Below are 96,244 nucleotides of genomic sequence, written 5' to 3'. Positions count from 1 at the left end.
ACAATGATATCATTGTTCAGCTTTAATTAATAAATTTAATCCATTAATAATCTGTATCGATTAGTTAGGACTAGACAAGGTATATATTTATCGGTAGCAACTACATTGATTTACAATCCTTAGTACCTTTTCAATAAAATAATCTAGCAACTTATGAAAATGAAAAGTATTGTTTTCTTATGCATATTCTTGTTAACTGCAAATTATATTGGGTATGCACAGGCGGGTTCAAATAAAGAAAAAATCACACAGGCATATAGTGAGTATTTCAAACTGCCTAGAGAAGCTATTTTTTTACATCTTAATAAGAGTACGTATATCGCTGGAGAAGAATTATGGTTTAAGGGATATATATATGATTCCCATAAAGGCCTCCCTTTTACCGCTACCACTAATATCCAAGTAAGTCTTTATGACAGTATTGGAGCTAAAATTAAACAGAAAAAATTTATTGCAAACAACGGCTTTACAAAAGGAAACTTCTCTATAGACTCCACATATAAAAGTGGGACTTATTATATTAAAGCAACTACAAATTGGATGCGTAATTTCAAGGAAGACAAATCACATCTTCAAAAAATAACAATCTACAATAAAGAGATTCCTTCAAAGAAAACAATTCCCAAAAGAGAATATGATATCCAGCTTTTACCAGAAGGAGGTCATATTATTGCAAATATTTCTAATACAATTGCTGTAAAAGCTATTGATCAATATGGAAATGGAATCCCTTTTAAAAAAGCTATTTTAAAAGATGAATTTGGTTATGAGCTATTAACCTTTGGAAGCTCCATTTATGGACTAGCTAAGTTTGATTTTGTTCCAAATCCAGCTATAAAATATACTGCCTTATTCATTTTTGAGAATGGAGACGAAACAACTATAGATCTTCCTAAAACCCAAAAAGAAGGAATTATTTTAAGTGTAAAAAAACATAATAAAGAACAAGTCGCTATTACTCTGAAAACAAATGATGCAACGAAGTCTAAAATTCAGAATAAGGTATTTTCAGTATTTATTCATAGAGATGGCCATGGAAAAATGTTTGATGCAAAAATCCCTAACCATATAAATTATGCCATCTTTTTAATGGATATAAAAGAATTTTATAAAGGCATAAACATTATTACGTTATTTGACAAGGAGACTCCTATTTCAGAGCGTTTATTTTTTAATAAAAATATGAATTTATACGATCCATTGGCTTCTATAGAAACCCATCTTACCCATAATCAAGATTCTATAGCGGTTACTTTAAATACTTCTTCTAAGAAAAAAAATGTGAGTATCTCTGTACTTCCCGAAAACACATTAAGTTACAACCATAAAGATAATATTTTAAGCGCCTTATATCTGAAACCTTATCTAAGAGGAAGTATAGAAAACCCATCGTATTATTTTAAAAACTTTAATAAAGACAAAGAAGCCTCACTTGACCTTTTGTTACTCACACAAGGTTGGAGCAAATATTCTTGGCAAGATATTTTTAATAACCCTCCCAAAGAAGATTTCATTTTTAAAAATGGCGAAGTTTTAAAAGGGAGAATGAATGTTCCTTTATCAAAAAGAGAAGAAATATACCTACATCCAGGGTCTAATTTTGAAGGGCAAACAATAGCTGTTAAAAATAACCAGTTCTTATTAAATGGTATTTTCCCAACACAAGGAGATACGCTCAAATTTTCAATCATTACATCTAGAGGAAAACTAAAACCCCCAAAAATGTATATTAAGCAGGATCTTACAGCTCCAGAAATAAAAATTAAAGACACCTATCTCTCTGAAGCGAAAACATCTAATACAGAAAAAAACACTGTAAATCTGCCTTCTTTCTATACGATAAAAGATGCTTTAGAATTAAATGAAGTCGTTTTAACAGGAAAAAAGAAAAGAATATCTGAATCAAATGTCAATATCCCTACATTCATACGTTCTAGAGTCACAGAAGTAGATGAAAACACTGTTGTAAGAGCTAGAAGATTTGCAGATATTATACGAGCTAATGGATATGAAGTAATAGAAGAACTTTCACTTCCTGACAGTAATGATATTGGTCGTGTAAGTATCAGGAGAAGACAACAACAATCTTTTCTTAATCTTAACAATGCATTCCCAATTCCACTGGTCTATCTAGATGGTGTGCAGCTTTTTGACTTTGATTTTGATATCCTTTTAGGTCTAAAAACAGAAGATGTAGAGAGTTTCTATTTTGATAGAACGGGAGCAACTGCAGGGTCACGAGGAGCTGGCGGGGTTATTTATATTAACACTCGAAGAAATAGATCAAGCTTACCTAGTTTTCATAGTCAATATTCTAACAAAAAATCTATTAAAGTATTCAGTTATAATGTTCCTCAAGGGTTTGAAACACCCAAAACGTTTTATAACCCTAAGTATGCGAGTTATGATAATATAGCCTTTGAAAACTTTGGAGTTATCCACTGGGAACCAGATGCTATTACAGACAAAAAAGGAATCTATTCATTTATGATACCACATACAGGAGTAGAAAATGCACTGTTTTTTATAGAAGGAATGAGTGAAGACGGACAACTATTTTCAATTGAAAAGAAAGTACAGATTTCATCAAGTGAGTAAATTATATTGAGGCCAGTCTCGTAGTATCAAACCTTTTGGTTGCGCTCATAAAAATCATCTAATGAATAAACTCTTTAAATCTAAACCTAATTCGCTCCACAAATGCATTATCCTCAGAATGCAGTGCATTTTGCAAAGCACTATTCAACTCTTTTTCTAAACCAAGATATTTTAGAATATCTAATTTAAGTCCCGTAATGTTATGATCAAATGTTGTAAAAATTATTAGATATATTGCTTCGGCAGACGAAACATATTGCAATGCCTTTGTAAGAGACTTTTCTTCTTTTTTAAATTTAAAAAAAGTTTGAGATAATGATAGTTTATAATCTGCGAGTAATTTAGCTTCAAGCATTATATCTTTTTCAAGAACTATATCTAAAGTAGTTATTTCTCTTAGTCCTATTGATTCTAAGTGATCAATCTCTTTACTCGTATAATCAACATATTTTTGTAATACTTCTTCAAAAGAAACACTAGAAACTAGACCTTCTACAATTCCATTCATTTGCATTAATAAACCATATACAATAGTATCTCTATCTGGATTTTCTTGAGATACATTTTTATAATCCTGTTGTAATACAACAAAATAGTCATATAGTACTTTCTCTTGATTTTTAGAAGGAATAATGCTTTGATGTTCAAAGGCAGTACCGCAATAACCACAGGTATAGCTTCCTGGTCTTTTTTCAGAAAAACCACTACTTGCACCACAACTAGGACAAGAAATTTTATACGTTAAAGCATCTTTCATAATATCTTACAAGATACAGATATCTTAGAAAAATATCTACCCCGCTTTAATGTTTCGCTCTCCCTTTGATTATGAACCTGCAGGCAGGCAGGTCTCATAAATTCGCTTTCGCGAAAGCATAAAAAACCCAACTAAAATAAGTTGGGTTCATTATCTTTTTTATTTTATTGATCTTCATATGTAGTAAGTACATCTAAATCTGCTTCATGTTTTTTGAGTTTTTTATCATAGTCTTTATAAATAGCTTTTGAAAAGAACACAATAACCAAGAGCATAATCCCTAACACAATTGCTGAGTGACTTAGTTTTTCTGGAGTTTGAAAAACATCAAATCCTTTTGCCCATTTCAAAAAAGAAAGCCCTGCAACACATAACCAAATAGCAACAATAGACATATCGTATATAGCTGTACGCGAAGTATGTATTCTAAACTTGGCAATCTCCTTTTGCAACTGAATTAAACTCAACTTCCCATAATCTATTTTTTTAAGAACACTATGCTGAAAATAAGAAAATACCATAGCTCCAGAAGCTATTACAAGCATCAATATATAGGGTACAGAATCACTTACAAAATAGATCATACACAAGGATATAACCGCATAGACTAATGCCATATTTTTACCTGCAATCGAAACTTTTAGAAGTGTATCAAAGCCTGTTTTTGCTTTATTAAACTCTAGTGCTTTAATCTTTTCTTCATTGACTTTTACACGTTGTTCTAACGCGTTCATATCTTTCTTCCAAATATTTTTTATATCATCTACATTCATACTATTTAGTTTTTAGAAGACGAAAGCTCTTGCTTCCATCTATTTTTAATACGACTTATTTTAGTCGCAACATTGGTTTTAGTAATCCCTAAGATATCTGCAATCACCTCATAGTCTTTATCTTCTAAATAAAGAAACATTAAGGCTTTGTCAAATTCATTAAGTCCTGCCAACAACTTATGTAACATATCTTGTTCGTAACTTCTTTCACTAGTCTCAGAAGCTGCTGTAAACTCAAGGAGGCCTGTATCTAGTCGTACAGTCTTTCCTTTTGTTTTAAACGTTTTACGATAATGTGAGATCGCTACATTCATTGAGATTCTATACAACCACGTGGTTATTGCATAGGTGTCATTATAGGTGTCTAGAGATTTCCAGATCTGGATTAAAATTTCCTGCTCTAGATCCTTTTTGTCTTCATTGTCGGCACAATACATTGTGATCACTTTATATAAAATGCCTTTATGCTTTTCAATGATATCAATAAATGTTGCTTTCTTACTCAAGCTGTTTTGATGTTGTGGTTTACTCTATTATTCGCAGTAGATTTTAAAAAATCACAAGAAGCTAAAAAAAAATGAGTTTTTTATAGAAATATTGAATTTTGATCCGTTGTTATTAGGTGTTCCTTCCAAGTCAAGGAAGAATTCAATAGGTGTATAGCAACTATTGTTTTTAAAACTCTCAAATAACACACCCCTTACTCCCCTCTTCTTAGAGGGGAAACTGTTATGGAAAAATATTATTATATAGTTTGTGCGTCTGAGTCTTCCCTCCTAAGAAGGCGCTGTGCTGAGCTTGTCGAAGTAAGGGCTAGGGAGGTGTTGAAACATATGATTTCTGAAAACTCTAAAATTACACACCCCTAACCCCTCTTCTTAGAGGGGAAACTGTTATGGAAAAATATTATTATATAGTTTGTGTGTCTGAGTCTTCCCTCCTAGAAAGGAGGGCTAGGGAGGTGTTTTCATTAAGAATAATCCTCAATAGGAGGTAACCCATTTTCTTCAAATCTTACTACATAATCTTCTATAGCTCGATATACATTTTCAAAATCATTCATAATCTGATCATCAGAAAATCGAAGAACACGTATTTCTAATTCATTAAATCGTTTTGTCTTCTTAACATCTTTTTTCCAAACCTCTTGAATCTCATGAGAGTACCCATCACACTCTATCACAAGTTGTAGTTTATTACAGAAAAAGTCTGCTATATATTCATCAATCGGTTTCTGTCTATGAAAATCATATCCATACAATTGTTTTCTTTTCAAACATTGCCACATCTTAATCTCAGATTTTGTCGCATTATTTCTCAATTGGCGAGCAAATTCTGTGAGCTTTGGATTGTATTTTATGATCATAGTTAAATATATACAATTTTACACACCCCTTACTCCCCTCTTCTTAGAGGGGAAACTGTTATGGAAAACCTTCTTGTATAATTTGCGATTGAGTCTTCCCTCCTAAGAAGGCGCTGTGCTGAGCTTGTCGAAGTAAGGGCTAGTGAGGTGTTAATTATATTCTGTTATTCTTAAAATCACACACACCTAACCCCTCTTACTAGAGGGGAACACTTAAATATGAAAAAATAGAAATCCAACAGTTAATTTTCCTATTCCGCTTTCGCGAAAGCGTAATTACATCTTATCTTTGTTATAAATTCAATCTCACGTGAGTAAAACTACACTCTCGCAACACTTTGCACAGTCTCAGCAACTCCTGAAACTGCAGGATGCTATTGCTCAAAATCACCGAAATATACAAGTAAAAGGTCTTATAGGATCCTCGCTATCATATACTATTAGTGCTGTATACGAGCAAATAGAACGCCCCATTCTTCTTATTTTGAATGATAAGGAAGAAGCAGCTTATTACCTGAATGATCTAGAGCAATTACGTAAAGAAGTTAATGTATTATTCTATCCAGGCAGCTACAGAAGGCCCTACCAAATAGAAGAGACCGATAATGCCAATGTACTGTTACGTGCCGAGGTATTGAATCGTATCAATAGCCGAAAGAAATCGGCGCTTATTGTGACCTATCCCGATGCACTATTTGAAAAAGTAGTGACGCGTCGCGAATTAGATAGGCAGACCTTAAAAGTGAGTGTAAATGATAAACTCTCTATCGATTTTATTAATGAGATGCTTTTTGAGTATCACTTTAAACGTGTAGATTTTGTTACAGAACCCGGTGAATTTTCTGTACGTGGTGGTATTGTAGATGTATTTTCATTTAGTCATGATGAGCCGTATCGTATTGAGTTTTTTGGCGATGAGGTAGATAGTATACGCACCTTTGATGTAGAGACACAACTCTCTTCAGAGCAACTCAAGAAAATCTCCATCATGCCTAATGTAGAAAACAAGGCATTAGAAGAAAAAAGAGATACATTTCTTAAATACATTGCTAGTAATACGTTGGTTTTTATTAAAAACCGATCGCTATTTTATGATCGAATTGATAAAAATTTCGCGAAAGCGGAAGAAGCCTTCACAAAATTAGATTCAGAAGTGAAACGTAGCACTCCAAACGAATTATTCTGTGATGGAGCACTTTTAAAATCAGAACTCGAAGGGTTTCAAACGGTAGATAGTAGTACTTCTGTATCTGATGTAAAAATGAATACTCTTGTTGTGTTTAAGCAACAACCACAACCGTCATTTAACAAACAGTTTGATTTACTCATTCAGAATTTAAATGATAATCATACTGCAGGATATAAAAATTATATCTCTTGTGTAAGTGAGCAACAAGCCAAACGTTTTCGAGATATTTTTGAAGATGCACAAACTGATGTTGCCCCTTATGAAACGGTCGTAATTTCCTTGTATCAAGGATTTATAGATGACGATCTTAAAACAGCACTGTATACGGATCATCAGATTTTTGAACGGTATCATAAATTCAACCTTAAAAATGGCTATGCTAAAAAGCAAGCCATCACCCTCAAAGAATTAACCAATCTTAAAGTAGGGGATTACGTAACGCATATTGATCATGGGATTGGGAAGTTTGGTGGACTTCAAAAAATAGACGTTGAAGGTAAAAAACAAGAAGCTATTAAGTTGGTGTATGGGGAGCGTGATATTTTATATCTCAGTATTCATTCATTACATAAAATCACCAAGTTTACTGGGAAAGATGGAAAAGCGCCTCAGATTTATAAACTAGGAAGTCAGGCGTGGAAAAAATTAAAAGCCAAAACAAAATCACGTGTTAAGCATATTGCATTTAATCTCATCAAACTCTACGCAAAACGCAGGTTACAAAAAGGGTTTTCTTTTGGTCCTGATACGCATATGCAACATGAGCTTGAAGCGAGTTTTATATATGAAGACACACCTGATCAAAGTACCGCTACCGAAGCCGTAAAACGCGATATGGAGAGCGAACGCCCTATGGATAGATTGGTATGTGGTGATGTAGGGTTTGGAAAAACAGAAGTTGCCATACGCGCTGCGTTTAAAGCCGTTGATAACGGAAAACAAGTCGCTATCTTAGTGCCTACTACCATTCTTGCATTTCAGCATGCAAAGACATTTAGAGAACGCCTGAAAGATTTTCCTGTGCGTATCGAATACTTGAATCGCTTTAGAACAGCCAAACAAAAACGAGAAGTTTTGGAAGGGCTCACAAGTGGAGCTGTAGATATTGTCATTGGCACCCATCAACTCACCAGTAAAAATGTAAAATTTAGAGACCTAGGACTCCTCGTGATAGATGAAGAGCAAAAATTTGGAGTTGCCGTAAAAGACAAACTCAAAACCATTAGTGAAAACGTAGATACACTCACACTTACAGCGACGCCTATCCCTAGAACTTTACAATTCAGTCTAATGGCAGCGCGTGACTTGAGCACTATTACAACACCACCACCTAATCGTTATCCGATAGAAAGTAGTGTGATTCGATTTTCTGAAGAAGCCATCCGAGATGCGGTAAGCTATGAAATACAACGTGGCGGACAGGTATTCTTTATTCATAATCGTATTGAAAATATCAAAGAAGTTGCAGGACTCATTCAACGTCTTGTGCCTGATGCAAAAGTGGCCGTAGGACACGGACAAATGGAAGGAAAGAAACTCGAAGAACTCATGCTTGCATTTATGACAGGAGAGTTTGATGTATTGGTCTCTACCACCATTGTAGAAAGCGGACTCGATGTCCCAAATGCGAATACGATTTTTATTAATAATGCTAATAATTTTGGTCTTTCAGATCTTCACCAAATGCGAGGTCGTGTAGGAAGAAGTAATAAAAAAGCTTTCTGCTATTTTATCACACCGCCGTATAGTGCCATGACCGAAGATGCCCGTAAACGCATCTCTGCATTAGAACAATTTTCAGTACTCGGTAGTGGGTTTAATATTGCCATGAAAGATCTTGAAATACGCGGTGCAGGTGATTTATTAGGGGGTGAACAAAGTGGATTTATTAATGAAATAGGATTTGATACCTATCAGAAAATCTTAAATGAAGCGATCGAAGAACTCAAGGAAAATGAGTTTAAAGAATTGTATGAGGAGGAGAACGCTTTCGCGAAAGCAGATAAAGACTATGTAAAAGATACCGTCATTGATACCGATTTCAGTTTGCTTTTTCCAGACGACTATATCAATAACATCTCAGAACGCCTGAATCTCTACACCCAATTGAATGAAACCAAAAACGAAACAGAACTTGCTGCTTTTGAAACTATCCTTATAGATCGTTTTGGACCTTTACCAGACGAAGCGAAAGATTTGTTAAATTCTGTTCGCATTAAGTGGATTGCTACCAAGGTAGGTATGGAAAAAGTAGTCATGAAAAACGATAAGTTTATTGGTTTCTTTATATCAGATCAACAATCAGAGTTTTATCAAAGTAATGCCTTTACGAGTGTATTGCAATTTGTTCAGGAATTTGCATATCGTGTTAAATTAGAAGAAAAGAAAACTCGTACGGGATCTCGATTATTACTCAAGTTTGGGGAGGCTACTTCTATTCAAGCAGTACACGAGATATTGAAGCCATTGATGCCTAAAGTAACCGAAACATCTTAATGATACAGCTATGAAAAAACTTATTTTCTATTGCTTTCTCTGTATTTCTTTAGCAACCTATGCGCAACAAAAGTATGAACGTGAGTATAAAATACCAGTTTCTGAAGTTCCTCAAAAAGCATTGGATTTTATAGACAGTTTTGACGTTACAAAAAAAATAAAATGGTATCGAGAGCAAGGGCTTGACAATACCTCTGTAGAAGCAAAGTTTAAATTATTAGGATCAACATATAGTATTGAATTTTCTGATGATGGTGAGCTACAAGATATCGAACGAAAAATACCCTTAAAAGAATTACCAGAATCTATAAAACAAGCGATAGCATTAGATTTGAAAGAAAGATATGATGCGTATGCTATAGAAAAAATACAAGTTCAGTATACGGGAGAGCCAGAATTTCTTCTCATGTGGAGAGGGTTTCATAATTTTCCCGAATATTCTATGGCCACTGCAGTAGCAGGCATTCAATATGGTTATGAAATTATTATACGTGCCAGAACAAAAAACAAAGTACAGTTATTTGAATTTCAGTTTGACAAAAAGGGTCAAAAAATAACACAAAAAGAGATTATTACTAGAGATACAGATATTCTTAAATTTTGAAAAAGTATCACTACATAATTATTATTTGCTTACTGACTTATCTGAATGCACAATCGCAAAGCGTCACAAATGTAGGAACTATTCCAAAACTGAATATCAAAAAGAAATTTGAAAACCTATGGTCTGTCAATCTGGAAATTGCACCACGTGTAGAGCTAGCAGAAGGAAGTTCGTTAACTACTTTAGAAAATTCGACGTTATATACACTTACAGATATTACCACAGTAGTTTCTCGTACTCTGGGTGTAAGTAATAGCATCGGAGCAGGATATTTGACGCGTCTAGAAAAAGATCGAAGTACTTCCCATAGATTTATACAGCAATACGTACTCATAGATTATAAAGGCACACACCGTATTGCACATCGTTTTCGTACTGATCAAACCTTTCGACAAGGAGGTGTACCTACATTTAGGGCGCGGTATCGTATTTCTTCAGATATTGCATTACGAGGTCAAACGATAGATCCCAACGAGTTCTATTTTAAAATCAGTAATGAATACCTAGGAATTCTAAGAGATCAAGAAAATGACATTGAAATACGTTTGACGCCTACCTTAGGTTATAATTTGAAAAACAAAAACAAGATAGAGCTAGGACTCGATTACAGAATAGATTCCTTTATAAATAGCAGTCCTGATCATAGATATTGGATACAAATGGGGTATTACTTTCCATTGTAATGATATCCTAATACGTATGTGTTCGCTTTCGCGAAAGCAAATTTATAAGGCCGGCAGGCAGGTTTACAACTAAAGGGAGAGCGAAGCGTTAAAGCGTATACAACCTAAAAACGAACTGCTATTTTACCTCTTAGATAAAAAGGTGTTCCTGGCGTAAAATGAATTTCTTCTACAGAATTAGCTTCATTAAACAATCTACTTTCTGTGGCAAATTGAGTTTCATTCCACTCGATATCAAATAGGTTTTCTACAATAAGGCTATACGTCCAGTTTTTACGGGTATAACTCAGATTCATATCGGTTACAAAATAACCATCTGCTATAATAGAATTATCTTCATTGGCTGCACGATCATCTACAAAACGATAGGTAAGTGATCCTGAAAAAGGACCTAGATTATTAACTGTAAGACCTCCTACTGCTGTAAAATCAGGTGCTAATGGTATTAAATCGGCTCCATCTGATTCATCAGTGCTTCTCGCATAGGTATAATTAATATCTGAATATGCATACAACCAATCTGTCACTTGATAACGCGCACCTAATTCGATTCCAAATCTGCGAGATCTCCCACTCGGTTCTACAATACCTGCATCTCCAACATATACAAACTCTTGATCTAAAAACAAACTCCACGCAGCTGCATTTACCACAAAGCGATCAAAGGGTTTTATTACAGTTCCTATATCTATTCCATAGGCAGCAGGTAAGATATCTTCTCCTTGATTTGCAACGACAACTCTAGCGTCATTCGAGTGAAATCCTATACCTGATTTAAAAAATAATTGCATCTCTTGATTTGCAGTATATACAACATTAAATTTGGGACTTACTGCCACCTTGCTTTCACTTTGTCTGTCAAATTGTTCGCTTAACTTATTCTCATAATCAAACCTGAAATAATCTACTCGAAGCGACGGATTGAATTTCCATTTACCCATCTTAAGTTCGGTGTTTAAAAAACCATAAGAATTAACCTCATCTACATCTCCAAATGAAATTCTGTCTAAAGTTGTTACCCTATTAAGGGTTTTTGAAAGTTCTACATCGTTTACGTCATCATATCGAAATCCTATTCCTGCTTGATATTCAAATGCAACCACATCTGAAAGAGCTATGTTTTTTCGTTCATACGTCGTATTTGCTCCTAGAAGTATGCGATCTTCTTTTTGACGAATCTGATCTCCGTTTTCTGAATCTTCTAAGAAAAAAGTAAAGTTAGAATACAACTCAAAATCATAATGACTTATATACGCATTAGTACGTAACGTACTATTATCTGTCATAAACTTGGTGTGATTTAGTGCCAAATTGGTACGACTGGTATTTCCTCCTTCAGTATCATCTATTGCTCCAAAACGACTAATTAATCCTTGCTCAACAGCTCTCACAGGAATTTGTCCTGAAGCATCCCATTTACTTTGAAAGTGAGATGCTGTAAGCTCTAATATTTGATTACCATAGTCTTCATAACGATATTTTCCTATAAGATTAATACGATTAAAATTTTGTGGAGATACAACAGGCCCATCTGTAAGATATAACTCTGAACCTATATACCCTGTGCTTTTTTGATTGTTTAATACTGGAAAAAGCCCAACAAATCTTGAGGTATTAAATTGACCCACTTCTGCAGCAACATATGTATTTTCTACTGCATCCAAAAGTTTTAAATTCACAAAGCCAGCAGTATTAAAATTACCTTTATCTGCATAATAAGGTCCTTTTCCAAAGTCTATATTTTTAATGGTTTCGGGAATGACAAAATGTAAATCTGCATATCCTTGTCCATGTGCGTGAGAAGGCATATTTACAGGCATTCCATCTACACTTATAGCAACGTCAGTTCCATGATCTACATCAAAACCTCTTAAAAAAATCTGTTCTGCTTTTCCTCCTCCTGCATGCTGACCAATAATAAGTCCTGGTACTTTACTTAAAATCTCTTGAGATGATTTTACAGGATTTGTTTGTACATCTACGGCTGCAATACGACTTAATATATCTATTTCTGAAGTAAGTTCTATTTGATCTAATGATATACTTGAAGCTTCCATATATACGGTAATAGATGTTTCAAAATCTCTCTGAGAAGTAACAACCATACGGGTTGTATAGCCTAATCTAGAAAAGTAAATAGAATCTCCTGCTGTTGTTTTAGGAAGCACAAAACTTCCATCACTATCACTGTGACTATGCTGTCCTGTATTTTTATTAAAAATACCTACATAATCAATAGGCGTTTGTTTTCCTTGTTGATGTAATACGGTTCCTTTTAAACGTTGTCCGTATACTGTTACGGTAAGGCATAAGCATACCAAACTCATAAAAATTCTCATAGTTGTATTTTGATATATTCAGAAAAACCTACGAGTAAAATGATAACTCGGTTTTCTAAATTCGTTTTTTATGAGAATATATTTTTATAAAAGATATTATTATAGGTTAAAAACCTATCTATCAGCAAACAGAAGCATATAGATAAGCATCAAAAAAGGCTTCCTGTAGTAGAAAGCCTTATTGATTGATTTGGATTTGTTAGAAAACCCTCTTATTCTACGATAGGTGTTACCGTATATCCTGCTTTACGTAATAAATTAATCACGCCTTGATCTCCTCCTAAGTGTCCAGCACCTACCCCATAAAACACTTTTTGGTCTTTAGAAATCGTTCCTATTTTCCCTATCCAATCTATATTACGGTCGTCCAATAACGCTTTTTGTAACGCAGGGTCCATTTCAAAAGTTTCATTCATTGCACTATATAAGCCTTGAATATCTTCTTTTTTATACTTAGAAATCATATCATCAAACATAGTTGCTACTTTTTCTTCATCTTCTAGATACTCTATTACTTGATCAATTTGCTCATCATATGGCTGTACTTCAAAAACACCTATTTGAAATTCTGGGGTTTCTAATCCAATAACTTCTTTTTGAGCTGCTTTTGTACGTGCAATAATCTCGGTTTCATAACTCTTTGTTTGCTTGCCCATCATTGAAATTGTAATCATAGAAGATACTGTAAAAGGCTTAAATGTGTTAAAGGCAGCCATCCCAACACCCATATGTTCTGTTAAATACGTATCCAAAATCTTATACTCTTCTTCATCCATATAAGAACTTAACTTCTTACCATCTTCTAATTGCGCAAGTTTTTGCATACTTACCATCATTTGTGGATCATCCATATCAAGTTCTAAGACCGTAATTTCTGTATCTTTAATTGCCTTGTCTACTTTATCTTTAAATTCAAAATCCTCCTCAGGTATCAGGTGAAAAGTCCCGAATACATACGATGGTTTAATTCCATTTCCTTCTACTTTCCATAATAAACTTGATTCCTCTTGAGCGACTAAAGAAAATGTACTAAGGATTAATGCAACAAAGGCTTTAAATGTGTTTTTCATATATCTTTTATTTTTTTGAACTAACTATTTATATATGGTATTATAAGTATCAATAGTTTCAAAATTGTTACACAAGTAGTAAAAAAGCCTATTAATATGGAAAGATCGATTAATTATCATTTTCTCCATCTCCCGCTACACCACAGAGACCATTACATGCTCTAATATTGAAAAACCCACACCCATCATTATCTGCCTCACACGATGCTCCTTCACAATCAGCTCCTGGTCCAAAACACCAATCATCTCTTTTATTACATTCACAATCTTCATCGTCTCCTTCAATAAAATCTGGTCCCGGAGATACCACTCTTGAATTAATAACAAAAAAACTTTCAAAAGCTAAATCTTTAGAAAAAGTCACTTTTGCTCTAGTGATCCAAGTTTCAAGTTTCTTATATTTTTCTAGATTACCTCTACTCTCATCATCATAAATTTCTGGAGATATAAGTTCTATCGCTTCCTCTATCATTTGTAGTTGTTCCTTATTAAAAGAATTAGAGGTAAGAAGTTTATTTAATTTTCGTTGCCAAACCAATGCTTTCCCATTATTTGAAAGCACAATAAAATTAGATTTCTCGTCAGGTTCTGTTCCACTTTCTATAATTTCAATTAATTTTAAATCAACTGTTTCTTCTATAGAAGTAATTGCATCATCGTCAGAATTTTGACAAGAATTTAAAATAAGTAAACTAACAAAGCACATTAAAAATATTTTTTTCATAATTATATGATTTTGGTTAAAATTTTTGAGAAAACTACATAACCAAAAACCATATTACTAGTGTCAATATGTAAATGCAACTATTAACTTCATATGCGTTACTGAGAAACTCAAAAGCGCCTTTTTAATTTAAAATTCGATAATTCTGTCATATTATGCTAGTGTCAAAATACCTTCAAACACCTTACTATCACTACAATTACGGGTAAATGACGGGTGAAATTCAATCTAAAAAGTGAAACAATTATTGAAGCCTGCGTACTATTGTACTATGAAACTTCTTGTATATTGAGGCGCACATCGTACAAGGCTAATTTATTATGATGAAACAACCAGAATTAGGGCGTAAAATACTAGCATTACGCCAACAAAAAGGATTTACCCAAGAAGAACTTGTAGAACAATGTAATATCAGTGTACGCACTATTCAACGCATAGAAGCTGGAGAAGTATCTCCTAGAGTATATACTATAAAAACCATCTTGTCTGCATTAGATAGAGATCTAGACGATTTACAACAAGATTCTGTATTTGAAACAAAAGTAAAAGAAGTAATGCTTCTAGAAATAGATTCTTCTAAAGACGTCTCATTTATCTTTAAACAATTACATATAGGTTGGATTGCTGGAATACTAAGCATGATCGCTCTTGTTTTTGAAGCTATCGATGATTGGTATTATGTAATTAATTACTCGTATTATTTTGGCAAATCATACACCATCATATTAGGAGTTATATCTATTATCCTTTTTTCTTTGTATATGAGATCTTTTGTACTCATAGGAAATTTGTTTAAAAACACTTTTCTAAAGTTAACGGCGATTCTATTTATTGTTATAAATGCAATTGCTGCTACATTTGGACTTATAGATTTAGACTTTACTATTCTTCCCATGGAAGGATATGGTATTTTATATTGTGTACTCATGGGTATCATGTATCTTTTCTTTGGTTTTGCTTTGTATAAGCTCAAAGGCATTGGACAATTACCTATTGCCGCAGGAATTATGCAAATTATTATAGGAGCGATGTTACTTAGTATTTTTTTAGCTATTGTAGCTGGACCTGCAAGTATTCTAGTACAAGGAGTGAATGTGGCTATTATTCTAAAAGTTATAGAAACTATTAAGTCACAAATTAAGGAATAGAGATATTCTAAGTATAAGGTAGTATTGTAAACGTATTAGAATATATAAGCCGAGGGAAATATACATAACCCTCGGCTAAGAACCATCAGTTTTTTCGTACTCAATTTTATCTCACTAAAACAAATATGATCATTACATGATGATTTTACTTGCAATGTTATAGCTCTAGTATCAATTAACTAGATAAACGTCACTTCTCAAAATCATTTTTCGCCAGCAATGTAGTCGTTATTTTTTATTTATTCATACACAACTACAATAATTTTTATAAACGTCTTGTTTTACATATTAGTATACGAATCTTAAAATAGTTGTTATTACCGCTTTATAAATCTCTTAGTCACGACTGTTTCTTCTGCATTAATTTTAATCAAATAGACCCCTTTACCCCAGGTACTTGTCATTAATGTGGTTAGTAATTCTCCTTCTTGAATAACTCCTACTACAGTTTCTATTAGCTGCCCAGATGTATTATAGACATTGAGTTCATAGTTTTGAGCGTTTATAAGTGTTCCTTTAATGGTTATAGAATCGTTTTGCATATTTGGAAATAGCTGTATGGAGGTGTCCGCTTTCGCGAAAGCGTTTACACTCAAACTCACATTTTCAATAATACGTAAGTTAGCACTACCTGCATCAGATATGTATATACGATCATTTGTAGTATCTCCTAAAATCCCATTTGGAAAATTAAACGTTGCCGTATCTATATCACCATCTGTATTACCAAGTGTACTCCCTGCAAATAAGAATACTCCTCCAGTCTCAGGATCGATTCTATAAATACGATGCTCACCTATTTGGGTGCCGTATAGAAAACCTCCTTTTGAAGTAAGAAATCCTAATACGTTATTTTGAGCAGCACCTGCCGGTAATTGAGCAATCTCAGTCAAGGTCTCATCACTTTCCAATCTAAATATCTTCCTATCGTTATAATTAGAAATATACGTTTGGTCTCCAATAAAGGCTATTCCTGAAGGTCCATTAAGAGGCGCTCCTTGGATTATAATTCCAGTTTCATTATCGTCTGGATCTAAGTAATTAAGACTACTCTGATTATAAGAAACCCATAATAAATTATCATCCTGAATATTATACTTTATTCCTGTAGGATTGTTAAGCCCTGTTACAGTATCTAGTAAACTTCCATCTGTATGATAAATATGTATGGTGCCTCCGCCAGCTTCACATATATAAATACGATCATCATCTGTGACTCCTATACCGTTTGGATTTGTAAATCCTGTTGCAAAAGTGGTCACATTTCCTGTAGTAAATTCATATTTAAAGACTTCATTTCCTTGAAAATTGGAACAATACACATCTCCATTTGATGTAATTCCAAATCCATCATAAAAGGATCCTTCTGTAACAGTAGTAACTGTTTGGGCTTGAGATAGCACACAGAATAATGTAAGACATAAGGTAGTAATTGTTTTCATAACTTTTCGGTTTTTAGATTGATGAAGTTCAAATTAAAAACCAAAAACTCAATCGCGCGACAGTATGGGTACACATAGACGCTTTTACGCTACTCTTTTACTTTTTATATACTCACTAGGGGTTTGGGAAGTCACTTGTTTAAAGGCTTTATTAAATGTTGACTTTGAGTTAAACCCAGCATCAAAAGCAATGGCTAGTAATGTTTGTTTACGATGCAATCCCCGATCAATATTTTCTAATATATCTTGTACACGATACGTATTAATGTAGTCATAAAAAGATTTTTGATATATCTGATTTAGTAACCATGAAAGGTTATTAGAAGTTGTATTTATTTTTTCTGCAAGTACCTTAAGAGATAAATCTGGTGTTTTATAAATCTCTTCCTCTTGAAGAAAGAATTTCAATCGTTTTTGTAATCGTTGAATTTCATCTGGTTTAAGTCTTGCTTTTTCTTCTTTAATCTTAGGACGCCATGGAATTCTAAAAATTTCTGGTTGACGCAAACTATAATATCCAATAACATAAATAAACAATGGAATAGAAATCCATACTAGTTCATAATTAAAAATGGTGTAAATCTCTTTAATTCTAAAAACCCCACTTAAAAAACTAACCACCCATAATAGTGTACATAAGGATACTGCTCCTAATAAATACAACGCATAACGACGTATCGCTAGTACGTAGGAAACCTGATGTTTCATAATATTTTTATGCTTCTGAAATAATCTAATAGAAGCAATAGTATATACGATAAAGCTTATAACACCTATTAATTCTGCAAAAAACCAGAAATAAGGTAAAAACTGTATTTCCTTAATAAAAGCTGTAACATTTTCTGGAGCTAAATACACACCTATTGTTATACAAATATGTATGCAGGCAATCAAATAGTGCCAAAAAGAAAGTTTAAAAGCAGGTGTTTCCTGAAAAAGAAGACGTCGTATATAGCAATATATAAGAGGCCCAAATAAAAAAATAGTCACATCTACCAATCCAGCTACATATCCTACCCATGGGGCATCTATTCTAAAGGCTACAACACGACCAAAAAGCATCACCACAGCAATTCCGATGGTAATAGAAAGAATATCATTTGCTACTTTATTACGATTATCAATAAGACGTAAGGTGACCGCCAAAAAAATTCCTTGACTCACCCCTAAGAAAAGAATAACATCGAGTAATGTAAATGACATTGCTATATCGTTTTATTAATTATTGTTTTTTATAAGATCGAAAGCAAATGCTTTTACAACATCTTCTTTTGACATCCAGTCTTCTAATGATATCGTCACTGGATAATCAGGAATGGTGCCTCTTCCAATATTTTTAGTTGGATCTACTGCATTTATATACTTATTGAGAGGAACTGTAATGATTAATCCTCCTCCTATAATTACTTGTGGCATGAGTCCACTGGTGTTTCCTTGATATCCTCCAGCACTTTCTTCTCCTATAACTTTAGCCTTTTTATTATCAGATAGTATCGCAATAACATCAGCTGCAGATGACATACAAAATCCATTAGTAAGCAGATAGGTGTTGCCTTTATAGTGATGTTTTGCAGGTTTTTGAGGTTTGTAGTACTTAAATTCTTTGGTTAACAATGCACCTTTCCATAAGTAGGTAGAATCTTTTTTTTCTGGCTTGCTATAAAATATTTTGGCTGCCCCTTTGCTTACATCGTTTGCAATACTTTCTGTGACCTCTATGCGATCCCAATATCTAAATTCTGAATCAAAAAAATAAGAAGTAAGTAAGGCAGCATAACTATCGGTTCCTCCAGTATTATACCGTAAATCGATAATAAGGTTTTCTACACCCTGTTCCTTCAATGTCTTAAAAGCATCTTTTATAAAACCTTTAAAGTTTTGCCCATTACTTTTAATTAATGACTTTGCAAATGTTTGAATCTTCAAGATCCCAACTCCATCTTTAATTTCAAAAGAAAGTTGTTCTTTATGTATTGCTGCAAATTTTTCATATGAAGGGAAAACTTCAGGAGTAATACCCTTTATTTTATATTCCTGCGCTTTGTTTTCTGATACAATTTTGACCGTAAATGTATCTGTCATTTCAATTATACTCTGATACCAAAACGGAAATCTCAAGTTGAGTGCTAATATCTTTTCAGTTTGATTATATCCATCTGAAGGAATTGCCTTAACCAATGTTTCTATAATAGGTCCAATGGGTTTTCCATTAATAGAAAGGAGTTCTCCTTTTATAGGAATAGATCTATTTTCAGAGTGATTTTTTGTAATAAATACTCTTCTGTTTTCATCTATAAAAATTTCTACTGGAATATGGGTTTTTGTTTTTGCCATTGCATCTTCATAGGCCACTGGAAGTACAATGTTTGTGTGTAAACATCCTATTTGAGCAATCAATGGTTTTACTTTTCTATAAAAATCAAGTGTATTGAGTGAATCGGTAACTGTTTGTAATGTCGAATCAATAATCACATCAAAACGCTCTTTTGGTGTATACCAATAAAACCCAGGATGTCCTCCTTCCATACCTTCTAGTAAGTCTCTCGTCCATTTTTTGATACTATCCTGATGGTATTTTTTTTCAAAATTTACGTCTACACTTTCTTGAGAAAAAAGAGGTTGTATACATAAATTACAAATCATAAATAGAAGTAGTCTGGTATGCATATAATTCGATTGAACATTTAGAATTGGAAAAGTAAGTAATCAAAGATAACGCGCCTTTATGCTTAACAAAACTATAAGGCTGTATTAACAGAATTATAGGTCTGTCTGGGTACACTCATACGCTATATACCCTATGAGTATACATGTATACGCTACTGCCTACCGGCAGGCAGGTTCGCGAAAGCATATAACCATCAATTACTTTCTCAAAATAGACACACCTATTTTAAACGTCTGATTATTGTTTAATAAATAAAAGCTGTCCTACATGATCTCCATCACAGTCATTACCTGTAAAATCAATAATAAAGTTTCCGTTTGCATCTATCATACCATTTCCAGAAAAGCTTCCTTCACAATCTACAATAGTGTCTATAAATGAGAAAGAAGTAATCGTATCGCCATCTAGATTTATAATCATGGTACCATCATTTGCATTTGTACTACAGCAAGACGTGAAGTTTGAAGTTGCAAAAAACTGAGCGTCTATTCTATTAGGATTTGCTGCACTAACCACAAACTTTGCTGAAATTGCAAAATCTGTATAGGTTATTGAAGGTGTTACAGAATTCCAGGTTCCTCGATAATCCCCAGTAAATGATTCTTCTACGGGGTCTTCTTCCATTTGTTGTGGTTCATTGTTATTATCATCTGAGCTACAGCTACAGATAAACAAGCATAGGCATAACATCCATGCGTAAAGTGTTAAGTGTGTTTTCATTTTTTGATTGTTTAGTTTATTAACATAGACTAACTAAACAAATATTTTGGCTAAGGTGTGCCCTTTGAGAACTCTAAAGATACTTATTTACTATCAAACCTGCATTATGTAATAGATTTTCTATTACATAATGCAGGTTAAAAATGATAGAATGCATCTTCAAAGTGTTTTAATTCTTCTTGTTGTGCATTTTTAAGAATGGCTATAATATCAAAACGTACCTCAACATCAAGATCGTTTGAGATCACGTATTCGTTGGTAGCTTTTACAATATTCTTGATCTTTCCTTGCGTAACAAAACTTTGAGGATCTCCAAAAAACTCTGAATTTCTAGTTTTAACTTCTATGATGACAAGTGTGTCTTTATCCTTCTGACATATAATGTCTAGTTCAGCTTTATTATAAAACCAATTGCGTTCTAAGATGGTATATCCCTGTTTTATGAGGTATAACGTAGCATACTCTTCCCCCCATTCACCAAGTTCGTTGTGTGTCATTTAATAAAATTCATTTCAATTTCCACGAAGGCGGAAATCTTCTGGTTATCATTCTTTCTTCATCTTAGGTTGTCCATTCACTTTAAATTCGAAAATATCAGGTCGTGCATAGTGACCTATGGTATCAAAGTCTAGTTTACTTCGTGTGATTTCAGTAAGATTAATAGTTGCGGTAAGCGCGCCTGCTTTGTCAAATAAAGGACCTGCAAGTACTTGACCATTTGGAGCTACAATGACACTTCCGCCACGGCACATTATCTCTGGCTCATCTACAGCGAGTGCTTGGTGTTTTTCTGAGTACATTGATTTGGTGAAAAACTGATTACACCCTAGCACAAAACAACGTCCTTCCAACGCAATATGTTGCATGGTTGCAGTCCAATTATCTCGTGAGTCGGCTGTAGGTGCTATATAGATTTCTACACCTTTTTTATACATCGCCATTCGAGCTTCAGGCATATAATTTTCCCAGCAAATGAGTCCGCCGAGTTTCCCAATATCAGTATGAAAAGTAACCAATCCTTCGCCTCCTGCTTCTCCCCAAATAATACGCTCAAATCCTGTGGGTTTAATCTTACGATGCACCCCTAATAATCCTACTTTAGGAGAGATATACAGCATACTACAATAGAGTGTTCCATTGATGGCTTTTCGTTCAGTTACACCCAAAACGAGATACACATTTTGTGCGGCGGCGAGTTGTTCCATACGAGGGAGATCATCACTCTCTAGATCAAAACTGTTCTCATAATACTCGGCATACAGATCTCTTCCTTCTTCAGTACGGCTTCCTACTTTGGTGCCAAACATAAATCCACGAGGATAGCCTGGCACAAACGATTCTGGGAATACAATAAGCTCACTTCCCGTGGCTGCATGTTTCTGGGTGAGTTGCTCTACTTTTTGAAGGGTAGCTTCTTTATCAAAAAATACAGGACTGTCCTGAATAAGGGTTACCTTAACTTTCATATGTCAACGTACAATTAGTTTTGGTTACTTCTAGCGCTACAGTAGCTCCCATGATCAAGGCTCTATTATCATCTACATGACCTGCTGGAAAATCAAAAGCTACTGGGTAATCACATTCTCCTATCGCATCAATTACAATCTCCTGAGCAGTTTTTCCAAAAGGAATACGATTATCATGCATTTTAGTCATTCCTCCTACAATGAGTCCTGCCAAATTATCGAGCATTTTATTGCGTTTCAAATTCATCACCATACGGTCTATATGATACAGATATTCATCCAGATCTTCTATAAATAATACTTTTCCTTCGGTATCTAATGCAGAGTTGCTTCCACACATAGAATAGAGCATGGATAAGTTTCCACCTACTAGTTTTCCATTGGCAGCTCCTTTTCTATTCAACTTGTGAGAGGTCTCATATATAATATCAGGCTGCTCTCCAAAAAGGGCTTTTTTTAAAGACGCTTTCGCGAAAGCGGTATTATCCTCCACACTTACAGGCATAGTGCCGTGAATGGTTTTAAAACCAATCTTATGGATATGATTGTGAAATACCGTCACATCCGAATAGCCTACAATCCACTTAGGATATTTTACAAATTTGTAAAAATCAATCTGATCTATAATGCGTACAGAGCCATACCCGCCACGTGCACACCAAATGGCTTTAATTTCTGGATTATCAAGCATTTCTTGAAAATCCTGAGCCCGTTCATAATCGGTGCCTGCATATTGATGATCTGAAGCACCAATGGTTTTTCCAATCACAGGTACGAGTCCCCAATCTTTAATAAGTTGAAGTCCCTCTTCAAGTTCTTCTAAAGAGATTTTACGTGCCGTTGCGACGATCGCTATACGATCTCCCTTTTTAAGAAATGGCGGTGTTATCACTATATTTCTATTTTAGAAATACAAGGTACTATATTTATCAATATCTGAATAACCAAAAATCGCCAATACTCATAAATGAATACCAACGATTTAAAAAGAGACAACATATACATTTACCAATTTCTTACCTCTATCTGAGGAACTAACATTGTTTTTAAAGTGGTTTCATAGTTATCGTATAGAAGTACCCCCATTTTTGTTTTTCATCAAAGTTTACAAATCCATAGCCTTTCGCAGATCTAGTATTAGGACGTGAAGAATCATATAACCAGAATGTATGTGTAGAGTTTGCTAAACGTTTACGCCCATCCGGACCATCTGCATAACCTGAAAGCGGCTTATCACCTGTAAGAAATCGAGTAATTTCTTGTAAATCAATTGTATCTGCTTGATACGTATCTAAGGCATTATTCACCTTTCTGTATTCGTTGTATTTGAATTGTAGATTAAGCACTTCTGCTTCTACAAGTTTATCCTTATAGATGAGTACAGGGATTTCAATTTCCGTATTTGTATAGTCTTTAGATTGTCCTTCACTCAATAAAATATTCTGAGTACTGAGTAACAAATGAGTATCTATTTTATTAATAGGGCTGTCAAAAATTTTAGCAGCTATATTTACTTTTCCTTTTTCTGATTTTCCCACACCATTGGATTTGTATAATTTTAAGGTTTGTAATTTTACAACCATCTTGGCATACCTAGATTTTTTAGAACCATTCCAACTTCCCCAATCTCTTTCTTCAAATTTCCCTTTAAAAGCAACACCGTTAAATTCCATTTGAAAAGGTTTCAAATTTGTATTGCCATCATTAGAATACGTGCCTTTTAAAATCTTTGTTCTTGGATCATACTTACCGTAAACAAACCCTTTTGCTCCATAGGTTCCCGCCATCATACCATGTTCATTTTGTATAAATTGTATCTCCCCATAAGTAGTTTCCCATATCCCTTCATATTTCTCAAAAGAGCATGTTCTTACTGCTTGCCCAGACCAATCTCCACCTAACGGATCTCCTTTCCAAGCCCATTTTCCTGTAAATTTACTTCCGTTTTTTGTCCACTTAAAATCTCCTAATTTATTATCGTTAAAAAAGATTCCTTCTACTGTGTTTCCATTAACAGTATGAACTATTACATGTCCTTTATCTGCATAGGTTCCTACAATTACATTCCTTTTTTGGACAAGCTTAACTTCTCCAAAGTTTGTTGTATAGATTCCTCCCCATTCTGTAGCATTTGCTGTCGTAAAAAGGAATAAAAAAGTGAGTGCTGTGAATAGTGCCTTCATAAATATGTTTTTTATGTGTTACTCTTATTTGAGTCCACTCTTTATGAAACATTTTTAAAAAAGGTTAACATCTCATCATTAAAAAACAATACTATTCTTTTTTTGATGATGATAAACAAGGTATCAGATTTGAGATCTCTTTAATAGAAATTAAGAGGTACTTTAGATGTGTAATTATGTTTGCTTTTTACGCTTTCGCGAAAGCATATACAACCCTATTAAAAAAGGTTAAGCAATGACATCATTCATTCATAAACATCCAAATCTGCAATCTCACCGTATATTTATGTATAAGATGTAACCTTATTTTTGTTTTACTCGTCTCAGTATAATAAACAATTAAACCTTTTCGTTTTTTTAAAGTCAAAAGACAACAAATTGTTTATTCATAATGATTTACATACTTTTAGTATAACCAAACCCTCGCAATTATGGAAATTTTTACTTCTTGTAACCTTGCTTCCATTACTCCTTATGAACCTAGTGATGTCAATCCTTGGGATATCCAAAAGGTAAAACATGTATATAGGAGATTAGACTATGGTGCTACAAACGCTACATTAAATATTGGTGTCCTGAGTACTCCTAGCGAACTCATAGATACCCTTATCCAAGAAGCTATAGATAAACCAAACCCGTCACAACCTGAATGGGGGTTTTGGAATATAAATAATTATACCAATTTTAATGATGAAAATAACGGTCAGATTAATGAGTGGTATGCACAAACTTCCATTGCTTTTATTAATGGGAATTTAAAAGATCGACTCGCATTCTTCTGGTTTAATCACTTTGTTACACAACTAGAGGTTTATTTTTATGCTCCCTATTTATATCAATATTGGGACTTAATGCATACACATGCATTAGGTAATTTTAGAGATTTTGTAAGAGCCGTAGGAAAATCTTCTGCTATGTTACTCTATTTAAACGGGTTTGAAAACACCAACAATAGTCCTAATGAGAACTATGCTCGTGAACTATACGAACTTTTTACATTGGGTGTAAATAATGGATATACACAAACAGATATTGAAGAAACTTCCAGAGCATTGACAGGATATAATCACTTTGGTGATGGGGTTGCTGGAAATCCTATTGTATTTGATGATTCAACATTTGACAATTCTGCAAAAATTATTTTTGACCAAGAAGGTCCATGGGATTATGACCAAGTAATTACGATTCTTTTTGAGCAAAAAGCCGATTTAATTGCTCCTTTTATATGTGAAAAACTCTATAATTTTTTTGTGAGTCCAGATACCAATCAAGAGATCGTAAATGCCATGGCAGCTACATTGCTTGCTAATGATTTTGAAATTACACCTGTATTAGAACAGTTATTTAAAAGTGAACATTTTTATGATATTGATGCTATAGGACATGTGATAAAAAGCCCTTATGACCTTACAACTACATTTACAAGAGAGCTTGGATTACAATTTGACAACACCGATAATCAGTTTAGTAATTTCATTATTTATCTAAATGATATTACGGGACAAGATATTTTCCAACCACCTGATGTAGCAGGATGGCAACGTAATCGTGACTGGATAAATAGCAGTACGCTAGCAGGAAGATGGGAAGGTATTCGAATTATGCTCTATAATTTCTGGAATGTAGATCAAGAACAGTTTCGAGATTTTGCCATTAACATTTCGGGAGATAGTAATGATCCTGCATTGATCACACAATCTATTATAGACTTCTTTATGTCTCGGTCACTACATACAGCAACCGATTATGACATTGCAACTACTGTTTTTAGGTGGGAAATTCCAGATAATTATTATGATGATGGCATCTGGGACTTGAGTTGGGAGTCTGCTCCTTACCAAGTATTGCTCTTGATGTTTCATATCAGTAGAATGCCTGAATTTCAACTTAAATAGCCTGTATTATGTGTAAGCACGACCACAATTCAAAAAACAACGCACAAAAGAAAGGGCAAAAATTACATAAAGGTCCTTCTGCAAAAATCACAGATCAACATCATGATCAAGAACACAGCACCTGGAGTAGACGCTCCTTCATGCAAGCCCTTGGACTTGTAGGAACAGGATCTATTATGGTAGGAGGTTCTAATTTATCTGCTGCCGCACCCTCTAGACTTACGACGGCATTAGCTAATGCTGATAGTGACCGTATTTTAGTATTAATACGCCTTAAAGGAGGGAATGATGGCTTAAACACCATTGTGCCTATTTATGATTATGACTTTTATGCACAAAGTCGTCCTACCATACGCTATCAAGAAAACGAACTGTACAATCTGTCTTCAGATTTTGGAATCCCTCCATCTATGGACCCATTACAATCCTTGTGGGGGAATGGTCAAATGAAAGTAGTGCATGGTGTTGGATATCCTGATTCGAGTCTTTCTCATTTTAGAGGTTCTGATATTTGGGCATCTGCACAACCTGAAGAAGTAGATGACACAGGTGTTTTTGGACGTTACTTTGAAGACTTATTTCCTGATTTTCTAATCAATCCGCCAGATATTCCACCTGCGATCCAAATAGGAAGTAGTGGAAATTTAATTTTTGATGGAGACGATGCGAAATATGCCTTTTCAGTTGCCAATCCTCAACAATTAGAAAGTATTGCCGAAAATGGGGTGTTACATGATGTGACAAATATTCCTGATTGTACATTTGGAGATCAATTAGGATTTATGCGAAGTTCTATTAATACATCTTTTACCTATGCAGGAACCATTAATGAAGCCTACGAAAGTGCTTCCAATGCTGTAGAATATGGTGAGGGTCAACTAGCAAGGCAATTAGCTATTGTTGCTAGAATGATAAAAGGAGGATTAGGAACACAAGTATATCTGGTGACTTTAGGGAGTTTTGATACGCATGCCAATCAATTAGAAGATCACGGACAATTATTAAGTGATCTCTCTACTTCCGTTAAAAACTTTTATGATGATCTCAATAGTGCAGGAATGGGAGAAGATGTATTATCTATGACCTTTTCTGAGTTTGGACGTCGTATCGAAGAAAATGGTTCTAATGGGACCGACCACGGAACGGCTTCTCCTATTCTCATGTTTGGGAATGGTCTCAATGATCAAGGATTTGTAGGAACACATCCTGATATTCAGAGTACAGATGAAACAGGAAACCCTGCATTTACCACAGATTTTAGACAGGTATATTCAACGGTGCTAAAACAATGGTTATGTATCGATGAAAATCTTGTAGATCAAATCTTATTTGGACAAACATATGAAGCATTAGATCTAGGATTTAATTGCGAAGCATTAGGTGTTGATGATGTTGCAATTGCAGGAGGTTTCCAGCATTTGGCAACCTATCAAGGTGATCAAACATTTATTGAATACACTATGCCTACAACGGCTAGAGTTACCGTTACTTTATTTAATTTACTTGGACAGGAAGTAGGAAAATTAAAAGATGAATTTAGCTTGGAAGGACCTCAACGCATTAATGTAAAACAATCCGTACGTACACGTTTACGCACAGGGCAATATATCTATCGTATATCTTTTAATGGGAAGAGTTACAGTAAGTCTATTTTGGTGCGGTAAAGTCCACTCTGCCCGTTGGGCATCTTCCTGAAGGGGAGAAAGCTAAACAAACAGCCTGATTTTCTTAGAAGATTATGTTGAAATTTCAGGTGTTATTTTGTGTCATTTAATGAATACCTTTTTTACATGTTAATAAAAATGATAGATTCCCGCTGGAGTTTATCCTGAGCAATAGTCGAAGGACGGGAATTAAATATGCTCTACACGAAGAGAATATGTCCACCCATTAAGGTCGGGGAAAGACATTTTCAGTTTGTAAAAATATAGTATACAGTATTTTTTGGTTCCCCAGCCCTGAAGGGAGCAAAAAATTAAATATACAGTACATTGAGAGAATATGTCCACCCATTAAGGTCGGGGAAAGACATTTTCGACTTTTTAGCGCCATTAAGATGTGTTGAAAATAGAGTAATACTCTAAAATAGAACACTACTCTATTTTTTAAAATATATTTTGCACATAAATATGAGGGCAGAGTAAAAAATTTCTTTATACGCTTTCGCGAAAGCGTACCCTTTATCTATTTAAGTAAAACACCACATACAAACTCTTGTATTCAATACTACACAAACGCATGTTGGGAAATGTTTTAGGTGTGTATGTAGATGAAAGACTCATTTGTAGTATAAGATGCTTTGGTAGCCGTTTGTTTTCTTATTTTTGTGCCTTTAAATTACACAGATGTCGCAAAGATACACTATTACAGCCGCTTTACCGTATACAAACGGTCCCATTCATATAGGTCACCTTGCAGGAGTTTATGTTCCTGCAGATATTTATGCGCGTTATATGCGTATGCAAGGAGCCGATGTTGCCTTTGTATGTGGAAGTGATGAGCACGGGGTTCCAATTACCCTCAAAGCCAAAAAAGAAGGGATTACACCTCAAGATGTAGTAGATAAATATCATGCAATTATCAAACAGTCTTTCCTTGATTTTGGAATCACCTTTGATAATTACTCGCGTACCTCTGCACCTATTCATCATGAAACAGCATCAGATTTTTTTAAGAGGATGTATGAGAAAGGGAAGTTTCTAGAAGAAACAAATGCTCAGTTATATGATGCAGAAGCAAACCAATTTCTTGCCGATCGTTTTGTGACAGGAACCTGTCCTAAATGTGGGTTTGAAGAAGCCTATGGAGATCAGTGTGAAAACTGTGGAACCTCACATAATGCCACAGATTTAATCAATCCTAAAAGTGCGATTTCTGGGGCTGTACCAAGCCTTAAAGAAACCAAACATTGGTTTTTACCCTTAGACCAATACGATGCATTCTTTAAAGAATGGATTTTAAAAGGACATGAAAAAGATTGGAAAAGTAACGTATATGGACAATGTAAATCATGGATTGACGATGGTTTACGTCCTCGTGCGGTAACGCGTGATCTCGATTGGGGAATTCCTGTGCCTGTAGAAGGTGCCGACGGAAAAGTACTCTATGTGTGGTTTGACGCCCCTATCGGGTATATCTCTGCGACCAAAGAATGGGCGGCACGAGAAGGGAAAGATTGGGAGCCGTATTGGAAAGATGAAAACACTAAACTCCTTCACTTTATTGGGAAGGATAATATTGTGTTTCACTGTATTATTTTCCCTGCGATGTTAAAAGGACATGGCGATTATATCTTACCAGACAATGTGCCTGCTAATGAGTTTTTAAATCTAGAAGGCAACAAACTTTCTACCTCAAAAAACTGGGCGGTTTGGCTACACGAATATTTAGAAGATTTTCCAGATAAACAAGATGTATTACGTTATGTATTAACGGCCAATGCCCCCGAAGGAAAAGACAATGACTTTACGTGGAAAGATTTCCAACAACGTAATAAAAGTGAATTGTCAGACGTCTTGGGAAATTTTATTAATCGTGTAGCGGTTTTGACCAATAAATATTATGACGGTGTTGTGCCAACTCCTAATGCGTTTAACGAAATTGATCTTAAAACACTAGAAAAGCTACGCGCCTATCCTGCCGTGATTGGAAGTAGTGTAGAGAAATACCGCTTTCGCGAAAGCTTAAACAGCCTTATGAACCTAGCACGTTTAGGGAATAAGTATTTAGCTGATGAAGAGCCTTGGATAAGGATTAAAACAGATGAAGAACGTGTAAAAACAGTTATGTATGTAGCGCTACAAATCGCAGCTGCTCTTTCTGTATTAAGCGAACCATTCTTACCGTTTACCAGTGAGAAACTCAAGGATATTTTCAAAACAGAAAGCCTAGAAACTATAGGTTGGAATGATGTGACTACACAAGAAGTACTGCTACCTTCTGGACATAAAATTATTGAAAAAGCACCTCTTTTATTTACTAAAATAGAAGATGCAGAGATCCAAAAGCAGTTAGATAAATTAGAAGCAAGTAAAAAAGCTAATGAAGCCGAAAATGCTGTTGCCGAGCCTCAAAAAGAGACTATTGGTTTTGATGATTTTACAAAAATCGATATGCGTGTGGGTACTATTCTAGAGGCCGAAAAAGTGCCTAAAACCAAAAAGCTAATGAAGCTTACCGTAGATACGGGCATTGATACACGTACCATTGTGTCTGGAATCGCCGAAAGCTTTACTGCCGAAGAAATTATAGGTAAAAAAGTAACCGTATTGGTAAATCTAGCGCCGCGTGCTTTACGTGGAGTAGAGAGTCAAGGAATGATCCTAATGACGGAAGACACCAATGGAAAACTCGTATTCTTAAATCCCGATACCGATGGGGTAAAAAATGGGGAGACAATTAATTAAATTCACTTTGTAACAACATCATTAACAATTACATAAATGAGCAAGTATCACCTTTATTTATGAAATCACTTATTTATTTTTTAATTATTTTTATAAGCTCAACTCTTTATAGTCAAGAGACTATTTTAAGTTTTCAGAATCTTGACATAAAAAAAAATATCAAAAATGTAGAGAATTATTCTCTCTCTGATGAGAAGACAAACAATCTTGCTATAATTTTAGGTCAAAAAGATAAGATAACTGGATATTTATACAATTCCAACTTTGAAAAAATAGGAGAAGCTGCTGGAATAAGTCTTAAAAAAAAATATAGTGAAATTATAGGGTATAGTATTACTAATGAGTCTATATATACCCTAGTTTATAGTACAGATTCTGGTAAAAATTTTGAATATAGTACTATCAACTTTGAAACTGGAAAAATTGTATCTAATGAAATTGATTTCAAACTTGATGACGAATTTTACTTAGAAACCATTCATTATAAGAACAGGATGATCATGATGAGTGCAACTAAAAATGATCTACTTATATTAAGAGAGTTTACAGAAGATTTTACATTTGAAGAAATGTCTCCGTTTCGCTTAGATAACCCAAACGAGGATCATAAATTACTTACAAATCAATTTAGTTTTAATGCTTTTGACCCATTTAAAACAACCATATACGGAATAACTAAAATTGATAACAATGTCCCTAACACTATATCACACACCTCTAACAAAAGTAAACTATATCAAAAAGACGATAATATATATATTACTGTTGAGGATGAAAAATCAAAAAGAACTATTTTAAAAATCCTTAACCTTTCAGACCTTAAATTGATTACTAAAACTTTAAAATATCCAGAAGGAAAAAAAGAAAACTTTAAAAACTTCAATTCTTTTATATACGGGCAATACTTCTTCCATATTGCAAGTTCTAGAGATGAAATGATTTTTCAAGTTAAAAGCTTTGATAATTTAATTATTAAAGAATTTTATGTAGCTAAAGAAAGTACTATTGAATTTAAAAACTCTCCAATATTTCAAAGAGGCTCTACATATAGTTATGGCTCAGGAAAAAAAAACCTTAATACAACAAAGCAATTTTTAAGAAAAATTACTAGTAGTAATTTAGGAATTTCTGTATATCAAGAGAATAACAACTATCAAATTACTTTTGGAAGCAGTGAAGTGATTTTTAATAGTGGAAGGTTATCAAATTTTCAATCAAGAGGGACAACCTTTAATACACCTGGAGGTTCTGTATTTGTCCCATCATATAGTCCAACTTTTTCTTCTTTTAATAGTTATGGACGTTCAAAAGATGTATTTACAAATGGACTTTTTGATAATACGTTTAATCATATTGAAGGAGAAGTGCTTGAAAACAACATTTTTGATCGTATAAAAGAGTTTCAAGACGAACTAAAATGGGATACTGCAGAAGATGTTTTTATTCATAACGGTACAACCTATTTTAGCTATTGGAATACTAGGGAACAAACATATTTTTTGCTTCAGTTTTAATCCTGCAACACCTCTTTAATCCTAGAGATAAATACACCATTGCTCGTCCATGATTTTCCGAGGCTACAATGATTTAGGTGTTTCCAATTTCTGATAGTGAAAACACTAAGAGACTATAGTTAGTTTGATGTTATAACCCTTATGATTCAAAAGATTAAAATTCATGAATTTTAAGAAATAATTTTTGTTATTTAATAGAATAACAACTAGTTTTATTGATATAGCTTAACAAATATTCTTCTTTAAGTAGAAAATTGAATTATGAAAAAAATAAGTATTATTATACTCTTGCTTTCTAATCTTTTTGCAAAGTCGCAAGAAATAATAAACACTATAGATGTTAGTGATTTAAATGCTAAAAAAATTGAATTATTTAATGTTTTTAATAGCAATGATGATAAAAAGGTTGTTCATTTACTTAAACATAAGAGAGAATTACACGCCTCTCTTTATGATAAAAGACTAAACCCCATTGGTGAAAAAATATTTCTTGAAAAATTTAAAAATTACCGTGAATCAATCAGTGGTCATTCTAATAATGGGAACAGGTTTTCTATATATTTAAATGACGATCATGAAAAGTGGGCCGTTTTATCTCTCGATTTTGACACATACGAAGTATTGATCAAGGACTATGACATTAAATTACGATCTCAAGATTTTCTTAACAGTTTTTCTGTAAATGACTCCCATTATATAGTCACAATAAAAAAACATTCATCTATAGTTTTTATCCATAAGTTATATCCAGATGGAAGCTATACATCAACAGAGTATGACTTTTCTAGTGTAGATTTTTCTGGTGGTTTACGCTCTATCGGAAATCTTCACAAATTAATGAATGCTTCATCAGAAACTTTTCAAACAGATTTAATTAGAAATGATGTTCCTATATCCCTCAGGTCAACCAATGAAAAAGTAAAACTTTATGTAAATGAAAATAGTATTTCAATGACAATTGATAATTCTAGAGATTATACTTACATACTTCATTTGGACAAATACAATAGTGATAAAAAAAGTACTATAATTACTAAAGACAAAATGAAAGAACGTTCCTCTTTTGAGGATTCAAATTCGTTTATTTACGGCAATCATATTTTTAGCGTGAAATCTACTTTTGAAGAACTCAAATTTTCTGTTACTGATCTTTCTAATTTAAAAGTGGTAAAAACCTATTCGGCATTAAAAAATGACCCTATTAATTTTAAAAGCACAGCTATTCTAAATCAAAAGTCTGGAAACAAAAATACCAAACCAATAAATACCACAGAAGATTTTCTAGAAAAAATAACAAACTCTAAACCTGCAATAAGTGTTTATGAACAAAATAATAAACTTATTGTAACTATAGGCGCTTCAAAACAAGACAATAGTAAAGAAGAAGCATTAGCTGTTATATCTACATTAGTTGGAGGTTCTCTTGGAGCGGGTGCCGTTTATAGTTCAAACGCAAATGCCATTGATAATAATTTCCTTGATTATTCAAGAACTAAAACAACTCGATTCCAAACTGTCTTAGATAAAAATTTTAATCAAATTCAAGATATTGCTATAGAAGAAAATGTATTTGATAAAATTAAAAACTACGATCTTAACAATGATATTCAAGGCATGAAAGCTCTCTATAAGTTGAATGATACATTTTATTATAGTTTCATTGATGAGAATACAAATCAGATTAAAACTGTAGCATTTTTACAATAAAACTTTCTAACTAATCAAGTAACTCCTCTTTAATTCGAGAGATAAATACACCATTGCTCGTCCATGATTTTCCGAGACGTACAATGATGAGATCTTCATTGGGAGATACATATACTTGTTGTCCTAAAATACCAAGCGCATAAAAGTCGTCGCCACAGTCTTTACTATACCATTGGTATTGGTAACAATCATTTGCATTATTAGGGGTTACTAATTTTTCTACCCATGCCTTTGGTACAATTTGTTTGCCTTTGTACTCGCCTTTATGAATCATTAAACGTGCAATCTTAGCTAGGTCAATAGCGGTAGTATTCAAACAACAAAACGCTTTGGTATTTTTATTTTTCTCATCATCATAACTCCACGTAGCAGGATTTTCCATCTCTAAGGGAATCCATAGTTTGGCTTCTAGGTATTTCCCCAGTTGCATCTCGGTCACACGCTCTACAGCAATACCAAGCAAGGTCGTACACACACTTTGATACTCATGATGCGTTCCTGGTTCGTAGTTAAATTCCATCTTAGAAATCTGCTTCAATTGTTTCTTCCCGTAATACAAACGACTTACCTCATCAAACGGACTACTATACGTCTCATCAAATTCCAATCCTGCGCGCATATCTAATAGATGTTCTAATGTCAGTCTTTTAAACTTTGGATCGGCTTCATTGAGCTCTGGGATATACTTGGTAATTGGGTCTTGTACGCTTTCTATTTTCCCTTCTTCTATAGCAATGCCCACCAACAAAGACGTCACCGATTTAGAGACCGAAAAGATATTAGAAATTGAATCTCGTTTATACCCTTCATAATAGTTCTCAAACACAATTGCATCGTCTTTTATTACTAAAAAAGCTGTCGTTTCTGAATACTCATCTAATACCTGATCCATCACATACCGTTGGCCTTTTACAGAAAAGGTAAGTGAATCTAGTTTTCTAGCAGCATCGGAGTTACTACCATCTTTAAAATAAAACGTGTTTTCTCCTGTATTCACTTCGGTATATGGAAATATTTTGTGATCATCGATGTCGGCTTTATAATATCTAATCATTCGTCCATAATGACACGATTGTAAACAGATTAAGAAAAGGAAAAAGGCTATTTTTTTCATAGTATGTTTCGTATTGATTCCATACAAACATATTTTCTTTTCGTCGCGTAAACGTATTATACAATGCGTTTGTGGTGAAATAGCCCTTATTTGTGGTTGAAAATATTACACTTTTGAAGGACACTTAATTATTCTTTACAACTTATTAAAAAAATTAGGTTCTTTTTCTCCAGTATAACAAGGAGTTTTCGTTAAAAATTTTTGAAGCCTTGGAAACGACAAAGTGTGAGCTTTGGGCGAGGAGTAGCGATGGAAAAACTCCTTGTGGTTTTTCGCTTAAAGCAAAAAAATACCTAAGAAAAAGCGTCTTTTCTTTTGGTTCTGTTTTCTTTGGACGAGCAAAGAAAATGAACAAACATGTTTATTATGAGTTAATTATTATTCTTAAAGTTATGTTCTCGACTTTAGCCTGTCCTGAGCTATGACGAAAGGCTCGAACTAACAAAACTATATCTTGTTTACGTTGAAAAACCTTTCTTAAAGTAACCATACACCCCACTATTTTTAGTTATTTTTGAATGAATACACCCAAGTAAAAAAAGAGTCTTTGTTACACTATATTCAAAAACATACCCAACTTCCTGAATCAGGTATAAAAAACACCCTTAAGCTTCTTGACGAAGATTGTACATTACCCTTTATAGCTCGGTATCGTAAAGAAGTCACGGGAAATCTAGATGAAGTAGAAATAGGACAAATCATTACATGTAAGGAACAGTTTGAAACCCTTGAAAAGCGAAAAACAACCATCTTTAAAGCCTTAGAAGAACAAGGTGTCCTAACAGATGAATTACGTTCTAAACTAAACACCGCACAAGATCTTACTACGGTAGAAGATATTTACCTTCCGTATAAGAAGAAGCGTAAAACCAAAGCAGAAACGGCACGTAAAAACGGATTAGAACCTCTCGCTAAGATGATCATGAGTCAGAATGCACGAGATGTAGAAGGACTTGCCCATCGATATACAAATAACGAAGTACCCTCTGCCGAAGATGCTTTAGAAGGCGCTCGCCATATTATTGCCGAGTGGATCAATGAACGATCAGATATAAGGTCAGGTATACGTTATCAATTAGAGCGTTTTGCGATGATAGAAACGAAGGTTGTAAAGGCAAAAGAAACAGACGAAAAAGCTCAGAAATTCAGAGATTACTTTAACTGGTCAGAATCTTTAAGCCGATGTCCATCACATCGATTACTGGCTATTTTAAGAGCAGAAACAGAAGGCTATATTCGAGTTAAAATTACCATTGACGATGAGCGTGCACTAGAAAAAATAGAGCGTAAGCTCATTAGATCACATAATGAATGTGCCACACAAATTGAATTGGCTATCAAGGATGCTTATAAGCGTTTGCTACTTCCGTCATTATCCAATGAAGCCTTATCTGAAGCCAAAAAGAAAGCCGATGAAACCGCCATTCAGGTATTTGCAAAAAACCTACAACAACTTCTTCTCGGCGCACCGCTTGGTGAAAAACGTATTCTTGCGATTGATCCTGGATTTAGAACTGGTTGTAAAGTCGTTTGTTTGGATGCACAAGGCACTTTATTACATAATGAAACTATCTATCCACATGCACCCAAAAATGATGACAAAGGTGCTATCAAGAAAATAAGTTCGCTTACAGATGCTTATAAAATAGAGGCGATTGCCATTGGAAACGGAACGGCTTCTCGCGAAACGGAACGCCTCATCAAACGCATTCATTTTAAAAATGAACTGCAGGTATTTGTAGTGAGTGAAGCGGGCGCTTCGATTTACTCGGCATCTAAGATTGCCCGAGATGAATTTCCCAATTATGACGTGACCGTACGTGGCGCTGTTTCTATAGGAAGGCGTTTGGCAGATCCTTTGGCTGAACTCGTAAAGATAGATGCTAAATCTATTGGAGTAGGACAATACCAGCACGATGTTGATCAGACAGCACTTAAAAATAGCCTAGATCGCGTCGTAGAAAACTGTGTAAACCGTGTGGGTGTTAATATCAATACCGCAAGTGCTCCTTTACTGAGTTACGTATCGGGGATTGGACCCAAATTGGCAGAAGGGATTATACGCTTTCGCGAAAGCGAGGGCTCATTTACCACCAGAACTGCCATAAAGAAGGTACCTCGTTTGGGTGGAAAAGCCTTTGAACAAGCCGCAGGTTTTTTAAGAATTAAAGATGCAGAAAATCCACTAGACGATTCATCAGTACATCCGGAACGGTATAAACTCGTGCAACAAATAGCCAAAGATCAGCAGCTTTCTATCTCAGAAATGATTGGAAATAGTACGCTGTTAAAAAGGATTGATCTTCAAAAATATGTCACCGAAGAAGTAGGAATACCTACACTTACAGATATTATCACCGAACTAGAAAAACCAGGATTGGATATCCGTGAGAAAGCAAAGGTATTTACGTTTAATCAAAATATCCGAACGATTGAAGATGTGCAGGCAGGACAATTACTACCAGGCATTGTCAATAATATTACCAACTTTGGATGCTTTGTTGATATTGGGATTAAAGAGAGCGGACTCATCCATATTTCAAACCTCGCTGATGGTTTTGTATCAGATGTTTCGGCGCATGTGAGCTTACAACAACAAATTATCGTGAAAGTATTAGAGGTAGATATTTCGCGAAAGCGTATACAACTTAAATTACATACATAAAAACACCTATGAGAAACATCATTCTGTCATTAGTACTTCTTTTTTCTTATACTGGAATAGCGCAAGAACCTTTCCTGAGTTTTGAGCATACTGCAAATACACTAGGAAAAAAAGCGACACAACTTTTTGCAGCTACATTTCCTGAAAACAACAAATTTTTAATTTTCATAGAAGATAAAAAACAGTTGTCAGTATATCAATTTGACGAAAGTGGTCAAGAAATCCAAGAGGCATTTTCTTTTCCCAACTTTGCAAAAAAGTATCCTAATATTGGTGGTTATTTGTATCAAAATGAAAAATACACCCTCTTCTTATCTACATTCAATAAGAAAAAATGGGCAATTGTTAGTTTAGACTTTAAAACAAAATCATACAATCTTCAGGAAACTAAGCTTGATATAAAAGGGGATCGTGTTTTAGAATCACTAACATATAATGGAAAGCATTATCTATTTACACTAAAAAAAGACAGCTCTACATTTGAAGTCTATGCTTTAGATGCTGATGGTGCTATCACAACACAAATATTCCCTTTTGAGGATATTGATTTTGGAGATGGAAGGCGCACGATTCCTAATCTAGACCGCTTATTACAGAGTTCTTTTTCTAGAGATGCTGCCATCATAGATAGTGATTCTCCCATTGCGTTAGAGTCTTCAAAATCAAAGAATAAGTTTTATCAAGAAGAAGCACTTGTGACACTAACCATAGATGCCTCCAAGAAGCATACTTTTTATTTGCAATTTGATTTAGAAAATAAAATAGCTAATGCAAAGACAATTTCTAAAGCTTCGTTTGATAAAGATATTCTAAGTGCTAAATCAAATTCCTTTATTTTTGAGGATAAGCTTTTTGTGTTAAAGGTATCTTCTGATGAAATGGATTTTTCTATCTACCGTATAGATTCTATGGAAAATCTTGCTTCTTTTTCTGCAAAAAAAGGAACTCCTATTGGTTTTAAAAACACGCCTATTATTCAGGAAGGCGGTGATTTTGATTCGTATCGCGAACTCGAAAAAACATCCAAATTTTTACGTAAAGTGGCTACTTCAAATCCTGCTATAGCTGTTTTTAAAAACAATGGAAATTATATCATTACACTAGGTGCTACCAAAGAAATTAGTCAAGGAGGGCCTACATTTTTTGTATACGGAGGTGGTCTTGCAGGTGCTGTCGTGAGCGGACTTATTACAGGTATTGCTAATGCCACCTATTATCAATACAATGCGTATTCGTATACCAAAAGTGCTCGTTTTCTAATGGTATTGGATAGTGATTTACAATTTATTCCTAATGCAGAGATACCCCTTAATGCTTTTGATGAGATAGGCGAATTTACACAAGAGACCTCTCCAAAAGTAATACAGACCGTGTTTAAACTCAATGATTTTTATGTTTGGGGTGCACTTGATGCAAAAAATAGTACATTAAATTTCTTTAAATTTTAGAATGTGCTTAAAATAGCCTTCCATCCTATCTATAAACATCATTTACCTGATGGGCATCGTTTTCCTATGGCAAAGTATGATTTGTTACCACGACAACTCATACATGAAGGTACGTGTACAGAAGATAACTTTTTTGAACCCACAACCATAGAAGATGTACATGTATTACGATGTCATACACAAGAATATCTTACCCTTCTGAAAGCACTAGAGATAGAACGCCGTGAAGCTCGGAAAATAGGGTTTCCATTGTCTAAAGAGCTTGTAGAACGCGAACTTATCATTGCACAAGGAACTATAGATGGTTGTACACACGCACTTAAACATGGTATTGCTATGAATATTGCTGGTGGCACACACCATGCCTATACAGATCATGGGGAAGCCTTCTGTATGCTGAATGACCAAGCCATTGGGGCTCGTTATTTACAAGCCAACGGACTTGCAAAAAAAATACTCATAGTTGATCTAGATGTACATCAAGGCAATGGCACCGCTGAGATTTTCCAGAACGATCCTAGTGTGTTTACTTTTTCTATGCATGGAAAAGCGAATTACCCGTTTAAAAAAGAAGTGTCAGACCTGGATATTGCTTTAGAAACAGACACCCAAGACACAGTATACTTAGCTATTTTAAAAGAGACATTACCCCAACTTATCGCACAAGAGCAGCCTGACTTTATTTTTTATCTAAGTGGTGTTGATATATTAAGCAGTGACAAATTAGGAAAACTTGGTTGTAGTTTAACTGGTTGTGCAGAACGCGATCGGTATGTATTGCAAACCTGTTATGATCTTCAAATTCCTGTACAATGTAGTATGGGTGGTGGGTATTCTCCAGAAATAAAAACGATTATCGAAGCACATGCTAATACCTTTAGATTAGCACAAGATATTTATTTTTAAATCCAAATTAAAGTCCCTTCTCCTTTTGGGAAAGGGGGTTTAGGGGTGAGGGAATTTACGTAACTTCGTTCCGTGCAAACACACTATGATTATATCATTCTTGGGGGTGGTCTTTCTGGACTTACATTGGCCTATCGAATGGCGAAAGACTCGTTTTTTGATACAAAATCCATTCTTATTATTGATCAATCAGCAAAGGAAAAAAATGATCGTACATGGTGTTTTTGGGAGTCACACTCAGATCTATTTGAAGAAGTAGTTTCACATCATTGGCCAAAAATCGGTTTTAAAAGCCCTGTGTTTTCTGATGAGATTACGATACAACCGTATGCGTATAAAAAAATTGAAGGGAAAGATTTTTACGCTTTCGCGAAAGCGTACCTAGCCACAAAACCACACATTTCATTTTTACAAGAACACGTTACCGATATAGAAGAACTCACCGATAAAGTAACGGTGACTACCACACAGCAAACACTCACTGCAGATCGCGTATGCAATAGTTTTTTAAAGCTTACTACCTTAGAAAAACAATCACAGCATCAGTATTTGAAACAGCATTTTATTGGATGGTTTATCAAGACAGAAAAACCTGTTTTTAATCCTGAGGTTGCTACATTTATGGATTTTACAGTGCCTCAAAAAGGAAACTGCCGCTTTATGTATGTATTACCTACCTCACCTACAGAAGCATTATTTGAGTACACGTTATTTTCTAAAGAGCTGCTTGAAGATGCTGAATATGAAACGGCAATTCAGGAATACTTAACTAGTATAGACATATTGCAATATAGCATTGAAGCAAAAGAACAAGGAGATATTCCCATGTCTTCCTATCGTTTTGACAAGCATAACTCAAAACGAATTATTCATATAGGTAGTGCCGGTGGATGGACTAAAGCGAGTACAGGGTTTACCTTTAAGCATACCTTAAAAAAGACAGCGACTTTGGTTGATTTTCTGAAAACGGGAAAAGATTTACGTGGCTTTTCAAAACGCACACGTTTCTGGTGGTATGATTTGTTGTTGGTAGATGTATTATACCGTAAAAATCATTTGGGCGCTCCTATATTTGGCGAAATGTTTAAAAACAATCCTACAGATCGTATTTTTAGATTTCTAGATGATGAAACTACTTTTAAAGAGGAGTTACAGATTATCTGGAGCTTACCTAAAAAGGAATTTATAAAGGCAGTTTTTAGTAGAAGTTTTAATTCGCTTCGTACTATTTTTTCAAACAATCAAAACTAAACATTCAAGTAATAGTTCTACCAGATACTCTTTTGCTTCCTTAGTACTTCTCCACTTTGTATCATCTATAATTTTATTTCTATCGCATCTTACGAAGATTCATTAATCTTAAGATGCTTATGGCAAAAGTTTGTCAAAACTTACTCATTATGAATACACTATGATTAATATGTTAAAGATTAATACCTAATTATTAACCTTTTAAAGGTATTCAAAATGAAAAAAAGAATTTAAAAAACTTAAACTTAAAAAAAGAAACAATTTCTACGCTTTCTAGTAAAACTATTATAGGAGGTGATGCAAGATCAATGCCTGCTTATGAAACATGTGTTTCCTGTCCCTACACTTCAATAAACGTTGATTGTAATTGGTCTCAACACATGACAGGGGATACTCCTCCAAAATTAGGCTAGTTATTAAATAAGTAATTGTATTCAGATAAGATATTCTAAGGATACCTTATCTGAATTAAAAATATAGAACGGATATGCATCTAATTTCTAAACAAGGTTTTGACTTTCAGATAGGTATTTTAGTTTCTGAAATGGAATACATCAGAAATGAAACGTATCGTTTGTTAAAAACAAAAGAATTAACAAGTATTGATTTAGATTTCAATTTTGATACATATAGCAATAGTATTGGTACTTTACTATTACATATTGCTTGTCATGAGTTTAAGTTTCAATTAAATCATTTTTACAATAGAGGTATCACTGAAGATGAATTCAAATTATTTGGTAATGTTATGCCATTTAACATGCATAAACGATTAGTTTTTGGAAATGATGTAGCGTTCTACAAGAAAGAATTAAATACCATTAGAGAAAACACATTATCCTATTTAAAAAAATTAAATGACGAATGGTTATTTAAAGAAATCATACTTTCTAATGGTAATAGCATAGGAAATTACTATTATCATCTCAGGCATGTAATTGACGATGAAATCAATCATCAAGGGCAAATAAAGATGATTTTAAAAAGAATGAATGAAGAGAATACAATAAAAAATAATCAGACTCCTTCCTTAGAAGAAAGGTAATACATTCTCTTAAGGAAATAAAAAGTCCCTTCTTCCTTTTGAAAGAGTTGATATAGGGGAGAGGGATTACATCCCTCGTTCTTTCTGGATGGTTTCGTACGCTTCCTGTACTTTTCTGAATTTATCTTCTGCGCCTTTACGATAGGCTTCATCCATATGTTGTAGTTTGTCAGGATGGTATTTTTTTGCCATGGTACGAAAGGCTTTTTTCACCTCATCATTGGTCGCATCTTTTGAAATTTCTAAAATCTTATACGCGCTGTCTGCATTTTTAAAAAACATCGCTTTAATGCTTTCAAAATCTTGGCGATTTATTCTAAAATAACCTGCAATTTCTGACATGATATTCACTTCAGGTTCGCTTACATTTCCATCAGCTTGTGCAATTCCGAATAAGAAATGTAAAATCTGCAATCGGACTTCATAGCGTGTACGCATATTTAAATACTGACAAATACGTGCTGCAGAGACCTCTCGTTTTTTTATCACATCATTAAAGGTTCTAAAGGTAGCATTAGCACGTTCCTTTCCATAAGCTCTCACAAAATACTGACGTGCATAATCTAATTCTGTTTGGCTCACAGTACCATCTGCCTTAATCACAATAGAGGCTAACGAAAGTAAGTTTAATTCAAAATCACCTGGAGATACTGATTCTCTAGTAGCTTGCTCAAAGACATCTTTAAAACCTCTCGTTTTTCGAGGTGTCCCTTCTTTATTTGAAGAAAACAACTTATCTGCTGCGCTTCCCAAAAAATACCCTATCACAGCACCAAAAAAACCTCTTCCTAGAAACCAACCCAGAACTGCACCTATATATTTAATCATTTACATTTCTTATTACTAAAGAACCACAAAAATAAGGGTTCTAGTATATATGACGCTAGATTGTTTGTATTGTTACGGTTTCATTAAACGCTACGGGTACACAAAATATACCCAATACCCTGTATTCTTAATACCATATGTGTTTTATAATTTTACAATATTGAACTAAAAATATTTTAAAATATTGATTTTTATATATTTACATTAATTAATACCTTGTCAATTATGAAAAGTTTTAGAGAGCGATTAAGTCTTATGGTTATAGCTATTTCTGCTATTGTTTTGATATACGTTACTTATAAAATTCTTTCCCATAGTGGCGCCGACTCCGACGATTATCAGTTTGTTTATTCTTCAATATTACCTCTTTTAGGTACCTGGGTAGGCGTTGTGCTTGCGTTTTATTTTGGAAAGGAAAATTATGAGGCTGCTAGTAAACAATATGAAAAAATCATTGATAAACTCACTCCAGAGTTACTAGATGATGTGATGGTAAATCAAATCATGATTAGCAAAAAAACAATGGTTTTAAAAAAATGGGAAGATATTAAAACAAAAACAGTCCAGGATATTATTGATTTTTTAATGGACGTAGATAAATCCAGATTACCTATACTTAATGCACAAGGCAATGTAAAGTATGTAATTCATGCCTCTATTTTATCAAAACCAGTAAAAGAAACTTCTGGCAAGAGTAAACCCGTTGACACTTCTCAAAAAATGGAAGATTTTATAAAAAAGTTTGAAGGTATCGTAGACAAAATTGTTATGGTAAAAGAAAATGAGATTCTAGAAAAAGTTAGAGAAAAGATCAATGCAACACCAAACTGTAAAGATGTATTTGTAGAAGATGTAAATGGAAAATTATCAGGTTGGATCACAGATACTTTAGTATTACGATATATCAATTCTAAAAAAGGAACTGCTACAACTTCATAATTTATACATATCATTTAACTGACATATTTACACAATAAGAATTCAGGTACACTTTTTGTACCTTTGTACTCAAAATAAATTGATTATGTATCCAGCAGATTTAGTAAAACCGATGCGTGAAGACCTTACCAATAATGGCTTCACCGAATTACATACAACAGACGACGTACACGCAGCTATGAAAAAAGAAGGAACAACACTTATGGTTGTAAATTCTGTTTGTGGTTGTGCGGCTCGTAATGCACGCCCAGCAGCAGTACATGCTGTACACAATGGTAAAAAACCAGATAATATCTATACTGTTTTTGCAGGTGTAGATGCCGAAGCAACAGATCTCGCTCGTAGTTTTATGGTTCCATTCCCTCCTTCTAGTCCTTCTATGGCATTATTTAAAGATGGAGAGCTTGTGCATATGTTAGAGCGTCACCACATTGAAGGACGTCCAGCAGAGATGATCGCAGAAAATCTTATCGATGCTTTTGATGAGCATTGTTAACAACAACATTATCAAAATGATAGAAACCGCTCTAAAACAGAGCGGTTTTTTTTTATCGTATGTTATTTCTTACTTTTATTGAAAATCATTCTTTATTTAAGAATTATAACTTAATCTCTATATGCGTAAAATACTACTTACTATTAGTTTTATAACTAGTATTATTGTTTGTCAAGGTCAAGATCATACTGCTATATATATAAAATTTGATGCTGCATTAGAGCTTCAAGAACTAGAGAACCTTTCTACACTACCACAATTCAATACATTAAAAGCTCAATATGATTTTACTATAAAAAAAGCTCTTGCACTTTCTGATAAAAAAATTGAAAGTTTATCAAAGAACGGACACTCTATAAAGAATATTTTTAAAATAGAACCTTCCACATCTGGACATAATATTGATGCATTGATTTCTGATTTAAATGAACTTCCTAGTGTGGTATATTGTTATAAAAAAACAATTACTCCTGCCGTATTACCGGGAGATATACCACCTGTAACCCCTCTTTTTGAAGCCCTTCAGGGATATATAGAACATAATCCAGGAGTGTCTATGAGATATGCTTGGGAATTAGGGTTCTCTGGAGAAGGAATAAGTATAAGGGATATAGAAGAAGGAATAAATTTAAATCATGAGGAATTAAATGATCAGAGTACAAGTATCCAACCCAATGTTACTTTACCCGATACCGGAATTGATCAAGATCACGGAACTGAGGTTGCTGGAGTCATCTATTCAGATAATGGAAGTTACGGTACTACTGGTCTTGCTTTTGGAGCAGATCAATATATAGTATATCCTCGGGTTACTCTAGAAAATGGTTTTGATGAACCTCTCGCAATTTCAAGTGCTATACAAGATTCAAATATGGGAGATGTTATTATTTATGAAATACAAGGTTTAGTAATCGAAGATGGAGATATTTATCGCTTTACTCCTTCAGAGTTTGATCAAGTTATCTGGGATCTTACAAAAGTAGCTACAGAGGCAGGAATAATAATTGTTGCAGCAGCAGGAAATGGAGCACAAGACCTTGATAGTGACTTTTATCAAGAATATATAGATCGTGGAGATAGCGGAGCTATAATAGTTAGTGCTGGAACCCCTGACATTAATCATGACCCCCTTACCCTAGATCAAGACATAATCTCTGCAGGTAATTATGGATCTAGAGTAAATGTACATGGTTGGGGGCTTGATGTTTTTACAACATCTGGATCTGGAGTTATTCAAATAGGTAATGATTTTAATCAAGGGTATACAGATAATTTTAATGGCACCAGTTCTGCTACGGCTATTGTTTCTGGGTGTGTAGCTGTTTTACAAGGATATTATTATGACCTTACAGAAGAGTATTTAACTAGCATTCAACTAAGAGATTTATTAATAGAAACAGGAACCCCACAAGGAGAAAGTGAGGCACATATAGGTCCCTTACCCAATATGGAAAATGCAATCAATGAAATACAGGCAATTCTTGGGCTTCAAAATCCAGAGACGTTATTATCTTTTGTGAGTCCGAATCCTGCTAGTGATTATATAAATATACAATTACAGAATACGCACAACGCTCCATCTATAATAAGTCTTTATAGTACTTTAGGAGAAAAAATAGCATCAAAAAATATTCAAGGAAATACTACAACTATTGATGTTAAAAATTATGCAACGGGTATTTATTTTTTAGAGATTTCATCCGAGAATGATCGTCATATAAAAAAGGTCATTATTAACTAGTTTCCCTTTTACAAAAGGTTTCTATATTTTTACGCTTTCGCGAAATCAATCTCATGAAATTCACAATCATAAGGAGAGCAAAGCGTTAAAGCATACTCATGAAAAAAATTATAGCGTATCCGGCAACCATTCTATATTACCTCTTATTTGGGTTTACATTGGTGTTTTTCCATCCTATACAGTGGGTCTGTTTACATATTTTTGGCTATCAAGCACATAAAAAAAGTGTAGATGTGCTTAATTTCTTTCTACTTCGTTGTCTCAATGTATTAGGGACACGGTTTCGATTTGAAAATCCACACAAAATTTCTTTAAACCAACCTTGTATCATTGTGGCTAATCATCAAGGCACGTATGATATACCGCCAATAATATGGTACTTGCGACATTTACATCCTAAATTTATTAGCAAAAAAGAGCTTGGAAAAGGCATTCCAAGCATTTCATTTAATCTAAAATATGGAGGTTCTGTATTAATAGATCGCAAAGACAAAGTGCAAGCTGTGCAAGCCATAAAAGATCTTACTACCTACTTAAATACACATCATCGTTCTGTAGTCATATTTGCCGAAGGAACACGTAGCCGTGACGGAATCCCAATGCGATTTGCTACAGCCGGTCTCAAAACGTTATTTGAAGCAATGCCCACAGCACTTATTGTTCCTATTACAATAAACGAATCATGGAAATTAAATAGATGGGGAGGTTTTCCAATGGATATCGGAGTACATATGCATCATAAGATACATGAGCCTTTCTTTGTGGATAGTGCGCCTATAGATGCCTTAATTTCTAAAGTAGAATCTGTAGTTTTACAAGACTTTCCTGAAGTACGAGAACGCAGAAAATGAGCAAAAAAAAGAAAAAAAATAAAAGCAAGAAAAAAACCAAAGGTCGTAAGTATAGTTATTATACATTCGAAGAATCGAATAACCCTGCTGCCGACCTTCGCAAATTACTCCTACAAATAACAATAGGTCTTGGAATTATCATTCCTTTTCTTTATACTACTTCGGTCTTTAGGTTTGTCGCTCTCGCGGGTTTTGTCATTATGGCACATGGAGTTATATCCCTTTTAAGAAGAAGTGACGCTATTATCTTTCATTACTTCCCTACTAAATATAAAAAAGAACCTAACCCAACATTTGGTGATAAGATTTTTGAACATATAGGGGTTGGATTATTTGGTTTAGGTCTTTTCTCTTTGATTTTTAGAATCATTCCATTAGACAATACTATAGAAGGCTTAGAATTATTTTTTAGAGCATCGGGAATAGGTTTTGTACTTGGGCTTTTAATTGCTTTTATCATTAAGATAATACGCCCTAGTGTATTTTATGATAATAGACGTCGTTTAGGGATTATTTCTGGATACTCGCTTGGACTAGCGATGCTATTTGCAACATTAGCATCTTACATAAATGAAAGAAAAGCAAATGATACTATTATTAAAAAAGATGTGGAAATTGTATCTAAATCTTCAAATACTAGAAAAAAGGATGCTTATTATATCTTTATACTCATTGAAGGAGAAGAAGAACGTCTTGAATTAAAAAAAAATGTATGGGATACTTTAAATGAAGGTGACATACTTACGCTAGAACTTAAAAATGGTTATTTTAATTATCCCTTTATTACCAATTTTGAAAAGATTAAATCAGGGCAATGGTAACATTTATATAAAGATTATACATGACAGATCAACAACTTATAGACAACACAATTTCGTTTGTAAAAAGAACACTTGCCAATGCAGAAGGAGGTCACGATTGGTTTCATATAGAACGTGTATATAAAAATGCTCTTCTAATTGCTAAAGGTGAACCTGTAGATGATCTTATAGTAGCATTAGGGGCTTTACTTCATGATATTGCAGATTCAAAATTTTTTAATGGTGATGAAACCATAGCACCTAAAATGGCTAGTGAGTTTTTATTAAGTCAAAATACAGACAGTGTTGTTATAGAGCACGTGATCCAGATTATAAAAAACATCTCTTTTAAAGGCGGAAACAAAGAGCAAATATTTACTTCTCCTGAATTAGATGTTGTACAAGATGCAGACAGACTAGATGCTTTAGGAGCTATTGGTATTGCAAGAACATTTAATTATGGTGGATTTAAGAATAGAAAATTATATGACCCTTCTATTGAACCTCAGTTAGACATGACACCAGAGGAATATAAAGCTTCAACAGCTCCTACAATTAATCATTTTTATGAAAAGCTTCTTCTTCTTAAAGATAGAATGAACACAAAAACTGGGCGTTCTATTGCAGAAAAACGCCACCAATATATGGAGGCGTTTTTAAAACAGTTTTATGCTGAGTGGGACGGAAAGCTTTAAGTATACACTTTAACGCTTCACTCTCCCTATGGTCGTGAACCTGCCTGCCGGCAGGTCTCAAAAGTTCGATTTCGCGAAAGCGTATTATAGAAGAATCTTTCCTAAAGTTACTTTATCAGATTGCTGAAATAACTTCACCACCTTTACTTCTTTAGTCTCATTTGGGGTTCCATAATCCCTATAGACGGTGTATTTTAAGAATGGAGGTAATACATAATCTCCAATATCTCCTAAATATTGAACATTAATTAACCACTCACCTTTTGGGGCGTCATCTATAATAAACTCTTCTGTCTGGAAACCTTGTTTTTGTTCTTGTTCAAATCTTTCTTTACTATCTTCTAATGTATGTGGCCATTTAAAAAATTTCTTATCTGGATTTACAAACTGAAATTCAAAAGGAACCGTACGGTCAGACCATTCAATAACCATACGAATATCAAGGTCAAAATCTGTAGTTAACCACTCATTTGGTAATCTTTCAAAGTCAATTTTATCTTTATGCAATACAACCAAATGTTTTAATTCACTTTGTAATGGTTTTTCCAAACCGTCAAAATTAACACCCTTGATTTGTTCTCCCAACATATTAATATATAGTTCTAAGGCTTGATTATACTTCCCTACCTCTTTTTCTTGATAGATTAAAGCAAGATCACGATAAGATTGTGCCTCTGAAGGTGCGATTTCAAGAATACGTTCATAGATACGTGCTGCTCTTTTTGCATCGCCTCCTACTTCATATAAATAGGCTAATGTTCGTAATGCTTTGGTGTTATTTCTAGAGATATATGCTAAATCTTCTCGTACTTTATTTGCTAGGTTTTTATCTACTCCATCAAAATGTTTAGCAACATCTACATAAAACTCTAGTGGTGATGATTGTGTTCTAGATATTTTTTTATACAGTTTAAATTGTTCATTAGGGCTGGAAAGTTTACGCATACGTGCAATATATTCTGGCGTTATATCTTCTAATGCCTGTACTGCTGTCTCTGTATAATCATTCCCTTTTACAAGTGCTGTATTTTCTTTTTTCTTTTTTGCTTTATTAAATACTTGATCTTTTGTTTTTATAATAAAAGCACCCCCAGCACCAAGTGTTCCGTAACGAGAGGTTGCTACTACAGATTTTAATACCGTAATACTTACTATTTGCTGAACATCTATAAAATTAGGAACATCTTGATAAAGCGCACCATTAACAATCCAAAGTGGTGGAATATTTACGTTAAGAGATTGTGTTCCTCCTCTTATTTTATATACTACCTCACTTCCACTATAGAGACCTCCTTCTACAGTTACTCCTGCAAGTTTACCTGTAATGAGCTGTTGTAAGGTAGTTGCGCCTGCTGCAAAATCGCTTACATCAAGTTGTGCCACTGAATATCCTAATTTATCTCTATTCTCTTTTCCATTACTAGTCTCAATTGTATTATCTACTCTTTTATTTCCTTCTAATACTATTTCACTTAACTCATCACTTTTTGAGATAATCTCAACAACACCAATATCTTTACTCTCTACCAAAACTTCTTTAGAGAAGTATCCTATTCTATTAATTACTAGAATATCACCTTCCTTTGCCTCTATTACAAACTTTCCTTGTGCGTTTGTATATACTTCATCAAAACTTCCTTTTTTATTGATAGCAACATCACTTAAAACACCTTTCAAATCTGTAATAGTTCCTGTGATTCCATTTTTTACAGCAACAGTGTTTGTGTTTTGAGAAGAAGAAGGTTGTGTATTTTTTATTTTCCCAGTTGGAACATACTCTCCAGAAGTATATTGAGCAAGTCTTTGCATATATGCACCTCCATCTTTCTGTGTAATACTAACTAATGAATATACTGGAATATCTTGTTGTACTTTTAATGTACCATAACTTGCATCTCCATTAGAGGAAAATATAATAGCGTCTGCTTTTGATGTATCTAGAGTTCCATAATTAGACGGTCCTCCATATTCTAGTGATTTTATAAGTGTACTTAATGCTGACAAATCACCATTATTTACAGTAATGATCTCTTCTTTTTGGATCTCATACCCAAAAGCTATAAATGTTATTTTTAAATCTTTATAAACATCTACAAAGCGCTGAATATACGCTAATTCAGAATCCACATCTCTTCCTAGCATATTTTCAGATACATCCCAAAAGAGTTTTACTTTTTTTATAGTTCTGTCTTTTACTTTTTTGTTAGAAGGCTCTAACTCTATAGTACTTGATCTATTAAATAAAGAACGGATCGCTTTCGCATCTAATGCTATAGCTTCATATCCTTCTGCATTTATAGTTAATGTACTTTTGTCTCCCACTATTTCATGGTACCTACGGTAATTAAAACGTCCTTTAGTATCTGTAATTTCGCCAACTCCTTGATCGCTTATACCAACTTTGGCTTCTACAATAGGTTCTTTGGTTTTTGCATTGACAACAGATCCCCTAAAAACAGTTTGTGCTCCTACTAAAGTAGTATATAATACTACTAATAATGTAATGATTAATTTTTGATTGATTTTCATATAATAGCTGCTCTCTTTTATATTTGAATACGAAATTATAGTCTTATTGTATGTAGTGTATATGGTTTAACCTTTTTTTATAACTCTTATTACAATCTTTTTGAATTAATTAACAACTTAACTTTCACAAAAGTAGAATCTCACTCTTAGTTATATTGTTAATCAGTGTTAATGAATGTTAACCTATCTATTTTTACAAACAATAAGTCCTACATCTTATCCCTTTGTTACAATTTTTTGAATAAAATTATAAGCCGTGATAAAAGATATTAGGACTTAGACTCTTTCTTGATTTTAAAATTTAGTTTTCTTAAGCTTGTAGAAATTTCGTTATTAATTGTATCAACTTATGTTATTACAAAACAACCTTACTAAGCGTCACTTTTTTGTTTTCTCTTAAGAGTCGGATCATTTTCACTTCTTTTGTTTCATTCAGTGATCCATAATCTTTATAAAACGTATATTTTATAAATAATGGAATTAAATAATTACTAGCTAGATCCGAATATTCAAGATTAATGAGCCATTCTCCTTTAAAAGCATCATCTAGCACAAACTCTTCAATAGATAAACCTTCTGTAGTGGTATTTTTAAATTTTTGTGACGTTGTTTTATCCCAATTAAAAAATCGTTTATCAGGGCTTACAAATTTTATTTTAAATGCAGCTTTAGGTTCTGACCAATGAAGCACAAGTCTTCCATCCATAGTACCATTAGTAGCACCAAAAGTATTTAATACGTTTTCAGAAAATAGTGCTTCTCCATACAAGCTTACCATTCTATTTAACTCATTTGTAAGAAGTGGTTTCATGATTTTAAAATCAATACCATTGATATCATTTACAAGCATTTTTTTATACAGATCTAATGCTTTATCATAAACTCCATTTACTTCATAAATCATAGCAAGATCACGATGAGATTGCGCCTGTAAAGGTCGTATCCTTACTATTTCTTCATAAATATATGCTGCTTCTTTATACTTTTGAAATTGTTCAAAATAGCCAGCGACAATTCTTAATAGTTTTGGGTTTTTGGGAGCTAATACCAACACATTTGAAATAATATCATACGCAATGTCCTGATCCCATTTGGACATAATTTCTGCCGCTTGTATAAAGTAATTGATATCAGCAATATGTAAACTATTGTCTTTATAATTCTGATATGCGCTTTGAAAATTAGTCTCTTTTACTAACGAGTCTATAAGTAGTGTGTTAGAAAAAGAAGATTCATAAAATGCTAAATTGTCTGTATATTGATTTAGTAGCTTTATCTTATCTTCTTCAAGAACGCCATCAATACCTTGTTGGAATTTTTTAGTTCTAATTACAATTAATCCTCCTGAGGCAATCCTTCCAAATCTATTACTTGCCATACGCGGATTAACAATCGAAATACTAGAAATATCTTGAGGATCAACATAAGGTGCTCTCCCTTGTTGAAAAATAAGCCCATCAATCATAAGTGATGGAAATCCTTTAGGCATCCCGGGAGACCTATACCCTCTAGGAAAAATAAAAAACCCTCGTTCTCTTCTTACAAATGTTTTATCTAATAATACATCCTGCAAACGATTGTAATGGTCATCTATATCTGTACTGGTGATTTCATCTACAGCATATGCTACTCGTTTTCGTTTTGTAGATCTGACAGTCTTCTTTTTGGATTTCACAGTAAGTTCAACTTCACTAAGAAGATCTCCTTCTGGTTCCATCTTTACCAGTAGTTCCGAAGTTGTATCCTCTACGGTGACAACTTTTGTAATCGCTCCAACATAAGAAAACAAAAGTTCATCTCCTTCACTTGCATGAATACTAAAATTTCCATCTGTATCAGTTACTTCTTCTATATAGGTCGCGGCTATTCGTACAGAAACTCCTTGAAGCGGTATACTGTCTAAAGTTACATTTCCTTTTATCCAATAATTTTTATCTTCAAGCTGCTCATAAACCTCAAAGTCTTCTATGTCATAATGTATATATAACAATGCTTTATCTATGGCTGTTTTATTTAAATTAATATAATGCCCTTCTGTATATAAGGATAACGACTGAAGTCTATCTTCATTTACTTGACCAGAAGAATTTACAGTAAATACAGGAGCATCATATCCTGTTGTAAAAGATCCTATATATGACGTCGCATTAGAAAATAAGAAAACGATATCTGGATCAAAATTAGACACATGTGCTATATGATCATAATTTGCCATACCATCATAAAATACACCTTCTAATGTTTCTTTGAAAGAAAGGTTTGAAACGCCCTTTTTAAAATCAAAATACAACACATCTCTTACGCTACTATTAAACACAACCAACTCTATCTTTGAATGGTCTAACGGTTCCAAGTAGGCAGACAGTAATGCGTATTCCTTTTCAAAATCCCTTTTCATCATATCACGAGAAGCATCCCAAAATATTGTAATCCGTTCTGGAGCTTGACGTTCTTTGTCTAGATCAAAAAATTTGCTTTTTAATTGTCCCACTCTTACAGAAAAAGCAATCCCATTTCCTCGATACCTTTTCCAACGATCTTGACTTATAGCCCTTGTAAACGAAATGACTCTTGTATTTGACCCAGCAATTGCAATGGCATGTTGTTCCCCATACACTTTTACAAGTTCCACACTTACTACAACATCATCATCTACAATAATATTATAAGGACTAAGATCTATCGTAATATTCTTTTCCCCTTTATGTACTGTATAATAAATTTGAGAATTTACTAGGTTTTGAGAAGGATATCTCTTTTTGTAATCATATATATTTACCCGAAGTAAAACACTATCTGTTTTATTTTCAATGAGCTTAAAATTAAGATGAAGTAACTTCGTTTTCTGTTTCTTAATCCGAATTCTTGTCGCTATTTCGCCTCCTAAACCTTGTTTGTCCTTCCAATAACCAAAATGCTTATTTGTATAATTTGTGTACCCAATGGTTTTTTCTTCTTCTACTAATTTTTCTACAAAAACCTCTTCTAATCCTATAGGTTCTGAATAGAGTTTAATCCTAGAAAAATCTTTAGATGTATCTCTCAGTTCTTTTACTGTATAGGTTTTAGTTGTATAACCGATGATAGATATTTGTAAAATATCTTGAGGAGATAATCGTTTAGGTAATTTAAATTCAAAAAAGCCATTCTCATCAGTAACAGTCCCTATTCCTCGTTTTAGGACACCTACATTTACATAAGGAATAGGTTTGCCTGTAGTACCATCTATGACTTGCGAACTCAGCATAGACTGAGCCCTTACACTTGTAAAAGCTATAAGAAAGACAGCACATAATAGAAATATCTTTTTCATCATCATAAGTCCGCTTTCGCGAAAGCGTATACAACTATAACATTACCTTTCCAAGGGTTACTTTATCTGATTGTTTAAAGAGTTTTACCACCTTGATTTCCTTGGTCTCCTGTGGTGTCCCATAGTTTCTGTATACCGTGTACTTTAAAAATGGTGGCAATACATAATCTCCCTCATCTCCTAAATACTGGATATTAATCAACCACTCGCCACTTGGTGCATCATCAATGATAAATTCTTCCGTCTGATAGCCCTGTGCCTGTTCCGCCTCTAGACGTTCTCTGTTCTCCTCTAATGCATGGGTCCATTTGAAAAACTTCTTCTCCGGATTTACAAACTGAAACTCAAAGGGTACCGATCGATCTGACCAATCGATCACCATACGAATGTCTATATCAAAATCCGTACGTAACCACTCGTTTGGAAAACGATCATAGTCTACCTGATCTTTATGCAATGCCAATAAATGACTCAACTCATTACGTAGTGTCTTCTCTAAACCCCTAAAGTCAACACCCTTAATTTGCTCTCCTAGCATATTGTAGTATAACTCTAATGCCTCATTATACCTCCCAATCTCTTGGTAGGCTAATGCTAGATCGCGATACGATTGTGCCTCTGATGGGACTATCTTTAAAATACGCTCATAAATCAAGGCCGCTTTTTTATAATCTCCAGCAGCTTCATAGATATAACACAAAGTGCGTAATGCCTTGGTATTGTTTCTTGAGATATATGCTAGATCAGCTCTTACCTGATCGGCCATATTAGAATTGATACCATCAAAATACTGTGCCACATCTACATAAAATTCTAAAGGAGATTCCTGCGTCCTTGAAATACGCTGATACGTCTCAAATTGTTCCTCTATGTTTGGAATTTCGCGTAAGCGTACTATGTATTCTGGTAAAGTAGAAGTATCTAATGTACGAGTAGAGGATTCTGTATATTCATTTCCACTCACCAAAGCAGACTGTGCTGCCTCCTTAGCTTTGTTTTCAAAACTAACTTCCTTGGTCTTGATTAAAAAAGCACCGCCCGCTGCCAAAGTACCATAACGAGACGTAGCAGATACTGATTTTAATACCGTGATACTCTTTATTTGCTGTACATCTAAAAAGTTAGGAGGGTCTTGATAAGGTGTGCCATTCACAATCCATATAGGAGGAATCTCTGTAGAAATAGACTGCGTCCCTCCACGGATCTTATAAACAACTTCACTACCACTGAAATGACCTCCTTCTACAGATACTCCTGATACTTTACCCGTAATAAGTTGTTGAAGTGTCGTAGCTCCTGCTGAAAAATCATTTTCATCAATCTCAGAGGCTGCATAACCTAATTTATCCTTGTTTATACGTCTACCGTCGTTACTCTCTATCGTATTATCTACACGTTTACCTCCAGAAACAACAATTTCATCTAGCTCATCATTTTTAGGTGTTAGTTCAATAATTCCTATATTTTGAGACTCGATTAATACCTCTTTGGTAAACATTCCAACTTTACTAATAACCAATACATCATCTATAGAAGCTTTTATGGTAAAAGTGCCTTTACTATCTGTATAAACTTCATCAAAGCTTCCTTTACGGGTAATCGTCACATCTTCTAAAAAGCCTTTAGGTGATCTCACAACACCACGTACTAATACCTTTGAAGAACTACCCAACAATGGATCTGATAAGGATTGTACTTCCTCCTCATAATCATTACCCTCTACCAATGCGGAAGGGGTTTCTGCTACTGTAGCATTTGCTGAACTAATATTTGTTGTAATTTCTACAACGCCATTTCTTCCAAAAAGACCATATCGATTTGCGCCAGCTAATGATTTTATAATTGAAATACTTTCTACACGATCTGGACTGATAAATGGCCTTTCAACATTAGGCGGATACATAGCACCATCTATTACAATTAACATTCTGCCTTTGTCAGGCTGTGATTCTCCTCTACTATTAAACACGGTCAATGTACTTTCATCATTAGCTCTAATTCCAGCAAATTTTTGATTTAACACTGCTACTAAATCTGGAGCTCCTAGAGAAATATCTTCCTTTTTAATCTCTTTTACATCATACCCTAACTTATCTCTATTTTCTTTACCCCAAGCTGTCTGGACTTCATTTTTCTCCTCTCCTTTACCTTCAAGAACCACTTCATCTAGCACATCGTTTTTAGGCACTAAATCAATGGTGTATGATGATATAGTCTCTACTTCAAATGACTTAGGATACATTCCTAAATAAGAAACAATGAATTGATCTCCATCATTTGCGTAGGCATTGAAACTACCATTCGCTGTAGACGTATATTCTTCAAATGTTCCTATCTTGGTAATAGTAGCCCCTTGAATAGGTTTTCCAAGGCTTGTTACTTTTCCTATAATTTGAGCTTTCCCAGTGATAACACCTCCAGAGATCCCCTGTACTTCTTCCGTATAATTATTTCCATTGACTAAACCAGCATTTGCTCTTTTCTTTTTAGATAAATCTGCTGTTTTTGTTGTAATTATTACTGCAAAACCTTCTATTATGGGTCCATAACGACTTGTCATATTAGGAGTATCTTTTATAATAACAGATTCTATGTCTTTATCCACTATAGCTAAAGCCTCATCTATATTACGAATTAGTCCTCCATTGATATAAAATTTTGGATATTGATTTTTTATAAGTAATCGCACTCCAGCTGGGGTATATACAATACGTACTCTTTTAAAATTATCCCTAAGAACATACTCTAATGTTTTTGCATTGGGTGTAATATCATCTGCTGTTATATAACGGTCAAGAGCTCCTGTTACTCCACCTGGAATATCGGATATTCTTCTTCCTCTAATTTCTTTATCACCAACAATAATTTTTTCAATTTTTTTTGTGATGACTACTTCATCCAGCACATTATTTTCTGGCAATAGTTCAACATTAATAGCCTTTTGATCAGACACTAATACATCTTTTGGGAACATTCCTAAATAACGAAACTGTAATACATCGCCATCACTCGCTGGTATCTCAAAACTTCCGTCGGCTTTTGTAAGATATTCCGTAAAATCTCCTTTCTTAACCACAGAGACTTCTTGTAATGGTTTGCCAAGACTCGTTACTTTTCCTTTTATGGTAGGTCCCGTAACTTTAGGTGTCACAACCTTATTATCTGAAACAGTACTCCCAGATACTTGTAATAAACTATAATCACCTTGTGTATAGGTTGCTAAAGAACGTACATAATCCAACTCAACAGCTACTGATTGACTCGAAATTACATACACAGGAACTTCTTGTGATACCTGAAAAGTTCCATAATTAGGCGTTCCATTAGAACTCAAAATCACAGCATCTGCTCCTGCTATATCTAAAATATCATAATTAGAAGGACCATTGTAGATCAAGGCGTTTACGCTTTCGCGAAAGCGAGAAATGTCCCCATCACGAATAGTCATCAACTCCTCGCTACGAACCTTATAGTCAAATACCACTAATCGCAACTGCAATTCTTTATACGCCGAAACATACTGCTGAACATAAGAAATCTCCGCAGCCACATCTCTACCTTTCATATCTTCTGAAACATCCCAAAAAACAGTGAGATCACTCACTTTAGTTACTCTTTGTTTCTTAGAAGATGGTTCTAATTCTATTTTACTAGATCTATTAAACAGCGTGCGTACTTTTTCTGCATCTAGTTCTAAAGATTCATAACCACTAGCACCAACAACTAATTTGCTGTCTGAGCTTAAAATCTCATGATACTTTCTGTAATTGAAAAACCCTTTAGCATCTGTGATTTCACCGATACCTTGATTATTAATCCCTACTCGAGCTTGAGAAATAGGTTGCTTAGTCTCTGAATCGATTACTGTACCTCGAAATACTGTTTGTGCAATAGTAATAGTACTGCATAGTAAAGTGAGAATTATAAATAGAGAAGTGTAATATACTTTCATAAGTAATAGTTAGTTAGTTATGTACCAAATAAATGTGTACACAAAAGTTAATCACTTACTAAATATAAATTATAAAATACTACTTCTAGTACATACCGATAAATCCTTACTTGCGAAATATAAGGCTATTCACGAATTTTAAAATGTTGAAATAACGTATATTATTACAGTAAGAATTCGTCGAGCTGTGCTTTTCCGATATCAGAGGTAAGCTTTATGACCTTTACATCTTTTCGCTCACGAGAAGTCCCATAATCTCTATAAATAGTGTATTTAAGATAAGGTGGTACTGTTGTGAAAGTCTCTTCTCCTAAATATTCAATATTAACAATCCATAATCCATGAGGTGCATCATCTATAACAAATTCTTCTGTTTGATAACCTAACTTCACCTCAGATTCTAAACGTTCTTTATTGTCAAAGAGAGTGTGATTCCATTTGAAGTATTTTTTGTTCGGATTGACAAACTGAAACTCGAACGGAGCTTCTCTATCTGACCATTCCAAAACCATGCGCAAGTCCAAACTATAACTATCAAGCAACCAGTCTTCTGGAAGTCTTTCTGTATTAATTTTATCCTTATGTAGAGAAACTAAATGTAATAATTCATGCCTCAAAGGTTTGTCCAATCCTGAAAAATCAACTCCTAAGATTTGCTCTCCTAGCATATTAATATATAATTCAAGCGCTTTATCATATGTGCCAGTTTCTTCGTAAGCTTTTGCTAAGTCACGATAAGATTGTGCTTCCTGAGGAACAATACTTACAATACGCTCATATAACTTTAAAGCGTTATCATATTCTCTTGCACTTTCATACAAATAAGCTGCTACACGTAATACTTTAGGGTTTTTTTGAGCAACTTCAACAAGTCTTGATCTAATAGATTTTGCTTTTTCTCTATCTAATGGCTCAAAATACAATGCCATATCTATAAAAAACGCTGCATTTGTTGTATTTGCTTTAGAAAGATTTTGATACATAGCAAATTGGTTGTCAACTCCTTCTATATCTTGTATTTGTTTTACGTAATTAGGCTTTAAAGCTTCTAAATTAAGTTGAGATACTTGCTCTGTATAGTCATTTCCTTTTACTAATGCTGTGTCTACTATTTCTCCATCATCTCCTCTTAAATTAAATGCTTTTGTTTTTACAATAAAAGCCCCTCCAGAAGCAATAGAGCCATAACGGCTAGCAGCTATTATAGATTTTAAAATAGAAATAGACGAAATATTCTGAGGATTTAAAAAATCGGGGGTTTGTTCATATATAGCCCCATCAACAACCCAAATAGCAGGTTTAGAACTATTATCTCCTCTGATAGTAAATGAAGCTTGACTACCAAAACCTGTAATCTTAACGCCAGCAAAACGCCCTCTTATCACATCAGCTATGTATTGTGCATTAGGACTTATTTGATCTTCAGTAATTGTATTTACAGATACCCCTATTTGATCTCTACTTTTTTCTCCAAACCCTGTATCGGAAGTCTCTTTACTCTTTGCTCTTTTCCCAGTAATAACCACCTCTTTAAGTAGCTCATCTATAGGTTTCATCTCAACGATAAGTGTCTCGCCATTTTCTACGAGCATTTCTTTTGGATGCATTCCTAAATATCGTATTTGTAATACATCACCTACCTCAGCAGGAACTGTAAAACTTCCATCAGATTTTGATAAAAATTCTTCTAGATCTCCTTTTATGGTAATACTAGCACCTTGAATCGGACCTATAGATGTTTTAACAACACCATTAAATGTTGATGATATAAGCACCTTCTTATCCTTAAAAGGAACTCCTCTTTTTATTTGATCTATACTCTCTGCAATAGAAGCTTCTGAAAGATTTACATAACTCCCAGATGTAAAACGAGCTAGTGAACGCAAATAGTCATGATTTGCTCTAGAAAGACTACTTATAGCATAAAAAGGAATATCTCTATCACCTAACCATTGACCAAGTACAGCTTCTCCTTCAGAAAATAAAAGTGCTGCATCAGTATTTCCTGTTGTTGTAAGAATATCATATGACGTTGTACCCTGATACACTAGTCCTTCAACTTCTTTTTTAAGGGCAGATATATCTTTATGTATGGTATGCCTTTTTGTAGATAAAACCTCTTCATTAAATACAACAAATGTCACATTTACTTCTCCTAGTTCTTCAAAGTAAGCTTCTATGAACCCCCATTCTTTTCTAAAATCTCTGCGACTTGAAGATAGAGATGCATCCCAAAATATTTTTACATTTTTTTGATCACTGAATATTTTTTTTACCGGAGTATCTCCCGTTTTAGTGAGATAAATTTTACTAGATTTATTAAAAAGGCCACGTATGTTATCACCTCTTAACTCTATAGTTTCGTATCCGGGCGCACTGATTCTAAGTCGAGAAGCATTGCCAATAGTTTGGTGATATCTTCGGTAATTAAAAAGACCATTTGAGCTTGTAACAACGCCTATTCCTTGATCTGTAATTCCAATTTTCACATCTCCAATAGGAGCTTTTGTTTCTTCGTCTAAAATCTTACCTCTAAAGACTGTCTGTGCTGAAAGTGTTTGTAAAAACGCCATAACAATAAGTCCAAAAACTAAGATGTTGTATTTCTTTTTCATCCTTCAAAAGTACATTAACGTTGCAAATATGGCAAAACACATAAAAAAAGCATCTTAAAGATTGTTAAAAAGACCTAATTGCCCCTTGTTTGTTCTTATAAATAGGGTTGTATTTAAGGGAGGGAGTTCTTTCCCTTTAAAATATCGATTTCTTCCTATTTCAAATTGTCTATGAATTTGCGTTGCATAATGCCCTTCTCCTTTCATACGTTTTCCAAAGCGAGAATCATTCAATTGTCCCCCATGGCAATCTGCTATTTGATTCAATACCTTATCTGCCTTATCAGGTAGCACCCTGCGAATCCAATCTTCAAAAATGCTACCAATAGCCCCATTCAATCGTACAATAGTATATCCTACTTTAAGAGCTCCTTTGTTTGAAATCGTTTTTAATAATGGTAAAATCTCATGCGTATTAATACCAGGGATCATAGGTCCAGCCATAACCATCACAGGAATTCCTGCTTTGCTTAATCGCTCTATAGCTTGTAATCTTCTTTTAACAGTTGCTGTACGTGGCTCCATAAGCCTTCTTGTATCTTCAGATAGCGTAGTGACCGAAAAAATAACTCTACACAAATTGTCTTTAGCAAGTTCTTTTAAGATATCTATATCTCGTTCTACTAAAACATTTTTAGTAATAATTCCAACAGGATGTTTATACTTTAAAAACAACGCTAATAATTGTCTAGTGATCTTTAATTTCTTTTCTATAGGCTGATAACAATCTGTATTTCCTGACAATACAATGGTAGACGCTTCCCAAGAAGGGCTTTGTAGTTTTTTTTCTAGTAATGCTGGTGCATTTTTCTTTATTAAAATTTTTTGTTCAAAGTCCAGTCCAGCGCCATAACCCCAATATTCATGACTATTTCGTGCGTAGCAATAAATGCATCCATGCTCACACCCCTGATAAGGATTTAAAGAATATCCCATACCTACATCTGGACTGGTTACTTTGTTTACAATCGTTTTTGGGAACGTATGTATATATTCCGTTTTAGGATTACTTGGAAGTTCGTTTTCGCGAAAGCAAAATTCTAAAAAATCATCACGCATCTCTTCACTATGTTCAAAAAAGCGATTCGATACCTGTATTTGAGCACCACGTCCTTTTATAGATTCTTTCATAATATGCTTTCGCGAAAACAGAAGCCTTCTTTCTAAAATTGGATTTAATACAAAAATATGGAAATATTCCAAACATAAAACAATTTAAAAGAATTAATTAACTTTAAAAAAAATCTCACATCATGAAACGTCGTTCCTTTATTAAAAAATCTGCTGCTGCGAGTGCAGCTTTTTCTATTGTACCTAGTTTTGTCTTAGGCGGAAACCATATCCCACCGAGTGATACACTATATATAGCAGCTGTAGGTGTAGGAGGAAGAGGCGGCGGTGTGGTAAGAGATCTTACCAATCATGGAAAGGTGAAATTTGTTGCGTTATGTGATGTAGATGATACCATGGGAGCTGGCAGTTACGAATTACATCCCAAAGCAAAGCAATATCGAGATTTTAGAAAAATATACGATAATCATCTCAATGATATAGATGCGATTATGGTGGGAACACCAGATCATACACATGCAACCATTGCGCTTCCATTTATGCGTGAAAAAAAGCATGCATATGTAGAAAAACCACTTACTCATAATATTTATGAAGCTCGTCTCATGGCAGAAACTGCTGCCAAGCAAGGTATTGTTACACAAATGGGAAATCAAGGCGCTTCTGGAGATGGCATTCGTATCGCTCAAGAATGGATCAATGCTGGAGTGATTGGAAAAGTACATCGTGTAGACTGTTGGACCAATCGTCCGGTATGGCCACAAGGGTTTAAGCACATTACTGAAGGACAAACCATACCAGATCATTTGGATTGGGATTTATGGTTAGGGCCTGCTGCAACTCGTCCTTACAATGAGAATTACCTTCCTTTTAAATGGAGAGGTTTCTGGGATTTTGGAACCGGGGCTATGGGAGATATGGGATGTCATATTATGGAAACTCCTTTTAAGACATTAGACCTAGGTTTCCCATATGAAGCAGAAGCCAGTTGCACAACCATTTGGTCTGGCGATTTTGTAGAAGCAGATTATGCCGAAGCGTGTCCGCCGAGTTCTATTGTACGTTTAAAGTTTGATTCTCCTACACAAGGAGATGTTTCTTTAAATTGGTATGATGGTGGTATCATGCCCGATCTTCCATCTGAATTAAAAGATGGTGAAAAGCCTGGAGATGGTGGCGGTGGTAGTATCTTTTATGGTACTGATGGGATTATGATTACTGATACGTATTCTCGTAATCCTAGATTACTACCTAGCGAACGTATGAAAGATTTTAAACGTCCCGCAGAAACCATTGCTCGTGTAAAAACATCACATGCAGGGGAGTGGATTGAAGCTTGTTTAAATAATAAACCTACCTCTTCTCCTTTTTCTTATGGAGGACCTCTTACAGAAGCCGTATTGATGGGGAACCTTGCTATTAAAGCATTTCAATACAAAACATTAAAAGATGGGAAAAAAGTGGGTGACTGGGATCCATATGAATATCCTGGACGTCGTACTATAAAATGGGATGGTGCAAATATGCGTGTAACTAACTACGAAGCTGCAAATGCATGGGTGAAACGTGCCTATCGAGAAGGATGGGAACTATAGCTTTTTAATTTCTAAAAAAACGACGATGAAAAACAAGAAAAAAATTTCAGAACTTAGGAATCACAAACTACCTAATGTTAGTCAATTAAAATTAATAGGAGGAAATAATTCAAATATGGGCATAGGAACAGGTGGAATAAACCAAAACCCTGTTTTGGCAGCCCAACAACTAGGAGGTTAAGAAAAACTCTAATAGGTTAATAATTAAGTACGTAATTTGATTTTACTTCTCTTTATGCAGTATAGATTTTTAGAAACAGTAGTATATCTAATCAAGTAAAATTACTCCTTTTTCAAAATCTTAGCCTTATTCTTTAGTCCTGTTACCGTTATAGTAGGCTCTCCATAAAGCTGTAAAACAGCACTGTCTTGTGCATATAAGGTAATGGATTCTTTTACTTGAATATATGCATCTGAATCCTCTGAAAGATTAATTTCTGAGGTTGTTACTACTGCTTCTTTAGCATTCAGTTTTCCATTTCCAGTTACAGTAAAGTTTGTCGCTTCTATGGTTCCGTCTAGTATTAGTTTTGATGTATCACTTACTTGAACTATTAATGTATCAACAAGAGCATACATCTTTAAATCAGCTCTTGCTTCTAGAATTATCTTGCTAGATATAGCTTTTGTTTTAAGTGTACCCTCTGCATCACTAAACATCTCGATATCAACAGCATCTGTGTATGCTACATCAAGATCAAATTTTGAAGATTTCCCAGCTGTAATCACTAAATTTTCTCCTTTTATGAGACCATTTGCTTTTATACGAGCTTCATTATTTAAATGAATCTCTGCAATCGTACTCGCAGTAACGGTGATCTTAAATCTTTTCTTTTTTACAATTCGGTGTGTTGCCGAAATTTTAAGTGTATAATCCTCAACACGAAACTGAATAACATCTATCAGATTATCATCTGTTTCTATAGTGTATGCATTTGTCGTTCCTTGACTTAGCTCTATATCAAAATCTCCATCAATATCAATAGCATTAAATGGTGTTTCTATTTCAACTTCTTTTAAGGTAATGATCCCTGAGCCTTTAATTTTGGGTAATTGTTGTCCAAGCATACAAGTACTCACAAAAAGTAAGCCTATCATCCATAGTTTTTTCATGATATTCTAGTATATAGGTTAGTATTATAAACGGAACCTTATATTACTTTCCAGGAAAACTAGCTTTACGTTTTTCTAAAAAAGCGGTGGTTCCTTCTTTAAAATCTTCTGTACCAAAACATGTACCAAAAGCATCAATTTCTGCTTTAAAGCCATCTACTCCATCTATAAATCCAGCATTAATAGCTTTTATACCTGCAGCAATGGCTACTGATGAATTTCTAGAGATTTTTCCTGCGATTTTCTGAGTGCGTGGCAATAACTCTTCTTGAGTGACTACATGGTTTACAAGACCATAACTTAGTGCTGTATTGGCATCTATCATTCCTGCTGTCATGATCATTTCCATAGCACGTCCTTTCCCTACAAGCTGTGGTAAACGTTGTGTTCCTCCATATCCTGGAATCACCCCTAGAGAAACTTCAGGTAATCCCATACGAGCATTATCACTGGCAATTCTAAAATGAGCTGCCATAGCAAGCTCTAAACCTCCTCCTAAAGCAAATCCATTTACGGCTGCAATGACAGGAGTTGGTAGTTTTTCTACAAAATCAAACAAATCTTCTTGTCCTTTTCTTGCTAGTTCGGCGCCTTCGGCTACAGAAAAATTGGCAAATTCAGAAATATCAGCTCCTGCAACAAAGGCTTTTTCTCCAGTTCCTGTAATGATAATTACTTTTGCGGTGATGTCTTCATTTGCTTTCGCGAAAGCGGTATGCAACTCTCCAATAGTTTCGGTATTTAAGGCGTTTAATTTTGAAGGTCTATTAATTGTTATAGTAGTGATCCCATTGTCATTTTGACTTACGAGAATGTTATTATAATCCATGTGTATGTTATCTAGGTGTGTTGTTTATTCTTTTGGGAAGGTGACTGTAAATACGGTTCCTTTTCCTTCTTGGGATGTAAAATTAATACTTCCGTTATAGGTTTCCATAATATTTTTTACCATGGCAAGACCAAGTCCCATACCGCTGGTCTTAGTCGTGAATTTTGGTTCAAATATTTTAGGTTTATTTTCTTCTGTAATTCCAATTCCATTATCACTTACGGTGATCTGAACATTAGACTCCTTCGTTTGCACGTCTACAAGAATCTTAGGTTCTTCTGTATGCTTAGTTGCTTGGATGGCATTTTTAACCAAGTTGGTTACTACACGTATTAATTGCGTTCTATCAAACTTTGCTCGTATTTCTTGGTCCGCTTTCGCGAAAGCGATATTACGTTCTCTAAAAATATCTAATGCCAGTTTTACTACATTAGAAACATCTAAGGTTTCACTTTGCTGCGCAGGCATATCTGCAAAATTTGAAAATGCAGAAGCAATACTACTCATGGTATCTATTTGTTGAATAAGCGTATTACTATATTCTTTGATTTTTGTGTTAATTTCTGGGTCTTCAGGGTCAAAACGGCGTTCAAAACTCTGCACCGTTAATCGCATAGGGGTTAATGGATTTTTAATCTCATGGGCTACCTGTTTTGCCATTTCACGCCATGCGGCTTCACGTTCATTTTGTGCTAATTGCGCAGCACTTTCTTCCAATTCATCAATCATTCCATTATAAGCAGAAACGAGCGTTAATAATTCTGTAGGAAGGTTTTTTGTATCTACTTTTTTGTTTCTTTTATCAAGCTGTGTTTCTTTTATTTTTTCTTCTATATCTTTAAGACGTAGTGTAATATATCTCGCTAAGATAAAAGCCAGAAATATAGCTGTAATAAAAACGATGAGTGCAACAACTCCAATACGTATAAGGAGTTCTCGCATTTCTTTATTAATAAAAGATTCACTGTCTTCGTATTGAATCTGAAGAATAGCCAATTCTTTAAATTTAGGATCATTTATATACGAATACGATATTTGTTGTGGTATTTCTGTTTCTATACGTTCTACATATCTTTTTTCTGAAGTTGCAGTTAACGTATCTAAAATACGCTTAGGAATATCTTTTGTTACTGAGTTTTCAAAAATATTTTCTGTAGAAGAAATTAAAGGATGTCCCTCTAAATCATAGAGGGTTATATTTTCTCCATGAATACGAGCAATCTCATAAATTTCATCTTTAAAAATTAAATGAATTTTATCAGTTTGAAGCAGAAATGTGGTTTCCTTAAGGGTTCTATCTATATCTTTTTTTATGGCTGCTTCTTTTCGCTCTAATCGATCTTTATTATAATCCTTTATTTGCTCTCTATACTGGAAATAGGTAATACCTGAAATTAAAGCAAAGGCAATTAATACCAGTATTAACATAGAGGTAAAAATGCGAAAGCTTAATGATTTACTATTTAAATTGAGCACACTATTATTTGTTGAATGACTAAGGTACTAAGAATACTATTGTATTAGGCTTTTATACTCCTTATAACTTTGTTAAGCCTCTGGGTTTTTTTCTTGAATCTTACGATATAGTCGTATTCCAAGCATTAACAATACACCTAAACCTATAATTCCAAATACACCATATATCCAGTTGGTAGCGCTTTTTGTAACTGCCAGAAAAACAACTGCAAATAAAATAATAGTAGCTCCTTCATTCCACATACGCATAAACTTAGAGGAGTATTTGAATTTTCCATTTTGCATCTGCTTGTATATGCTCCATGTTTTAGCATGATAGATATATAGCAATATGACAAATCCTAACTTTATTTGCATCCATGGGCTTTCTAATAATGTAGGTGCAATGTGCAACATCAAGAAGGCAAATAGAGAGCAAAGCACTAATGAAGGTCCCGTTATAATTTTCCAAAGGCGTTTTGCCATGAGCCCTAATTGCTTTCCTAAAATCTCACGATCTGGAGATGGTTTTTCATTAGCTTCTACTTGATACACAAAAAGCCGGGGCATATAAAAAAGTCCAGCAAACCAAGTAACCATAAAGATGATATGAAGCGCCTTTATATAAAAGTAATAATCTTCCATAAAACAAAGATACAAAGGAGACTCTATAAAATACCTTTATAAAAATTAGAACTAAAAATAAATACTAAAACCTATTGCACTAACTATTCCGGAAGTTTCTACTTCAAAATCACTATCCTCTGGATTTGATTTTAAGTAATTATATTCAACAGAAAAATCTACAGAAAAAATTTTGCTAAAAAGAAAAGCAACGCCAGTTCCAGCCTCATACCCAAAAAGGCTTTCTTTATCTTCATCAAAATCAACCTCATTTGAATCTCTATCAAATGAGCTACTACCTATTCCAATAGCAGCACATACAATAGGTCTAACAGTACCTTCTAAAAAGTAATACCTTACAAAAGATTGCGCAAGAATTGAGGAGCTCTTTACTTCATTGTTCTCACCTTCAAAATCTAATTTTCTACTATGATATCTCACTTCTAGCCCTGTAACAAGATTATCAATAATAAAGTAATCAGCTCTTGGGCTTATAGAAAATGAAGTTTCTTTTTGTACTCCTCTTTCTCCAAAAACAGGGTCGTTAATTGAAACATTTTGACTGAGAAAACCAAAATTAGATTCTGCTCCAATTAAAAATGTCCTTTGACTAGTATTTGAATATTGATCGTCATTAGATTGGGCTATAGAATAGGTTGAAAAAAAATAACTAATACTATTGCAAAAACTTTATATTTCATTTCGGTTTGTGATTTTAAAATCACCGTAAAATTATGGTTTTCAAATATCACTAAACTAAATATTTATTAAAACCTGTTGTGCATTTTGACAAAATAACGAGTGTATTATCCTATCATTCTTCATTATGTACCTCAAATCCTAAAGGAAGTAATGAAAATTTCTTCGATTCACCCTTCAGGGAGGTAAAAATCAAGAAATCTATTCAAAATACACAACGGGTTTTATTAAACTTACAGTACCTCAAAAGAAAACATTAATGCCCGTAGTAAAGAAAAAACTACTATTGACAAATTTTCTATCATTTTCACTATTTCTAGGTTTATTCGAATTATATGAATACCCTACTCCTACATCTAAAGAAATACTTTTCTTAAAAAAGAAAGCAATTCCTCCATCAAGACCATAATTAAACAATGAGTTTTTTGACTCCGAATCTTCAAAATCATTTTCTGTATTCGAATTTGAAAAACCTACTCCTATAGTTCCTTCTACAAAAGGCTTTATAGTTCCTTCTGTAAAATAATAACGAACAAAAGGAGAAAATGAAAATGATGTTCCCATTGTTTCAGAATTAGTCACATCTATTTCTGTTTTACTTGTAGAGAATCCAACTCTTCCTCCAATGGCCAAATTATCAATCACAAAGTATCCCACTCTTGGTCCTAAGCCTAGAGAAATACTTTTAATTTCACTATTTTGAACACCTTCGGAATCACTTTTAAATTCTGATGTTGACGTCGCAAAACCGAAACTTGAACTACCTCCCAGAATAAACATTCCCTTGTCTGTGGGTGAAGATAAACTCTCTTCGTTAGTTTGAGAAAAACTGGTGAAAAAGCAAAAGAAAATACTTAAAATTATAAATGTTTTGAATGTTTTCATAAATTAAAATAGTTGTTAGATAATAAATAATAGAAAACCAATATACTTTACTGATTGTCTGCGCATAACTAGTAAAATGCTTCTGCAATCTAGAATACAATCTTGTGAAGAAAAAACTACATATCCGTAGATTAAACAATATACGGAAGTAAAATAGGTGTCATAATTTCATAACAACTCATTGATTACATACAAAACAACCTCTATATATTTATAGCAACTTATTAGCTATACTTAAGATGTAGAAAAATAAGGTATGTAAAAAAAAGTCTATCAGAATGCACATCAAAATCAATAAAGTGTATAAACTCTTCTAAGTACTTCTTATCTGGAACACCTCCTTTTGCTGTAAGTTTTTCGAGTTGCAACTTATAGGCTATTACTTTCTTATCAAGAATCTCTTCTGTAAGTACAGAAGCAGGACACGTATCTGTATACTCTGCATTAAAAAGTCCATCATTTTCAGAAATAGCGTTTAGTTTTTGTCTTTGTAATATGCTATCAAACGCTACTAAAGGAAGGTTATTAATTAATTTCCTATATCCTTTCTCACTTCCTTCTTCGAGTTTTCCTTGTTTTAAAAGAGCTTCTTCAAATTCTTGCAAAACACGTATTAAACCTCCCTGTTCTTTAGAATAATATACATAGCCAAATTGATCACCTCTAGATATCACTTTTTCCTCAATACATTCCTGTATTTGGATTTTATATGTTTTTAGACTCTTAGAGCTAGAACAGCTAACGACAATCACCAAAAAACTACTAATCAAAACTTTACAAATTGTTTTTATAAACATCTCATTATTTATATAGATTAAACTATAGGTATTCAATATTAAACAAATGTTACCAGCAACATAAAAAAACCCAGCACATTGGCTGGGTTAAATATTCTTTATTTCATTTATTTTGTATTAATCCTCAACAAACAAATAATTCAACTTTAAATTATTAAAATCTGAATTGAATTTTGCTACCTCAGCATCTAGCATCTTATCAAAAGCTGTGAGCTGTGTTGTTATTTGTGCTGAAAGTTCATTTTTAACAGCAATATCTTGGTCGGTAGGTCCAAAATCACCCATGCCTACAAGGCTATTTAAATGCCCTAACTTATTGGTTAATTTAATTGGGAAGTTTAATGGATCTTGACCTGAACGGTTTTTGGTTTGATATAATTCCTTTTCTATATTACTGAATTCTTCTTGCATTATTTTTGCCTTTTCGCGCAGATCTGCTGTACGTGCATCGTCTTTATACTGTGCTTCAAAAGATTTCAATTGTGCATTTATTTTTCTGATTTTCTTAATGCTCTGATGTGCGCGATCTACTGTTGTATTGACATCACTTATAAAATCATATTGTCGTTGCATATCAGCAACTGTAGCTTCTGCATTTGGGTTGGGTTTGATCACAAACGACTGCGTTTGCTCCTCTCCATTTACATTCATGACTACTTTATAATCACCAGGAACTGCTTTAGGACCATCAAGACTTGCCCACCAAAGAATCATTCCTTTCAATCTTTCTGCACCGTCTGTACGGGTATTCCAAGAAAATAAGTTTCCTCCTTTTTTTGCTTTAAGCTGATCTTTTTTCTCTTTGGCTCCTGTGCTAAATGACTGTATCGTATCACCTGCTACTGTCATATACGTAAGTGACACGGTATCTTTTTTGGTATCAAAATCTTTCAAATTAAAATACGTCATCACACCACTAGGATGATTTGTTCCCGTAGTTAGACTACCCGGACGACCACCTCCGCCCATACGGTAAGTATCCTTTGGCTTGAATAAGTAGTTTTTTCCCGCTTTCGCGAAAGCGGACTGATGTAACATCCCTAAGTCATCTATAATCCATAAACTACGTCCCTGTGTAGCCACAATAAGGTTATTATCTTTAATGGTAAGATCTGTAATTGGAACAATAGGAAGGTTTAATTGGAAAGACTTCCAATTTTTTCCATCATCAAAACTGATATACATTCCTGTTTCCGTTCCTGCATATAATAGTCCTTTTTGTTTTGGATCTTCTCGTAATACACGTGTAAAATGCTCTGCTGGGATACCATTAGTTATTTTTTTCCAAGTCTTCCCATAATCAGATGTTTTGTATAAGTAAGGTGCAAAATCGCCCGACTTATAGCGAGTTCCAGCAATGTAAGCAGTACCTTCATCAAAAGCACTAGGTTCTACACTATTAATCATCATCCACTCTGGCATTCCTTTAGGCGTTACATTATCCCACGTTTGTCCTCCATTACGACTTACATGTACCAAACCATCATCACTTCCTACCCAAAGTAATCCTTCTTTTAGAGGAGATTCTGCAGCGGCAAAAATGGTACAATAATACTCTACTGAAGTGTTGTCTTGCGTAATCGGCCCTCCAGAAGATTTCATTTTTTCTGGATCATTACGTGTTAAATCTGGGCTAATCACTTTCCAACTCTGCCCTTCATTTTCTGTTACATGTACATTCTGAGAGAAAGTGTACATACGATTTGGATTGTGCTTACTAAAGATAATAGGAAAGTTCCATTGGAAACGGTATTTCATATCTTCTACGCCATGTCCCATGGGATTATCTGGCCATACAGAAATAGAACGTACTGTATTTTTCTCATGATTTACTCTGGTTAAGAAACCATCATAACTACCACCATATACAATCTCATTATTTTCTGGATCTACCGCAATATGAGCACTCTCTCCTCCAGCTGTACTTTCCCAATCATCTTCAGAGATACTAAATCCTTCTGTACGATGCGGAATACGGATGGTGCTATTATCTTGTTGGGCTACATAAATACGGTATGGAAATGCATTATCTGTTGTAACACGATAAAATTGTGATGTCGGTTGATTTAAATAGGTACTCCAACTACGCCCTCCGTCATAGGTCACTTGTGCACCACCATCATCGCCAATAATCATACGATTAGGGTCTTCTGGAGCAATCCATAAATCATGATGATCACCATGAGGTGCATTATACGTACTAAATGATTTCCCTCCATCGGTAGATTTATGGTAACGTACATTTAATACATATACCGTATTTTCATCTTTAGTATCTGCATATAAGCGTGTATAATACCATGCTCGCTGACGTAATTTACGTTCTGAATTTACCTTAGACCAGTTCATACCACCATCTTTAGAGGTATATAATCCTCCTTCTTTTTCGTTTTCTACCATGGCATAGAGACGGTTACTATTTACAGGAGATACAGTAATACCCATAATTCCTAAAATACCTTTGGCAAAACCTTCATTGGTAGAGAGCTCTGTCCATGTTTCTCCTTCATCGGTACTTTTCCAAAGTGCTGATCCGTCTCCACCAGAACTCAAACTATACGGTGTACGTCTGGCATTCCAAGTAGTAGCATACAATACTCTATAATTATTAGGATCTATGATTAAATCTACAACTCCTGCATTGGAATTACTAAACAACGTTTGTCTCCATGTTTTTCCTCCATCTGTACTTTTATATACACCGCGTTCTTGTGTAGGTTTATAAATATTTCCTAACACCCCTGCATATACAATATTAGGGTTGGTAGGGTGTACACGGATACGAGGTACATGACGGCTATTTTTAAGTCCCATCTGACTCCACGTTTGTCCGGCATCTACGGTTTTCCAGATACCATATCCAGAAGACACATTACCACGAAGGGTTTTTTCTCCTCCTCCTACATAAATCACATTGGGATCGCTTTTTGAAACCTCAACAGCTCCAATACTACCCCCAAAGAAACCATCAGAGATATTTGCCCATTCCTTTCCTCCATTGGTGGTACGCCACACACCACCACCAGTACTACCCATATAAAATAAATCAGGTTGTCCTGGTACTCCAGTTACGGCAGCACTTCGTCCTCCTCTAAAAGGACCTATTAATCGATATTCTAGGGCTTCGTATGAAGATTCGTCTGGTGTTTGTGCACTCGTTTGTAATGCCATTCCTGAGAAAATACTCAGAAAAAGGAAGAGAATGTTGGTTTTCATGCGTTTGTTTTTTTTGTTTTTGATGGTCACCTGTAACCTTTGATGTTATAAATAATTATAGCTTTATATATTCATAATTATTTCCAACATGTCGGTTTCATTGAATTTTAGTTTGGTATTTCGATAGAAATGTAAGGAATTCTTAAGAAGGATTCCTTTTTTGGCAATTTTTTAACGTATTCCGCAAAAGAGAATTTTTGACTATTTGAAAGGGTTACGGTTATTTACGCTTTAACACTTAACGCTGTATGATTGTGAACCTCACAAGTTCGCTTTCGCGAAAGCGTATACATCACCCTTCTTCCTGAAGTGCAAGTTTGGTTTTTACCTCTTTATTTAAGAAATATCCCGTCACAATCGTAGAAAGAATATCGGCAATAGGGAATGCGATCCACACACCCCAAACACCTAGAAATGGTGGTAATATCAGAATTAAAGGGATTAAGAAAAACCCTTGTTTTGTCAAACTTAAAAGTAAGGCTGGTACTGCTTTTCCTATGGATTGGAAGTATGCAGAACCTATAAGTTGCACTACAATAATGGGGGTTGCTGCAAATACCCAACGTAATGCATTAGGGGTTCGTGCAAAGATTGCTGCATTGTCTGCAAGCGTTTGTGGGTCTCCTCCTTTATCACTTAAAAATATCGAAACAAAGAAGTCTGGAAAACTCATAATAATAGCAAAAATAATTAAAGCTAGTACTCCTGCATATTTGATAGAAGTATTGATCGTTTCTCTAACTCTTGTATATTTTTTTGCTCCATAATTATAGCCAGCTATAGGCATAAATCCTTGGGTAACTCCTATTACTGGGAAAAGCGCAAACATAAGCATCCTACTGATGATACCATAAGAGGCAAGGTCTAATGCATCTCCATAGGTGATTAATACATTGTTTAATAGAATACCTAAAACACTTATAGTGCCTTGGCGTGCTAATGTCACACCGCTTAAGCCACTAATTTCTTTAACGATAGGAAGACGTAATTTAAAAGAACTTAGGTTAAGGCGTAACTCGCTTTTGGCAACAAAAAACCAAAAAATAAATCCAAAACAGACCGTATAACTTATAAATGTAGCCCAAGCAGCACCCTCCATCCCATAACCTAATACTTTGATGAGTACATAGTCCATAATGATATTTCCAATAGCAGGAAGAATCATGGCATACATGGCAAATTTTGGTTTTCCTTCTGCACGAATCACATTGTTTCCCATCATACAGAGAGCAAGCATCAAAATACCATAAAGTACAATACGATAGTATACAAGTGCCATATCTTTAAAGGAGTCGGCGGCGCCAAAAAACTCTATAAAATAATCTTGAAATACAAGTCCGATGATAGCTAATGAGCCTGAAATAAGGGTTGTTAATGTAATTTGATTTCCAAAGACGTGTAATGCTTTTTGGTCATTCCCAGCTCCTAGCGCTCTTGAAAGTACCGAGCTTCCTCCAATTCCTACAGCAAGACCTATGGCCGCAATAAAAAATGTAAAAGGAATCACAACTGTAATAGCAGATATAGCTTGAGGTCCAATCCATCTTCCTACAAAAATGGTATCTACAATCATATTAAGTGACATCACCAGAATACCTATAGAGGCTGGAACTGCCTGCTTAACAAGTAGTTTTGAGATAGGTTCTGTACCTAAAGCTGTAGATTTTTTTTTGGACAAGAATTACGTGTTAGTTCTTTGCAAGATGCAACCACTTTTTTAAATAGCGTGTTAATATAACGTGAAACTTATGCAACTATCGTTGCGGCTTCTTCCCATTCTTTAATCCAACCGCCAATGACAGCTGCCCAGTCATCACGATCATTTAAACAAGGGATCGTTGTAAATTCCTCCCCTCCTGCTTCATGAAAAATTTCTTCTCCTTCCATTGCGATTTCTTCTAATGTTTCCAGACAATCAGAAACAAAAGCAGGTGTGACAATCGCCATTTTTTTAAATCCTTCTTTCCCCATTCGTTCTATAGTACGATCTGTATAAGGTTGTAACCAAGGATCAAACCCTAAACGAGATTGAAAAGAAGTAGAAAAAGTACCAGGTTCTAAATTAAGATATTGCCCCACTTTACGAGTCGTTTCATAACATTGGTGGCGATAACAGAATTCATGTGCTTTTGATCCAGCACTACAACAACTTCCATCTATCTTACAATGTAATTTAGTTACATCACTTTTACGTATATGCCTTTCTGGCACTCCATGATAGCTAAATAATAAGTGCTCATAATCTAAATCTTTAAGATGTTCTCCTATGCTTTCAGCGAGGACATTTGAATATGATTCTTTATTGTAAAAAGCAGGTACATTTGTGATTTTCATTGAAGGGAAATGCTGAGCTCGCAATTCTTCGGCAAGAACAAGAATGGTTTCTGTAGTAGCCATTGCATGTTGAGGATATAAAGGTAATAGCATCACATCATCAACTCCTTGATCATGTAATTTTTGTAATCCTTCCATAATAGAAGGAGTACCATAACGCATTGCAATCTCTACAGGCAATTCTGTATGTGTCTGTACTTTCTTTTGTAATCGTTCTGTAAGTACAATAAGAGGAGAGCCTTCTTCCCACCATATTTTACTGTAAGCTTTAGCACTTTGCTTAGGTCGGGTATTCAAAATAATTCCTTTTACCAGCAATGCTCGTGCTGCATAGGGAACATCTATCACGCGTTCATCCATCAAAAATTCGCCTAAATATTTTTTTACATCCTTAGGATCTGTACTCTTTGGAGATCCTAAATTAACGAGTAAAACACCTTTGCTCATGCTTTTTCTTTTATATATGGGTCTACTAGTATAGTAGGGTATATTTAATTAACTGTCTAATCTTTGTCAAACTTAATTAAACAAAAATTCATTTACAAAAATACGGAGTATCTTATGATACGTTTTATGAAAAGTATAAGAGTTTTTGATAGTACTATTCTAAACACCATAAAAGTGCTTCTTCTAAGTGTTTTCTAAAACCCGTTTCTGTATACGATTCTTTAGTATGTCCTCCTCCTGTATAAAAAGCCTTTCCTCCATCATATAGATGATACCAAGCGATGGGGTGCATATCTCCATTGGTTCCGCCCTCATAACTTGCTTCATCAAGTTGTAATACTGCTGTAATTTCTGGGTTTATATTTTTATAGTTATACCACTCATCATCTCTTGAAAAAGAAGTTTCAAAATGTGAAGTACTACGATGTTTATTTGTTGTTTTCTGTACCGTTGCTTTTCTAATATTAGGGTTATTAGGATGACTTTCAAAGTAACCTCCTACTAGTTTTCCATACCAAGGCCATTCATATTCAGTATCGGCTGCGGCATGAATTCCCATATAACTACCTCCTCCTTGAATGTAGTTTTCAAATTTCTTTTGTGCATCGGTATCTAGTACATTACCCGTGGTACTTAAAAATATAATAGCATCGTATTGCGGTAAAAAAGCCTTTGAAAAATGAGTACTATCTTCTGTATGCTCTACTACAAAATTATGTGTTTTTCCAAAATCTTTTATGGTAGCAACGCCAGTTTCGATCGATTTATGACGCCATCCTAGGGTTTTAGTAAAAACTAATACCTTCTTCGTTTGGGTTTGTTTTTCTGTAGCTAGACGTGTATTTGTGGTAGCTGTATTTTTTTTCGCGCAAGCGGAGAAAAGAAATCCAATACAGACCATCATAAAAAGTTTATTCATCATAATATTCTTTAAAAAAGCAATGAGGGCGTAAAGTTACTATATATATACTACTTTACTCATTCAGAATATCGAATTCCTCATTTAGGATATCATAATATATAAATAAGTAAGCTCTTGTAGGATTTTACTATATACTTGTACTGTAATGATATATTTAATGCGACCAACAAAATTATAGATTACTATGAAAATAATACTACCATCACTAGGCATCTTACTTATATTTTTTTCTTGTAGTAATGATGATAAAGCAATAGATAGAGTAACACAAGAAATTTCAAGAGGTGCTATATTACGAACTATAGCGATTGATAATCTTGAATTTGATATCAATAATAGCAACTCTGTTTTTTCTGTAGCAATAGAAGAACAAGATATAGAAAATGGAGATCTATTAGACTATGTAGACGTCTTTGTTTCTTTTGAAGATCACACGCTAGAACCTGGGGAGAGTTACTCCACACCACCTACTCTTATTGAAAGATTAGAAAAAGAAGATTTTACTAATGGACCTAGAGGACTTCCTGTGAGAACACTAGCATATTCTTTTTCACAACTATTAGAAGAAACAGGAGTTCTTCAGACCAATGTATCGTGTAAAGATCAATTTGTGATCACTTTAGAGTTACAATTACTGAATGGCGATAGATTTACAGAAAGTAATGCAAATGCCGTTACATTAGCAAGTAATACGTTTTCCAGTTCTCCTTTCTCTTATACGGTTACTGTACTTGAGCCTATTTCTGAAGATTTATTCATAGGAGATTATGCATTTAATAGTGTAGAAGAAGGAGCTTTTGGGCCTTCTTTTATTCCTTTCAATCCAACTGTTGAAATTACTAGAGGGCACTCTTTTAATACTAGGCTTGTAACGTTATTGTATACTATTAATAGAAATGATCCAAGAGTATTTGAATTTACAATTGCTTGTGACGAAATCATCATGGGTAAGTATCAACTATCCTCTATTTGTGGAAGTTGTAACGAAACTGCTCCTGGAAGACGTGATTGTGATACTGGTGATCTTATCTTATTAGGACCAGATACTGTAAATGCTACTATAGCTCAAAATGATGATACCGTATTTGAATTAAACTTTGTAGAGGGCTATAGAGGTTTTGATGGAAATTGTGGTTTTGATTCTTTTCCATCAAAAATCAGGTTTACAAAACAATAAATAAGCGATATATCAAACCTCCATACAGCTGTTTTTTTAAAAGACAATTTTCTAGGTAAACATGTATACCTTTTTTAACCTGTGCTTGATTTTTTCTGGCAAGACTTATGCTCATGCTATCTATACTTTTTTGTGTAAGCAAAGAAAAAAGAAAGTGTTTGTGCATAGAGTAAGACATTGTTGCTAGTAATTTTTTATAGGGATTACCATATAATTACTCTAAAAATCAAATATTTATCTTTTAAACACATTAACTAATTATAGACATGAAAATAAAATACTTTTCTTTTTTCTTATTAGCAATCTTACATTTTTCTTTACTTCAAGCGCAAAAAAAGTCTCCTAAAGAAGTAATCACTAAGAAAAATAAACTCATCAACAATCAAACAATTTTAGAGAATATAACAACCCTTTTTGATGAAAAAGCAACCATAGGTTATGTGGATAATCAACTAGCAAAAGGAACCGAAGAGATTACAACATATTATGAAAATTTATTACAAACAACGTTTGCTGTTAATACAGTAGTTGTAGATAGAATTACATTTAAAAAATATCAAATAGATAAGGAATTAGTCAAAACTCCAGATGGAACAAAAGAACGTATCGTTGTATACCGTATAAAAAAAGGAAAGATATTACGCATGTATATTTTACAACCTAATTTGGCAACACCTAGCCCTATAAGTAGTGTAAATAATTATATAGATGCATATCGAAGTTCTAATTTAGAATTATTTATGAGTGCTTTCTCTCCAAATATATTAGAATGTGATTTCCCTACAAGATGCAATATCACTGGACTTACAGCAATGCGTAACAGATATAAAGAATACGTAAGTGAAAAAACTCGTGTTAACTACATACTAGAGAAACGAATTATTTCTGGGAACTTTATCATAGATGATAACAATCTATCATACAATAGTGGAGGTACACATAACATAGCTGTTTATAGCGTAGATGCTACAGGTAAGATAGACCGTTTATCTTTCTTAGGCTTTTAAATATAAAATAACTATCCCAAAGACATTAAGTATTTCTTAGGGGTAGTTCCAAATTTCTTTTTAAATCCAGCTATAAAATGACTCGAAGTACTATACCCGACTTTAAGCCCTACTTCATTTACATTATACTGCCCTGAAGCTAGTAATTGCCGAGCTACTTCCATTTTATAATCAAATAAAAAGCTATACACAGAATCTCCGTAAATCTGCTTAAAGCCTTCCTTTAATTTTTTAAGAGATAATCCAACTTCCAAAGAAAGCTCTGATAAGGTAGGAGGTTCTGTCATACGAGCAATAATAATCTCTTTCGCCTTTTTAATTTTAGTCACATTATCTTCATCGGCAAGAAAAGGACATTGTGCGATATCTGCATCTACAGGTCTATTAAAGTAGAGACTCAACAATTCATACGCCTTTCCTTTAAAATACAATTCTTTAATACTAGGGTGTAAATTATAATTCATTAATTGATTCAAAACAATAGCCATACTAGGTGTTACAGTACCGTCTTTATAATATTTACGGTCTTTATTTTCTTCGCTTAAAAAAGTAATATAATTTGCTTCGCGCGAAAACAGACTATGAAACTTCTTAATAGAAATCAGAATAGAAACCACCCAGGTATCTGGTTGCAATTGAAGATTCATAGGTAAATCTCGTTGCGGGTTATAAAGCAATAAAGACTGGTCTTCTGGCATAGGCAAACGATAGGCACCATTATTAAATGTAAAAACAGATTGTCCCTTTAAACAAAAGTGAAATTGAATAATACTACTATCTACATCACGCACAATTTGCCTATTGAAATCTAGTATATTAGAAAATGCCAATACAGAAAACCCAGGTTCTAATATAGTCTCTACTTCTAAACCTTGAGCGACACTTTTTTGATCAATTTGAAGAGCCATAGTCCTTATTTTATTTAGAATCATTCTAATTAACAGTAGAATAATATCCCTTATAGTACCACTAAAATAAGGTGTTTTAAGCAAATCTACACGTAGAAATACCTGAATTTACTCAATTCGACAATTTTGGAACGTCTAGCGTTATTTTTTTTCAATTAAGCAAGATATTTTTGCGCACGTATGAAAATGTTAGGTTCATCAGAATTTTATGTCATTGGACTCAGCTATAAAAAAGCTGATGCCGAAGTACGTGGACATTTCAGCATTTCTGAAGAAGCCCAAGAGCTTATTCTTTCAAATGCAAAAGCAGTTGGAGTAGAAGCGCTCACCGTTATTTCTACATGTAACCGTACAGAACTATACGGTTTTGCACAAAATCCAAATCAACTTATACAGCTTTTATGTGAACATACTCTTGGTACTGTTCAAGAGTTTGAAAAAGTATCTTATATATATGAAAGTGACGATGCTATTCAACATTTATTTAAAGTAGGAACAGGTCTTGACAGTCAGATATTGGGAGACTTTGAGATTATAGGGCAACTTAAAGTTGGTTTTAAAAAAGCAAAAGCACATCAATTAGTCAATCCATTTATGGACAGACTCATTAATAGTGTGATTCAAGCTAGTAAACGTATAAAAAACGAAACTGAAATCTCTTCAGGAGCTACTTCAGTAAGTTTTGCTGCCGTTCAATATATTATGGCTCGTGTTCCTTATGTTTCTGAAAAGAATATTCTTCTTTTTGGAACAGGTAAAATAGGACGCAACACCTGTGAAAACCTCATCAAGCATACCAAAAATGAGCATATCACACTTATAAATCGCACCAAAGAAAAAGCGCAGAAAATAGCTGGAAAATTTAATCTACTTGTGAAAGATTATGCAGATATTCAAAGTGAGATTTCACAGACAGATATCTTAGTTGTCGCTACAGGAGCTCAAAATCCTACGATTACTAAAGAGCTTATTTACACGAAGAAACCATTACTGATACTAGATTTATCCATTCCAAAAAACGTAGCAAGTAATGTCACAGAATTAGAAAATGTAACACTTATTCATTTAGATCAACTTTCTAAAATGACAGATGATACATTAAAACGTCGTCAAAAATACATTCCTAAAGCAGAAGCTATAATAGCACAAACTACAAAAGAATTTAAGGCATGGTTATCTACAAGAGCATTTGCTCCCACCATCCAAGCTTTAAAATCAAAACTGAATGATATCAGTGCCTTAGAACTAAATAATCATCGTAAAAAAATAGACAGCTTTAATGAAGAGCAAGCCACAGTAATTTCTGATCGTCTTATACAGAAAATTACAAATCGATTTGCCAGTCATTTACGTACTGCCAACGGTAGTACACAACAAAGCATTGAGCTTATACAAGCTATTTTTGAACTAGAACAATCAGACAGTGAATAAAGTCATTCGCATCGGGACTCGTGATAGTGAGCTCGCATTATGGCAAGCAACAACCGTACAGAAACAACTTGAAGATTACGGATATAAAACAGTGTTAGTCCCTGTAAAATCTACAGGAGATCTCGTCTTAGACAAACCTTTATACGAATTAGGAATTACAGGAATTTTCACCAAAACACTTGATGTTGCTATGCTTAATGGTACTGTAGATATTGCGGTACACAGTATGAAAGATGTCCCTACAGCACTTCCTATAGGTATTGTACAAGCCGCCGTTTTAGAAAGAGCTGCCACACAAGATATTTTGGTTCACAAAGGAAATCCTGATTTTACACAAAATTGCACCATCGCAACAGGAAGTTTACGTCGTCAAGCACAATGGCTCAATAAATATCCACATCACCAAACAACAGATTTACGAGGAAATGTAAACACACGCCTTCAAAAATTAACAGATAGCAATTGGACAGGAGCTATTTTCGCGAAAGCGGGACTAGAACGCATCAATGTTCTCCCTACTAATTATGAAGTATTAGACTGGATGACGCCCGCACCTGCACAAGGAGCTATGCTTATTGTTGCACTAGAAGAAGATGATTTTTCTAAAACCGCTTGCGCGAAATTAAATCACAAATCCACAGCATTGTGTACTTATATAGAAAGAGAATTTTTACGAACATTAGAAGGAGGATGTACCGCACCTATAGGAGCTAGTGCCATCATAGAAAATGAAATAGTTCATTTTACAGGTGTTTTATTTTCACTTGACGGAAAAACAAAACTAGAAGTAAATCAGTCTATTTCCGTATCACATAGTCAAGGTTTTGGTGTAGACTGTGCTTTAGAAATACTAGACAATGGAGGCCGCAAACTCATGAAAGAGATTAAAGCATCTATAAATAAAAAGTAAAATGCCCTCATCCCTGACCCTTCTCCCACTGAGAAGGGAAAAATTATGAAGAAGATTTCTAAGAAAGATATTGCCAGACATCTAAGACAGGAACAAACACCTGCTGAAGCGCATTTATGGCAATTACTTAGGGATAGACAATTTCAAAATCTTAAATTCAGAAGACAGCATCCTATAAAAGAATACATTGTTGATTTTTGCTGCCTAGAAATTATGCTCATCATTGAGCTTGATGGGGAATACCATAACGATGTTTATCAAAAAGAAAAAGACGACTTAAGAAACACTCATTTAAGAGGGTTGGGATATCGTGTATTACGATATTCAAATAAAATAGCATTAGAAAACACGCAAATTATTTATGATGCTATTCTTAAAAGAAAAGAAGAATCAACCCCTTCTCCCTTGAGGGAGAAGGCTGGGATGAGGGTGCTATCCACAAAAAAACTAAAACCCAACCAGCGAGAACTCCTTCTCAATGCAGGTGTCAGTTTTGTGGAATATAATGCTATCTCTATTGAACCTATTGATTTTGAGATTCCAGAAGAAATAGAAAATAGTATCATTACAAGTCAAAACGGAGCTAAAGCCTTTTTAAATGCGATTAAAAAGCTCCCTCTCCTTGAGGAGAGGGCTGGGGTGAGGTGTTTTTGCGTTGGAAATAAAACAACTGCTCTTTTAGAAGAAAACAACTATAAAGTAGTCAAAACAGCTCAAAATGGAGCAGAATTAGGGCATTTTATAGCAAAAAATCACAAAAACGAACATTTTACGTATTTCTGTAGCAAACAACGTAGAGACGAATTGCCTACAATTTTAAAAGAAGCAAGAATTCCTTGTAACGAAATTGTGACTTATGGAACTCATAAGAATGAACAGCTATTTCATCAGGAGTTTGATGGAGTTTTATTTTATAGTCCCAGTGCTGTATCCGCTTTCGCGAAAGCGAATACAATAAACATAGCATTTTGTATTGGAGAAACCACCGCAACAGAAGCAAGAAAATATACAGATCAAGTAATCGTATCTAATGCAACAACCATAGAAAGTACGATTGCAAAAGCGGTAAATACACTAAAAAAATTAACTAGTTAAATTTAACAAAACAAACGTGTCCCCTCGAGCGCAGTCGAGAGGCCAACAAACAACATATTATTTTAGTTCTCGACTGCGCTCGAACAGACATAACATTATGAGTACACTAAAAAACGATTTATTTTTAAGAGCTTTAAAAGGAGAAACTGTAGAACGTCCTCCTGTATGGATGATGCGTCAAGCAGGAAGATATCTTCCTGAGTTTATGGAAATCAAAGCCAAGTATGATTTCTTTACACGCTGCCAAACTCCTGAATTAGCTAGTGAAATTACGGTACAACCCATACGTCGTTATGGAATGGACGCCGCTATTTTATTTTCTGATATTCTAGTGATCCCACAAGCCATGAATATTGATGTAGAAATGAAACCAAACATAGGGCCTTGGTTACCTAATCCTATTCGATCTGCAAAAGATGTAGAGCAAGTGATTGTTCCAGATATTCAGGAGACATTAGGATATGTGATGGATGCTATCAAAATGACCAAAGAAAAACTAAATGATGAAATTCCTCTAATTGGTTTTGCTGGAAGTCCGTGGACGATACTTTGCTATTGTGTACAAGGGCAAGGTTCAAAAAACTTTGACAAAGCTAAAGAGTTTTGTTTTACACAACCATTGGCTGCTCACACTTTATTGCAAAAGATTACAGATACTACGATAGCTTATTTGAAAGAGAAAGTAAAAGCAGGTGTAAATGCCGTACAAGTATTTGATAGTTGGGGAGGTATGTTATCTCCAGAAGATTACCAAACATTTTCTTGGCAATACATTCAGCAAATTATAGATGCGTTAAAAGATGAATCCCCAGTAATCGCTTTTGGAAAAGGATGCTGGTTTGCACTAGACACGATGGCAAAATCAGGCGCATCGGCTTTAGGGGTAGACTGGACTGTAAGTGCTCGTAATGCGCGTTATTTAACAGGAGGAAATATCACCTTACAAGGTAATTTTGACCCGACACGATTATTTTCGCCTCCTAGCGAAATCAAACGTATGGTTACTGAGATGATTCGTTCATTTGGAAAAGACAAATACATTGTAAATCTAGGACATGGTATTTTACCAAATGTACCTTTAGAAAATGCTGGTGCATTTATAGAAGCTGTAAAAGAGTACAAAGAGTAGTGTGAATATCAATAAGGTCATAAAATCAATGGATTTTAAGCAGCTCTGGAGTCTTGCAGGGCTTTGTTTAAGACATCCGTTGTATGTGACCCCAACCTACACAGCCACTCGTAAAACAGTAAAAATTTGTGACCAAAAATTCGGAAAAGCACATCATAAAAATGGCCGTGCTAATGCTTTTAGACATGCATTATGGAATGTACTTATTATTCATAGGTGCAAACGATGGTCTTCTATGACAAGAGCGGCTGCTTGGGCGAAGTGTATTACAGATTGGCATGAAGATTTTTCTATAAATAAACCCTTAGCAAGAGCTATGGATTTACATAATAATCATGTAGGACGTACCTTTGCTATGCAACACAAAGAGGCAAGCGAAAGCCAACTTATACAATTGGTCATGGTGCTAATTCCGCTTTCGCGAAAGCGTACCTCTATAGAACAAATGCAGGAGCATCCTGACACATTAACACATATAGAAGATGATTAAAGGCATTCTTAACGGACTTAAAACGTACGGCAACTCTTTTGGACTTGTGACAAAACTTAAGCTATGGAAATACTTTGCCATTCCTATGGCTATTAGTTTTATCACCGCAATTATTATAGGCGTTTCTGCTTATAGTCTTTCTGATAATATGGGTCATTGGATAGAACAAATCTGGCCTTGGGAATGGGGAAAACAAGCCTTTTTTGTTTTTGCTGAAATTCTAAGTGCATTATTTATTATTGCCATAGGATTTATCTTATATAAACATATTGTCATGGCATTGAGTGCGCCTTTTATGAGTCCCGTATCCGAAAAAATTGAAGCACATTTCTCTGGCACAAATCATACGCATAGAGAGACGAGCTTTAAGGCACAACTCTGGCGAGGTATTCGAATAAACGTACGTAACTTAAGTATGGAATTGCTCTTGACAATACCCATATTATTAATAGGACTTATTCCTGTAATTGGACTTATCTCAACGGTACTTTTATTTTTAACGCAAGCCTATTATGCTGGTTTTGGTAATATGGATTATACCTTAGAACGTCATTTTCCTTATGATAAAAGTATCCAGTTTGTGAGAAAAAATAAAGGGCAAGCCATAGGGAATGGTATTGTTTTTATGCTATTTTTATTAATCCCCATTATAGGTGTGATTTTGGTGTTACCTCTTTCTGTAACCGCAGCAACAGTTCAAACTATAGATTTATTAGAGGCTGACACAAAACAACAACTTTCTACATCTCAAAAAAACAAACAACTCTCTTAAGCAGTAATTATTTTATGAAAGATCAATTTGTATCCTATATAAAGAATTTACAAGACACTATTACCTCTACTATAGAAGGTATAGACGGCAAAGCCAAGTTTCAAGAAGATCTATGGAAACGTCCTGAAGGAGGTGGTGGTCGTACCCGTGTGATTGAAAATGGGAATGTTTTTGAAAAAGGAGGTGTTAATATATCTGAAGTTCATGGTAAACTACCTGAAACTATGCAACAGTATTTTGGTGTAAAAGATGCTAACTTCTTTGCCTGCGGATTGTCTCTTGTATTACACCCTAAAAGCCCCATGGTACCTACAGTACATGCTAACTGGCGTTATTTCGAAATGTATAACAAAGAAGGTGAGATTGTAGATCAATGGTTTGGAGGCGGTCAAGATTTGACACCGTATTATCTTTTTGATAAAGATGCCATTCATTTTCATACGGTATGTAAAAATGCTTGTGATGCACATCATCCAGAATTTTATCCTAAATATAAAGCACGTTGTGACGAGTATTTTTACAACGCACATCGCAATGAAGGTCGCGGTTTAGGAGGTTTATTCTTTGACTACCTTAAAAAAACCGAAGAAATGACCATGCAAGATTGGTACAACTTTGTCACTACGGTAGGCGATAGTTTTTTAGAAGCATATACGCCTATTGTAAAACGAAGAAAAGATACCGCTTTCGCGAAAGCACAAAAAGACTGGCAAGAAGTACGCCGTGGGCGCTATGTAGAATTTAATCTCGTACATGACAAAGGCACCTTATTCGGCCTTAAAACCAATGGTCGTATTGAAAGTATTTTAATGAGTCTTCCGCCTGTCGTACAATGGAAATATGATCATCATCCTGAAGAAGGAAGCGAAGAAGCTAGACTTCTAGAAGTATTGAAAAATCCGAAAGAGTGGGTGTAGTATCACTTCCAAATAGTAGCTGTTTTTGTTTTAAAACCACCTTCTGTATTTAAATAATGAAAACGTGCTTTTAATAATTGTTTACGCCCTTTTGGGTTTCTAGTAAAAATAAGAGTAGCAGGGCCTTTATAGATTTTCCAATACTTAAAAAATAATAATGCATCCTGTTTACGCTCTGCAAAAGCAGCGGGTACCGCAAAGTAATTTGAAAACCCAAATGTACGCTGCAACCATCTAGACTGTGCAATCATATACCTTGGATTATCTATATTCTTAACGATTTCTTCTAGATTATTTACAAACAATAATTCTTCTTTGGCAGTGGCGCCACGTATAAAACAAGAAACTTCTCCTGTATCAAATTTTTCTATCCGTAATTGTATTTCAGACACTGGTGTTGTGATCTGATGTTTGTCACGCATAGTTTTAAGAAGTACTTGCCCTATTTTATGAAGTTGTTTATCTATTCGCCCATATTTGATATAAAGCACAATAGCCTTATACGTTTTAGGAAGAAAAAGTAACGCTAGTCCAGAGAGTATTGCATAAAAAAAGTATAGCACCCCTCGTGAGAAAAAAGCGCCTAAATTTTTAAAAAATAATTCTGGCAATGTAAATGTTACAAGGGTAACCAACTCAATAATCGTATATTTTACTACATCTTTATAATATACTTTTTTCTGTCCTCTTCTATCTTTAAGATTGTCTAGATTTAATTTCAACTCTCGTACCAAAATATTCCCTTTGGCAATCGCAATATTCCATCTATGCCTTACTTCTTGACGTTGCGCAGCCAATGAAAACATATGGGTATTCAGGTGATTTTTATCTAAATGCTCTTTAGGAATACTAAAACGATCAACACCATTTTCGATAAAAGGAGTTCCCGAAAGAGAGACTCCGCAAAACGCTTCAAATCTTTTGTACAGCTTATCCACATCTTCCCCTCCATCTGGCACTGTCGGATCTATACAAGCAAGATGCCACACAGACGCTACTTTATCTGGATCTTTTGTGTGCACTCGAATTGCCCTCCCTCGCATCTGATTAGACATCACAAAAGATCCTACATAAGAAGCCAATACTAATGTATTAATAGCTGGAGCATCCCAACCTTCTCCTAATAAAGAAGTGGTTCCAATTAATACTTCTATATGTCCTTTTGAAAACAATGAAGTCATCACACGTACTATCTGATTTTTCCCTTTCTCTTTTGGAGTCAGTAGTAAAAAATCAGTATCTCCCATAGGAGACACCGTATAATAATCTGAAGGAATTTCTGCATCTATATGCGACCGTAAACGGTCATGTATAATAATCAATGAACCTGTTAGAACAGCCAGTTTTTCCTGTCTATTAATCGCTTGCCATTTTTCAGGATCTCTTTTTAAGGATGCTTTTAGGTAGTTAAATATAGGAATCACTCCCAATTTATTAATCGTATCTAATTGCTCTTCTGGGGTATCTAAAAATTCCTTTCGAATGTAATCAGCCAAAACAACAGCTCGCAAATCTGTTTTTAGTTGCGCCGATTCAAAGGCTATAATTTCCTGTATACTTTTTAATTTATTAGGACTCTGCGCTAACGATTTATAGAGTTCATTCTTCCCTTCAAGGTGAACTCGTTTCTTATGGAAAGCTCCTATTTTACGTAACTCTTTTTCAATCCTATTAAGAAGTGCTTCATGTTCAAATAATGCTTCTCGATGCTCTACTAATAAAGGCTGTAATAAAGACGTAACCCAAGTATATGTAAAATCAGGAATGACTGTTTTTTTATTTTCAACACCTAAAACAGCCAATTTCTCTACAGGAATCACTGCTTTTGTAGCATTGAGATAAATAAGCATGGCTGCATAGAGATCAGAATTGTCATAAATATCCTCCAGTACTTGTGTTGTTTGGATATAAAAAGGATGCTGAAGAATAAAATTCTTAAAGTCTACATCAGCGATAAGCTCATTGATAAAAGTCATCAACTTCATCCGGTAAGCAATGATATATTGCACTTGGGCTTCATCGGGTTGCGAGAAATGAATATAATCTTGATGCGGACATAAATTACCTTCTTTCACCAATTCTGGCACTCCGATTTCTACATCTATTGGACCACAGAGTTCAAAATATTTAGCAATTTCTCGTTGTTCACTATCGTAGGGAGGTGTTGCTGTAAGTGCAATTAAGGAGCAATCTGGCAATGCTTTTAATGCAAATAAAGGTTTCCACCATTCGTTTTTCAGGTGATGCGCTTCATCTAATACGATATTTTTTATACCCGCTTTCGCGAAAAAAGTCACAAGTTTTTCCCCGTCTCCTTCCATTTCGTTTTTAAAGAAAGCATGTAACGATTGGTAGGTTGAAAATGTAATATGTGCGGGTTGTTTTATATTTCGCGAAAGCGGAATATCGCACATATCCTTAGCTACAAAACATTCATACATACGTTCCTCCCATTGATTACGTATAGTTAATGTAGGTGCAAATACGATTGTTTTCTGATCTACACGCCGTATCATTTCGAGTCCTAATACTGTTTTTCCAGAACCCGGAGGAGCAACGACATGCAAATGATGATCTTCAAAATGCGTAGCAAACCCTTCTAGAAAGCGACGTTGATAACTACGCCACGTATATTTAAATTGAAAGGTGTTTTGAAGAGATATCAAACTAGAGACTCGGTTTTTTATTTGGTAAATTTGCAATAGCAAAATACAGTATTTTATGTATCCATTACGAAGAAATCGTAGATTAAGAACTTCAGAGGCTATACGAAGCCTTGTAAGAGAAATTAGTATCACTCCAAACGACTTTATCGTTCCGCTTTTTATAGTAGAAGGAAAAGGAATTAAAGAAGAGATTCCATCAATGCCTGACTATTATAGACAAAGTCTAGATTTGGTAGGAGACGAAGTAAAAGGGCTTTGGAGTATGGGATTGAAATCTGTCTTGTTATTTGTAAAAGTTCCTGACCATCTCAAAGACAATGCAGGTACGGAAGCATTAAATCCAGATGGATTGATGCAACGTGCTATTAAAACGATAAAAGATGCCTGTCCTGATATGCTTGTAATGACCGATGTTGCTTTAGATCCTTATTCTAGTTATGGGCATGATGGTATTGTAGGAAATGGTGAAATTTTAAATGATGAGACTAATGTCGCGCTTGCAAAAATGGGCTTATCACACGCGCAAGCTGGTGCTGATATTTTGGCGCCAAGTGATATGATGGATGGCCGTATTTATGACATGCGTGTGCTATTAGAAGAGGAAGGCTTTTACAATACAGGCATTATGAGCTATAGTGCAAAGTATGCCTCTGCTTTTTATGGCCCTTTCCGAGATGCTTTAGATAGTGCTCCTGCAGATATACAAGATGTTCCTAAAGACAAAAAGACCTACCAGATGGATTTTGCAAACCGTGACGAAGCGGTTAAAGAAACGCTGATGGACATTGAGGAAGGTGCTGATATTGTGATGGTAAAACCTGGGCTTGCGTATCTTGATATTGTACGTGACATCCGAGATGCCGTAGATGTTCCTGTGGCTGTGTATCAAGTAAGTGGGGAATATGCCATGCTGAAATCTGCCGCTGCACAAGGTTGGTTAGATCACGATGCTGTCATGCTAGAACAAATCACAGCCATCAAAAGAGCGGGGGCACATATGATTGCAAGTTATTTTGCAAAGGATGTTGTAAAACTATTAGGATAATGAAAGACAATACCGTACTTATATATGCGGTAACACTTATAGGAATAGCCTTGCTAAGTTATATCCTATGGAATCTTGATTATTCAGAACAATCAACTGAAGAATTAGCAACAACTCCTGATTTTTTCTGTGGAACCATTTCTATATATCCTAATCCTGAGTCAGCGATAGAAAAAGAAGGTAATGTTTTATTTAAAACAAACTGTGCTGCTTGTCATAAGACAACAAAAAATATGACAGGACCAGCTCTACTTGATGTGATAAAAAATTATCCATCAGACACTTCTTTTGTCAACTACATCAATAGAGTTAAAACAAATAAGGAAAAAGACAAGTATTGCATGAGTTTCCCTCAATTGAGTTATGAAGATGCTAAAGCTCTTAGAGCTTATATAAATATATATAGTGACTAAAAACAAAAGCCACTCCTTTGAGTGGCTTTTGACATATCTATAGATGATATTTTTTATTTATTAGAAGCGTATTTTGCGCTTACAGCTTCCCAATTAATTACATTAAAAAATGCATTGATATAATCAGGACGTCTGTTTTGGTAGTTTAAGTAATATGCGTGTTCCCATACATCAACTCCTAAAATAGGTGTTCCTCCACATCCTACGCCAGGCATCAAACTATTATCTTGGTTTGGTGTTGAACATACTTCTACTTTTCCTCCTTCGTGTACACATAACCATGCCCATCCAGATCCAAACTGTGTTGCTGCTGCTTTTGAAAATGCATCCTTAAATGCTTCAAAGTTTCCATACGCTGCATTGATTGCATCGGCAAGTTCTCCTGTAGGTTCTCCACCTCCATTAGGAGACATCACTTCCCAGAAAAGACGGTGATTATAAAATCCGCCTCCGTTATTACGAACAGCTCCGTTTGACATATCAAGATTTGTAAGGATATTTTCTATTGTTTTTCCTTCTAAATCTGTTCCTTCTACAGCTGCATTAAGCTTAGAAGTATATCCATTATGGTGTTTACCATGGTGTATCTCCATAGTGCGTGCGTCTATATGTGGCTCTAATGCATCATATGCATAGTTCAGTTTTGGTAACTCAAATGACATATCTGTATAATTTTAAGTGAATAAATCGATTGTACACAAAGTTACGTAATACTAAGAGCAATTAAAATGCTTACAGGTATAAATATTATATCGTGCTATAGATAGTCCTAATACTAGATATATGAATCTTTTTATAGCTGATTTTCATCTTTTTAATAATAAGGTATGAATCTATGGTATACCATAGATTTTAAAAACGGCGTAAGCGTTTAGTCATAAAAGCTTAGATCCCGCTGATAAAGCGGGATTAGTTCAACTATCTATTTTGAATTCGTCCTTCGGACTTTACAAAATAGAGCTTCACTAATAAAAACTTTGTAAAAAAAAGCAACCCTTTTCATTTTCTTCCGTCTTTTATATATGTAACAGTGTTGGTTTTAGTCGCATTCTTACATTTTAAGTTGGTTAGTTAGGTTTGTTTAGAAAAGCTACTCGCGTCTCGGGTAGCTTTTCTATCTTTATACCACCCTTTATACTGGGTTAATTAATGGTATCTTCAAACAGCTTAACGGTATTAAATGCTTCGGCGGGATCTGGAAAGACCTACAGCCTTGTAAAAGCGTATATCACGACTTTACTTCTTAGTGAAAATCCTAAAAAGTACCGACAACTTCTTGCTATCACCTTTACTAATAAAGCGGTACAAGAAATGAAAGAACGTATTCTAGAAACACTAGATGCCTTTCGTAAGTACACCCCTTCTCAAGATACCACTCCAGAGATGATGCTTACTATTTCTGAAGAAACAGGAATGTCACCAGCTACAATTGCAAAAAAAACATCAACCATTCTAAATGGTATTTTACATAATTATGCTGCTTTTGATGTATTAACGATAGATACTTTAACCCATCGTATCTTAAGAACATTTTCGAAAGACCTAGAAATTTCTGGGAATTTTGAAGTATCACTAGATAGCAAAACATTACAAGCAAGAGCTGTAGATGCACTTATTGATAGTGCTGGTCAGGATGATCGCATCACACATATTCTTGTAGAATTTGCACTTCAAAAAGCAGATGATGATAAAAGCTGGGACATTACTAGAGATCTTCTTGAAATTGCGCAATTACTTTCCAGTGAAAATGATGCTCCGTATGTGGCGCAATTACAATCTAAAACATTAGATGATTTTGATGCTTTAAAAAAGGAATTGAGTCAATTTGAAATTTCGCTTAAAGCAGGCATAGAAAATAGTGCCAAAACACATTTAGAATTGATACATAGTTTAAGTCTAGATGAAACTCACTTTTCTGGGAAGTATTTTTACAATCACTTAGTCAAGCTACAACAAAACCCGCTAGAGGTAGATTATAAAGCAAAGTGGAAACAAGATATTGACAGCTATACATTTTATAAAAAAGCAGAAAAACAACCTATAAAAGATACTATAGATAGTATACGCGATCAACTTATTGATTGTTTTAAAGAAACGAAGAACTTTTATTATAAACTTCAGCTAGTGACTGCTTTCACAAAAAAGGTAGTACCGCTCTCTGTATTGAAGTTAATACATAAAGAACTTCAAAAAATTAAAGAGGATGAGAATATTTTATTAATCTCAGACTTTAATGCATTAATATACAAGTCTCTTAGGGAACAACCTGCTGCTTTTATTTACGAACGTCTAGGCGAACGATATGCCAATTATTTTATAGATGAGTTTCAAGATACTTCGGTGGTGCAATGGCATAATTTGATTCCGCTAGTAGATAGTGCTATTACTACAGATACTTTAGATACTGTCAAAAACAGCTTACTTCTTGTGGGAGATCCTAAACAGGCTATTTATAGATGGCGTGGAGGAAAAGCAGAACAATTTATAGCACTTTCTAACGAGGAACATCCTTTTTCTATTGAGCATACACATGTGCAACAACTAGAAACTAATTATAGGAGTTATTCTGAAATCATCCATTTTAATAATAGCTTTTTTACCTATATCGCTACTTTTTTTAAAGACGACACCTATACTTCTATTTACAAAACAGATAACAATCAATCATATAATCATAGAGAAGGTGGATTTGTATCCTTACAATTTATAGAAGCAGAAACAGCTCAGGATGCAGATGAGATCTATCCAGAAGAAGTATTAAAAATTATCCATACCGTTACTACACAAGGATTTCTCAAGAGTGACATTTGTATTCTTACTAGAAGTAATAAACACGGCGCTCATATTGCTCAATACCTAGCAGCAAATCAAATCAAAGTAGTCTCTTCAGAAAGTTTACTCATACATAGTGCCCCTTCGGTACGCTTTGTACATGCTATTTTAGAATTACAACTACAGCCTAACACACCTCAAATCACACTGAAAATTCTTTCTTATTTAGTAAATAGGTTTCAAATTGAAGACACGCACGGCTTCTATGATCAATGGGCAAAAGCGCCAACAAGTGATTTCCTAAAAAGTTTAGAAGAGCGACACATTTATTACGCACCATCATTATTTGAATCTTTAAGTCTTTATGAAGGTACAGAATACATCATACGTGCCTTTCATATGGAAAAAGAAGCCGATGCATACCTTTTCGGGTATCTTAATGCCATTTTTGAGTATACGCAACGAAATAACGGCGGACTCATCGGTTTTTTGACCTATTGGGAAGAAAAGAAAGACAAACTTAGTATTGTTGCTCCTCCGCAAAGTGATGCCATTCAAATTATGAGTGTTCATAAATCAAAGGGACTTGAGTTTGATATTGTGATTTATCCATATGCAGATTCTGAGTTGTATACACATCGTAACGAGCATCATTGGTATCCTACAGATGCCTCAAATTTTGCGGGATTTGAACATTTATTGATAGGTCATAAAACAGATGTGTCTTCTTATAGTAGTCATGGCGCTGCTTTATATGAAGAACGAATCTCACAGCAACAGTTTGATGCTATTAATATTTTATATGTAGCCTTAACCAGAGCTGTAGAACGGGTGTATGTCTTGTCACGCTTTCGCGAAAGCGTATCCAAAAAAAATACCGTTAGTGATCCAAAAACATTTAGTGATTTATTTGTCTCCTATTTACAGCAAGAAGGGATTTGGGAAGGCACCGAAAAAGCATATGTATATGGAGAAGAAACTATCAAAGATCAAAAAGATCAGGATGACACAAAGAAAGTAGTGACGATTCCTTTTTTATCTTCTTCAAAAGAATCCCATAACATTCGTACGATCACAAAAGCTGGTTTTTTATGGAACGAAGAACGTCAAAATGCCATCACGTATGGAAATCTTATTCATGAACTCATGGCTAAGATTATAGATAGGGAAGATGTAGATCATGCGGTTACAGAAGCTATTTATGAAGGTATGATCACAGAAGAAGAAAAAGAGGTTGTAAAAGGTGTTCTCTTAAGTGTGGTAAATCATCCTGAATTACAATCGTATTTTTCACGAGTTCACACGGTATATAATGAACGCCAAATTCTGTCGGCAGATGGTACAATTCATATTCCTGACAGAATAGAAGTTCTTCCAGATGGAGAGGCCATTATTATGGATTATAAAACTGGGATTCCTTCAGAAAACCACGCCTATCAAATACAACAGTATGCACATTTATTAAAAGAAATGGATATTGTAATCAAACAACTATTCCTTATATATATTAATAAAGAAGTAACTATTATTAAGGTGTAATCTCTATTTAACCATAAAACATAGCATATTCACTTGCTCTTTTTCATTCTAAAGACACCATTCTTAATGCAATATTTTAAAATTAAATTGATATAATAATATATACATTTGCAAAAAACTAAACCCATGTACGGAAAAATACAAGAGCACTTACAAAACGAACTTGCTTCTATAAAAGAAGCTGGTCTCTATAAAAAAGAACGCATTATTACATCTCCTCAAGATGCTGTTATTAAAATCTCTACCGGAGAAGAAGTGATTAACTTCTGCGCAAATAACTATTTGGGATTATCTTCAAATAAAGAAGTGATACAAGCAGCAAAAGATGTTATGGATACGCATGGCTTTGGAATGAGCTCTGTACGTTTTATATGTGGTACTCAAGATATACATAAAGAGCTAGAGCAAAAAATTGCAAATTATTATGGTACAGAAGATACAATATTATATGCTGCAGCATTTGATGCTAATGGAGGTGTTTTTGAACCATTATTAGGTAAAGAGGATGCAATTATTTCAGATTCTTTAAATCATGCATCTATTATAGATGGTGTGCGTTTGTGTAAAGCGGCGCGTTATCGTTATCAAAATAATGATATGGAAGATCTAGAGGCGCAGCTTATAAAAGCAAATGAAGCTGGAGCACGCCATAAGATTATTGTAACTGATGGTGTTTTCTCTATGGATGGTCTTGTTGCTCCTTTAGATCAAATATGTGATCTGGCTGACAAGTATGATGCTTTAGTAATGATAGACGAATGTCATGCAACTGGGTTTATTGGTGAAACTGGCCGCGGTACGTTGGAAGAAAAAGGAGTGATGGGTCGTATTGATATTATTACAGGTACTCTTGGAAAAGCATTAGGAGGTGCTATGGGAGGATATACAACGGCTAAAAAAGAGGTTATAGAAATCTTAAGACAACGTAGTAGACCTTATCTTTTTTCAAACTCTTTGGCTCCAGCAATTGTAGGAGCTTCTATTAAAGTTTTTGAGATGTTAGAAAATGACACTTCTTTGCGCGATAAACTAGCTAAGAACACTACATAT

72 protein-coding genes (1 of these 72 running past the window's edge) are annotated in these 96,244 nt (G+C 34.4%); 36 read left to right on the top strand and 36 right to left on the bottom strand.

Annotated elements, in window-relative coordinates; genetic code table 11:
- Nucleotides 1-159 precede the first annotated feature (159 nt).
- Nucleotides 160-2,598, top strand: a complete 2,439-nt coding sequence (locus Q1A01_RS11040; protein ID WP_299680331.1) for a hypothetical protein — start codon at nt 160-162, stop codon at nt 2,596-2,598.
- A 58-nt stretch (nt 2,599-2,656) separates the two neighbouring features.
- On the opposite strand, the gene Q1A01_RS11035 is transcribed toward Q1A01_RS11040, so the two are convergent.
- The 4 genes from Q1A01_RS11035 to Q1A01_RS11020 all read right to left on the bottom strand — a co-directional run bounded on the left by Q1A01_RS11035 (nt 2,657) and on the right by Q1A01_RS11020 (nt 5,494).
- Nucleotides 2,657-3,355 (bottom strand): hypothetical protein, encoded by a 699-nt coding sequence (locus Q1A01_RS11035; RefSeq protein ID WP_299680328.1) that lies wholly within the window; start codon nt 3,353-3,355, stop codon nt 2,657-2,659.
- Between the two features lie 164 nt (nt 3,356-3,519).
- On the bottom strand, nt 3,520-4,128 hold the full coding sequence (locus Q1A01_RS11030) for a hypothetical protein (RefSeq protein WP_299680325.1): 609 nt from the start codon (nt 4,126-4,128) through the stop codon (nt 3,520-3,522).
- A 5-nt stretch (nt 4,129-4,133) separates the two neighbouring features.
- Nucleotides 4,134-4,634, bottom strand: a complete 501-nt coding sequence (locus tag Q1A01_RS11025; protein WP_299680322.1) for a sigma-70 family RNA polymerase sigma factor — start codon at nt 4,632-4,634, stop codon at nt 4,134-4,136.
- Between the two features lie 464 nt (nt 4,635-5,098).
- On the bottom strand, nt 5,099-5,494 hold the full coding sequence (locus Q1A01_RS11020) for an endonuclease domain-containing protein (RefSeq protein ID WP_299680319.1): 396 nt from the start codon (nt 5,492-5,494) through the stop codon (nt 5,099-5,101).
- Between the two features lie 310 nt (nt 5,495-5,804).
- On the opposite strand from Q1A01_RS11020, the gene mfd reads away from it, so the two are divergent.
- Genes mfd through Q1A01_RS11005 form a run of 3 tightly spaced genes read left to right on the top strand, consistent with a single transcriptional unit; the run spans nt 5,805 to nt 10,466 of the window.
- Complete coding sequence (mfd, locus tag Q1A01_RS11015) at nt 5,805-9,179, top strand: transcription-repair coupling factor (protein WP_299680316.1); 3,375 nt, start codon at nt 5,805-5,807, stop codon at nt 9,177-9,179.
- 10 nt (nt 9,180-9,189) lie between these two features.
- Nucleotides 9,190-9,783, top strand: coding sequence for a hypothetical protein (locus Q1A01_RS11010; protein WP_299680313.1), 594 nt, complete (start codon nt 9,190-9,192; stop codon nt 9,781-9,783).
- Complete coding sequence (locus tag Q1A01_RS11005; protein WP_299680311.1) at nt 9,780-10,466, top strand: DUF2490 domain-containing protein; 687 nt, start codon at nt 9,780-9,782, stop codon at nt 10,464-10,466. Before Q1A01_RS11010 ends, Q1A01_RS11005 begins: the two co-directional genes overlap by 4 nt.
- A gap of 104 nt (nt 10,467-10,570) precedes the next feature.
- Here the strand turns inward: Q1A01_RS11005 and Q1A01_RS11000 are convergent, their stop codons facing one another.
- The 3 genes from Q1A01_RS11000 to Q1A01_RS10990 all read right to left on the bottom strand — a co-directional run bounded on the left by Q1A01_RS11000 (nt 10,571) and on the right by Q1A01_RS10990 (nt 14,599).
- A complete protein-coding gene (locus Q1A01_RS11000; protein ID WP_299680309.1) occupies nt 10,571-12,805 on the bottom strand; it encodes a TonB-dependent receptor plug domain-containing protein in 2,235 nt (744 codons plus the stop codon).
- A gap of 212 nt (nt 12,806-13,017) precedes the next feature.
- Nucleotides 13,018-13,875 carry a TraB/GumN family protein gene (locus tag Q1A01_RS10995; RefSeq protein WP_299680307.1) on the bottom strand — a complete coding sequence of 286 codons (858 nt, stop codon included), beginning with the start codon at nt 13,873-13,875 and terminating at the stop codon, nt 13,018-13,020.
- Between the two features lie 109 nt (nt 13,876-13,984).
- The gene (locus tag Q1A01_RS10990) at nt 13,985-14,599 is read right to left on the bottom strand and encodes a bacteriocin fulvocin C-related protein (protein ID WP_299680305.1); all 615 of its coding nucleotides are present in this window, start codon (nt 14,597-14,599) and stop codon (nt 13,985-13,987) included.
- Between the two features lie 320 nt (nt 14,600-14,919).
- On the opposite strand from Q1A01_RS10990, the gene Q1A01_RS10985 reads away from it, so the two are divergent.
- Nucleotides 14,920-15,747 (top strand): helix-turn-helix domain-containing protein, encoded by an 828-nt coding sequence (locus Q1A01_RS10985; protein ID WP_299680302.1) that lies wholly within the window; start codon nt 14,920-14,922, stop codon nt 15,745-15,747.
- A 317-nt stretch (nt 15,748-16,064) separates the two neighbouring features.
- On the opposite strand, the gene Q1A01_RS10980 is transcribed toward Q1A01_RS10985, so the two are convergent.
- The 8 genes from Q1A01_RS10980 to Q1A01_RS10945 form a co-directional block, all read right to left on the bottom strand.
- Nucleotides 16,065-17,189: a T9SS type A sorting domain-containing protein gene (locus tag Q1A01_RS10980; protein WP_299680299.1), complete on the bottom strand. Its 1,125-nt coding sequence runs from the start codon at nt 17,187-17,189 to the stop codon at nt 16,065-16,067.
- Between the two features lie 84 nt (nt 17,190-17,273).
- Nucleotides 17,274-18,392: a helix-turn-helix transcriptional regulator gene (locus tag Q1A01_RS10975; protein ID WP_299680296.1), complete on the bottom strand. Its 1,119-nt coding sequence runs from the start codon at nt 18,390-18,392 to the stop codon at nt 17,274-17,276.
- A 15-nt stretch (nt 18,393-18,407) separates the two neighbouring features.
- Complete coding sequence (locus tag Q1A01_RS10970; protein ID WP_299680293.1) at nt 18,408-19,856, bottom strand: S41 family peptidase; 1,449 nt, start codon at nt 19,854-19,856, stop codon at nt 18,408-18,410.
- Nucleotides 19,857-20,094: 238 nt separating this feature from the next.
- Nucleotides 20,095-20,577, bottom strand: coding sequence for a hypothetical protein (locus tag Q1A01_RS10965; protein ID WP_299680290.1), 483 nt, complete (start codon nt 20,575-20,577; stop codon nt 20,095-20,097).
- Between the two features lie 137 nt (nt 20,578-20,714).
- Nucleotides 20,715-21,074, bottom strand: a complete 360-nt coding sequence (locus Q1A01_RS10960) for a YraN family protein (RefSeq protein ID WP_299680288.1) — start codon at nt 21,072-21,074, stop codon at nt 20,715-20,717.
- 48 nt (nt 21,075-21,122) lie between these two features.
- The gene (locus Q1A01_RS10955; protein ID WP_299680285.1) at nt 21,123-22,043 is read right to left on the bottom strand and encodes a carbon-nitrogen hydrolase family protein; all 921 of its coding nucleotides are present in this window, start codon (nt 22,041-22,043) and stop codon (nt 21,123-21,125) included.
- Nucleotides 22,033-22,935, bottom strand: coding sequence for an LD-carboxypeptidase (locus tag Q1A01_RS10950; protein ID WP_299680282.1), 903 nt, complete (start codon nt 22,933-22,935; stop codon nt 22,033-22,035). The genes Q1A01_RS10955 and Q1A01_RS10950 overlap by 11 nt, the downstream gene beginning before the upstream one ends.
- 154 nt (nt 22,936-23,089) lie before the next feature.
- Nucleotides 23,090-24,226, bottom strand: coding sequence for a hypothetical protein (locus Q1A01_RS10945; RefSeq protein WP_299680279.1), 1,137 nt, complete (start codon nt 24,224-24,226; stop codon nt 23,090-23,092).
- Between the two features lie 431 nt (nt 24,227-24,657).
- Between Q1A01_RS10945 and Q1A01_RS10940 the strand changes: the two genes are divergently transcribed.
- The 5 genes from Q1A01_RS10940 to Q1A01_RS10920 all read left to right on the top strand — a co-directional run bounded on the left by Q1A01_RS10940 (nt 24,658) and on the right by Q1A01_RS10920 (nt 33,748).
- Nucleotides 24,658-26,121 (top strand): DUF1800 domain-containing protein, encoded by a 1,464-nt coding sequence (locus tag Q1A01_RS10940; protein WP_299680276.1) that lies wholly within the window; start codon nt 24,658-24,660, stop codon nt 26,119-26,121.
- Nucleotides 26,122-26,129: 8 nt separating this feature from the next.
- Nucleotides 26,130-27,785 (top strand): DUF1501 domain-containing protein, encoded by a 1,656-nt coding sequence (locus Q1A01_RS10935; RefSeq protein WP_299680273.1) that lies wholly within the window; start codon nt 26,130-26,132, stop codon nt 27,783-27,785.
- Nucleotides 27,786-28,466: 681 nt separating this feature from the next.
- Entirely contained in the window at nt 28,467-30,527 is a 2,061-nt protein-coding gene (metG, locus tag Q1A01_RS10930; protein WP_299680270.1) for a methionine--tRNA ligase, read from the top strand.
- Nucleotides 30,528-30,586: 59 nt separating this feature from the next.
- Nucleotides 30,587-32,041: a hypothetical protein gene (locus tag Q1A01_RS10925; protein WP_299680269.1), complete on the top strand. Its 1,455-nt coding sequence runs from the start codon at nt 30,587-30,589 to the stop codon at nt 32,039-32,041.
- Between the two features lie 261 nt (nt 32,042-32,302).
- Entirely contained in the window at nt 32,303-33,748 is a 1,446-nt protein-coding gene (locus tag Q1A01_RS10920) for a hypothetical protein (protein WP_299680268.1), read from the top strand.
- A gap of 10 nt (nt 33,749-33,758) precedes the next feature.
- On the opposite strand, the gene Q1A01_RS10915 is transcribed toward Q1A01_RS10920, so the two are convergent.
- Nucleotides 33,759-34,862 (bottom strand): serine hydrolase, encoded by a 1,104-nt coding sequence (locus tag Q1A01_RS10915; protein ID WP_299680266.1) that lies wholly within the window; start codon nt 34,860-34,862, stop codon nt 33,759-33,761.
- 547 nt (nt 34,863-35,409) lie between these two features.
- On the opposite strand from Q1A01_RS10915, the gene Q1A01_RS10910 reads away from it, so the two are divergent.
- The 5 genes from Q1A01_RS10910 to Q1A01_RS10890 all read left to right on the top strand — a co-directional run bounded on the left by Q1A01_RS10910 (nt 35,410) and on the right by Q1A01_RS10890 (nt 42,177).
- Complete coding sequence (locus tag Q1A01_RS10910) at nt 35,410-37,527, top strand: Tex family protein (RefSeq protein WP_299680264.1); 2,118 nt, start codon at nt 35,410-35,412, stop codon at nt 37,525-37,527.
- Nucleotides 37,528-37,535: 8 nt separating this feature from the next.
- A complete protein-coding gene (locus tag Q1A01_RS10905) occupies nt 37,536-38,975 on the top strand; it encodes a hypothetical protein (protein WP_299680261.1) in 1,440 nt (479 codons plus the stop codon).
- A gap of 3 nt (nt 38,976-38,978) precedes the next feature.
- Nucleotides 38,979-39,881, top strand: a complete 903-nt coding sequence (locus Q1A01_RS10900) for a histone deacetylase (protein WP_299680258.1) — start codon at nt 38,979-38,981, stop codon at nt 39,879-39,881.
- A gap of 72 nt (nt 39,882-39,953) precedes the next feature.
- The gene (locus tag Q1A01_RS10895) at nt 39,954-41,132 is read left to right on the top strand and encodes a lycopene cyclase family protein (protein WP_299680255.1); all 1,179 of its coding nucleotides are present in this window, start codon (nt 39,954-39,956) and stop codon (nt 41,130-41,132) included.
- Nucleotides 41,133-41,619: 487 nt separating this feature from the next.
- Nucleotides 41,620-42,177: a hypothetical protein gene (locus Q1A01_RS10890; protein WP_299680252.1), complete on the top strand. Its 558-nt coding sequence runs from the start codon at nt 41,620-41,622 to the stop codon at nt 42,175-42,177.
- 66 nt (nt 42,178-42,243) lie between these two features.
- On the opposite strand, the gene Q1A01_RS10885 is transcribed toward Q1A01_RS10890, so the two are convergent.
- Complete coding sequence (locus Q1A01_RS10885; protein ID WP_299680249.1) at nt 42,244-43,005, bottom strand: TerB family tellurite resistance protein; 762 nt, start codon at nt 43,003-43,005, stop codon at nt 42,244-42,246.
- A 225-nt stretch (nt 43,006-43,230) separates the two neighbouring features.
- Here Q1A01_RS10885 and Q1A01_RS10880 point away from each other — a divergent pair, with 225 nt between their 5' ends.
- The 6 genes from Q1A01_RS10880 to Q1A01_RS10855 all read left to right on the top strand — a co-directional run bounded on the left by Q1A01_RS10880 (nt 43,231) and on the right by Q1A01_RS10855 (nt 48,527).
- Nucleotides 43,231-43,944 (top strand): hypothetical protein, encoded by a 714-nt coding sequence (locus Q1A01_RS10880; protein ID WP_299680246.1) that lies wholly within the window; start codon nt 43,231-43,233, stop codon nt 43,942-43,944.
- Between the two features lie 85 nt (nt 43,945-44,029).
- Nucleotides 44,030-44,440: a BrxA/BrxB family bacilliredoxin gene (locus Q1A01_RS10875; protein ID WP_299680243.1), complete on the top strand. Its 411-nt coding sequence runs from the start codon at nt 44,030-44,032 to the stop codon at nt 44,438-44,440.
- 121 nt (nt 44,441-44,561) lie between these two features.
- On the top strand, nt 44,562-46,181 hold the full coding sequence (locus Q1A01_RS10870) for a S8/S53 family peptidase (RefSeq protein WP_299680241.1): 1,620 nt from the start codon (nt 44,562-44,564) through the stop codon (nt 46,179-46,181).
- 98 nt (nt 46,182-46,279) lie between these two features.
- Nucleotides 46,280-47,032, top strand: coding sequence for a lysophospholipid acyltransferase family protein (locus Q1A01_RS10865; RefSeq protein WP_299680238.1), 753 nt, complete (start codon nt 46,280-46,282; stop codon nt 47,030-47,032).
- The gene (locus tag Q1A01_RS10860) at nt 47,029-47,853 is read left to right on the top strand and encodes a hypothetical protein (RefSeq protein ID WP_299680236.1); all 825 of its coding nucleotides are present in this window, start codon (nt 47,029-47,031) and stop codon (nt 47,851-47,853) included. The genes Q1A01_RS10865 and Q1A01_RS10860 overlap by 4 nt, the downstream gene beginning before the upstream one ends.
- A 20-nt stretch (nt 47,854-47,873) precedes the next feature.
- Nucleotides 47,874-48,527 (top strand): HD domain-containing protein, encoded by a 654-nt coding sequence (locus Q1A01_RS10855; RefSeq protein ID WP_299680233.1) that lies wholly within the window; start codon nt 47,874-47,876, stop codon nt 48,525-48,527.
- A gap of 84 nt (nt 48,528-48,611) precedes the next feature.
- Here Q1A01_RS10855 and Q1A01_RS10850 read toward each other — a convergent pair whose 3' ends face one another.
- The 5 genes from Q1A01_RS10850 to Q1A01_RS10830 all read right to left on the bottom strand — a co-directional run bounded on the left by Q1A01_RS10850 (nt 48,612) and on the right by Q1A01_RS10830 (nt 62,067).
- The gene (locus Q1A01_RS10850; protein WP_299680230.1) at nt 48,612-51,056 is read right to left on the bottom strand and encodes a hypothetical protein; all 2,445 of its coding nucleotides are present in this window, start codon (nt 51,054-51,056) and stop codon (nt 48,612-48,614) included.
- Between the two features lie 355 nt (nt 51,057-51,411).
- On the bottom strand, nt 51,412-54,303 hold the full coding sequence (locus tag Q1A01_RS10845; protein WP_299680228.1) for a carboxypeptidase-like regulatory domain-containing protein: 2,892 nt from the start codon (nt 54,301-54,303) through the stop codon (nt 51,412-51,414).
- Nucleotides 54,304-54,403: 100 nt separating this feature from the next.
- On the bottom strand, nt 54,404-58,321 hold the full coding sequence (locus tag Q1A01_RS10840) for a carboxypeptidase-like regulatory domain-containing protein (protein ID WP_299680225.1): 3,918 nt from the start codon (nt 58,319-58,321) through the stop codon (nt 54,404-54,406).
- 164 nt (nt 58,322-58,485) lie between these two features.
- Nucleotides 58,486-60,936 carry a TonB-dependent receptor plug domain-containing protein gene (locus Q1A01_RS10835; RefSeq protein WP_299680223.1) on the bottom strand — a complete coding sequence of 817 codons (2,451 nt, stop codon included), beginning with the start codon at nt 60,934-60,936 and terminating at the stop codon, nt 58,486-58,488.
- Between the two features lie 54 nt (nt 60,937-60,990).
- The gene (locus Q1A01_RS10830; protein WP_299680342.1) at nt 60,991-62,067 is read right to left on the bottom strand and encodes a PA0069 family radical SAM protein; all 1,077 of its coding nucleotides are present in this window, start codon (nt 62,065-62,067) and stop codon (nt 60,991-60,993) included.
- 122 nt (nt 62,068-62,189) lie between these two features.
- Between Q1A01_RS10830 and Q1A01_RS10825 the strand changes: the two genes are divergently transcribed.
- The gene (locus Q1A01_RS10825) at nt 62,190-63,602 is read left to right on the top strand and encodes a Gfo/Idh/MocA family oxidoreductase (RefSeq protein ID WP_299680220.1); all 1,413 of its coding nucleotides are present in this window, start codon (nt 62,190-62,192) and stop codon (nt 63,600-63,602) included.
- 25 nt (nt 63,603-63,627) lie between these two features.
- Nucleotides 63,628-63,783, top strand: coding sequence for a hypothetical protein (locus Q1A01_RS10820; protein ID WP_299680218.1), 156 nt, complete (start codon nt 63,628-63,630; stop codon nt 63,781-63,783).
- Between the two features lie 101 nt (nt 63,784-63,884).
- On the opposite strand, the gene Q1A01_RS10815 is transcribed toward Q1A01_RS10820, so the two are convergent.
- The 11 genes from Q1A01_RS10815 to Q1A01_RS10765 form a co-directional block, all read right to left on the bottom strand.
- Entirely contained in the window at nt 63,885-64,715 is an 831-nt protein-coding gene (locus Q1A01_RS10815) for a DUF2807 domain-containing protein (RefSeq protein WP_299680215.1), read from the bottom strand.
- 43 nt (nt 64,716-64,758) lie between these two features.
- On the bottom strand, nt 64,759-65,544 hold the full coding sequence (locus tag Q1A01_RS10810; protein WP_299680213.1) for an enoyl-CoA hydratase-related protein: 786 nt from the start codon (nt 65,542-65,544) through the stop codon (nt 64,759-64,761).
- 24 nt (nt 65,545-65,568) lie between these two features.
- Nucleotides 65,569-66,972: a HAMP domain-containing sensor histidine kinase gene (locus Q1A01_RS10805; protein WP_299680210.1), complete on the bottom strand. Its 1,404-nt coding sequence runs from the start codon at nt 66,970-66,972 to the stop codon at nt 65,569-65,571.
- Nucleotides 66,973-67,092: 120 nt separating this feature from the next.
- The gene (locus Q1A01_RS10800; RefSeq protein ID WP_299680208.1) at nt 67,093-67,644 is read right to left on the bottom strand and encodes a CopD family protein; all 552 of its coding nucleotides are present in this window, start codon (nt 67,642-67,644) and stop codon (nt 67,093-67,095) included.
- Between the two features lie 51 nt (nt 67,645-67,695).
- Nucleotides 67,696-68,172, bottom strand: coding sequence for an outer membrane beta-barrel protein (locus Q1A01_RS10795; protein WP_299680340.1), 477 nt, complete (start codon nt 68,170-68,172; stop codon nt 67,696-67,698).
- Between the two features lie 393 nt (nt 68,173-68,565).
- A complete protein-coding gene (locus tag Q1A01_RS10790; RefSeq protein ID WP_299680205.1) occupies nt 68,566-69,207 on the bottom strand; it encodes an acyloxyacyl hydrolase in 642 nt (213 codons plus the stop codon).
- A gap of 224 nt (nt 69,208-69,431) precedes the next feature.
- Nucleotides 69,432-69,977, bottom strand: coding sequence for a hypothetical protein (locus tag Q1A01_RS10785; RefSeq protein WP_299680202.1), 546 nt, complete (start codon nt 69,975-69,977; stop codon nt 69,432-69,434).
- Between the two features lie 144 nt (nt 69,978-70,121).
- Nucleotides 70,122-73,175, bottom strand: coding sequence for a glycosyl hydrolase (locus Q1A01_RS10780; protein WP_299680338.1), 3,054 nt, complete (start codon nt 73,173-73,175; stop codon nt 70,122-70,124).
- 337 nt (nt 73,176-73,512) lie between these two features.
- Nucleotides 73,513-74,898: an MATE family efflux transporter gene (locus Q1A01_RS10775; RefSeq protein WP_299680200.1), complete on the bottom strand. Its 1,386-nt coding sequence runs from the start codon at nt 74,896-74,898 to the stop codon at nt 73,513-73,515.
- Nucleotides 74,899-74,966: 68 nt separating this feature from the next.
- Complete coding sequence (hemH, locus tag Q1A01_RS10770; RefSeq protein WP_299680197.1) at nt 74,967-76,001, bottom strand: ferrochelatase; 1,035 nt, start codon at nt 75,999-76,001, stop codon at nt 74,967-74,969.
- A 154-nt stretch (nt 76,002-76,155) separates the two neighbouring features.
- The gene (locus tag Q1A01_RS10765) at nt 76,156-76,923 is read right to left on the bottom strand and encodes a ThuA domain-containing protein (protein ID WP_299680194.1); all 768 of its coding nucleotides are present in this window, start codon (nt 76,921-76,923) and stop codon (nt 76,156-76,158) included.
- A gap of 184 nt (nt 76,924-77,107) precedes the next feature.
- Between Q1A01_RS10765 and Q1A01_RS10760 the strand changes: the two genes are divergently transcribed.
- Both Q1A01_RS10760 and Q1A01_RS10755 read left to right on the top strand, forming a co-directional pair.
- Nucleotides 77,108-78,100 carry a hypothetical protein gene (locus Q1A01_RS10760; protein ID WP_299680193.1) on the top strand — a complete coding sequence of 331 codons (993 nt, stop codon included), beginning with the start codon at nt 77,108-77,110 and terminating at the stop codon, nt 78,098-78,100.
- Nucleotides 78,101-78,366: 266 nt separating this feature from the next.
- Entirely contained in the window at nt 78,367-79,107 is a 741-nt protein-coding gene (locus Q1A01_RS10755; protein WP_299680191.1) for a hypothetical protein, read from the top strand.
- Nucleotides 79,108-79,118: 11 nt separating this feature from the next.
- Here Q1A01_RS10755 and Q1A01_RS10750 read toward each other — a convergent pair whose 3' ends face one another.
- On the bottom strand, nt 79,119-80,015 hold the full coding sequence (locus tag Q1A01_RS10750; protein ID WP_299680188.1) for an AraC family transcriptional regulator: 897 nt from the start codon (nt 80,013-80,015) through the stop codon (nt 79,119-79,121).
- 180 nt (nt 80,016-80,195) lie between these two features.
- Between Q1A01_RS10750 and hemA the strand changes: the two genes are divergently transcribed.
- The 7 genes from hemA to hemF all read left to right on the top strand — a co-directional run bounded on the left by hemA (nt 80,196) and on the right by hemF (nt 86,759).
- Nucleotides 80,196-81,446 carry a glutamyl-tRNA reductase gene (gene hemA, locus Q1A01_RS10745; RefSeq protein ID WP_299680185.1) on the top strand — a complete coding sequence of 417 codons (1,251 nt, stop codon included), beginning with the start codon at nt 80,196-80,198 and terminating at the stop codon, nt 81,444-81,446.
- The gene (gene hemC / locus Q1A01_RS10740) at nt 81,439-82,356 is read left to right on the top strand and encodes a hydroxymethylbilane synthase (RefSeq protein ID WP_299680182.1); all 918 of its coding nucleotides are present in this window, start codon (nt 81,439-81,441) and stop codon (nt 82,354-82,356) included. Before hemA ends, hemC begins: the two co-directional genes overlap by 8 nt.
- A gap of 45 nt (nt 82,357-82,401) precedes the next feature.
- Complete coding sequence (locus tag Q1A01_RS10735; protein WP_299680179.1) at nt 82,402-83,451, top strand: DUF559 domain-containing protein; 1,050 nt, start codon at nt 82,402-82,404, stop codon at nt 83,449-83,451.
- Between the two features lie 97 nt (nt 83,452-83,548).
- The gene (gene hemE / locus Q1A01_RS10730; protein WP_299680176.1) at nt 83,549-84,580 is read left to right on the top strand and encodes a uroporphyrinogen decarboxylase; all 1,032 of its coding nucleotides are present in this window, start codon (nt 83,549-83,551) and stop codon (nt 84,578-84,580) included.
- Nucleotides 84,581-84,608: 28 nt separating this feature from the next.
- Entirely contained in the window at nt 84,609-85,070 is a 462-nt protein-coding gene (locus tag Q1A01_RS10725; RefSeq protein WP_299680173.1) for a hypothetical protein, read from the top strand.
- Nucleotides 85,063-85,842, top strand: a complete 780-nt coding sequence (locus Q1A01_RS10720; RefSeq protein ID WP_299680170.1) for an EI24 domain-containing protein — start codon at nt 85,063-85,065, stop codon at nt 85,840-85,842. Before Q1A01_RS10725 ends, Q1A01_RS10720 begins: the two co-directional genes overlap by 8 nt.
- A gap of 14 nt (nt 85,843-85,856) precedes the next feature.
- Nucleotides 85,857-86,759, top strand: a complete 903-nt coding sequence (gene hemF, locus Q1A01_RS10715; RefSeq protein ID WP_299680168.1) for an oxygen-dependent coproporphyrinogen oxidase — start codon at nt 85,857-85,859, stop codon at nt 86,757-86,759.
- A gap of 2 nt (nt 86,760-86,761) precedes the next feature.
- Here hemF and Q1A01_RS10710 read toward each other — a convergent pair whose 3' ends face one another.
- A complete protein-coding gene (locus tag Q1A01_RS10710) occupies nt 86,762-89,425 on the bottom strand; it encodes a DEAD/DEAH box helicase family protein (RefSeq protein ID WP_299680166.1) in 2,664 nt (887 codons plus the stop codon).
- Nucleotides 89,426-89,480: 55 nt separating this feature from the next.
- Between Q1A01_RS10710 and hemB the strand changes: the two genes are divergently transcribed.
- Entirely contained in the window at nt 89,481-90,470 is a 990-nt protein-coding gene (hemB, locus tag Q1A01_RS10705; protein WP_299680164.1) for a porphobilinogen synthase, read from the top strand.
- Nucleotides 90,470-90,883: a cytochrome c gene (locus Q1A01_RS10700; protein ID WP_299680162.1), complete on the top strand. Its 414-nt coding sequence runs from the start codon at nt 90,470-90,472 to the stop codon at nt 90,881-90,883. The genes hemB and Q1A01_RS10700 overlap by 1 nt, the downstream gene beginning before the upstream one ends.
- A gap of 53 nt (nt 90,884-90,936) precedes the next feature.
- On the opposite strand, the gene Q1A01_RS10695 is transcribed toward Q1A01_RS10700, so the two are convergent.
- A complete protein-coding gene (locus tag Q1A01_RS10695) occupies nt 90,937-91,545 on the bottom strand; it encodes a superoxide dismutase (RefSeq protein WP_299680159.1) in 609 nt (202 codons plus the stop codon).
- Nucleotides 91,546-92,032: 487 nt separating this feature from the next.
- Here Q1A01_RS10695 and Q1A01_RS10690 point away from each other — a divergent pair, with 487 nt between their 5' ends.
- The gene (locus Q1A01_RS10690) at nt 92,033-95,194 is read left to right on the top strand and encodes a UvrD-helicase domain-containing protein (protein WP_299680156.1); all 3,162 of its coding nucleotides are present in this window, start codon (nt 92,033-92,035) and stop codon (nt 95,192-95,194) included.
- A gap of 126 nt (nt 95,195-95,320) precedes the next feature.
- On the top strand, nt 95,321-96,244 hold the 5' portion of the coding sequence (gene kbl / locus Q1A01_RS10685) for a glycine C-acetyltransferase (protein ID WP_299680153.1). The gene runs 273 nt beyond the window's last position; only the first 924 of its 1,197 coding nucleotides appear in the window; its start codon is at nt 95,321-95,323; its stop codon lies beyond the right edge, outside the window.

This window comes from uncultured Dokdonia sp., from assembly GCF_947492815.1.
Classification (GTDB): domain Bacteria; phylum Bacteroidota; class Bacteroidia; order Flavobacteriales; family Flavobacteriaceae; genus Dokdonia.
The sequence above is the reverse complement of the archived record's forward strand: the minus strand, read 5'-3'. Positions and strand labels throughout refer to the sequence as shown.

Coding starts and splice junctions, on each gene's coding strand:
- Q1A01_RS11040 (WP_299680331.1), top strand. CDS start 160: ATGAAAAGTATTGTTTTCTTATGCATATTCTTGTTAACTGCAAATTAT.
- Q1A01_RS11035 (WP_299680328.1), bottom strand. CDS start 3,355: ATGAAAGATGCTTTAACGTATAAAATTTCTTGTCCTAGTTGTGGTGCA.
- Q1A01_RS11030 (WP_299680325.1), bottom strand. CDS start 4,128: ATGAATGTAGATGATATAAAAAATATTTGGAAGAAAGATATGAACGCG.
- Q1A01_RS11020 (WP_299680319.1), bottom strand. CDS start 5,494: ATGATCATAAAATACAATCCAAAGCTCACAGAATTTGCTCGCCAATTG.
- Q1A01_RS11010 (WP_299680313.1), top strand. CDS start 9,190: ATGAAAAAACTTATTTTCTATTGCTTTCTCTGTATTTCTTTAGCAACC.
- Q1A01_RS11000 (WP_299680309.1), bottom strand. CDS start 12,805: ATGAGAATTTTTATGAGTTTGGTATGCTTATGCCTTACCGTAACAGTA.
- Q1A01_RS10995 (WP_299680307.1), bottom strand. CDS start 13,875: ATGAAAAACACATTTAAAGCCTTTGTTGCATTAATCCTTAGTACATTT.
- Q1A01_RS10990 (WP_299680305.1), bottom strand. CDS start 14,599: ATGAAAAAAATATTTTTAATGTGCTTTGTTAGTTTACTTATTTTAAAT.
- Q1A01_RS10985 (WP_299680302.1), top strand. CDS start 14,920: ATGATGAAACAACCAGAATTAGGGCGTAAAATACTAGCATTACGCCAA.
- Q1A01_RS10980 (WP_299680299.1), bottom strand. CDS start 17,189: ATGAAAACAATTACTACCTTATGTCTTACATTATTCTGTGTGCTATCT.
- Q1A01_RS10975 (WP_299680296.1), bottom strand. CDS start 18,392: ATGTCATTTACATTACTCGATGTTATTCTTTTCTTAGGGGTGAGTCAA.
- Q1A01_RS10970 (WP_299680293.1), bottom strand. CDS start 19,856: ATGCATACCAGACTACTTCTATTTATGATTTGTAATTTATGTATACAA.
- Q1A01_RS10965 (WP_299680290.1), bottom strand. CDS start 20,577: ATGAAAACACACTTAACACTTTACGCATGGATGTTATGCCTATGCTTG.
- Q1A01_RS10960 (WP_299680288.1), bottom strand. CDS start 21,074: ATGACACACAACGAACTTGGTGAATGGGGGGAAGAGTATGCTACGTTA.
- Q1A01_RS10955 (WP_299680285.1), bottom strand. CDS start 22,043: ATGAAAGTTAAGGTAACCCTTATTCAGGACAGTCCTGTATTTTTTGAT.
- Q1A01_RS10945 (WP_299680279.1), bottom strand. CDS start 24,226: ATGAAGGCACTATTCACAGCACTCACTTTTTTATTCCTTTTTACGACA.
- Q1A01_RS10940 (WP_299680276.1), top strand. CDS start 24,658: ATGGAAATTTTTACTTCTTGTAACCTTGCTTCCATTACTCCTTATGAA.
- Q1A01_RS10935 (WP_299680273.1), top strand. CDS start 26,130: ATGTGTAAGCACGACCACAATTCAAAAAACAACGCACAAAAGAAAGGG.
- metG (WP_299680270.1), top strand. CDS start 28,467: ATGTCGCAAAGATACACTATTACAGCCGCTTTACCGTATACAAACGGT.
- Q1A01_RS10925 (WP_299680269.1), top strand. CDS start 30,587: ATGAAATCACTTATTTATTTTTTAATTATTTTTATAAGCTCAACTCTT.
- Q1A01_RS10920 (WP_299680268.1), top strand. CDS start 32,303: ATGAAAAAAATAAGTATTATTATACTCTTGCTTTCTAATCTTTTTGCA.
- Q1A01_RS10915 (WP_299680266.1), bottom strand. CDS start 34,862: ATGAAAAAAATAGCCTTTTTCCTTTTCTTAATCTGTTTACAATCGTGT.
- Q1A01_RS10905 (WP_299680261.1), top strand. CDS start 37,536: ATGAGAAACATCATTCTGTCATTAGTACTTCTTTTTTCTTATACTGGA.
- Q1A01_RS10890 (WP_299680252.1), top strand. CDS start 41,620: ATGCATCTAATTTCTAAACAAGGTTTTGACTTTCAGATAGGTATTTTA.
- Q1A01_RS10885 (WP_299680249.1), bottom strand. CDS start 43,005: ATGATTAAATATATAGGTGCAGTTCTGGGTTGGTTTCTAGGAAGAGGT.
- Q1A01_RS10880 (WP_299680246.1), top strand. CDS start 43,231: ATGAAAAGTTTTAGAGAGCGATTAAGTCTTATGGTTATAGCTATTTCT.
- Q1A01_RS10875 (WP_299680243.1), top strand. CDS start 44,030: ATGTATCCAGCAGATTTAGTAAAACCGATGCGTGAAGACCTTACCAAT.
- Q1A01_RS10870 (WP_299680241.1), top strand. CDS start 44,562: ATGCGTAAAATACTACTTACTATTAGTTTTATAACTAGTATTATTGTT.
- Q1A01_RS10865 (WP_299680238.1), top strand. CDS start 46,280: ATGAAAAAAATTATAGCGTATCCGGCAACCATTCTATATTACCTCTTA.
- Q1A01_RS10860 (WP_299680236.1), top strand. CDS start 47,029: ATGAGCAAAAAAAAGAAAAAAAATAAAAGCAAGAAAAAAACCAAAGGT.
- Q1A01_RS10855 (WP_299680233.1), top strand. CDS start 47,874: ATGACAGATCAACAACTTATAGACAACACAATTTCGTTTGTAAAAAGA.
- Q1A01_RS10850 (WP_299680230.1), bottom strand. CDS start 51,056: ATGAAAATCAATCAAAAATTAATCATTACATTATTAGTAGTATTATAT.
- Q1A01_RS10845 (WP_299680228.1), bottom strand. CDS start 54,303: ATGCTGAGTTCGCAAGTCATAGATGGTACTACAGGCAAACCTATTCCT.
- Q1A01_RS10840 (WP_299680225.1), bottom strand. CDS start 58,321: ATGAAAGTATATTACACTTCTCTATTTATAATTCTCACTTTACTATGC.
- Q1A01_RS10835 (WP_299680223.1), bottom strand. CDS start 60,936: ATGAAAAAGAAATACAACATCTTAGTTTTTGGACTTATTGTTATGGCG.
- Q1A01_RS10830 (WP_299680342.1), bottom strand. CDS start 62,067: ATGAAAGAATCTATAAAAGGACGTGGTGCTCAAATACAGGTATCGAAT.
- Q1A01_RS10825 (WP_299680220.1), top strand. CDS start 62,190: ATGAAACGTCGTTCCTTTATTAAAAAATCTGCTGCTGCGAGTGCAGCT.
- Q1A01_RS10820 (WP_299680218.1), top strand. CDS start 63,628: ATGAAAAACAAGAAAAAAATTTCAGAACTTAGGAATCACAAACTACCT.
- Q1A01_RS10815 (WP_299680215.1), bottom strand. CDS start 64,715: ATGAAAAAACTATGGATGATAGGCTTACTTTTTGTGAGTACTTGTATG.
- Q1A01_RS10810 (WP_299680213.1), bottom strand. CDS start 65,544: ATGGATTATAATAACATTCTCGTAAGTCAAAATGACAATGGGATCACT.
- Q1A01_RS10805 (WP_299680210.1), bottom strand. CDS start 66,972: ATGTTAATACTGGTATTAATTGCCTTTGCTTTAATTTCAGGTATTACC.
- Q1A01_RS10800 (WP_299680208.1), bottom strand. CDS start 67,644: ATGGAAGATTATTACTTTTATATAAAGGCGCTTCATATCATCTTTATG.
- Q1A01_RS10790 (WP_299680205.1), bottom strand. CDS start 69,207: ATGAAAACATTCAAAACATTTATAATTTTAAGTATTTTCTTTTGCTTT.
- Q1A01_RS10780 (WP_299680338.1), bottom strand. CDS start 73,175: ATGGCATTACAAACGAGTGCACAAACACCAGACGAATCTTCATACGAA.
- hemH (WP_299680197.1), bottom strand. CDS start 76,001: ATGAGCAAAGGTGTTTTACTCGTTAATTTAGGATCTCCAAAGAGTACA.
- Q1A01_RS10765 (WP_299680194.1), bottom strand. CDS start 76,923: ATGATGAATAAACTTTTTATGATGGTCTGTATTGGATTTCTTTTCTCC.
- Q1A01_RS10760 (WP_299680193.1), top strand. CDS start 77,108: ATGAAAATAATACTACCATCACTAGGCATCTTACTTATATTTTTTTCT.
- Q1A01_RS10755 (WP_299680191.1), top strand. CDS start 78,367: ATGAAAATAAAATACTTTTCTTTTTTCTTATTAGCAATCTTACATTTT.
- Q1A01_RS10750 (WP_299680188.1), bottom strand. CDS start 80,015: ATGGCTCTTCAAATTGATCAAAAAAGTGTCGCTCAAGGTTTAGAAGTA.
- hemA (WP_299680185.1), top strand. CDS start 80,196: ATGAAAATGTTAGGTTCATCAGAATTTTATGTCATTGGACTCAGCTAT.
- Q1A01_RS10735 (WP_299680179.1), top strand. CDS start 82,402: ATGAAGAAGATTTCTAAGAAAGATATTGCCAGACATCTAAGACAGGAA.
- hemE (WP_299680176.1), top strand. CDS start 83,549: ATGAGTACACTAAAAAACGATTTATTTTTAAGAGCTTTAAAAGGAGAA.
- Q1A01_RS10725 (WP_299680173.1), top strand. CDS start 84,609: ATGGATTTTAAGCAGCTCTGGAGTCTTGCAGGGCTTTGTTTAAGACAT.
- Q1A01_RS10720 (WP_299680170.1), top strand. CDS start 85,063: ATGATTAAAGGCATTCTTAACGGACTTAAAACGTACGGCAACTCTTTT.
- hemF (WP_299680168.1), top strand. CDS start 85,857: ATGAAAGATCAATTTGTATCCTATATAAAGAATTTACAAGACACTATT.
- hemB (WP_299680164.1), top strand. CDS start 89,481: ATGTATCCATTACGAAGAAATCGTAGATTAAGAACTTCAGAGGCTATA.
- Q1A01_RS10700 (WP_299680162.1), top strand. CDS start 90,470: ATGAAAGACAATACCGTACTTATATATGCGGTAACACTTATAGGAATA.
- Q1A01_RS10695 (WP_299680159.1), bottom strand. CDS start 91,545: ATGTCATTTGAGTTACCAAAACTGAACTATGCATATGATGCATTAGAG.
- Q1A01_RS10690 (WP_299680156.1), top strand. CDS start 92,033: ATGGTATCTTCAAACAGCTTAACGGTATTAAATGCTTCGGCGGGATCT.